The organism is Morganella psychrotolerans, assembly GCF_965118875.1.
In the GTDB taxonomy this organism is placed as follows: Bacteria; Pseudomonadota; Gammaproteobacteria; order Enterobacterales; family Enterobacteriaceae; genus Morganella; species Morganella psychrotolerans_C.
In genome coordinates this window covers 1-115,343 of the sequence record NZ_CBCPJD010000014.1, presented here as the reverse complement: position 1 = coordinate 115,343, position 115,343 = coordinate 1, and the positions used below count along the sequence as shown (strand labels likewise).

Here is a 115,343-nt window from a genome sequence, read left to right as displayed (position 1 = left end):
TCAGGGCATAGACTCAAGAAAACCGGGGTAACTCCCCTGCCTGTTTTCATTTATATAAAAGAAAAAACCACATGATTATCAGAAAATCATGTGGTTTTTAAATAGGTTATGTGTGATTACATACACATACCCGGAATGAATCTCATTTTAGCCTAATAACAGGCTATTCATCCGGGAAACAAATTCATTCGGATCTTCCAGTGTACCGCGCTCAACAAACAGCGCCTGATCCATCAGCAGATTGATCCAATCGGCAAAAAGACTTTCATCCTGCTGTTCTGCGGCGCGTTTCACCAGCGGGTGCTCAGGATTAAGCTCAAAGTTATATTTCACTTCAGGCGCTTCCTGACCCGCAGCGGCAAATAATTTCGCCATCTGGGTACTCATATCACTGGCATCCGTTGTCACGATAGCCGGCGTTGAGGTCAGACGATGAGTCAGTTTTACTTCTTTCACACGCTCACCCAGCAGGGCTTTCACGCGCTCAATAAACGGTGCCAGCTCTTTATCTGTCTCTTCTTTAGCGGCAGTATCTTCATCATCTGCCAGTTTATCCAGAGATTCATCGGCTTTACTGACTGACTGGAACGATTTACCGTCAAATTCATTCAGGTAATTCATCATCCACTCATCAATACGATCAGAGAGCAGCAGTACCTCGATACCTTTTTTACGGAACAATTCCAGGTGCGGGCTGTTTTTCGCTGCGGCATAGCTGTCTGCCGTAATGTAATAAATCTTGTCCTGACCTTCCGTCATGCGGGAAACATAGTCCGCCAGCGAAACGGTTTGTGCGGAACGGTCTTCTTTTGTGGTCGCAAAACGCAGAAGTTTGGCGATAAGTTCCGCATTACTGCTGTCTTCGCCAGGACCTTCTTTAAGCACCAGACCAAATTGCTGCCAGAATGTCTGATATTTTTCTGCATCATTTGCTGCTATTTTTTCAAGCATCTGTAAAACACGTTTAGTCAGCGCGGTACGCAGGCTGCGGGTGACTGCGCTGTCTTGTAAGATTTCGCGGGACACATTCAGCGGCAGGTCGTTCGAGTCCACCAGCCCGCGCACAAAGCGCAGATAATTCGGCATAAATTGTTCGGCGTCGTCCATAATAAAGACGCGCTGAACATACAGGCTCAACCCGCGACGCTGGTCACGCTGCCACAGATCAAAAGGGGCGACAGACGGGATGTAAAGCAGGCTGGTATATTCCTGCTTACCTTCCACACGGTTATGCGCCCACGTCAGCGGGTCGGCAAAGTCATGAGACAGATGCTTATAAAACTCATTATATTCTTCATCACTGATGTCGTTTTTATTGCGCGTCCACAGCGCCTGAGCTTTATTGATTTTTTCCCATATCACGGTGCCGTCTTCTTCATTTTTACTTTCGATTTCAACCGGCAGTGCAATATGGTCAGAATATTTGCCGATAACCGAGCGCAAACGCCAGTCATCGAGGTACTCATCTTCGCCTTCGCGGAAATGCAGGGTGATCGCGGTTCCGCGGGTATCTTTATGCGTTTTGGCGATGGAGTAATCCCCTTCCCCGGCAGATTCCCAGAAAACAGCCTGGTCACTTGGCACACCGGCGGCGCGGGTAACAACCGTCACTTTATCGGCAACAATAAATGCCGAATAGAAACCGACCCCGAACTGACCAATCAGCTGGCTGTCTTTTGCCGCATCAGATCCAAGGGATTCCAGGAATGATTTTGTACCGGATTTGGCGATAGTTCCGAGATTATCAATAACTTCGTCGCGGGTCATCCCGATACCGTTGTCACTGATGGTCAGTGTACGCTTTTCTTTGTCCACAGAAAGACGCACATGCAAATCACCGTCATTTCCATACAGCGTGTTATCGGATAATGCACGAAAACGTAGTTTATCTGCCGCATCAGATGCGTTTGAGATAAGCTCGCGCAGGAAGATTTCTTTATTGGAATAGAGAGAGTGGATCATTAATTGCAGAAGTTGTTTTACTTCTGACTGAAAACCACGGGTTTCTTGTTCTTGCAGACTCATTAATAACCTCACGCTGACATCATAAACGAAAAAATGGTATAGAGATCAAGTGGGGTCGGTCATGGGATTTTCAAGGTGAAAGGCGTATTTTTTATGAGAAAGATAAGAAAAGATGACAGACGGCATAAGCCGTCTGTCCGGGAAAACGCGACAACCAATCAGTAGTCGTTGTTAAAACGAATTTTCTGACGCCCGGCGAGAGAGTGGGATAAGGTTGTACCATCCACCATTTCCAGCTCACCACCAACCGGTACGCCATGTGCGATACGGCTGGCTGAGATACCAAATTGTTCACACATTTCAGCGATATAGTTGGCAGTCGCTTCACCTTCCACAGTCGGGTTAGTCGCAAGGATCACTTCATTGAGTGTTTCCCGCGACAGCCGCGCTTCCAGTATGTCCAGCCCGATATCTGCCGGTCCGATGCCGTCCAGCGGGGACAGATGTCCCATCAGCACAAAGTAGCGCCCGGAGAACTGCCCGGTTTGCTCAATGGCATGAATATCCGCCGGACTTTCCACCACACAGATAAGCCCCGTCTGCTGACGTCGCGGGTTGGCGCAAATTGTGCATTGTTCCTGCTCGGTGAATGTCCGGCAGTCCTGACAATGACCAATTTCCGACATCGCGCGGGTCAGCGCCTGTGCCAGACGCATTCCGCCGCTGCGGTCGCGCTGTAACATCTGAAATGCCATACGCTGTGCGGATTTCGGGCCGACGCCCGGCAAACAGCGCAGTGCATCCATCAGAGACTCAAGGAGCGGGCTGGTTTGCATCAGAACGGCATCTTAAAGCCCGGCGGCAGTTGCATGCCGCTGGACACTGATGCCATTTTTTCTTTCTGTGTTTCATCGATACGACGCGCAGCATCATTAAATGCCGCCGCAATCAGATCTTCGAGCATTTCTTTGTCGTCTTCCATCAGGCTTGGATCGATTTCAACACGGCGGCAGTTGTGTGCGCCGTTGATGGTGACTTTAACCATACCTGCACCGGATTCACCAGTGACTTCAATAGTTGCAATCTCTTCCTGCATTTGCTGCATTTTGTCCTGCATTTGCTGGGCTTGCTTCATGAGATTGCCCAAACCGCCTTTACCAAACATAGTTTTCTCTCTTTGATTCAATTGTGCCTTCCGGCACAAGGTGGTTAAACAGGCCGGATACTCTCTTCATCCAAATCCGCATCAAAAAAGGTCAGCAGCGTCTGAATCGTTTTATCCGTCACAATAGACTGACGCGCCTGCGCCAGCATCTCTTCATAGATGGCCTGCCGCCATTCCAGCGGCGTTTTCATGCTTAAATCATCATCTTCACAGATAGTGAGATTAATAATTTTACCATAAAGTTCACTCAGTGCATCACTCAGCACACTGTGTGCTGATTTTGAATTCAGATGGCGCTGTGATGAACGCAGATGCAGGCAAATAGTATTCTCATCTGTCTGCTCTTTAAAGGCATTCAGCGCCAGTTGCTGCACCAGTTTCGGCAGTGGCATTTTGTCTGTATCCGCCGCCCAGGCATCCCGCTCACGGGACATAACCGCTAATTTCTCAGCAACTTCCGGTGTTTTTTCATGCTCAAGGGCTTTTTTGATATCTTTCGGGCGCGCAACCGGTGTTTTTTCTTCAATGACATCCTGTGTTTGCGCACGCCACTGATAAGCCAGGGGTTTATCCGGTGTTTTTGATTTCGGTGCGGACACAGCCCGCGCCGGACGATTTTCAGCGACAGCCGCAAGTCGCGCCAGTGCTGAGTTCGCCGGTTTAACCTTATCAGTTAAGGCAACCGGCTCAGACTTTTTTGATGGCGGAGGCTCCTGCCGGTTCAGAACATCCCGCGCCTTCAGTAGCTGGGCGGTCGGGCTGTTTTCCATCTCCGCAGAGAACGTTTCACCCTGTGATGCAACACTTTGTGAAGCAACAGGCGTGACCGGCTGCGATGCACGCGGCTGACCCGGCAGTGAAACCGGTGCCACCGACGGCGCACTAATCACTTCATCAATAATATTACGCGGATGGAATGCAAGTGCACGCAGCAGAGCCATCTCCACGCCCATCCGCCGATCAGGCGCGTACATCAGCTCTTTGCGCCCGACCAGCAGCGTCTGATAATACAGTTGCAGATCCGCAGGTGCGACTGCCCGCGCCAGAATACGCAGGCGCTCTTCAGTGACATCGGCGGTATTCTCCTGCACCGGCAGCAATTGCAGCATGGCCGTTTTATGCAGTGCCGCCAGCATCTCCACCAGCAGGTTTTCCCAGTCTGCACCGCGTGAGGCGGCGTCATTCACGCCATCCATCACCTGCACACCGTCGCCTTTCACCAGGGCTTCCAGGATAGTCAGGGGTTGTTCGTCATCAAGCGTGCCCAGCATCTGACTGACAATATCCGCAGTCACTTTTCCGGCACCCAGTGCAATTGCCTGGTCTGCCAGACTGAGCGCATCACGCATGCTGCCGTCAGCGGCACGCGCCAGTAACAAACGCGCGCGCGCGTCATTTTCAATCTGCTCGGCGGTCAGAATAGTATCAAGCTGCTGACTGATTTGATCCACATCCAATGCTTTCAGGTGAAACTGTAAGCAACGGGAAAGGATTGTGACCGGGAGTTTTTGCGGGTCAGTAGTTGCCAGCAGAAATTTCACATGCTCCGGCGGCTCTTCCAGCGTTTTTAATAACGCGTTGAAGCTGTGCCGGGAAAGCATGTGGACTTCATCGATAAGATAGACTTTAAAACGCCCGCGTGCGGGGGCGTACTGGACGTTATCCAGCAGTTCGCGGGTATCTTCTACTTTTGTGCGTGACGCGGCATCAATCTCAATCAGATCAACAAACCGCCCCTGTTCGATTTCCAGGCAATTCTGACATTTTCCGCACGGGGTTGCCGTGATGCCCTGCTCACAGTTAAGCCCTTTGGCAAACAGACGCGCAAGTGTGGTTTTCCCGATACCCCGGGTGCCGGAAAAAAGATAGGCATGGTGAAGCCGCTGATGTTCCAGCCCGTTAGCGAGCGCTGTCAGAACATGCTGCTGACCAATAACCTGTGAAAATATTTGTGGTCGCCACTTACGGGCAAGGACTTGATAGCTCATGGATTCCGCAGAGAGTGAACATGATTTTGCATCATGCTACCACAGCCTCACCATTATGGGCGAGGCTGAGTTTGCGTTTGATGCAGGAGAGACTTAGTCGCCGGCATATTCCAGCAGGCAGAAACTGTGAACATCTTCAGCTTCAAGGCGGGCAGCACCACCGAGATCAGGCAGACCGATAATAAATGCGGCTTCATGAACAGAACCACCCAGACGGCGGATCAGACGGATAGTTGCGTTAACAGTACCGCCGGTTGCCAGCAGATCATCCACAACTAACACATGATCACCTGCTTTGATGCTGTCTTTATGCATCTCAAGGGTATCAGTGCCGTATTCAAGGTCGTATGTTTCACTGAGGGTTTCGCAGGGTAATTTCCCTTTTTTACGGACAGGGACAAAGCCGACACCTAAACGTAACGCAACCGGTGCGCCGAATAAGAATCCACGGGCTTCAGTGCCCACGACTTTAGTGATCCCTTTATTCTCGAAATGCTCGACTAACAAATCGATGGTCATCCGGTACGCTTGCGGATTATCCAGTAATGTGGTGATGTCGCGGAACAAAACCCCTTCCTTAGGATAGTCAGGGATAGCCCGGATACTTTCTTTAATAAATTGCAGTTGTTCAGCAGTTGCGCTCATAATAGGTGCCAGTATAGAGAACACGAAACATCAGAATCTATGCAAATCAGGGGGAAATTGCAACCGTATCCCGTGACTTTGACGATTATTTGTTGTTTTATGTCAAACAGAACTAAAAATGTAGCTGTAACTATGATCCCGGGCACATTTCACTGAGGCAGAAAATGAACACCAGACAGCTTTTACTGGCCTTGCAGGAGAAAATAGCCGCACTGGAAACACAGATTGCGCCGATTGCTGACCAGGAGCTTGCCCAGCGCCGGTTCGACGATAATTTATTTTCTGCCCGCAATAAAACACTGCGCCATAATATGGATGAACTTCAGCGCCATGTTAACCAACTGACACAATGTGTGGATGAAAACCGTCCGGATCAGGTGCGTTTTCTGGCTGAAAAAATTGTTGCCCAGATAGCAGCACTGAACCGCGAAGCCGCCACACAGTCCCTGCGTAAAAAAGAGCAGCACTATACACAGCGGGACAGCCAGGTCGATTTGTATCAGCGTCTGGCGCAGCATCAGGATTACGAGCGCCGTCTGGCACAGATGACAAATGACCGCGAACTGGCTCTCGGAAGCGCGCCGTCATTTGCTGAACAACAAAAAATACAGAAAGAGCTGGCTGCCCTTTCCGGACGGCTGGTACGCTGCCGTCAGGCATTACAGCGAATCGAAAAACAGATTGAGCGCCGCGACGGGCTTGAGTTTTAACCCTGAGATAACAAAAATTTATGAGTCTGGATAATGCACCCGATGAGGTAAAACTGGCGGTTGATCTCATCTGTTTACTGGAAAGCCACCAGATACCGGTGGAGACGGTTCTGGCGGCATTAGAGATTGTCCGGCAGGATTATGAAATAAAACAGCGCAATGCGCCCGGTGGTCAGGCGGGCTGAACGCCGTTATTTGGCCCCTGTACCTGCACTTCTTTTCCGCTGTTCTGATCATGGAGATACACTTCCAGCTGATTGAACGCGATATTAATGTCATTTTCACGGCACATCTGGTCAATCGCCCGGTTCACTTCATCCTTAGTCGCCCCGCGATCGCCGATGGTGCGGACATAAAAACGTAATTCATGATCCAGACTACTTGCACCAAATGTCATGAAATAGGCTCCCGGCGCCGGGTCTGTCATCACTTTCGGGTTATCTGTCGCCGCTTTCAGTAACACCTCCCTGACTTTATCCAGATCAGAGCCGTACGCCACGCCCACACTGATAACGATACGGGTGACAGTATCTGAGAGTGACCAGTTGGTCAGGCGCTCGGTCATAAAGGCTTTGTTCGGAATAATCACTTCTTTGCGGTCAAAATCAATCACCGTGGTTGCACGGATGCGGATTTTATTCACCGTCCCGGAGAATGTACCAATAGTCACGGTATCCCCGATACGGATCGGGCGCTCAAACAGAATAATTATCCCCGACACAAAGTTGGCAAAAATCTCCTGTAACCCGAAGCTCAGACCAAAAGTTAAGGCCGCTGCCAGCCATTGTAATTTACCCCACGATACCCCGAGCATGCCAAAGGCTGCAATAGTCCCTATCCCTACTATCATGTATGTCATAATTGTGGTTATCGCATAAGATGTTCCCTGGCGCAGAGAGAGCCGCGAAAGTACCAGCACTTCCAGCAGCCCCGGCAGGTTGCGCATCATTATCCAGGACACTACGACAATCAGCACCGACAGAATAAGATCCCCGAGGGTTACGGCTTCCACGACATTTCCCAGCGCGGTATCAACATTCGAATGCCAGAGAGTAAAACTGTCGAAGAAAGAAAAAATAGTAATAAAATCAGACCAGATGCCATAAAACGCGGCGGCGAAAACAATAAACAGCACCATGGATGTCATACGCAGAGATTGCTGATTAATGAGCTCCATTGACATCGGCGGCTCCTCAACCATCACCTCAGGGATCTCATCCCCTTCATGCTGCTCTTTATGTTGTGACAGTTGTTTCTGGCGGCGGGCCAGGGCGCGCTGATATGTAAGCCTTCGTGCTGCCAGTGCCAGCCCGCGCAGACTGGTGTGATACACGATATACCAGAGCAGCAGCAGATACAGACTGTCAATCCAGCGGCTGCTCAGGCGCAGCGCCGTGTAGTAATAACCCAGTCCGACAAGTACCACCAGCACCAGCGGGGAAAATGTCAGCAGCGTAAGCAGAGTGGCGCGCACCAGATGTGAGCCTTTCTCCCGCCAGATTTCAATACAGAACGGCAAGGTGAATGCAAACACAAAGACCAGCGCAACCGGTACCACCAACTGACCTATCACGTCATCCACCAGACGCAGCGGATATTCCATTCCGTATGCCGCCCATAACATAATCGGCAGCAGTGGCAGTGCAAGACGAATCAGGCGTCTGCGCCCGGTACGGCAGATTTCTGCATCGATGCCAAAGTGTGTGACGGCAATACCGTCCGGCTTCATTATCCGGTAGCTCCACTCAAATAATACCCAGAAAAATGCAAGCTGGCGGGAGATTGTCCACATCAGGGCAGAATCCGCACTGCCGGTTTTCAGGCAGAAATAGCCGAATGCAATGACAAGTAATGATGATGGCAGTGTTTTAATCAGCACCAGTCCCAACGCCATCGGCGTATATATCTGTCTGTCTTTTTTCAGCCGTCCGACATTGGCGTTGATTTCACTGAGCCGGGTATCGATATTCTTTGAGCCGAAACGCAGCAGCAGCGCAATAATCATCAACGGAATTGTAATATAGAGGGAATTAATAAACCCGTTTCCGAGACTTTGCAGTGACCAGTTCAGATCCAGCGAAGTCAGTTCCTGTTTTGCGGCCCCCGGAAAAGACTGAAACCACGCAAGATTCACCGGCTTGTTACTGTTCACCCAGAAAATTTGCTGCGCCAGGGTTTTTTCCAGTGAGGCGACCACGGTCACCAGCTGAGTCTGATCCAGTTGCAGATTAATCGCCTGTGAGATCTGATTACCCATCTGAGTATTGAGCTGGTCAAGCAGATCCTGACGGACTGACACCACCTGCACCAGTGCATGTTTTTGCGCCCGCTGCCCGGCTTCAGATGCCGGCATATCATGGGTTTTGCCATAGTCAGCAATCAGGGTATCGGCAAAGCTGTCCGGCTGGTAGAGCTTGTCGCGCTGCTGATTAATTTCAAACTGCTCCAGACGCAGGTCTGCTATCCGGTCAGGTAAATCCTTAATCAGCAAATCCTGCGGCAGGTCGATTTGTTCTTTAAATAAAATACGGGAAAGCAGCAAACTGCCGCGCAAAACGGTTATCTGTTCTTTCAGGTTCCGTTCTGATTGCAGTGCGCGGTCAAGAATACTTTTGACTTTAATGGTTCGCTGCACAAGCTGGTTATTATTGCGTGTTGCGGCGACTAATTTTTCACTTAAATCATGATTTAGTGCAATTTCACGCAAGACCAGCGGATCATCCTGAATATTGCGCTGGCTGTCATCCGAGCTCTGTGCTTCTTTAGCTGCTTCTTCTGAATAATCCAGACGCTTGCCGCTGACGGTTTCCTGAATGACATCAATATACCCTTCCAGTTGCTTAATACGCTCCACCACATAATCACGCTGGAGTTGTAATACATTCTGCAACAGGGTATTCGACTGCAATGCCCTTTTCTGGAAATCAATCTGCTGCTGTAAGGTATATTGCTCTATCTGGAGAGCTTCAATCTCCGTCGGGCGCAGCACTTTTTGTGCCGCCAGTGAATCATTAAGCAGTGCCCTGATTTGCTGAAGACGCTGCACATTGGCATACATAATATTTTGTGCGCGTTCCGGCTGGGTCTGAAGTGCTATCAGGTCACTGTTATAAGAAGAGAGATTATTTTGTGCCGTCTGTAAGGCTTCAAGTGTGCTGTTCAGCTTCTGTTCAAGCTGAGCCAGGGGCAGATTCTGAATACTGGTTTTATACTCAGCCAGCCCTTCATCCGTTAATGATTTTATCTGCGTTAATTTCTGTGAGACTTGTTCAGACAGACGTGGGGCTTCATCCACCTGTTTTTTCAGTTGCTGTGATTTATCTTTCAGGGAATCGAGATTGTCATAAAAAACCAGGGCGCGCTCCAGATCCTGAACCGCAAGCTTGTCATTTGCGGTCTGGTCTTTGCGGTTATTCAGCGCACTCAGTTCAGTCTGGATAGTATTGCGGTCAGGAATATCCTGTGCCGCCGCGAGTGCTGCACTCTGCCACAGCACTGATAGTGTCAGTAAACAACAGGTGAACATGCGGAAAAAAAGCATCAGGGATAAACCGGACGCCGGGATGCGACTGACTCGCTTCATAGTAATATTCACCTGTGCCTGCCCCGGCGTTCTGTTTTAGTTTATATACCCTTATTCATTCAAACTGCAGGTTCGTTGGCTGCATCCTGAATGACGTTGGGTATACAAGAATTAAAATGTAATGATTTTTTCAGCATCCAGTGACCACTGTGCCAGTTCACCGAGTGTACCAATCTGCACACCATCAACCAGAGGAAGGTCTGTCATTCCGCGGGCATCGGTACAGGTCTTGCACAGTTTAATCTCCACCTGCTGCGCCAGCAATATCTCCAGCATCTGTTTCAGATTATATCCCTCTTTCGGTTGCTGCCCGCGTAATCCGGCGACAACAGCATCAGACATCAGAAAGACATTCATCGGCACCTGACTGTCTTGTTCTTTAATCGCAATGGCCAGACGTAATGCATTAAACAGAGATTCACTGCCATACGCAGCACCATTGGCAATAATTAATACAGGCTTCATACATGAGATCCTTGAGTCAGATTGTTCGGAAAATGTGTGTCAGGCGTCTGCCGGCGGTAGTTGCATATTCTTACTGAGCATCAGCATATCCAGATAACCGTCAACCAAATATTCTGCCTGTCCGACAATATTAAAACTCTCATTGGAAAAGAGCCAGTTTTCTAACAGCCCGGTTATCATTCCCCGCAACATAATGGCGGCACGGCGCAGGTCAAGAGTGGCAGGTAAAAACCCCTGCGCAACACTTTCAATCAAAAATACTTCAATTCTGGAATATTCTGTTGCGTATAAATTCTGACGAATGGCAATAAGCTCACTCATTTCACCGGTGAATTCACATTTGTGGAAGGAAATACTCATAATCGCCCGCATTTTCGTATCCAATGCAACTGATTTTAAAATGTAAATTAATATTTTCTTAAACACTAAAAGTGGATTATCCGGGTGTTTTGCCCGATACTCTTGTTCAATCAATCCAATTTTTGTATCAGTTATTGCGCAGACTTCAGTAAAGAGATCCACTTTATTTTTGAAGTGCCAATAGATCGCGCCACGGGTGACACCCGCTTGTTTTGCAATATCCACTAATGACGTCGACGAAACACCTTGCTCACTGAAGGTTATTAATGCGGCATCAATAATCTGCTGGCGGGTTTCCCGGGCCTGTTGTTTAGTTTTTCGTGCCATGTACGGTCAGTGTCACCTGAAGTTAATTTACATACATTCGTGTATGTTTGTATTATAGCACGCTGAATTAAGAGTGAAGCAACCCTATTTCACCAGTTGAAATATCGACATTTTATAGAGGTTTACTATGCGAAAAAACAGAGGCGTTCTACCTCTGGCGCTGTTCGTCCTGTCCGGAAGTATCCTGCTGTCCGGCTGTGGTGAAGAGCAACAAAAAGGGGGCGAAATGCCACCGCCGGACGTTAAAGTCGTCACACTGAAAGCCGGACCACTGACCGTGAGTACCGAGCTTCCGGGCCGAACTTCAGCTTACCGCGTTGCCGAGGTCCGCCCGCAGGTTGGCGGCATTATTTTAAAACGCAATTATAAAGAAGGAAGTGACGTCAAAGAGGGCGAATCGCTCTATCAGATCGATCCGGCACCTTTCAGAGCAACACTCAGCAGCGCTCAGGCTGACCTGGCCAAAGCCAAAGCCAATGCAGAATTGGCCCGCCTGACAGTAAACCGCTATAAACCGTTGCTGGGAACTAACTATATCAGCCGCCAGGATTATGATACGGCGGTATCAACTCTCGCGCAGGCTCAGGCTGCTGTTCAGGCAGGACAGGCTTCTGTTCAGACTGCTCAGATAAACCTGAACTACACCAAAGTCACATCACCGATTGCCGGGCTTTCCGGTAAATCATCTGTGACAGAAGGCGCATTAGTGTCCTCAGGACAGGCTCAGGCTCTGACACTGGTTCAGCAAATCGACCCGATTTATGTCGATGTGACACAATCCAGTGATGATTACCTGCGTCTGAAACAGGAAATTGCCAGCGGTGCTATCGACAAAGAACAGGGTAAAATTGCTGTCACCCTGGTGACGGCAGAGAACAAAGATTATACCCATAAAGGGTATCTGGAATTCTCCGATGTGACTGTCGATGAAACCACCGGCTCAATCACTATGCGTGCAGTGTTCCCTAATCCGTCTGAATCACTGCTGCCGGGTATGTTTGTCCGTGCCCGGGTGGATGAAGGTGTGCGTCCTGACGCTATCCTTGTTCCTCAGCAGGGAGTGGTTCGTACAGCAAAAGGCGGTGCCGTTATTAACGTCGTCAACGCGAAAAATGAAATTGAAGTCCGTCCTGTTACTGTCAGCCAGGCATACGGTAACAAATGGCTTGCCACCTCCGGTGTGAGCAGCGGCGAACGCGTTGTTGTGGAAGGTTTGCAAAAAATCAAACCCGGCGTTGTTGTTAAGGCAACCGAAGCAGATTTAAACGCACAGCCGGCGGCTGTGTCGAAGAATGATGAATCTGCTCAGAAGCCCCAATAAGGAGTCAGTGATCCATGCCAAAGTTTTTTATTGAAAGACCGATATTTGCATGGGTAATAGCGATTATTACCATGCTTGCAGGTCTGTTGGCGATCATGAAACTGCCCGTGGCGCAATATCCGAGCGTTGCCCCTCCGGCGATTTCTATTTCTGCAAACTACCCGGGTGCAGATGCCGAAACAGTTCAGAATACGGTAACTCAGGTTATCGAACAGAACATGAACGGTATCGACAATATGGTGTACATGTCTTCAACCAGTGACTCAGCAGGTAATATGAGTATCTCGCTGACATTTGATGCTGACACCAACCCGGATATCGCACAAGTTCAGGTGCAGAACAAACTGCAACTGGCAATGCCTTTACTGCCGCAGGAAGTTCAGCAACAGGGGATTACCGTTGAGAAATCAACCAGTTCATTCCTTCTGGTTGCCGCGTTTATTTCCGATGATAAAGACATGTCACAAGATGACATTGCTGACTACGTCGGATCAAACGTAAAAGATCCTCTCAGCCGCGTAACCGGTGTAGGTGAAACACAGCTTTTCGGTACCCAGTATGCTATGCGTATATGGCTTGATCCGGACAAGCTGGTCAAATACAACCTGACGACGATTGATGTTATCAATTCAATTAAAGTCCAGAACAACCAGGTTGCCGCTGGTCAGTTGGGCGGAACGCCACCGGTTAAAGACCAGCGGCTGAACGCATCAATCATCGCGCAAACACGTCTGAATACGCCTGAGCAGTTCCAGGAAATCATGCTGCGCGTCAATACTGATGGTTCGGTTGTCCGTCTTAAAGATGTGGCCTATGTTGAACTGGGCGCGGAAAACTACGGTATTATCGCCCGTTATAACGGCAAACCATCTGCCGGTATCGGGGTTAAACTTGCCACCGGTGCCAACGCACTGGATACAGCGAATGCTGTTCGTGAAAAACTGGCTGAAATGCAGCCATATTTCCCGGATGGTATGCACGTTGTTTATCCTTACGATACAACACCCTTCGTTAAAATTTCGATTTTCGAAGTAGTTAAAACACTGATCGAAGCAATCATGCTGGTGTTCGTGGTGATGTATCTGTTCTTACAGAACTTCCGCGCCACACTTATTCCGACGATTGCCGTACCGGTTGTATTATTAGGTACATTCGCCATCCTTGCTGCATTCGGGTATTCGATAAATACCCTGACGATGTTTGCGATGGTGCTGGCTATCGGTCTTCTTGTGGATGATGCCATCGTTGTGGTTGAAAACGTTGAGCGTGTCATGCAGGAAACCGGTCTGCCGCCGAAAGAAGCCACAAAAGTATCAATGGGCCAGATTCAGGGCGCGCTGATGGGGATCGCGATGGTACTTTCTGCGGTATTTATCCCGATGGCCTTCTTCGGCGGGTCAACCGGGGCAATTTACCGGCAGTTCTCTATCACCATCGTATCAGCCATGATCCTGTCAGTATTAGTCGCATTGATCCTGACACCGGCGTTATGTTCCACCATGCTTAAGCCAATCAAGCAAGGTAGTCATGGCGCACAAACCGGATTTTTCGGCTGGTTTAACCGTATATTTGAAAAGCAGACGCACCACTATACTGACAGTGTGGGACGTATGCTGCGGGGCACCGGGCGTTATCTGCTGCTGTATGTACTTCTTGTCGCGGTTATGATTGTGATGTTTATCCGTCTGCCTTCTTCTTTCTTACCGGAAGAGGATCAGGGGGTATTCCTTGCAATGGTTCAGTTACCACCGGGCTCAACACAGGATCAAACTCAGGTTGTCCTTAATGAGGTGAGTGATTACTTCATTAATACCGAGAAGAATGTTGTTGAATCTGCCTTTACCGTTAACGGCTTCGGCTTCGCGGGTCAGGGACAGAATATGGGTCTGGCATTCGTAGTTCTGAAAAACTGGGATGTACGTAAAGCTAAGGAAGATAAAGTAGAAGCGATTGTCGGCAGAGCTAACGCGAAGTTCAGTCAAAATCCGGGAGCCATAATATATGCGTTTAATATCCCGGCAATTGTTGAGCTGGGTACATCCAGCGGCTTTGATCTTGAGCTGATGGATAATGCCAACCACGGACATGAAGCATTAACACAAGCCCGTAACCAGTTACTGGGTCTTGCCGGTAAACATCAGGACATGCTGGTTCAGGTTCGTCCGAACGGGATGGAAGATACCTCGCAGTATCATATCTATGTCGACCAGCAGAAAGCAGAAGCATTAGGGGTGGATATCAGCACCATTAATGCAACGATGAGTACCATGTTCGGCGGAACTTACGTCAATGACTTTATTGACCGCGGCCGCGTGAAAAAAGTCTACATTCAGGCTGATGCACCGTACCGTATGTTACCTCAAAATATTTCTGAGCAGTACGTACGTAACAATACCGGTCAGATGGTACCATTCTCTGCTTTTATTGATACGAAAAAGGATCCGTGGACATTCGGTTCTCCGCGTCTGGAACGTTATAACGGTTTACCGGCAATGCAGATTCAGGGTAGTGCGGCTCCGGGTAAAAGTAGTGGTGACGCAATGACACTGATGGAAAACCTGGCAAAAGAATTGCCGCCGGGCTTTGGTGTCGAGTGGACGGGTATGTCTTATCAGGAAAAAATGTCGGGTAACCAGGCTCCTGCTCTGTATACCATATCACTCATCATCGTTTTCCTTTGTCTGGCTGCGTTGTATGAGAGCTGGTCTGTGCCGTTCTCCGTTATGCTCGTTGTTCCGCTCGGGGTGATCGGTGCGTTGTTACTGACCCACATGCGCGGACTGGAGAATGACGTTTACTTCAAGGTCGGCTTACTGACGACAATCGGGTTATCGGCGAAAAACGCCATACTGATTGTGGAATTTGCCAAAGACCTGATGGAGAAAGAAGGCAAAGGACTTGTTGAAGCCACACTGGAAGCTGTCAAAATGCGTCTGCGTCCGATACTGATGACATCGCTGGCCTTTATGCTCGGGGTTATTCCGTTAGTCCTGAGTAACGGTGCCGGTTCCGGTGCACAGAACGCCGTAGGTACAGGGGTATTCGGTGGTATGATTGCCGCAACCTCACTGGCTATCTTCTTCGTTCCTGTCTTCTATGTGGTGATCCGTCGCCGCTTTGACAGCAAGAATGAAGATATTGAGCATGCTCATGCAGTGACTCAGAAGAGTAATAGCCCCGACGGATTTTAATCCTGCTTAAACGTAAAAAGGTCACATTAGTGACCTTTTTTTATTTCGCTATCATTATGAATATTTTTAAATTTTTGTCATCGGAACTTAAATAAACAATTGATAAATGTAAATTATAACATTACGGATAATGTAATTTTTTGTCATGCTAAATTGTATTTAGTATCAGCCATTCATAAAAAAATCAGTAAATTTAAGTACCTGTGTAATTACAAGTTACGTATTAGTGCATTTATTCTGCATTTACCTTTGTATTTTTTGTATTTTAGCTAGTGACATCGGCATAAATAGTGTTATATTACAGAGAAGGTTATCTCAGATCTCTTTATCCATATCTTTTTTCGGAACACCACGTTCATTAACTGAAATGGATTTAACACTTAATCAGAGTCTGAGCGCCCTACTGCTTCAAATAGCATCAAACTTTACATTACCTTTATTTATAAATAAAGGCTGACTATATTTAAATATACCGACGACGATAACGTAATAACTTACTCACTTGTTAATTATTATTTAACGTTTTTCAGCGCCTTATCATTCTCGGCTACATCCAGGAGGTGATTATGGACGAATATACGCCACGAAATTACGATATTGCGGTACTGAAGTATCTGTGTGATGAACTCTGCCACGATGGCATACACACACTCATCAGAAGCAATAGTTATTGGGTTAATGATTTAACATCTGATTCAAACTTAAAACTAAATGAATTATTAGGCTACATTGCTGACGTAGTCTGGAGTTTTAAGATAAAACATACTCAAAATAAGGACCTCATTTCATTTATCGATGAATATATCGATGAAACTTATGCGCTTTTCGGGTGTATGGAAGTTTCATTTAATGATATTGAGGAATGGAAGAAGATGGCGTCGCTTGTAAGCTCTATGCTCACCAGCGAGGGACATCTTGTTCATTAATGGAATATAAACTTAAATATCAATACATTGCGCAACAATAAACCGGCAAGAAGATAATATTATGATGACTAAAACAGACTATCTGATGCGCTTACGCAAGTGCACTTCTATCGAAACACTGGAACGTGTTATTGAGAAGAACAAGTATGAACTGACTGATGATGAGCTGGAGCTTTTTTATTCAGCCGCCGACCATCGTCTGGCAGAATTAACCATGAATAAATTGTACGATAAAATTCCGCCATCGGTCTGGAAATTCGTACGTTAATTCGGTCTTGTCGCCGGCGACCTATAAAGCAATAGTCTTATTTTAGTGATCCAGAGCCAAAGACACTACTGACTTTGGCTTCGATCATGCTCGTCCGTTTATCTCATTCTTCCCGCGTTGTTCAATTTTTATATTACGATAAAAATACACTTTATAAAAAAAATGTATATTTCCTAACTTACTCCTTCCGGAAGTTATTAAATATAACACTGTGTTTATATAATAGCAGAAAGTGTATTTATTCTTTTTACTCATTCCATGGGTTGAAACAAGTATAATAAATTGATCTTATCATGCTATTTTCTGATGAGAGACACGTCATTCAACCCGGGGCAAATATCCTGTTTCACTTTAATTGCGGCAGAATACTGACGGGTGTTATCTCAGGTTTGTACCTATTTTGCGCTAAACAGGGATAACGCCGGGTTATGAATAAGCCTGTAATATGTGCCTGAATAAATATACCTGACGTCATTCAAAATGCAGGCCGGTGTATACACGCACCAATGCCCGCCGACAAGCCGGTTGTAACAGAATAAAAAGGGAGATTACGGAGATAAAGTCTGATACCGGAAATGGGTGGGGGCCTTGCCAGCGACATCCCGGCACACAATTCCCCTGCTATGGCTGCTTCCTTCCGGATCTGACCTGGTTAACAAGTTCATGTTGCGGGAGAACCAACAAAGCCCCCATAGGAACCCTCAATAATGAGGCGGGGTCATTATCAGGGATCAGCGATGAAATAGCAAGGCGCCCGGTGCTGACCGCCGTATTTTTACCCACCCTGGTGCCGTATGCCCGCAGGCTGAGCAATCCTGACTGTTCTGAAACCGCACACAATGGTGGTTTATCATTTTTCAATTATACATTCAGCGATTAGAATGATGGGTTCCTGTTGAAAATACTTAATAAGGGTAACTATGAGCCTGGCATTAGAAAACCTGATAAACCTGATGGCCCTCGAAAAACTGGAAGACGGGTTATTCCGGGGACAAAGTGAAGATCTCGGTCTGCCGCAGGTCTTTGGCGGACAGGTTGCCGGTCAGGCACTGTACGCTGCGGGTCAAACCGTTCCTGCAGCGCGTTGTGTCCACTCATTTCACAGTTATTTTTTACGCCCGGGTGACAGCCACAAACCCATTATCTATGATGTGGAAAACCTGCGTGACGGTAAAAGCTTCAGCGCCCGCCGGGTTCGTGCAATTCAGAACGGCGAGCCAATTTTCTATATGACCGCCTCTTTCCAGGGGGAAGAGAGCAGCTTCGGGCATCAGAACACCATGCCGGACGTTCCGGGTCCGGAAGGATTACCATCCGAGTCCGACATTGCCAAAAAAATCGCGGCGAACCTGCCACCAAAAATGCAGGCACTGTTTCTGCGCGAACAGCCTATTGAATGGCGCCCGATACGCTTTTACAGTCCGTTTAATAACCCGGAAAGTCCGCCTGAGCGCTATACCTGGCTTAAAACGAATGGTGCGATGCCTGCAGATCCTGCGGTTCATCAATATCTGCTGGGCTACGCCTCAGATTACAATTTTCTGCCGACCGCTCTGCAACCGCATGGTTATGGCTTTATGCAGCCGGAAATTCAAATTGCCACCCTGGATCATTCTATGTGGTATCACCGCCCGTTCCGGCTGGATGAATGGCTGCTGTATGCCGTAGAGAGTCCGACAGCTTCCGGTGGGCGCGGATTTGTCCGCGGACATTTTTATAATCAGGCAGGTGAACTGGTCGCGTCTACTGTTCAGGAAGGCGTTCTGCGATTGCGGAGCTGACAGACAGTAACTCTGCTGCTGTAAAAAAGCCCCCGCATCACATCATGAGCGGGGGCCTGTTTTTTATAACTTACGACCTGGTGTAAGCCCGCTCTCCGTGAGAGCTGATATCCAGCCCGCTGATTTCATCATCAGCAGTACAACGAAGCCCGATTGTCAGTGCGGCAAGCTTAAATGCGATGTAAGCAATCACTCCGCTCCAGATAACTGTCACAATGATACTTTCAGTCTGTACCCAAAGCTGTCTGAGCATCGTCACCCCCTCGGCATAACCGGTGCCGCCCAGAGCCTCTGCGGTAAAAATTCCCGTAAGCAGGCAGCCGGCAATTCCGCAGACACCATGGATACCGAACACATCACAGACATCATCCACTTTCAGCCAGCGCTTCAGAACTGTCACACCCCAATACCCGGCAACACCGCTGACCAGCCCGATAACTATCGCCCCGCATATCCCGACAGTTCCTGCGGCAGGCGTGATCCCTACCAATCCGCCGATACAACCGGAGCAGGCACCGAGAAGTGAGGGCTTACCCCGGATACCCCATTCGGTCACAACCCAGGCAAGCACTCCGCCGGCAACAGCAAGAACAGTATTGATAAATGCCAGAGCAGCCGTGCCGTCCGCTTTACCTGCAGATCCGGCATTAAACCCGAACCAGCCGACATACAAAATCGCGGTACCGGTAAAGACCATCGGCAGGCTGTGTGGTTTTGCCGCCGATTTCCCCCGTGCCAGGCGCGGTCCTAATAAGTAAGCACCGACTAACCCCGCAACGGCCGCATTAATATGAACAACCGTTCCGCCGGCAAAATCCAGCGCCCCTTTTTCTGCCAGCCAGCCTCCGCCCCAGACCATATGAGCCATCGGAACATAGGCCAGTGAAAACCATATCACCACAAAGAGTAAAAATGCGGTAAACCGGATTCGCTCAGCCAGTGCACCGGTAATAAGGGCTACTGTGATTGCTGCAAATGAGCCCTGAAAAAGCACATGCGTCAGTTGGCTTATGCTGCTGCTGGTACTCTGCGTTGTTATCCCGCTGAGAAATGCGTATGAAAGATAGCCGGTAAAACCATTTCCTCCGGAAAATGCCATGCTGTAGCCATAGAAAACCCACAACAGCAAAACCAGTGAAAAGCTAACGATAACCTGGGTCATAACTGAAAGGACATTTTCGCGACGAACCAGCCCGCCATAAAATAAGGCGATCCCCGGAAGGGTCATAAAATAAACCAGAGCAGCTGAAATCAACATAAAACCGTTATCCGCGCGATCTGCAACTCCGGTTTCACTGTAACCGGAGACAGGCAGCATGGCAGATATTGCACCGGTGAGTATTATTCCTTGTTTCATTGTCATCTGTATCACCTCTGTGCGGTTTAAAGGGCTTCATCATTTTGTTCGCCGGTACGGATCCGCACCGCCTGTGATATTTCAGAAATAAATACCTTTCCGTCTCCGATACTCCCGGTGTACGCAGACCGGCAAATCACATCAATAATGCGCTCCAGATCTTTATCCGGCACAACAAGCATAATCTGCACTTTAGGCAGAAAATCCACGCTGTATTCCGCCCCGCGATATAACTCTGTATGCCCCTTCTGCCTTCCCGCACCTCTGACTTCCTGTACTGTAAGACCATGAATACCTTCTGTATTAAGAGCGTCTCTTACATCATCCAGCTTAAAAGGTTTTATAATTGCAGTTATCTGTTTCATTACATTCTCCGTTTCAGCTGATGTTTATCCCTCACGGAAAATTGCAAAAGTAATGCCAATGTGAAAAATTAAAAATAAAGATAAAAAAATCATGTAATTACAATAAAAAAAGGCGTCTGTTTATTCAGACGCCTTTCCGGCAGGAAGAGAATTGCACCAACTTATGGCAAAACACTCTGTTTATGTGACTGGTTTCACAATTATAGTGCAGCGATACTATCCTCTTCAGGTGTATTCAGTGATTCCCCGACCTGCTGTAACTGATACATCTGATAATACCGGCCTTTTTCAGCCAGCAATGTCTGATGCGCGCCGGATTCCGCCATTTCGCCACGGTTAAGCACATAAATGGTATCCGCATCCACAATAGTGGAGAGGCGGTGAGCAATCACCACCAATGTAGTTTCCCGGCGGATCCGTTGCAGGGCTTTCTGAATCGCCTGCTCAGTGCCGGAATCAATATTTGCTGTCGCTTCATCGAGAATTAATATTTTCGGTGTCTGTACCAGTACGCGCGCCATAGCGAGTAACTGCTTCTGACCATCGGATAATGTTTTACCCTGCTCGCCCAACACCGTATCCAGTCCGTTTTCAAGCCGTGAAACATGCTCACCAAGCTGTACTGTCTCCAGTACCTGCCGGATACGGGCATCATCAATATCACGCCCGAGGGTAACATTGTCCCGAAATGATGCAGCGAGAATAACCGGGTCCTGCTGCACCATCGCAATACCCTGACGGATAACGCAGTGAGATAACTGTTCAAGCGGACGTCCGTCCAGGCTTATCTCTCCTGCCTGCCACGGGTAATACCCCATCAGCAGGTTTGCCAGTGTACTTTTTCCGCTGCCGGTATGCCCGACAAATGCCACAAAACTGTGCTCCGCTACCCGCATACTGATGTCACGCAACACCGGTTTTCCGGGCTGATACGCAAAGGTCAGGTGCGAAATATCAATGCGCCCGGTCGCCAGCGGTTCATTATCCGTACCGTATTTCTGTTGCGGACTGTCCATCAGCTCAAAAACGCGCTCGCCGGAAATAACCGCCTGCTGTAACACTGATTGCTGGGATGTCAGGGTGATCAGCGGCTCATTCAGCCGCCCCAGATACGTAATAAAGGCATACAGCACCCCTACGCCGATAACACCGGTTCCCTCAACACCAAACAGCAGCATCATCCCGCAGAGAATAGCGGCAGAAACCAGGCTGAGTAACGGACGCAGTAAAATACCATCAAGGCGCAGTGCTGCCATTCTCATGTCATAGTGACGGCGGTTTGCGGCAAACATCCGCTCCCCGAAACGTGCCTGCTGGCGGAATTGCTGAATAACCGTCATACCACTGATGATTTCATGAAACCCGTCATTAATATCGGCCAGATAAACACGGATCCGGCGGATAATCGGCGTACTCAGGCGCTGATAAATCCACATAACCAACAGCACGACAGGAAACATTGCCGTTGCCACCAGCGCCATCCGCCACTCCAGAGAATACATGGCAATCAGCATAACAATGATCAGTGCCACACTACGGAACAGTGTCGGTAACACATTGACGAACAAGTCTTTAATCATCTCGGTGTCATTTGTCACACGCGAGATAAGCTGACCGACAGGCTGGGTATCAAACGCACTCAATGGCTGGCGCAAAGCAGCATTCATGACATCAGCCCGCAATGTCTGTACCACACCGACAGCGGCCTGATTAAAATAGATAAGCTGAAAATAGTGAAGCAGCGATGCCGCAATCTGAAGCGCGATAAACCCCGCTACCAGCATCAGTGTCACAGAGAGCACTATCTGATCCTTCGCTACCATATTATCAATAAAATAACTGACCAATACCGGTGCCGTAACTTCAGCAATCGCGGTCAGCCACAGCATCAGGATAGCCGTCAGCATCGGACGGCGGTAATTGCGTCCGTACCCGAGCAGACGTTTCAGTGACGGCCACAGATTTTTCGGTGTCTGATCATTCATCGAGCGCGGCCTCTAACTGCTGATAATGATACATTTCGCTATACCATCCGTTCTGGTTAATCAGCGCCTGATGACGCCCTTGTGCAGTAATACTGCCTTGCTGTAATACCAGAATATTATCTGCCTCTGTCAGCGCAGAGAGTCTGTGCGCACTGATAATCACTGTACGCCCTTCGCCCCACTGACGTAAATTTTGCAGGATAAGAAACTCGGTCTGCCCGTCAACGGCAGAAAGTGCATCATCCAGGATAAGAATTTCAGTATCCAGTAGTAAGGCGCGGGCAATCGAAATCCGTTGTTTTTGTCCGCCGGACAGCATAACGCCCCGCTCACCAACCTCCGTTTCATAGCCCTGCGGCAGGCGTTCAATATCATCATGCACATTCGCCAGACGCGCCACGTGCTCAATCTCCTCACGGGTTGCCTGCGGACGTCCCAGGGCAATATTATTTGCAATTGTATCGGAGAACAGAAACGGCGTTTGATTCACCACAGCAAGCCGGCTGTGCCAGTCTGAAAAAATCAGTGAATTAAGTGGCTTACCCTGAAAGCAAATATCGCCCTGCGTCACATCATAATGGCGCTGGATAAGTGCCAGCAACGTAGATTTCCCGCAACCCGTCGGTCCGCACAATCCCAGTAACTGACCGGGTTTCAACGTAAAACGGATAGCATTCAGTACCGGTCGCGTGGTATCCGGGTAACAAAATTCAGTAATTGCAACGGCCAGCTCACTGCGCTCCGGTTTCAGCACCTCTGTTCCGTCAGCCAGTACCGGCGGGGTTTCCAGCAGAACCTGTATCCGGCTGTAAGCGGCGCTGCCGCGCTCAACAATATTAAACATCCATGCCAGTGCCAGCATCGGCCAAATCATCAGCCCGAGATACATAATAAAGCTGGTCAGTTCCCCGAGGGTCAGCGTGCCCTGCATCACCATATAGCTGCCGCCGGCAACCGCCAGCAGGTTTGACATTCCTATCGCCATAATAATGGTGGGATCAAACCGGGCATCCACCTCAGCCACATGCATATTTTTCCGTCCCGCCTCTGCGGCGACAGATTCAAACTGAGCAGACTGATGTGCTTCAAGACCAAATGCTTTGATCATGCGGATACTACTGAGACTTTCCTGCGCCTGGTTATTCAGAGAGGAGAATGCACCCTGCGCCGTTTTAAAACGGTGATGGAGCTGTTGTCCGTAACGTTTTATCGCCAGCGCCATCAGCGGCATCGGCAGCAAAGACAGCAATGTAAGCTGCCAGCTGATTTCAATACTCATCACCAGCAGCACCACGCAGCCCATAACCAGGGAATCCACCAGTGTCAGAACACCTTCGCCTGCGGCAAACACCACTTTATCAACATCATTGGTACTGCGGGCAATCAGATCGCCCGTCCGGTAGTGGTGATAAAAGGCCGGAGACTGGCGGCTGAATTGCTGATAAAAATCCTGCCGTAAGCGCACCGCCAGTTTATACGATGCACCAAACAGCCAGACACGCCAGATATAGCGCAGGACATAAATAACCAGCGCGATAAGCAGCATAATGCCAATCCAGCCCCACAACGTCTGCATCGTCAGTGTTTTTTTCGTTACGCCGTCAACAATAATGCCGACAAAACGCGGTGGCAAAACCTGTAAAACCGCGATAAGGATCAGAAAAAAAACAGCCCCCGCATAGCGCCGCCATTCACTGAGGAAATACCATTTTAGTTGGGCAAATAATCTCACGGGATCCCGTATAGTATCTGAAGTTAATCGTTAATCCGCAGCACCTTTCTCAGGGATAGGCAACGCGGTGGTGTACTTTATGCGCTCCATCGCAAAATTGGAAGTCACATCAATTAAACCGGGTACACCGGTGACCAGTCTTTTATAAAAATGATCAAAGCGTTTCATGTCTACCACTTCGACCTGCAACATATAATCAAACTCCCCGGCCATGCGGTAAAACTCCACCACTTCCGGCATTTGCTGAACAAATTCAACAAATTCAGTATACCACTCGCTGCTGTGACACTGAGTTTTTATCATCACAATCACAGTCAGCCCCAGCCCGAGCTTCTCCGGGTCCAGCAACGCCACCCGCTTGCGGATATAGCCATCATCTTCCAGCCTTTTCAACCGTTTCCAGCACGGTGTAGAGGTCAGATTAACCGCCTCTGCCAGTGTATTCAGTGATAACGAGGCATCTTCCTGCAAAAGTTGCAGTAACTTACGGTCTATTTTATCTATCATTTGCTCACCCGGGAGAATATATTTCTCCATATCATGCATGATAAAGAAAATAGAAAAAGCCTTTTCTCTCACATAATTGCTAAGATTAAGCAACTGACAGTGAGGAGATAATGTATGACAACCCAATGGACGACATTCGCCATTAATGCTATTCAGGCCGATTATCAACGCAGCGCGGATACCCACCTGATCCCGGTGGAATTACCCGTCTTCCCGGGGGTTTCATTATACCTCAAGGATGAAAGTACGCACCCGACCGGTAGTCTGAAACACCGCCTGGCACGATCACTTTTTTTATACGGGCTGTGTAACGGCTGGATACGTGAAGGCACCCCGGTTATCGAAGCCTCATCCGGCAGCACTGCCGTATCTGAAGCCTATTTTGCCCGCCTGCTCGGTCTGCCGTTTATCGCCGTGATGCCGCGCTGCACTGCCCGGCGCAAAGTGGAACAAATTGAGTTCTACGGCGGACAATGTCATTTTGTCGATAACAGCGCACAAATTTATGCCGAATCTGAGCGCCTTGCCCGTGAAACCGGCGGTCATTATATGGATCAGTTTACCTACGCCGAACGGGCAACTGACTGGCGCGGCAACAACAATATTGCTGAAAGTATTTTCCGTCAGATGTCACGGGAAGCACACCCTGTGCCACAGTATCTGGTGATGAGTGCAGGTACCGGCGGTACCTCTGCCACACTGGGACGTTTTATCCGCTACCAGGGACACAATACAAAATTAATTGTCGTTGATCCTGAAAACTCCGTATTCCATGACTGTTATCACCAGAAATGCTCACATTTACGCTGTGAAACCGGCAGTAAAATAGAGGGGATCGGTCGTCCGCGTGCAGAACCTTCATTTATTCCCGGCGTCATTGATGATGTGATGAAAGTCAGCGACAAATGCAGTATCGCCACACTTTACTGGCTGGAAAAACTGCTCGGACGCAGAGTCGGCGCATCAACCGGCACCAATGTCTGGGGTGCGCTGCAACTGGCGGCACAAATGCATGCAGAGCAGCAGAGCGGCTCCATAGTTACTCTGATTTGTGACAGCGGCGAGCGCTATCCGGACACCTATTACAATCCGCAGTGGGTGGCAGACAATATCGGTGATCTGACCGACGCACTTGCAACACTACCCAAATGGTGATGCAGCCGTTACCATATACCCTTATTCATTCAAACTGCAGGTGTGTTGGCTGCCTGCATCCTGAATGACGTTGGGTAAAACCCCATCTTTTTTATTGTGAGGGTTACAGATGAAACGTGCTGTTGTCGTATTCAGTGGCGGTCAGGATTCCACTACCTGCCTGATTCAGGCGCTCCGCAATTATGACGAAGTGCATTGTGTGACGTTTGACTACGGTCAGCGTCACAGTCAGGAAATAGAGGTAGCCCGCAGACTGAGCCTGAAACTGGGCGCGGCAGCGCACAAGGTTCTGGATGTCACCTTATTAAGTGAACTCGCCGTCAGCAGCCTGACCCGCGATAATATTCCGGTTCCCGGATTCAGTGAAAGTGAAAAAAGTGATATTCCGAATACGTTTGTTCCGGGTCGTAATATCCTGTTTCTCACCCTGACGGCGATTTATGCGTACCAGGTCGGCGCAGAAGCTATTATCACCGGTGTATGTGAAACAGATTTCTCCGGTTATCCGGACTGCCGCGATGAGTTCGTCAGAGCACTTAACCATGCGGTAAACCTGGGTATTGCCCGTGAAATCCGTTTTGAAACGCCGCTGATGTGGCTTGATAAAGCTCAAACCTGGGCGCTGGCGGAATATTACGGGCAACTGGATACTATCCGCCGGGAAACACTGACCTGTTATAACGGCATTCAGGGCGATGGCTGTGGTGAATGTGCTGCCTGTCATCTGCGACAAAACGGATTAGCGCATTACCTTGCAAACCGCGATGCCGTCATGTCCTCGATGAAAAAACTCACCGGGCTTTCCTGACCGGTCCGGTTCTTCGCTAATCCGCCTGGTCATAATGGCCGGCGGATTATCTGTTCGTTCTGCCGGACTAATTACTCCGGTGCGGTCAGCAGTTCAAATTTATCGCGGATCTCACCTTCAATCGGAAGGGCTTTGCCTGTTTTTAAATTAATAAAGACAAAGGTCACTTCGGCATCCGCCACAACCTGTTTATCTTCCTGCCGGGTCACTATCTGTTTGAGAATACCGCTCTTCTGCCCTGAGTGTTGCAGGTAGCTGTCAATAATCAGGCGCTCCCCCAGATGTACCGGCAGCCGGTAATTAATATTGATATTAACCACAACAACTGCGATATCCATCTGCTTAAACCAGCGGTAAGCATCATAGCTTTCCAGCCAGTCCCAACGTGCCGCTTCCAGAAACTCCAGATAACGCGCATTGTTAACATGTCCGAAGGCATCAATATGGTAGCCAAGCACTTTAATTTTGGTGCTCATAATATCTCTCCCTTTAATACATTTCCGGTTTGAAAAACAGACCAACCGGCTGAGCCGGATTTTTCTTTCCCTCCCCCGCAACAGACGAGGGAGGGAAAAAGAGTAAACATCTGCAGATGTTATAACTCTATCTTATCGCTATTTATACTAAAAATACGTTCACCGATCCCCTTAACTTCCATCAGTTGCTCGGCGGACGTAAATGGCCCGTGATCAGTACGATACTCGATAATACTCTGTGCTTTTTTTGGTCCGATCCCACTGAGATTCTGCGCCAGTTCTTCCGCAGATGCGGTATTGATACTGATCCGGCTGCTGTCAGTATCCTGAGTCACAGCCTGCTGAGTCTGAGCGTTATCCGTTTGCGCTGACTGCGCGAGTGCGGATGTACTGAACATACCGCCGGTTAACAGTGCTGATGTTAAGAGTAATGCTGAGGTCCATTTCGTTTTCATGCTGATATCTCCTTTTGGTGTTTAGCACAAAACGGAGTGTCGCAAAAATTTTTAACGCCGGGGAATTTTTGGGGGAGAAATGCGAAAGGCTACGAACGTAGCCTTTCAGGGAATGTAAATGACATTTAGTTTTTCGATCTGTATCGAAAAATTTTAGTCCATATTCTTCACATCAATATCTGCATTCAAACGCAGGTTGATCAGTAATGATTCAAGCTCCGTTGATGCCATTTGCTGACGTAATACCTCGCGCAGTTCAGTTTTTTCCTTATCCGTTGCATTACCGGCAATAACTTTATCCAGCTGTACCAGCACAATATTGCCCTGTGCATCAATTGTACGGCTGTATGTCGGTTTACCGTCAACAGGATGAGCCTGAGTGAACGCTGCGTTAATCACAGGATCTGTCGGGTTAAGGCGCTGGATAGTTTGCGCTTCACCAAATTTCACGCCGGCGGCGGCTAATGCTGCATCGCCTTTACCTTCTTTCAGTGCGGCAATTAATGTATCTGCCTGCGCATTCAGTGCGGCTTCTGCCTTGCTGCGTTTAACCAGGGCTTCAATCTCCCCTCTGACCTTCTCAAACGGTTCAACGGCTTCCGGGCGATACGCATCAACGCGGATAACAAAGGCACGGTCACCGGATACGGTAATGATGTCAGAGTTAGCGCCGGATGAGCCTTTTTCATCAAACAGCAGGTTATCAGATAAGGCTTTCAGCAGTTCCGGATAATTAACCGCATCAGGCAGTTTGCTCAGCGCGAACCAATCTGTCTGCACAGCTTTAACACCTGTAGCCTGCTCTACGCCGACCAGAGATTCATTATCATTTGCTGCCGCTTCACTGGCTTTTTGCTGTAAATCAAAGAAGGCTTTACTTGCTGCTTCACCTTTTACCAGCGCAGTAACTTCATCTTTCACCGCAGTCAGTGGTTTGAGTGTTTCAGGCTCATACACATCCAGACGGAAAATAGCATAGCCATTATCCAGCTTCACAATCTCTGAGATCTGTCCGGCACTTTTCAGATTCGCCGATTTAATTTCAGGCACTAATGCCGCATCTTCCATCCAGCCGATAACACCACCGTTACGGGCGGTCAGTTTATCAGTTGATTTTTCCTTAGCCAGCGTACTGAAATCAGCGCCGCTTTTCAGTGCATTCAGAATGGCGTTGGCATCATCTTCAGTTGCAACAGTAATCTGACTGTATTCACCTTTGCCGGGCGCCGTAAAGCGTGCTGTGTTTTTATCGTAATAATCCTGAATCTGCTGCTCACTCACCCCGGTATTATCCTGGATATTTGCGGCATCCAACTCAACAAAGCTGATTTTTATCGCCTGAGGGGCAATAAAATTATTTTTGTTTTTCGCGTAGTAAGCCTGTAACTCTTCGTCAGTGGTACTCTGTTTTGCCTGAGCATCAGAGAGAGTCAGCGTTGCCTGACGGATAGTACGCGCCTGCAGTAAAATAGCGGCTGCATTGGTGACTTCATTGTCGAGCACAAAAGAGTCACGGACAAAAGGCTGTACCAGTTGTTCCTGGATCATCTGTTTGCGCAGATAATTCGCATAGCTTTCGCCGGTGATACTGTTACGGGCGAGGAACGTATCATACGCCTGCTGGCTGAACTGTCCGTCAACCGCGAATCCGGGTTCTTCACGGATAGCATTAATAATTTGGTTATCACTGACAGTGATACCTAATTTCATCGCATACTGTTCAAGCAAAATAGTATCAATTAACTGATTCAATGCCTGAGTGCGAATTTGTTTCACGCCCTGCTCAGTGCTGACTAACTGCGAGAACATGTCACCCAGCTGAGCCTGCTGGCGATTACGCTCTTCCTGGAAGGCGCGTTCTAATTGCTGTGACGATATTTCAGTATCATTCACTTTGGCAGCATAATTAGAACCGCTGACGAGGTAACCACCGACACCTGTCAGAATAAATGACAGGATAATGATGGCGAAGATAATTTTTATCACAGGGTTATTCGCCGCTGTGCGTAGATTTTCCATCATAAGAAATCCAAACTCCGCTTTTGGTAAAATAAAAATCAGGTCAGGGTAAATTATGCCCTAAAACAAAAAAAAGCGCATCACTCTGATGCGCTTCCTGCTTACCTTTGCACGGTTTTTAAGCCCTCAGGACTAAATTATCCCGGAGCCTGAGTCAGTGCTCAGCTGTTTACTGCGTCTTTCAGACCTTTGCCTGCACGGAAAGCAGGTACTTTTGCCGCAGCAATTTTGATCTCTTTACCGGTCTGCGGGTTACGGCCAGTGCGCGCTGCGCGCTCACGGACAGTGAAAGTACCGAAACCAACCAGTGCAACATCATCACCCACTTTAAGGGTATCAGTTACAGAACTAATAATTGCATCTAACGCGCGTCCGGCCGCAGCTTTTGAAATATCAGCATCCGCAGCAATTTTATCGACCAATTGTGACTTATTCACTATTATCATCCCCTTTCAGAATTTTCTGCCCGGATCAACGAAGTATGTTCCTGACAGCCACAGCCGTTATATCAAGCCTTACTCTTCTTGGCAAGATTGTAAACTGCGCAAGTTTCGTAAGAATGTTCGCTAAATTAGCGGGATAAAAAAAGGCTGACAAGTCCGAAAGTATCTGTCAGCCCTCAATTTATCTTTATTTCTTGATGCAGGTCACTATTTGTTACGCGTTTTTACTTACAACTTCCATGCCTGAAACAGGATTCAGCAGTGCAAGTGAAAGAACTTCATCTATTGTTTTAACCGGATGAATATCCAGATCAGCTTTCACATTGTCCGGAATTTCTTCCAGGTCACGGCGATTTTCTTCCGGGATAAGTACCGTTTTAATCCCGCCGCGATGTGCTGCCAGTAATTTTTCTTTCAGTCCGCCGATAGGTAACACCAGACCACGCAGAGTGATTTCCCCGGTCATCGCCACATCCGCACGTACCGGGTTCCCCGTCAGCGCAGAGACCAGCGCAGTACACATCGCCACACCGGCACTCGGCCCATCTTTCGGGGTTGCCCCTTCAGGAACGTGGACGTGAATATCGCGTTTTTCATAGAAATCGTTGTTGATCCCTAATTTGTCAGCGCGGGCGCGGACAACGGTTAGTGCCGCCTGGATAGACTCCTGCATGACTTCACCCAGTGAACCGGTATAGGAGAGCTTCCCTTTACCCGGAACCGCTGCGGTTTCGATAGTCAGCAGATCCCCGCCGACTTCTGTCCACGCAAGACCGGTAACCTGACCCACACGGTTTTCCGTGTCAGCACGACCGTAGTCCACTTTCTGCACACCCAGGTACTCTTTCAGGTTTTCCTGGTTAATTTCGATGTGCTTGAGTGTTTTGTCCATTAACAACTGTTTCACGGCTTTACGGCACAGTTTGGAGATTTCACGCTCCAGTCCGCGCACGCCCGCTTCACGGGTGTAGTAACGGATGATCCCGAGGATCGCACTGTCATCGATAGTCAGTTCCGTTTTCTTCAGCGCGTTGCGTTCTGTCTGCTTAGGCAGAAGATGGCGAATCGCGATGTTGAGTTTTTCATCTTCCGTATAACCGGACAAACGGATAACTTCCATACGATCCAGTAACGGCGCAGGAATGTTCATGGAGTTCGATGTTGCCACAAACATAACATCAGACAGGTCGTAATCCACTTCCAGGTAGTGATCGTTAAACGCGATATTTTGTTCAGGATCCAGCACCTCAAGCAGTGCGGACGCAGGATCACCACGCATGTCGGATGACATTTTATCGATCTCATCCAGCAGGAACAGCGGGTTTTTTACGCCGACTTTTGCCATTTTCTGGATCAATTTACCCGGCATAGAGCCGATGTAAGTGCGGCGGTGACCACGGATTTCCGCTTCATCACGCACGCCGCCCAACGCCATACGGACATATTTACGTCCGGTTGCGCGGGCAATAGATTGCCCCAGAGAGGTTTTACCCACCCCCGGCGGCCCGACCAGACACAGGATCGGCCCTTTAATTTTACTGACACGGCTTTGAACCGCGAGGTATTCAAGAATCCGCTCTTTAACCCGATCCAGACCATAATGGTCGCAATCGAGAATTTCCTGTGCTTTCAGCAGATCTTTTTTAACTTTGCTGCGCTTAACCCACGGAACCTGAATCATCCAGTCGATATAACTGCGGACAACTGTCGCTTCTGCAGACATCGGGGACATCATTTTCAGTTTTTGCAGCTCGGCTTCGGCTTTTTCTTTTGCCTCTTTCGGCATCTGCGCTTCTTCAATCTTACGTTTCAGCGCTTCAGCTTCATCCGGTGCGTCGTCCATCTCACCCAGCTCTTTCTGGATAGCTTTCATCTGCTCGTTGAGATAGTACTCGCGCTGGCTTTTTTCCATCTGTTTTTTGACACGGTTACGGATACGTTTTTCCACCTGTAACAGGTCGATTTCCGATTCCATCATCGCCATCAGATACTCGAGGCGCTCAACCACATCCGGCATTTCTAATACAGATTGTTTATCCTGTAATTTCAATGTCATGTGGGAGGCAATAGTGTCAGCCAATTTGGCGACATCCTCGATACTGTGCAAAGAAGTCAGGACTTCCGGCGGAATTTTTTTATTCAGTTTGATGTAACCCTCAAACTGATTGGTCGCAGTGCGTAACAGAACTTCCTGTTCACGCTCGTCCACAACCGGCGATTCCATCAGTTCAGCCTGGGCTGAGAAGAAATCACCGTTGTCGCTTAATGTTTTGATATGCGCACGTTGCAGACCTTCCACCAGCACTTTCACAGTGCCGTCCGGCAGTTTCAGCATCTGTAATACAGATGCGACTGTCCCGACTGAGAATAAATCATTGACGCCCGGTTCGTCCGTTGACGCTTCTTTCTGGGCAACTAACAGCACTTTTTTATCCATATCCATGGCTGTTTCCAGACAGTGGATGGATTTTTCGCGCCCGACAAATAAAGGAATAACCATGTGGGGATAAACCACCACATCGCGTAAAGGCAGTACCGGGATTTCAATGCGTTCAGCACGCTCAGGATTCATAGAGCACTCTCTTCGTTTAGCTTACGCCTTGTTAGGAACGTCGTGAAACACGTTTTTTACAGGTTCCACTCCATAGAATGATCAATATATGGGGATGCATTTCTTACATTCAATACTTTATTTAGTAAGAAAAGCGAAATGAGGGAAAATCCCCTCATTTTTATAATATTGATAACAAATCCGCTAACTTCTCGTTACTCGCCGGAAACCTGTGCTTCAGGTTTACGGTAAATCAGCAAAGGTTCCGTTTGATTCGTGATCACATTTTCATCGATAACGACTTTTTCAACGTTTTCCATTGACGGCAAATCGTACATCGTATTCAGTAATGCCGCTTCAACGATAGAACGCAGACCACGGGCACCTGTTTTACGTTTCATCGCTTTTTCAGCGATGGCAACCAGGGCTTCGCGACGGAACTCCAGTTCGACATCTTCAATATTGAAAAGTGCCTGATACTGTTTCGTTAACGCGTTTTTTGGTTCCTGTAAAATCTGGATCAATGCGTCTTCATTCAGCTCACCGAGTGTTGCCACTACCGGCAGACGACCAATGAATTCAGGGATCAGACCAAATTTAATCAGATCGCCCGGCTCCACTTGTGCCAGTAATTCACCTTCAGTTGCTTTATCTTTATCACCACGCACTTCAGCACCGAAACCGATACCTGAACGGGTATTCAGACGCTGTCCCACTACTTTATCAAGACCGGCAAATGCCCCGCCACAGATAAACAGAATTTTCGAGGTATCAACCTGTAAAAATTCCTGCTGCGGATGTTTACGTCCACCTTGCGGCGGTACTGCCGCGATAGTTCCTTCGACCAGTTTCAGCAGAGCCTGCTGAACACCTTCGCCGGACACATCACGGGTAATTGACGGATTATCAGATTTACGGGAAATTTTATCAATTTCATCAATATACACGATACCGCGCTGTGCTTTCTCTACATCATAGTCGCATTTCTGTAAAAGCTTCTGAATGATATTTTCAACATCTTCGCCCACATAACCGGCTTCGGTCAGTGTGGTGGCGTCCGCCATGGTAAACGGAACATCCAGGTAACGCGCCAGGGTTTCTGCCAGTAATGTTTTACCGCTGCCGGTTGGTCCGATAAGCAGAATATTACTTTTACCCAGCTCTACGCCTTCGGCTGTTTTATCGCCGTTGCGTAAACGTTTGTAGTGATTGTATACCGCAACTGCCAGCACTTTTTTCGCCAGTTCCTGACCAATAACATAGTCATCAAGGTGCTGACGAATTTCATGCGGTGTCGGCAGTTCATTGCGATCACTGCGCTGTGCCGGGATCAGGTCTTTAATTTCTTCACGAATAATGTCATTGCATAAATCAACGCATTCGTCACAGATATACACTGACGGGCCGGCAATCAGTTTCTTAACCTCATGCTGACTTTTCCCGCAGAAAGAGCAGTACAGCAGCTTTCCTGAACCGTCTTTGCGTTTGTCTGTCATCAGTAAACCTCACTTAATCAGTACAGCTCATCATTGGTGAGCCGCAAAAAATGTCACGACACCGCAGTACCCTGCCTGTGGGCAGGATACAGGCAACGCCTGCGTTACCTGTTACCGGCGTGTGTAAATATGGTCAACCAAGCCGTATTCCTGTGCTTCTTTAGCGGACAGGAAGCGATCACGCTCGGTATCACGCTGAATTTCCTCAACGGATTTACCGGTGTGATGGGCTAATAATTCATTCATGCGCGCTTTCACTTTCAGAATTTCCTGAGCATGAATTTCAATATCAGTAGCTTGTCCCTGATAGCCACCCAGCGGCTGGTGGATCATGACACGGGAGTTAGGCAGGCAATAACGTTTGCCCGGCTCACCCGCCGTCAGTAAGAAGGAGCCCATAGAGCAGGCCTGGCCCACACAAATTGTGCTGACCTGTGGTTTGATAAACTGCATGGTGTCATAAATTGACATCCCGGCGGTGATAACCCCACCCGGTGAATTAATGTAAAGACTGATGTCTTTTTCCGGGTTTTCAGCTTCCAGGAAGAGTAATTGTGCCACGACCAGGTTTGCCATATGATCTTCAACCTGACCGGTTAAAAAGATAATACGGTCTTTTAATAAGCGTGAATAGATATCATAGGAGCGTTCACCGCGTGCTGTCTGCTCGATAACCATTGGCACCAGCGCCATGTTGGGTGCGAAAGTATCCTGATTGTCGTGATATGACATGTCCATCTCCTGATTGAATTTTATTGGTGCCTGCCGAATGGGTCTATTTTACTTGAGATCCGGTAAGATGACCATGTGCTATCGGTGATTCGGCCATATAATCGGCATATCCCGCCCGGTAATTACCTGATATGGCAAATATGGGGGATAACCCCGGCTTTTTTCAAGGAATATTGTCATAAATAACGAAAAAACCGCAGACAATGCATATTGTCTGCGGTTTTGATCAGATAAACAGCAATGTGCTGTTCACAGAGAGAAGATTAACCTGCTGCCTGAACCTGGTTCATCAGTTCAGTAAAGCCAGTTTCTTTATCAGTCACTTTCGCTTTCGCCAGAACAGTTTCAATTGCCTGCTCTTCCAGTGCCAGATTGCGGATACCTTCCATCATCTGATTGTTTTTGTTGTAGTATTCTACAACTTCTGACGGATCTTCATACGCAGAAGCCATTTCTTCAATCAGCATGTTAACGCGATCGTCTTCGGCTTTCAGTTCGTTAGAAGAGATGACTTCGCCTAACAGCAGGCCAACCATCACGCGGCGTTTAGCCTGTTCTTCGAACAGTTCACGCGGCAGTTCCATAGCTTGTTGCTCTGAACCACCGAAACGCTGTGCTGCCTGCTTACGCAGTTCTTCGATTTCAGTATCAACAGCCGCTTTCGGTACATCGATTTCGTTTGCTTTCAGCAGACCGTCGATAACCTGGGTTTTAACACGGTTGCGCACAGCATTTTTCAGCTCACGTTCCATGTTTTTACGGATTTCTGCTTTCAGACCATCCAGAGAACCGTCGCCAATACCGAAGCGCTTAATAAACTCTTCAGTCATTTCCGGCAGTTCGCGCTCTTCAACTTTTTTCAGTGTGATAGCGAACTTAGCTGCTTTCCCTTTCAGGTTTTCAGCGTGGTAATCTTCCGGGAAAGTCACATCGATTTCGAATTCTTCACCGGCTTTATGACCGACAACACCGTCTTCAAAGCCCGGAATCATACGGTTCTGACCCATGACCAGAACGAAATCAGAGGATTTACCACCATCGAACGCTTCGCCGTCAACAGTACCTGCGAAATCGATAGTGATGCGATCATCAGCTTTCGCTGCATCTTCAATCACTTTCCATTCAGCCTGCTGCTTGCGCAGAGTTTCAACCATGCCATCGATGTCAGCATCTTTGACGGTAACAACCGGTTTTTCAACTTCGATTGTTTCCAGACCTTTCAGCTCAACTTCAGGGAACACTTCAAATTCAACAGTATATTTGAAGTCCTGACCTTCCTGATACGGCTCGTCTACTTTGTAGTCCGGTGCGCCGACAGGGTTGATTTTGTTTTCGATGATAGCGCTGACGAAGTTACGTGACATCATCTCGCCGAGTGCATCCTGAACAGCCATCGCGCCATAACGCTGCTTGATGATGTTCTGTGGCACTTTACCTTTACGGAAGCCGTCAATACGTGCTTTCTTGGCGATTTCAGCTAATTCTTTATTTACTGCTTTGTCAATTTCGGCGGCAGGAACGGTGATTAATACACGACGCCCAAGGCCTTCAGTCGTTTCAACAGAAACTTGCATCTTATTACCTCAAAAAAGTCTATTGCTCGGTCAACTCCAGATCCCACGCACGGCACTTTGCCCGCGTGAAACGATAATGAACCGGGGTGGTCGCATTTAAAAACCGAGTTCCCTTATATTCAGAAGCGTCCCGAAACCATACGGAATTTCAGACGCGACATTATAGCGATGCTGACACTCCGCGTCGAGGAGCGCAGGCAAAAGAGCCCGAAATTCATTCTTTTTATATCAAAATTTGTGCGATAAGCCGATTTTTTGTACAATTTGCGACTCACTGACCGCCGCCATGACAACGCGGCGACGCTTCCACACTTCCCTGAGCACGGTTCCACTCATCCGGCGTGTAAGTATGCAGCGCCAGGGCGTGAACCCCGCCTGAAAGCTCATCGGCCAACAGTGTATAAATGTGACGGTGACGCCCGACCAGGCGCATGCCATCAAAAATATCACTGACCACCACGACTTTAAAGTGAGTTTCAGATCCGGCAGGGACATTATGCTGACCACTTTCATTCATCACATCTATATGATGAGGTGTCAGTGCCAAATTCAGTTTTTCAGTGATGCGTTGGTGCATCACAGCAGGGAATGATGCCGACATAACTATCCTTCAGGTCAATGTATACTTATATACTTGCGGTGAATGCCCAGTGTAGTGAGTTTTTTATCAAAATCCATACCAATCCGCGATAAAGCCGATTATCATCGTGCGTTAATCTGAACACTCACACCCCCGACGACAATCCGGTGCTGTGGCTGACTTCAACAACTTATAACGGATTCATATTATGTTGAAAAAATACCTCTTTCCGCTGTTCGCGCTGATATTATTAGCTGGTTGTCAGGCACCGTCGAACACCTTATCCATCGAGCCTGTGATGAAGTTACCACCGGCGGATCCGACACTCGGTGCAACAACCATTTCTATTACCGGTGTCGATAACCGTTCATCTCAGACACTGGCTGAATTCAGTCGTAACGGTCAGCTGGCACAGTTGCGCCCGTCACGCGATCTGCGTTTTCTGCTGCAGGAAGCCCTGGAAAAACAAATGGTTGCGCGTGGATTCATGATTGGCACCCCGGCGGCAGCAAACGTTCAGATAGCAATAAATACCTTTAAAGCGAATGTTCAGGAAGGCAGTGTCCGCCATAACATTACCGCTAACATTGAGGTTACCGTACTCGCCACCGCGCAAAATAACAGTACAAAAAGCAGAACATTCCGCACCAGCTATAATGTGCAGGGACCGTTCAGCGCCAGCAATGCAAAAGTGACGGATGCCTTTAACCGCGCACTCAGCGACATTGTTGCAGACATGGCACAAGACACACAAATCAGTCAGTTCATCAAACAAAACGCCCGCTATTAATCTATCTATACCCAACGTCATTCACGCCGTCAACGAACCTGCAGTTTGAATGAATAAGTGTATAAACAGCCCTGTCCTTCGGGTACAGGGCTGTCCGTGCTTTTCTGTTAATAACAGTGTGTATCACCGCCGGTGATGCGTAAGGATAATAATGTTCCGGAGTATTTGGGCAACTTACAGTCAGCGGAATGCCCGTATTCTTTTACTGCTCGGGTTTGCTTCCGGGTTGCCGCTGGCACTGACCGGCGGGACACTCCAGGCCTGGATAACGATTGAAAATGTCGATATTAAAACGATCGGTTTTTTCTCGCTGGTCAGTCAGGCGTATGTCTTCAAATTTCTGTGGGCGCCCTTTATGGATCGCTATCAGCTGCCGTTTCTCGGACGCCGCCGCGGCTGGATGCTGACCACACAGATAATGTTGATCATCAGTATTATCGCGATGAGCATGATGAAGCCGTCAGAGCACCTCTGGTGGCTGGCTGCTGCTGCCGCTGTTGTCGCGTTCTGTTCCGCATCGCAGGATATTATTTTCGATGCCTATAAAACAGATCTGCTTTCCGCCAAAGAGCGCGGCACCGGGGCTGCAATATCAACATTAGGTTACCGGCTGGCGATGCTGGTTTCCGGCGGGCTGGCGCTGCTGATAGCACACCGCTATACCGGCTGGCAAAATATGTATCTACTGATGGCGGCAATCATGCTTGTCGGGGTATTCGCCACTCTGATGGCAAAAGAGCCCGAAACAGGCGCTCCGCCGCCACGGACACTGCGGGAAGCCGTACGTGATCCGCTGGCTGAGTTTTTTGGCCGTAATAATACCTGGCTGCTGTTACTGCTGATCGTCCTCTATAAAATGGGGGATGCATTTGCATTAACACTCAGTACACCGTTTTTGATCCGTGGTGCCGGGTTCGGCCCTGACGAAGTCGGGCTTATCAATAAAACCCTGGGACTGGCAGCAACGATTATCGGCGCGCTGTACGGCGGTTATCTGATGCAGCGCTGGAGCCTGTTTAAATCACTGATGTTCTTCGGGATCATTCAGGGATTTTCAAATCTCGGCTATTGGGTACTGACCGTTACACCACAAAATATTTATATGATGGGTGCCGTTGTATTCATCGAAAATATTTGTGGCGGGATGGGAACGGCTGCCTTTGTCGCACTGCTGATGACACTGTGCAACCGGTCATTCTCAGCAACACAATTTGCCCTGCTGTCAGCACTTTCCGCCGTCGGGCGCGTGTATACCGGACCATTCGCCGGATGGATGGTTGAGTTCTACGGCTGGAGCTGGTTCTATATGTTTACTGTCGTTGCCGCCATTCCGGGATTGCTGTTGCTGTTACTGTGCCGGCAGACGCTGCGCTACACCCAGGAAACAGAACAATTCCTGCCACGCCGCCATTTCCGTTCCGGTTACCGGCTGGCTCTCTCATTGCTCGGGATCACCGCCACCCTGTTTACAGCCAGCCTGATCCTGCTGCTTACCGGTGTGTTCAGTCTCACCCCTGAATTCATTCCCGATACACTGAAAGGTGACATCTTTATTTACGGTCTTAATATCGGGATTGCCGGTTTATTCCTGGGCGGACTGCTTGATTATTGCGCACTTCGCAGGGATAAACTGACCTGACGCTGCTACTAATACCGGAAAAAATTCAATCAAAAGTTTATAAAGCCAGTTTAAACTGGCTTTTTTGTTGTCATTTTTTAGATATTAATCACATTTAATATAATTTATTTCTTAAAATTACATTCAAAACCACAAATACATCACATCCCTTATTCTCCTTTTTCTCCCTTCGCCCTATATTCTCCGTTGTTATTTCTGACCTCTTAACTCTTTAACTACAAAATAAATAGCTGACAAATTATGAAAAAAACGACTATTGCGGCCATCATCGCTGCAACCGCCGCGTTTTCTGCGCAGGCAGAGTATCAATGGGGATTTGCAAACGTCAGTATGAACTACCTGGACTGGACTGAGCACACGACGCATAAGAGCGGAAACAGTTCACATAAAGACGACTTTGCTTACCTGGAACTTGAAGGCGGTGCCGGTTACTCCTGGGGCGAGCTTTACGGCTTCTTCGATCTGGAAAATGCGTTTAACAGCAAAACAGATTCTGACGCCGGTGATAATCAACGCTACACATTTAAAACCACGGGTCGCTTCTATCTGGGTGACAGCGGTTTTAACGCTTACGGGCACGTTTACGGTACCTATTCACTGCCGGGAAACGGCGGCAATTTCCATGAAGTAAATACCCTGTACGGGATCGGGTACAACACCGATTTCCACGGTTTATGGCTCAAGCCATTCGCGGCACTCCACTATGTTGATCAAACGTTTTACAGTGGTAACAACGGCTATGTGCTTGGCTGGGTTGCCGGATATGACTTCAACCTGTGGAATGAAAAATTCAGTGTCACCAACTGGCATGAAATGGAATTTAACCGCAACGAACGTTACGGCAATGGCGGACGAAATGGTATCAATGGGGCGCTCGCCTTGTGGTGGACACCGGTTCCGTCTGTCACGACCGGTATCCAGTACCGCTATGCTGATAATAAATTAGGTGAAGATTTCTATCAGCAGGCAATAGTTTATAGTATTAAATATAACTTCTAGATCACATTTTCAGACCACGGGGGGGAAAGCCCCCGTATTCTTACTAATAACTTGTTTCTGAATAGAAAAATTTCACTAGCCTGTCATATAAAGTGTAATAATTAGTGTTATCTCCTTTCGGTATTGCACTCCCTAATCTAAGCTTAAACATCAAATTGTCTCTTGTTTGTTAAAAGTAAGTCTTTTATTTTACTTTTACATAAAAAATTACCCACTTGTGATCCTTTTAACATAAAGAGCCAACAATCGGTGTAATTCTATTACATATATTTACACTAATCCTACCTTGCCGTAATATGTGCGGACTGATGAAACGACAATAGTACTGAGCACCTTTATTTTTGGGGTCGTTGGATGAGCTTATGAACTACAAAAAGAGTATCGGGATAATCATGCTGCTCGCAGCCACGCTTTTATCAGGCGGGTGCGATATGGTATTGATGGATCCAAAAGGCACTATCGGAGCACAGCAGAAAACGCTGATTTTAACTGCAATTGGTCTGATGCTTATTGTGGTCATACCGGTCATTATCATGACAATTGTTTTTGCCATGCGCTACCGGGAAGCCAAAAAAGCAACTTACCGTCCTAACTGGGCGCATTCAAACAAAATTGAACTTGTCGTCTGGACTGTTCCAATCATTATCATTCTGATTCTGGGAACAATTACGTGGAAAACCACCCACGAACTGGATCCTTACAAACCTCTGGTCAGTGATCAGGAACCTGTCACTATTCAGGTTATTTCTATGGATTGGAAATGGTTATTTATCTATCCGGATCAAGGTATTGCCACTGTGAATGAGATTGCATTCCCGGTCGGTGTTCCCGTCAATTTCAAAATCACCTCTGACTCTGTAATGAATTCATTTTTCATTCCGCAGTTAGGCGGCCAGATTTACGCAATGGCCGGCATGCAAACCAAACTGCATCTTATTGCTGATGAACCGGGTGTGTATAAAGGTATTTCCGCGAGTTACAGCGGTCATGGTTTCTCTGACATGAAATTTACCGCAACCGCCACCCCGACACGCGAAGCCTTTGATGAATGGGTTGCTAAAGTGAAAGCCTCACCGGATACCCTGAACACCACTGACGCGTTCAACGCATTAGCAAAACCGAGTGTCAATAACCCGGTCGCCTACTTCTCAACCGTCAAACCAAACCTGTTTGTGGACACCATTAACAAATTTGGTCATGCCGGTCATGGCAGCGCGAAAATGCAGGAAGGCGAAAGCCATTCAATGATGGATATGAGTGCAGATGAGCATGGCAGCCATACGCCTGCAGCAACTCATTCCGGGAATAAGGGGTAAAGCATGTTCGGAAAATTAACACTGGATGCAGTTCCCCTGCATGAGCCGATTGTCGTTGTGACGTTACTCGGTATCGTTTTAGGTGGTCTTGCAGTCCTGGGTCTAATCACCTACTTCCGTAAATGGACGTGGTTATGGACCGGATGGTTAACGACAGTTGACCATAAAAAAATTGGTATTATGTACATCATCGTGTCACTGGTGATGTTAATCCGTGGTTTTGCTGACGCCATTATGATGCGCGCCCAGCAGGCACTCTCTTCCGCCGGTGAAGCCGGGTTCCTTCCGCCTGAGCATTACGACCAGATTTTTACCGCTCACGGCGTTATCATGATCTTCTTTGTGGCTACGCCATTTGTTGTTGGTCTGATGAACCTGGTTGTGCCGCTACAGATTGGTGCGCGGGATGTTGCTTTCCCGTTCCTGAACTCCCTGAGTTTCTGGTTCTTTGTCGTCGGCGTCCTGTTAGTGAATATTTCACTGGGTGTTGGTGAGTTCGCACAGACCGGCTGGCTGGCTTATCCGCCATTATCCGGGCTTGAATATAACCCGGGTGTCGGGGTTGATTACTGGCTGTGGAGTCTTCAGATTTCCGGTATCGGTACATTGCTGACCGGGGTTAACTTCTTTGCCACCGTACTGCGTATGCGCGCACCGGGTATGTCGATGATGAAAATGCCGGTCTTTACCTGGGCGGCATTCTGTACCAACATCCTGATTATCGCTGCATTCCCGATTCTGACTGTCACCTTAACCGGCCTTACGCTTGACCGTTACATGGGCACCCATTTCTTTACCAATGATATGGGCGGCAACATGATGATGTACATCAATCTGGTGTGGGCATGGGGTCACCCGGAAGTGTATATCCTGGTTCTGCCGGTATTCGGGGTCTTCTCTGAAGTCACTGCGACATTCTCGAAAAAACGCCTGTTCGGCTACACCTCTCTGGTGTGGGCAACCATCGCGATTACCGTTCTTTCTTTTATCGTCTGGCTGCATCACTTCTTTACCATGGGTTCCGGTGCAAACGTCAACGCCTTCTTTGGTATTGCCACGATGATTATCTCCATTCCGACAGGTGTGAAGATATTTAACTGGCTGTTCACCATGTATCAGGGCCGTATTGAACTGAAAACACCTATGCTCTGGACTATCGGCTTCATCATCACCTTCTCTGTTGGTGGTATGACCGGGGTTCTGCTGGCAGTACCGGGTGCAAACTTTGTACTTCATAACAGCCTGTTCCTGATTGCACACTTCCATAACGTGATTATCGGCGGTGTGGTCTTCGGGTGCTTTGCCGGTACTGCTTACTGGTTCCCTAAAGCTTTCGGTTTCACGCTGAATGAGAAATGGGGTGTCCGCGCATTCTGGTGCTGGTTCATCGGTTTCTTCGTTGCCTTTATGCCGGTTTATGTGCTGGGCTTTATGGGTATGACCCGTCGTATCAGCCAGAACATTGACCCGGTATTCCATACCATGCTGGTTATTGCAGCCGGCGGCGTGGCAATTATCGGTGTCGGTATTCTGTGCCAGGTTATTCAGTTCTACGTCAGTATCCGGGATCGTGACCAGAACCGTGACCTGACAGGTGACCCGTGGGGCGGACGTACACTGGAGTGGGCAACATCATCACCACCGCCGTTCTATAATTTCGCTGAAGTACCGGATGTTCAGTCCCGCGATGAATGGTGGGACATGAAAGAAAAAGGTACCGCTTACAAGCGCCCTGCAAAATATGAAGATGTTCATATGCCGAAAAATACGGCAGCAGGTGTGATTATCGCCGGTTTCAGCCTGATCTTTGGCTTCGCCATGATCTGGCATATCTGGTGGCTCGCGATTGTCGGTTTCGCCGGTATGATCGTCACCTGGATTGTAAAAAGCTTCGATGAAGATGTGGATTATTATGTTCCTGTGGCGGAAGTCGAAAAAATCGAGAACGCCCACTACGAACAACTGAGCAAGGCAGGTGCGGATAATGTCAACTAATACCCTGACTCAACATAATAACGCCCATGACGATCATGGGCATCACGATGCAGGCGCAACCAAAGTCTTCGGATTCTGGATTTACCTGATGAGTGACCTTATTCTGTTTGCGAGTCTTTTCGCCATCTACGTGGTACTGAAAGACGGTACTGCGGGCGGCCCGGCCGGCAAAGATATCTTTAATCTGCCGTTCGTTCTGGTTGAAACCTTCCTGCTGTTATTCAGCAGTATTACCTATGGTTTTGCCATGCTGGCGATGAACCGTAACAAGGTCAGTCAGGTTAATCTGTGGTTATTCGTAACTTTCCTGCTCGGCCTCGGTTTCGTGGCAATGGAAATTTATGAATTCCATGAATTAATCAGTGAAGATTATGGTCCGGATCGCAGCGGCTTCCTGTCCGGCTTCTTCACCCTGGTCGCAACACACGGTATTCACGTCACCGCCGGTCTTATCTGGATAATTATCATGATTATCCAGAACAGCCGCCGCGGACTCACGGAAGTGAACAAAACGCGCCTGAGCTGCCTGAGCCTGTTCTGGCACTTCCTGGATGTTGTCTGGATTTGTGTGTTCACCGTTGTTTATCTGTTGGGGGCACTGTAATGAGTCATTCAAATACAGCAAATACCGGTGCAAGCCACGGTAGTGTGAAAACTTATCTGATTGGCTTTATTCTGTCTGTCATTCTGACAGTCGTGCCTTTTTACATGGTTATCGAGGGCACAGCATCACCATCAGTGATTCTGGCGACCGTCGTCATTAGCGCCGTTGTACAGATTTTGGTTCACCTGGTGTGCTTCTTACACATGAATACCGCCTCTGAAGAGCGCTGGAACCTGATTGCGTTCCTGTTCACTCTCCTCATTATCGGTATCGTGGTAATTGGTTCGCTGTGGATTATGTACAACCTGAACATCAATATGATGGTCGATTAAAGGTTGCCGATATGATTAAGCAATACCTGCAGGTCACCAAGCCCGGAATTATTTTCGGAAACCTGATTTCCGTGATAGGGGGATTCCTGCTCGCCTCCAAAGGCGATATTGATTACCCACTGTTCATGGCAACATTGCTCGGTGTTTCACTGGTCGTGGCCTCCGGTTGTGTATTTAACAATTATATTGACCGCGACATTGATTCTGTCATGGAACGCACCAAAAACCGCCCTCTGGTCAGAGGGCTGATTGACCCTAAAGTCAGTCTGGTATATGCCTCTGTACTGGGTATTGCCGGTATGGTCCTGCTTTTGGTCGCTGCGAATGCGGTTGCTATGCTGATTGCGGTTGTCGGGTTTATCATTTATGTCGGGGTTTACAGCCTCTATATGAAACGTAAATCCGTTTACGGCACGTTGGTCGGCAGCTTATCCGGTGCCGCTCCGCCGGTTATCGGTTACTGTGCGGTGACGGGACAATTTGATACCGGTGCCCTTATCCTGTTGTTAATCTTCAGTTTATGGCAAATGCCGCATTCGTATGCAATTGCCATCTTCCGGTTTAAAGATTACCAGGCGGCCAATATCCCGGTATTGCCGGTGATTAAAGGTATCTCTGTGGCTAAAAACCACATTATCCTGTATATCATCGCCTTTATGTTTGCCACTCTGATGCTCGCCATCAGTGGCTACGCGGGATATAAATACCTGATTGTCGCAGCGGCAGTCAGTGTGTGGTGGCTGGGAATGGCGCTGTCGGGTTATAAAACAACTAACGATCGCCTGTGGGCGCGTAAGCTGTTCGTATTCTCCATTGTCGCCATTACGTCTCTCAGCGTCATGATGTCAGTGGACCCGGGTGTCGCTAATGATACCCTGCTGGCCTACGTCCGGTAATAACAGTCCTGTGTAATAACAAAATGGCAGGGTTCCCCTGCCATTTTGTGTTTAGCAAAAACCGCAAATCTCATTAGAATGTGGTGTCTGTCTTTTTGAGGTTACTCCATGAACGATAATAAAATGACCCCGTCCGAGCGTCGTGCGACCTGGGGGTTAGGCTCGGTATTTTCTTTGCGCATGCTCGGCATGTTCATGGTACTCCCCGTTATCACCACTTTCGGTCTTGATCTTAAAGATGCCACCAGCCCCCTGACAGGCTTTGCTATTGGTGTTTATGGCCTGACTCAGGCTATCTTTCAAATTCCTTTCGGTCTGCTCTCAGACAGAATCGGTCGCAAACCGCTGATAATCGCCGGGTTGATTATTTTTATCGCCGGCAGCCTTGTTGCTGCATTCAGTGATTCCATTTACGGCATCATTGCCGGTCGTGCCCTGCAAGGCGCGGGTGCCATTTCTGCGGCTGTCATGGCTCTTCTTTCTGATGTTACCCGCGAACAAAACCGCACAAAAGCAATGGCATTCATCGGGATAAGTATTGGTATCACCTTTGCAATCGCACTGGTTCTGGGGCCGATCCTTGCAAATATTGTCGGTCTCAGCGGATTATTTCAGGGAATTGCCCTGCTCGCGTTTCTTGCCATAATCGTCACATTGTATGTCGTACCTGATAATCCGGAGCACCGGAAAAACCGCGAAACGGCCATTGTTAAAGGCGCAATAAAACGGGTCTTATTTGATAAGCAACTCACACGGCTAAATTTCGGGATTCTGGCACTCCATACTCTGCTGATGGCAACCTTTGTTGCTCTTCCGCTGGTCATGAGCAGTGCAGGACTTGATCGTGAATTACACTGGAAAGCCTATCTCTATACCATGCTGATTGCCTTTGTTTCCGTTTTGCCGTTCATTATTTATGCAGAAAAATACCGGAAAATGAAACAGGTATTTATCTGTTGTGTCGTGATGATGATGCTGGCAGAAGTCACTTTTTTGCTGGCCGGGAAAAACCTCTGGTTACTGTATCTCGGGCTGCAAATTTTCTTTATTGCGTTCAATGTGATGGAAGCAATTTTACCGTCCCTTATCAGTAAAGAAGCCCCCGCCGGATATAAAGGCACCGCAATGGGGATTTACTCCACCAGTCAGTTTCTCGGCGTTGCGCTCGGCGGCACCCTCGGCGGATTACTGTATAACATAAACGGTGCATTCGCTGTGTTCGGCGGCGGACTTGTTCTGACGCTTATCTGGCTGGCAGTCAGTATGACACTGCGCCAACCGCCGTATGTCAGCAGTATTCGTCTGGATTTACCAAAAAATGATATTAATTATCAATTAATCGGAGATATATTGCGCGGACAGCCGGGGGTCAGTGATGTGGTGATTATTGAAGAAGAACGGGCGGCATATATCAAGACAGACACAAAATTGTCGAACCGCAGCCAACTGGAAGCCGTGCTGCAGGGATAATCAAAAACCGGCAACCTGTAAAACGGGTTGCCGGATAATGCTTAATCGCGGAAATTTTTAAACTGGAACGGCTGTCCCAATTTTCCTCCGCGTACCAGCGCCATAGCAGCCTGCAAATCATCACGGGCTTTCCCCGTAACACGGACTTCTTCGCCCTGAATCTGCGCCTGAACTTTCAGCTTACTGTCTTTAATCAGTTTGACGATTTTTTTCGCCAGCGCTGTATCAATACCCTGCAGCAATGTGGCTTCCACACTGTACATTTTTCCGCTGTGTTCCAATTCATCCGGAACCGTCAGAGATGCGCCTTCAATTCCGCGTTTCGCCAGTTTTTCACGAACGATATCAATCAGCTGGTTAACCTGGAAATCGGACTCACTGGTCACTTTAACACTGTTATTTTTTTCATTGAGTTCAATTGTGGCGCTCACATTACGAAAATCAAAGCGGCTGGTCACTTCACGCTGCGCATTTTCCACGGCGTTACGCACTTCATGTAATTCAACTTCAGAAACAATATCAAATGATGGCATTGTATGATCTCCCTATATTCAACTGACCGGCATAATACCGGGTTTATCAAACCAACAAAAGCACTATATTTTCCGCTGTATTTACTAAGGCAGTACCGGTACAAAAGTGGTATTATTCAGTGATATTGCTCACATCTTTTTCACTGTCCGGAGTCCTTATGAAAATAACAGTACTGGGTTGTGGCGCAATCGGGAAACTCTGGCTTGCTGCACTGTCCGGCAATCATGAGGTGCAGGGATGGCTGCGCATTTCCCAACCCTATCTGAATGTAAATATTGACTCTCTTAACGGAGAACCTTTCTACGGTCAATTTACCACAAATGACCCGGAATTCCTGGCTGAAACTGAATTACTGCTGGTTTGTCTGAAAGCCTGGCAGGCTTCAGAAGCAGTCAACCAACTGCTGCCGAAAATACCCGAATCCTGCCCTGTGCTGTTGCTTCATAACGGCATGGGCGTTGCCCGTGAATTATCACGGGTAACCAATCCGCTACTGACCGGCATAACCTCTCATGGTGCATTTGAAGAAAATGGTTTACTTCACCACACCCGCCGCGGCATGACCCACATTGGTCCGGTCAATGATCGCGCCCGTCACTACGGTTATCTTGCTGATATCCTGCATGATGCCCTGCCTGACGTTGCCTGGCATAACGAAATTGATGCTGCCAGCTGGCAAAAACTGGCGGTGAATTGTGTTATTTCCCCGCTGACGGTCATTTATGACTGTAAAAATGGCGGGCTGATGGCGCATCTGCCACAGGTTCGCGAGTTGTGTGATGAAGTTGCTCTTGTGATGCAGCGGGAAGGTATCCATACTAACAGTGCGGACATTTATGAATATATCCTGCATGTCATTGAAAAAACAGCAGACAGCAGTTCATCAATGCGCCAGGATATTCTCTATGGCCGCTATACTGAAATTGATTATATTACCGGCTATTTGCTGCAACGCGCCCGTTATCACGGAATTTTACTGCCGGAAAATATTCACGTTTACAGCCTCGTAAAACAGAAAGAGGAACAAAATGCCCCCTTCAGTTCTCATTTGTCTCGCTGACGGCTGCGAAGAAATTGAAACCGTCACCACGGCTGATTTACTTATCCGAGCAGGAATTCAGGTGACACTAGCCAGTGCCAATAATGATGGTGGTTGCCTTATCACCGGCTCACGGGGGATCCGCTTACAGGCCGATCTCCCGCTGGTGCGTGTTGCCGATGAACCTTTTGATGCCATTGTGCTGCCGGGCGGATTAAGGGGGGCGGAAAATCTGCGGGACAGTCCGCTGGTGATTGAAAAAATCCGCCGGATGCAGTGTGAAGAAAAAATTGTGGCGGCCATCTGTGCAGCACCATCCGTTATCCTGGTGACTCATCAACTGTTTCCCCTCGGTAATATGACCGGCTACCCGGCATTACAGGATAAAATCCCCGAAAAACAGTGGATTAACCAACGTGTTTATTTTGATGAGCGGGTAAACCTGCTGACCAGTCAGGGTCCTGCGACTGCAATTGATTTCGCGTTGCGCCTGATTGACAGACTGTGCGGACAGGAAACAGCGGCGCAGGTTGCCGGCGAACTGGTTCTGCCACCGGGGATTTGGAACTATCAGGATCCGACTTAACAGATACCGGCAGATCACTGATTATGATAACAAACGCCCGGCATTTATCCTGCCGGGCGTTTTATTGTCTGAAATAAAATCAGGGTATTTCTATCTGCTGCCACTCTTTCGGTTTCAGTGAAAAACGACCGTCTTTGAGCTTATTCCAGTTAGTTTGCCGCACCTCTGAAGACATAAATTCACTCTCCTGTGAATCGACCTGTTGCCACTCATCCGTTTCTGTCCCTTCTTCCGTAACCACGGTTATCCGCTGCCAGACATAGCAGGAAAACGAGGTTCTCAGCGGTTCGTAATAACAGGCAACCACATCATCTTCGCCGTCTTTATTCACATCTGCCATAAACCCGAGGCATTCTGACTCCGTATTTTTTTCCTTACAGTACCAACTTTCCGGAAAATCAGGCTTACCCGCCCACCAGCTGTCAGGCAGTGCCGGGCTGTTTTTGGCAATAAGCAGAACTTCTTTCAGAGTAACTGCTTCCCTTTGCTCATAAGGCGAACGCTCCAGTTCCGTACTGTATTGCGGGGAAGCCTTCAGTGTGGCAAGTGCTGCTTCACCACGACGTCCGAGGGATTCAAGGCGGTATTTCAGATCAGAATCTATCTTAATTTTTCCGTCTCCGATTGCTGCCATCAGGCTGTTCACTGAAATACGCTTAAAATCGGCCAGCGGGCTGCTGATCACCAGTATTCCGGCGATCAAAACTAATATCCCTGTTTTATTGATAGTACCTAACAACCCAGCCCAATTACTGCGGCGGCAGAACACTGCAATACTGTATGCGAGGATAATCGCGGTTAAAAACAGCGCAAGTGAAAATGCATACAACCGGCTGATACTCCAGCTGTATTGATTAACGCGCGTAAGGATCCCGTACAGCGACAGCACAGAGAAAATATTCAGTAAAACAATACTGAACAACACAAAGTGATTCAGCCAGCCCCGGAAACGAAATGGTTCCGCGCCTGCGCCATACACCAGATTCAGCAGAATAATATTCAGGATCAGAAACCAGAGCATGGTAAATGAGTCCAGTCCGCCGACCCGAGCCCCTGTACCGGCAGAAAAAATAAGCCCTGCAATAAATATCACTGCAATGATATTCAATACCGGTAACAGAACCCTTGCAACATAACCTGCAATTTTTCCCGCCTGAAAATCAAAGGCTGAGCGCATAAAGACCAGGCTGATATTAAAACCCAGACAAAAACCAACCCAGTAAATCAGTGCATTATCAAATATCTCACTGAGATAGGTGAGATTCACAATACCAAACAGAAAACCGGCCAGTTTAATAATCCCGGCAACGATCCCCCCGATAACACAGGCAAGGACACCTAATACCGCGTTACGGATATAACTGTTAATTAAGCTGAGATAGTCAGGATTGCGGGCGCCGGAACTCAGGCGTAATTGCAGCCATGGCAGCAGAAAGAAAAACAGCAGGGTCAGCATCACTATTGCGGTGAATGGGTCAGCATTACTCTCTGATGTTGCCTCTCCGCCGTACCAGAAGTTAATCCAGACAATCAGCAAAGCGGCACATACAAGACAGAGATAAAACAGTGCTGATTTGAGAGTCGTGACCAGATAGCTGCTTACTGACGGCACAAATATTGCCAGTAACATCGGCAGATAAGCAACCGGCGCCGGCAACCCGATATAATTTCGCAGCGTATAATCCATCGCCGCATACAGAACAACAGCCTGTAAAATAGCCATAACAATAATAAAAAAATAAACGTAACGGCTGAACGACGTCTGTTGTATTGCGTTTTTCATCCCGGATCCTTGGTCAGTGAAAAAGTGTCACGTATATACTCTGAATAATTCAGGATACATGCAGGCGGCACGCGACGCCAGACGGAGAACACAGTGACAAGGCCGGGCTCTGCGCAATCAACAGCATCCTGAAGTATGGGGTATAAAATAAAAAACCCCGTGTTTTCACGCACGGGGTCAGATATTTTATTTATTCACGGCTCAGGGACGATACACTTTTACGTTCGTGAAACCCTGCTCCAGCAAATAAAGCGCCTGTAAACGGCTCATCACACCCCGGTCACAGTACAACAGAAAATCTGTCTCTTTTGGTAAATCACCAAACTGTGAGCTGAGTTTATAAAACGGCAGTAATCTGACATCCACGCCCTCAATCACCAGCGGATGTGATTCTTGTTCCTCCGGCGAGCGGATATCCAGAACCACGTCAGCGGCAGACAGCACTGAAACCATCTCAACTTCGGTTACCTGCTGCTGCGGATTTTTTGTAATTTCGCGGATATCAATATTTTGCGCGGCAGCGACAACATCATTAAGGATCGCAAAGTTGAATTTTTCTTCTTCCGCTTCGATTTTTTCTTTAATGGCTTTAACTGTCGGATTTTTCGAGATAACACCACAGAATTCCGGCATGACGCGGGCAAAATCCTCTGTACCGATTTCGCGGGCAACATTGATAATGGTTTCTTTATCATGAGAAATAAGCGGACGCAGCACCAGGGTGTCAGTCGCGTTATCAATCATACGCAGATTGGTTAAGGTCTGGCTGGATACCTGCCCCAGCGCCTCACCGGTAACAATCGCCTGCACGCCGTAGCGCTGTGCCACAGCAGATGCCGCGCGCACCATCATGCGTTTGAGTACCACGCCCATCTGACCGTCATCCACATTTTCCAGAATTTCTGCCACGACCGGCTCGAAATTCACTGCAACAAAACGGACTTTATGTGAGCTGCCGAAACGGTTCCACAGGTAATAAGCCACCTGTTTCACACCAGCTTCATGTGCGGCACCGCCTAAATTAAAGAAGCAGTAATGCACACGACAGCCACGGCGCATCAGCATGTAGCTGGAAACACCGGAATCGTATCCACCGGAAATCAGCGATAACACCTCTTCCTGTGTCCCGATAGGAAAACCGCCGATACCTTCCAGGCGACGGACCACGAGGATCAGCTTATCGTCCTCCACTTCCAGATTCACCGTGACATCCGGATGGGTCAGTTTCACTTTTGCTGATGCAATATGCTGGTTCAGACCACCACCGACATAACGCTCTACCTCACTGGAGGTAAACGGATGTTTGCCCCGGCGCTTTACACGGACACAAAATGTTTTGTTTTCCAGTGATGCGCCGTACATCTCAAATGCCTGTTCATAAATATTGTGCAGGTCTGTGAATGCGCGATCTTCCACCTGTAAAATATGGTGGATGCCCGGAATGCGGGTCAGGCGGTCAGCAACCCCTTCGCCCAGCTCTTCTTTCTTCACGCGGACTTCAATAAAATCCCAGTGACGGACAACAGCCACATCGTCTGCAATATCTTTCAGCACATTGCGGATATTACTGTTCAGTATTTTAATAAAGCGCAGGCGCACACTCTGGCTTTTGATGGTAATTTCAGGAAATAATTTAATGATAAACTTCATAACGGTTTAATGGCTATCATATTGATTTGCAAGGGACGGAGCGGCCGATATCAGAGCGGCGGCAATCTCCGTTGATGAAATTGAAAGGCGGCAGTATATCACTATATCCCGATCTGCCCCGTAAAAATCGTAAATGAAGGCCACAATTTTCACCGGAAAGTGTAAACTGGAATTTATTTGCGACATAAATGTAACATCAGCGAAAAACAGACTATGACAAAGAAAACATCTGCTGCAAAAACAGACGCACTGACCTTTGAAGCCTCACTTGATGCGCTTGAGGGGATTGTCACCCGCCTGGAAGCCGGTAACCTGCCACTTGAAGAGGCGCTCGGTGAATTTGAACGCGGTATCGCACTGACCCGTACCAGCCGGAAAACCCTGATGGCGGCGGAACAACGGGTGCAAATCCTGCTTAATGATGATGAAAATGCGCCGCTGAGCGACTTTTCGTCTGATGAAGACTGACAACCCGGTTTCCGGCTGCAACCTGTGTGAATGAGAATAATCATGCCTGAACAAACACCCGACACATTCCGCACTCAACTGGCGCAAACCAGGGAGCACATTGACCGTGTCCTCGACGATATTCTGACCACTCTGCCTTTCGCCGCAACTGACATGGGGAAAGCCATGCACTACGGCGCACTGCTCGGCGGAAAACGCCTGCGTCCTTTCCTGGTGTACGCGGTGGGAGAGATGTTTGGTGTTACCACCGAAAATCTGGATGCCCCGGCGGCAGCTGTCGAGTGTATCCATGCGTATTCTTTGATCCACGACGATTTACCGGCCATGGATGATGACACTCTGCGACGCGGTAAACCGACCTGCCATGTTGCTTTTGGTGAGGCTAATGCCATTCTGGCAGGCGATGCACTGCAAACCCTGGCATTCTCTGTTCTTGCCCGCCGCCCGATGCCCGATGTCCGTCCTGCCGATCGTCTTGCAATGATTGCTGAACTGGCAGATGCTGCCGGTTTAAGCGGAATGTGCGGCGGACAGGCGCTTGATCTGGCAGCCGAAGGTAAAAATGTCGATATTTATGCGCTGGAACAAATACATAACCATAAAACCGGTGCTTTAATCCGTGCGTCTGTCCGCATGGGTGCCATGGGCGCCGGTGAAGCAGGCTATACTGTATTGCCTGCGCTCGATACTTACGCCCGGGCAATCGGCCTGGCGTTTCAGGTTCAGGATGACATCCTGGATGTCATCGGTCATACGGATGTGATTGGAAAAAGCCAGGGCAGTGATGCCGCTCACGGAAAGAGTACCTATCCATCACTACTGGGTTTAAAAGAGGCTCAGAATAAAGCACAAGTGCTTTATCAGGAGTCACTGACTGCGCTTTCACAACTTGAAGAACATCATTACAACACGGCAACCCTGCGTGAACTTGCTAACTTTGTGATTGAACGCAACAGCTAATACTGCTGGTACGTTCCGGCATTTTCAGAAACTTTAATAAAAATTAGTGAGCATTACATGAGTATTGATATCGCTAAATATCCGACTTTGGCACTCGTTGAGACGCCTGATGATTTGCGTCTGTTACCGAAAGAGACTTTACCGAAGCTCTGCGACGAACTCCGGCAGTATCTGTTAAACAGTGTCAGCCGTTCCAGCGGACACTTTGCATCCGGTCTGGGCACGATCGAACTGACTGTGGCACTCCATTATGTTTATCAGACGCCGTTTGATAATCTGATCTGGGATGTCGGTCATCAGGCATACCCGCATAAAATTCTGACCGGGCGGCGCGACCGCATTGACACTATCCGCCATAAAAACGGGCTGCATGCGTTCCCCTGGCGGGAAGAGAGCGAATATGATGTGCTGAGTGTCGGGCACTCTTCGACCTCGATCAGTGCCGGTGTCGGGATGGCTGTTGCGGCTGCCCGCGAAAACCGCAACCGCAAAACCGTTTGTGTGATTGGTGACGGTGCAATTACGGCAGGTATGGCATTTGAAGCCATGAATCACGGCGGGGATATCAAATCCGACATGCTGGTTATTCTCAATGATAATGAGATGTCAATTTCCGAGAATGTCGGCGCACTGAATAATCATCTGGCGCAACTGCTCTCCGGCAAGCTCTACACCACGCTGCGTGAAGGCGGAAAAAAAGTCTTCTCCGGTCTGCCGCCTATCAAAGATCTGCTGAAAAAAACGGAAGAACACATTAAAGGAATGGTTGTTCCGAGCACCTTCTTTGAAGAGCTGGGTTTTAATTACATCGGCCCGGTCGATGGTCATGATGTGGTGTCACTTATCCAGACCCTGAAAAATATGCGCGACCTGAAAGGGCCGCAATTTTTGCATATTATGACCAAGAAAGGCCGTGGTTATGAACCTGCCGAAAAAGATCCGATCAGCTGGCATGCTGTGCCGCAGTTTGATCCGTCAACCGGCGCACTGCCGAAAAGCAAATCCTCAAAACCGGGTTTTTCCAAAATATTCGGAGACTGGTTATGTGAAGAAGCAGAACACGACCCTAAACTGATGGCGATCACCCCCGCTATGCGTGAAGGCTCCGGTATGGTGCGCTTCTCCAAATCTTTCCCGGAACAATATTTTGATGTGGCGATTGCCGAACAGCACGCCGTCACATTTGCCGCAGGTCTTGCTATCGGTGGCTACAAACCGGTAGTGGCGATTTACTCCAGCTTCCTGCAACGCGCGTATGACCAGGTTATCCATGATGTGGCGATTCAGAAGCTGCCGGTGCTGTTTGCTATCGATCGTGCAGGAATTGTCGGCAACGATGGTCCGACTCACCAGGGCGCGTTTGATCTCTCTTTCCTGCGCACACTGCCAAATATGGTCATAATGACCCCGAGCGATGAAAACGAGTGCCGCCAGATGCTCCATACCGGTCATCACTACAGTAAAGGTCCGGTTGCTGTCCGCTATCCGCGTGGCAGTGGCTGTGGTGCGACTCTGCAACCCTTCACTGAGTTTGAAATCGGTAAAGGTGTTGTGCGCCGCGAAGGTGAAAAAACAGCCATTCTGGTATTCGGCACCTTACTGGAAGAAGCCCTGAAAGCCGCGGAAAACCTGAATGCAACCGTTGTTGACATGCGTTTTGTCAAACCGCTGGATGAAGCATTAATCCTGGAAATGGCAGTACGCCATGACACACTCGTTACCATTGAAGAAAATGCGGTTATGGGTGGTGCGGGCAGTGGTGTAAATGAATTTCTGATGGCACAGCACAAACCGGTGCCGGTGCTGAATATCGGACTGCCGGATATCTATATTCCTCAGGGCGATCAGGAGGAAATCCGTCGCGATATGGGGCTGGATGCTGAGCATATTCAGAAATCAATTGAAGCCTATCTAACAAAATTTTGATTAATATCATCCAATTAAGACAAAAAAACCTGCGGGGCAGGTTTTTTTTGGTAACTACAGGTATACCGCGTTTGTATTATTCCGCCGTCACTTTCTCAGCAAAATGATCAAACCCTTTCAGTGATGGCGTTACTTCTTTGCCCTGACTGAAATAGCGTATCCCGTCACTTTCCGGTTTCATCTGACCAATGCAGCGGAACGGCGCCCCCGTATGAGCCAGTGCCATTTCCAGCGCACCCCGGTTTATCTCAGGGATAGTGAAACAGAGTTCATAATCTTCCCCGCCTGACAGTGCCCAGGTCAGCGCCTGCTCCGGGTCAACATTCGCTTTCATTTCAGGTGACAGCGGCAGCATGTCCAAATCGATTTTTGCCCCGCAGCGGCTGGCTTTGAGAATGTGACCGAGGTCAGAAATCAATCCGTCGGAGAGATCAATCGCGGATGTTGCCAGGTTACGCAATGCCTGTCCCTGCAAAATCCGTGGTTGTGGTCGCAGATGGCGTTTCAGGAAAAATTCACAGGCTGCCGGATCTGTCACCTGTAATTGCTCCAGCAAAATAGCCAGCCCGGCAGCACTGTCACCCAGAGTACCGGTCACATAGATCCAGTCACCGTTACGCGCACCCGCACGTTTCAGGGCGCGTCCGGCAGGCACCAGACCATGAACGGTCAGGGTCAGACTCATTGGTCCGCGTGTGGTATCGCCGCCAACCAGTTGCATACCGTAATAATTGAGCTGCTCAAAGAAGCTGTCACTGAATTCGCCCAGCCAGTCTTCATCAACTGTGGGTAATGTCAGCGCGAGTGAAACCCATGCCGGATCTGCACCAACGGCGGCCAGATCACTTAAATTTACAGCAAGGGATTTCCACGCCAGGTCGCGGGCAGAGACAGAAGGTAAAAAATGAATGCCGCTGACCAGGGTATCGGTACTGACAGCAAGCTGCTGTTTTTCCGCCACTGACATCAGTGCGCAGTCATCGCCAATCCCCAGCTCGACGTCCCGGCGGTAGTAGTGCTGCCGGTCAAAAAAACGTCGGATGAGATCAAATTCACCACAGGCCATAATCAGAAATTCCACGGTCAGATAAAAGACAAAAGGCCGGTTTTACCGGCCTTCTTTATATCAGTTCATGTATGTCCGTTCATGAAAGCGTCAGATGATCACTTTTTACTACGGGCATTGGGTGCCGCTTTATCCAGCACGCCATTAACAAATTTGTGGCTGTCTTCCGCACCGAACACTTTCGCAAGCTCGATAGCTTCATTGATAACCACTTTATAAGGGACATCTTCACGGTAGCTTAATTCATACATCGCCAGGCGTAAAACCGCTCTTTCGACCGGACCTAACTCCTCAAGCTGACGGGAGAGGAACGGCGCCATCAGTGCATCCAGACGCACTGCATTCGTTGCTGCGCCGAAAAGCAGCTCACGAAAATAGGCGATATCAACGTCTTTGACATCCTGCTCTGACAGAAATTCCAATTCGACATCCGCAATATTATTGCCGGATAACTGCCACGAATAAAGCGCCTGAACGGCACATTCACGAGCACGACGACGAGCTGCTGGTTTCACACATATCCCCTTGACTTAAATCTACATTCAGCCTTTGATGGCTTTAATCACATTGATCATTTCGAGCGCGGTCATGGCAGCTTCAGCTCCCTTGTTACCGGCTTTGGTTCCCGCACGTTCAATGGCCTGTTCGATGCTTTCGGTTGTCAGAACCCCGAACGTTACCGGAATAGCACTGTTCATGGCGACAGCCGATAATCCGGAGCTGCATTCACCGGCGACATATTCAAAATGCGCTGTGCCACCGCGGATCACAGTTCCCAGTGCAATAATGGCATCGTATTTTCCGGTTTCAGCCAGTGTTTTCACTGCCAGCGGCAGTTCATAAGCACCCGGCACCCAGACCGTTGTAATATTCTCAGAGGAGACCTGACCGATTCGCTCAAGGGCATCAACCGCGCCGTCTAACAGGCTGTCGTTGATGAAGTTGTTAAAGCGGGCGACTGCGATGGCGATACGCGCACCGGGCGCACTGACAACACCTTTAATGACGTTCATAGTCTTTCCTTCTTACGAGTTTCATACTGTGGGGCGCGGATTTTACCACATTCTTTGCACTACCGCGCCTGTGTTTTTCAAACTCCGGTATAAAAATTAAATTCCGGCGTAAATTCAGTGATTAATATACAGGGATCAACCGCAGGCGGATATCAGGTCCCACCTGCGTAACATCATCAATTCGGAACTCCGGTGCATCCCGCAGATGGGTGAGCGGCGGCAGAGTAAAGAGATCCTGCGCCCCGCTGCCCAGAATTTTCGGTGCCAGATATAACACAATTTCATCTGCCAGCCCGGCTTTCAGCAATGCCCCCGCCAGATGAGATCCGCACTCTGTCCAGACAGTATTAATGCCGCGCTTGCCAAGCTGCATCATCAGCAGAACCAGATCAACCCCGGTACCGTTTTCCGGCAGAATAATTTCTTCCACATTCCCCTGCCACTCATCCGGCTGAGACTGTGTCCGCGCCAGCCAGCAATCGCCCTGCAATTGTGTTACGCGGTATTGTGCTGTCACGCGCTGACGGCTGTCTGTGATAATCCGTACCGGCTGGCGGACAGCTTCCTGCGGATACACCGCCTGCAATGCCGGCGGAAAATCATCATAACGGACGGTCAGACCGGGATCGTCTGCCAGCACAGTTGCGCTGGTCGACAGAATGGCACCTGCCTGCGCGCGGAATTGCTGCACATCCTGCCGCGAGGCTTTCGAGGTGATCCACTGACTCTTACCATTTGCTAATGCTGTTTTGCCGTCAACCGATGCAGCCATTTTCAGCTGAATATACGGAAAACCGGTACGCATCAGCTTAAAAAAGCCCTTGTTCAGTGCTTCCGCTTCCTGCATCAATACGCCGTGACTGACCTCAATTCCGGCTTCACGCAGTTTATACAACCCGCGACCGGCAACCTGCGGATTCGGATCCTGCATGGCGGCTACCACACGACAAATACCGGCATTAACCAGCGCCTCCGCACACGGCGGCGTGCGTCCGTGATGACTGCACGGCTCCAGCGTGACATAAGCGGTCGCGCCACGGGCTTTATCTCCCGCCATACGCAGCGCATGTACCTCTGCGTGCGGCTCACCGGCGCGCTGGTGATAACCTTCGCCCACAATCTCACCATCGCGGACAATCACACATCCGACATTCGGATTAGGCGCTGTGGTAAAACGCCCGAGCGCTGCTAATTCAAGCGCCCGCGCCATGTAAAATTCATCGGATTGCATCATGTTTTCAGTCCTGTAACCGCGCTATTTCTTCGCCAAATTCACGGATATCCTCAAAACTGCGGTAAACAGACGCAAAACGGATATAAGCCACTTTATCGAGCTTTTTCAGCTCACCCATCACCAGTTCGCCGACAAACTTAGCAGAGACTTCCCGCTCGCCCGTGGCGCGTAACTGTGATTTGATGTGGCTGAGGGAATCTTCAATATTATCCGAGCTGACAGGGCGCTTTTCCAGGGCTTTCTGCATTCCCCTGCGCAATTTTTCTTCATCGAAAGGCTCGCGGCTGTCATCACTTTTAATGATGCGCGGCATCACCAGTTCAGCGATTTCAAATGTCGTAAAACGTTCGTGACATTCCAGACACTGACGGCGGCGGCGTACCTGAGAACCATCACCCACCAGACGGGAGTCGATGACTTTTGTATCAACGGCGGAACAAAATGGGCAATGCATAAATTATCCTGCGGGTCAATGAACTGTTACGGTAGTTTACCCTGTTTATACATAAAAAACACCCTGCATGCATACACATACAGGGTGTTTTATGTTTTTTGCGACAGAAGTTACGGCAGCAGGGATTCCTGATCTGCGCCTTCTTTTTCGACTTTCTGGATAATCAGATGCTCGCGTTTCATCCCCAGTTTCAGGGCAAGTGCCGATGCAACATAGATAGATGAAATCGTACCGATAGAAACCCCGATCAACATCACCAATGAGAAGCCTTCCAGCATCGCACCACCGAAGATATAGAGCATCAGAACCACTAACAGTGTTGTTGCTGATGTCATGATCGTACGGCTTAATGTCTGAGTTAACGAGACGTTCATGATTTCATAAGACGTACCGCGGCGAATTTTACGGAAATTCTCACGAATACGGTCAGATACCACGATACTGTCATTCAGGGAGTAACCGATAACCGACATCAGCGATGCCACAATGGTCAGATCCACCTCAATATGAAACAGCGACAGTATACCCAGCGTGATGATAACGTCATGCGCCAGTGCGATAACCGCCCCCATCGCCAGACGCCACTCAAAGCGCATTCCCACATAAAGAAGGATACAAATGAGAGCAGCGATCAGTGCCATCGCACCGGTCTGTGCCAGTTCCGCACCCACACTCGGGCCAACAAACTCGATACGCTTAACAACAGCGCCTTCATCAATGTTTGTATTAATTACATTGATAATAGTTTTACCGAGTTCCTGTCCTGCTGTCCCTTCTGCAGGTGGCAGACGCACCATAATATCGCGGCTGCTGCCAAAGTTCTGAATCAGCGGATCTTTGAAACCAGCCTGAGCGACTGTTTCACGAATTTTATCGAGATCAGCCGGCTGAGTGAAATTAACCTCAATGACCGTTCCCCCGGTAAAATCCAGACCCCAGTTGAACCCTTTCACGCCGATGATTGCAACAGATGCAAGCAGCAGCAGAGCCGATATCGTAAATGCCACGTTGTCCCAGCGCATAAAGTCATAGACTCTGCGACCATGGTTTAATTGTTCAACAGTATAATCCTGTGCCACAACGTGCTCCTTAAATAGACAGCTTATTAATACGTTTACCGCCATACAGCAGGTTCACGATGGCGCGTGTTCCGATAATTGCTGTAAACATGGAGGTTGCCACACCAATGGCTGTCGTAATCGCAAACCCTTTAATCGAACCGGTACCGACTGCGTAGAGAATAATCGCCGTAATCAGTGTGGTTAAGTTTGCGTCGATAATACTTGAGAACGCACCTTTGTACCCTTCGTGGATAGCCTGCTGGACAGAACGTCCGTTACGCAGTTCCTCTTTGATACGTTCGTTGATCAGTACGTTCGCATCGACGGCAACGGCAAGGGTTAAGACGATCCCCGCAATCCCCGGCATGGTCAGCGTCGCACCCGGTAACAGCGACATCACCCCGACAATCAGGACAAGGTTTGCCATTAACGCGCTACTCGCGATCAGACCAAATTTGCGGTAGTAAATCACCATGAAGCAAATTGAGGCCATCAGCCCCCACAGACACGCTTCCAGACCCTGCTCGATATTTTGCAGGCCTAAGGTCGGTCCGATAGTCCGCTCTTCCACAATCTGAATCGGTGCAATCAGAGCACCTGCACGCAGTAACAGTGATAACTGACGCGCTTCGTTACCATCATCAATCCCGGTGATACGGAAACTCGACCCTAAACGGGACTGAATATTCGCGATATTGATGACTTCTTCACTTTTCTCAAGGATAGAGCGCCCGTTGGCATCTTTGCGTCCGCTGTCTTTGTATTCAACAAACAGGGTTGCCATCGGCTTGTACAGATTATCCTTGGTGAAATTGGACATGGTGTTACCACCGGCGCTGTCCAGCGAGATGCTGACCTGCGGCTGTCCGTATTCATCACTCTGAGAAGTGGAGTCCGTAATATGGTCACCGGTCAGAATCACACGTTTGTACATTGCAACTGCACGCCCGTCACGGGTGTATTTCACTTCACTGTCACCCGGAATACGACCGGCTTCAATCGCCGCCGGATCCACCGTACTGTTTACCAGACGGAATTCCAGTGTGGCAGTTGCCCCGAGAATTTCTTTCGCACGGGCGGTATCCTGAATACCCGGTAATTCGACCACGATGCGATCCGCACCCTGGCGCTGAACTAACGGCTCAGCAACACCCAGCTGGTTCACACGGTTACGCAGGATAGTGATATTCTGCATGACAGCATAGCTGCGCGCTTCACTCAGGCGCTCACCGCTCATCACCGCACTCAGCGTATTATCAGGTCCGTTTTTAAAGACGAGATCACGCAGGCGTTTTGATAAAACAGAACTGGCTTCAGAACGTGATTCGTCATCACGGAAGCGGACATCCACGCCGTAATCAGCCGATTTACGGATAGAGGCAAACGGAATATTGTTCTCACGCAGCGTCGAACGGACACTGTCGAGATTCTGCTCCTGCAGTTTACCCAGCGCAGTTTCCATATCCACTTCCATCAGGAAGTGAACACCACCACGCAGGTCGAGACCCAGTTTCATAGGCTCACCACCGACGGCGCTCAGCCATTTCGGTGTCGCGGCTGCCAGGTTAAGTGCAACAACATATTGTTCACCTAAGCCTTTCATCAGCTCTTCGCGGGCACGTAACTGAATATCCGGATTTGAGAAACGGGCAAGAATTACACCATTTTCCAGTGCAATCGATTTACTCGCGATTTGGTCTTTTTCTAAGATGGTTCGGACCTGATCCAGGGTCTGTTCATTGGCGGCGGTTCCCCGCGCGCCAGTGATTTGAACAGCCGGATCCTCACCATACAGGTTTGGAAGTGCATAAAGCAAACCGATGAGGATCGCAGCGATCAGCATCAGATACTTCCACAAAGGATAACGGTTTAACACGGCAGTCCCTTCGGGAAAATCAGAGATAAAAGATTACAGCGCTTTCAGCGTACCTTTCGGTAAAACTGCTGCGACGAAATCACGTTTGATGGTTACTTCAGTTGTTTCGTTCAGTTCCAGAACGATGTAGCCGGTGTCAGACACTTTAGCCACACGACCGATCAGACCACCGGTAGTTAACACTTCATCGCCTTTAGCGATAGAGTCCATTAAGCTCTTGTGCGATTTAGAGCGCTTTTGCTGCGGGCGCAGGATCATGAAGTAGAAAATCAGGACAAACACGACCAGCATGATAATCAGGGACATCGGGCTGCCCTGTGAAGCTGCCGCACCTGTCGATGCTACTGCGTCAGAAATGAAAAAACTCATCAAACTATCCTCTTGTTATTCACATAATTATCAGGCAGATAAACCTGCTGACGATACATCGCCTATGTTATGTATCGTCAGGTGATCCCGTTTCCGGAAAATCACGCACTTAACGGCGGAACGGGTTTCCCGATCCGCTGGTAAAATTCAGCGGCAAATGCTTCCAGACGACCCTCTTCGATAGCCTGTCTGATACCCGCCATCAAACGCTGATAGTAGCGTAGATTATGAATGGTATTTAAGCGTGCGCCAAGGATTTCATTACAACGATCCAAATGATGCAGATAAGCACGCGTATAATTGCGGCAGGTATAACAATCACATTCTGCATCAAGCGTTGATACATCTGATTTATACCTGGCATTACGGATTTTAACCACACCGTCCGTCACAAACAAATGTCCGTTACGGGCATTACGGGTCGGCATCACGCAGTCAAACATATCGATACCGCGGCGCACACCTTCAACCAAATCTTCCGGCTTCCCCACGCCCATTAAGTAGCGTGGTTTGTCTTCCGGTATCTGCGGACAGACGTGCTCAAGAATACGGTGCATGTCTTCTTTCGGCTCGCCGACAGCCAGACCGCCGACAGCGTACCCATCAAAACCGATTTCCACCAGCCCTTTCACGGAGACATCGCGTAAATCTTCGTAAACGCTGCCCTGGATAATACCGAACAATGCATTCGGGTTTTCCAGTTCATCAAAGCGCTGACGGCTGCGTTGTGCCCAGCGCAGGGACATTTCCATGGATTGCTTCGCATAATCCCAATCAGCCGGGTACGGTGTACACTCATCGAAAATCATCACGATATCAGACCCGAGATCGTACTGAATTTCCATCGATTTCTCAGGACTTAAAAAGATTTTTTCTCCGTTGATCGGATTACGGAAATGAACGCCTTCTTCTTTAATTTTACGCGTCGCACCCAGGCTGAAGACCTGGAAGCCGCCGGAGTCAGTCAGAATCGGGCCTTTCCACTGCATAAAATCATGAAGATCACCGTGCAGCTTCATAATTTCCTGACCGGGACGCAGCCACAGGTGGAATGTATTACCTAATAAGATTTGCGCACCGGTCTCTTTTACTTCTTCCGGTGTCATCCCTTTCACTGTGCCGTATGTCCCCACCGGCATAAACGCCGGCGTTTCAACAACGCCACGATCAAAAATTAAGCGACCACGGCGCGCACGGCCGTCTGTCGTTTGCAGTTCATATTTCACAAAACCTCCGGCACCAGAAAAACAGTCTGGTGGTGTGTAATTTTCGGCAGTCAGTCAGCAGTCGCTGAAATCTGCCGGATGTATGCTACATGTTATGTTGTACGTTACGCGTCACGTATAATACAAATGTACAGTATATCAGTCGTCGTGACCGACTTTTTCAAATTTCGCCTGCGGGTCGCGGCTGATAAACATCGCATCCCCGTAGCTGAAAAACCGGTAACGTTCCTGTATCGCGGCTTTATACGCCTGCATCGTGTGCTGATAACCGGCAAAAGCAGACACCAGCATGATCAGAGTCGATTCCGGCAAATGGAAATTGGTTATCAGGGCATCAACCACCTGATACTCATACCCCGGATAAATAAAGATCTGCGTGTCATCAAAGAACGGTGCAATCAGTGCATCCGGTGACGCTTTCGCCGCACTTTCCAGCGAGCGCACCGAGGTCGTACCGACCGCGACCACTTTATTACCCCGTGCCTTACACGCCAGCACAGCATCAACCACATTCTGCGGCACTTCCGCATATTCGGAATGCATGATGTGCTCTTCTATCTTATCCACACGGACCGGCTGGAATGTGCCTGCGCCGACATGCAGCGTGACAAATGCCATTTCCACGCCTTTTTCGCGCAGTGCCGCCAGCAGCGGCTCATCAAAGTGCAGTCCGGCTGTCGGTGCTGCCACGGCTCCCGGGCGGTCATTATACACAGTCTGGTATAACTCGCGATCAGAGGCTTCATCCGGGCGGTCAATATAAGGCGGCAGCGGTATATGACCAATCTGATTCAGAATAGTCAGTACATCCCGCTCATCATCAAACCGGATTTCAAACAGCGCATCGTGACGCACTGTCATTGTCGCTTTCACGCTTTCATCGTCACCCAGCAGCAGCTCTGTGCCGGGCTTCGGGGCTTTGGATGCGCGGACATGCGCCAGAACGCGATGATCATCCAGCATCCGTTCCACCAGCACTTCAATCTTTCCGCCGGAGGCTTTACGACCAAACATCCGGGCGGGTATTACGCGGGTATCATTAAATACCAGCAGATCACCGGGATTGAGTTTATTGAGCACATCGGTGAAGATACCGTGGTTCAGTTCACCACTGACGCCATCGAGTGATAACAAACGACACTTGCTCCGCTCCGCTTGCGGGTAACGGGCAATCAGTTCGTCCGGCAGTTCAAAAGTAAAATCGGCAACACGCATAAAATCTCGGCTTCTTCATTGTGTCTTAAAAATGAAAAACAGGCGCAACAGTCTAGTGCCCGCAAGGCCGGGGTGCAAGAAATAACCCGTCGGATGACAGAATAAGAGGTTGCGGTATATGAATTTTCTCGCTCATCTTCACCTTGCCTCACTGGCAAACAGTAGTCTTCTCGGTAATCTGATGGCTGATTTTGTTCGCGGTGCGCCGGAAGATCAGTACAGTGCTGCGGTCGCGCAGGGGATCCGCCTGCACCGCAGGGTGGACACACTGACAGATTCCCACCCGCTGGTCAGAGAAGCCAGGCAATTGTTCAGACCGGAATTGCGCCGCTATGCGCCGATAACCCTGGATGTTGTCTGGGATCACTTCCTGTCACGCCACTGGTCTGACATTGTACCGGGCATCTCACTTACTGATTTCACACAACATGTCCGTACCGTTATTGAGCCACAGCTTGCTTTTACACCGCTGAAATTTCAGGAAATGAATGAATTTATGTGGCCGCAGCGCTGGTTAATCCGCTATCAGGAAGTGCCTTATATCGGACAGGTACTGGCAGGTATGGCACGCCGTCGCCCGAAACTGGTGGCACTCAAAGAGACCGATTATGATTTTATTAATAACTATCAGCCTCTTGAAGATATTTTCTTCCGTTTTTATCCACAGATGATGGAGGCTGTAACAAAGTCTCCTACATCACAGTAACGGTTTTTACGTTCATTCACACAATTAGCACTTGAACTTTACCCAAATAGCTCTATCTTATTTGGGTAACAGATAGAACAAGGAAGTATTGATAGGTAAAACCTATTATATTAATCGGTATTATGCACTTTAATACCTGCCTCAAATTCCTTATTCTATTTGCTGTTTTTTGCCATACTCTATTAATCTTACAGGAGTAAATTATGGTTCTGGTAACCCGTCAAGCCCCCGATTTTACAGCTGCAGCCGTTCTTGGTAACGGTGAAATTGTTGATAACTTCAATCTGAAAAAACACCTGAACGGCCGTCCGGCTGTTATCTTTTTCTGGCCAATGGACTTTACCTTCGTTTGTCCTTCTGAGCTGATCGCATTCGATCACCGCTACGAAGAGTTCAAAAAACGCGGTGTGGAAGTGGTCGGCGTATCTATGGACTCAGAGTTTGTTCATAACGCATGGCGTAATACCGCTATCGATGCAGGTGGTATCGGTCAGGTTCAGTACCCGATGGTTGCAGATATCAAACACGACATCATGAAAGCTTATGGTGTTGAACATCCTGAAGCGGGTGTTGCACTGCGCGGCTCTTTCCTGGTCGACAAAAATGGTGTTGTCCGCCACCAGGTTATCAATGACCTGCCGCTGGGCCGTAACGTTGATGAAATGATCCGTATGGTCGATGCGCTGCAGTTCCACGAAGAGCATGGCGAAGTGTGCCCTGCACAGTGGGAAAAAGGTCAGGAAGGCATGAGTGCGTCTCCGAAAGGCGTTGCTGACTACCTGAAAAAGAACTCCGGCAAGCTGTAATATCCGGTAGTTAAAAGATACAAAAAACCAGCCTCTGCGGGCTGGTTTTTTTATGTCTGATTTTTTATGTCTTAAACCCGGATAAAAAAACACTCCGCCAGAGCAGAGTATTTTCTGTAACCCTGGATTATCAGGCGTGTTTCTGAACCGTCTCCGGCTCCGCACCCATCAGGCGGTCAACCACAATAGACACAACCATCACCGCGAGTGACGGTGCAAGCCATGCCAGGTCATATTTATAAAACGGTAATGATTCAAACCAGGTTGGTATATATACACCAAACATTTTAGTCGTTTTCAGCGCGCCCATGGTCCCGATAATCAGGCTGACCAACATCGCAGGTGCAACTACGCGACCCGGTTTTTTCCAGAATTTCAATGTGAAACTCAGTAAAATCAGCACAATACATGGCGGATAAATCGATACCAGCACCGGAATTGAAAACGCGATCAGCTTGCTCAGCCCCAGGTTTGAAATCACCATGGAGAACCCGCCGAGAATAAGCACAAGTGAGCGGTATGAGATTGGCAGATAACGGCTGAAGAATTCCGCACAAGCACAGGTCAGGCCAATCGCCGTCACCATACAGGCGACAAAAATCAGCACCGCAAGGAAGAAACTGCCGTAGTTGCCGAAAGTATACTGCACATATTCATGCAGGATTTCAGCACCGTCCGCCGGGTTCGGGATAATTGACCCGCTGTTTTCCCCTAACTTAAACAGTGCCAGATAAACCAGGGTCAGCAGCACCCCGGCAATCAACCCCGCCCACATGGTGTAACGGGTCAGAAGAGAGGAATTTTCCACCCCGCGCGAACGGGCGGCATTCACTATCACAATACCAAAAACCATCGCCCCCAGAGTATCCATGGTAAGATAACCATTGATAAATCCGTTGGAAAACGCCATTTCTTTATATTCCGGCGTTGACATAATTGCGTCACCGGCAGGCCACATAACGGCCGCAACACCCAGAATCGCCAGTGCCAGCATTTTCACCGGGGCAAGTACATGTCCGACACTGTCCAGCAATTTACCCGGATACAATGAAATACCGATAACACAGGCAAAATAAACGAGGCTGTAAATCAGCAGTGAAATATCAGATTCCCCGCCGACCAGCGGCGCGATCCCGATTTTATAGGAAACAGTTGCCGTACGCGGTGTTGCAAAGAGCGGCCCGACAGACAAGTACGCCACAACAGCCAGCAGTAATCCTGCATATTTACCAACCGGCGTACAGAGCGCTTCAATCCCGCCCCCTACTTTTGCCAGTGCAACCACAGTCAGTACCGGCAGGCCGACGCCGGTTATCAGAAAGCCGGCGGCTGCCGTCCATACCATTTCACCGGCCTGTAATCCAACCATTGGCGGAAATATAATATTTCCTGCCCCGACGAAGAGCGCAAAGGTCATAAAACCTAAGGCTAAAATATCTCTCGAAGTTAAACGATGCGCCATATTATTTTTGTCTGTTATTGTTAGTTTAATGTTAACTATTTAATGAAAATATCGGAAAATAAAATCCAACCCCCTGATTTGCCACTGACAATATCTCCTGCTACTTTAACAAATCATTAGCAAAATATTATTCATTTAAAATAAATAACTATAGTGATTATAATTAAAAAACAGTGATATTAGCCAATAACGCACTACAAGTAGAGCGTTTATAGCGAAAAAAGGCAAGAGTCAAAGCAAAAACCAGAACTTTCTACCGCACTCTATTTCCAAAGCAGCGATTGCTGTTATGTAAGCTTCAATAAACACTATATGATTTGTTTAAAATTTAAACAGCCGTTTAATATATGCTGAATATTACACCAATAACAGCACTAAACGGCCGGAGCCGCTTTCAGTGAGAGGATTTAACGATAAGCTTTGCAGGGATAGTAAAACTGAACTCCGCACCCTGTCCGGATTTACTGACAATATCCAGATGGCTGTGATGATGCTGTAATGCATGTTTGACAATCGCCAGCCCCAGCCCTGAACCGCCGGTCTGCCGGGAGCGGGATTTATCCACCCGGTAAAAGCGTTCGGTCAGGCGGGATAAATGCTCAGCCGGAATTCCCGGACCATTATCTTTTACACTGAACACGGCATTTCCGTTATGTACCGCCCAGCTGACATCAATCCGGGTATGCTCCGGAGTATGATTCACGGCGTTATACACCAGGTTAGACATAGCGCTGCGTAGTTCATCCTCATCGCCGAAAATCTTCAGTTTTTCGTCTATATTAAAGCGGATATCATGCAGTCCGTGACTCAGCGTCTGCGCTTCCTGTTGCAGCATCATCAGCATTCCCGGAATATCTGCGGGCTGATCAAACCCTGTTTTAACCGCCACCTCAATTTTTGACAACTGCAATAACTGCTTCACCATTCCGTCCATACGGCGGGTCTGTGCCTGCATAGTTATAATTGCCTTTTTGTTCATCGGGTTATCAAAATCCTGATCAGCCAGCATCTCAAGATAGCCCTGCAAAACAGTAAGCGGAGTACGCAACTCATGGCTGACATTGGCAAAAAAATCACGGCGGGAATTTTCAAGGCGGCGTTTTTCAGTTACATCACGCGCCACCATCAGTATCTGCCCCTCAGCATACGGCATGATGCGCAGCTCCATTATGGTGCCGTTATTCAGTTCCAGTGTCAGCGGCAGGGAAAAATCGCCGTGTGTAAGGTAACGGCTGAAATCCGGATAACGCAGGAGGTTAAAGATATGCTGCCCGTTATCATCCGGCCAGCGGAAACCTAATAAATTCTGAGCGTGACGGTTACACCAGAAGATATTGCCGTCCTCTGTCATCATCACTACCGCATCAGGCAGTGACTCCGCACCACTGCGAAAACGTTTAATTAATGTGGCCAGTTCCCGGCGGCGCTTGCGGTTGCGCTGCTGCAGCTGATAAATACCATAAAAAATCGGCTCCCAGCTGCTGCGTCCGGGTGGTGGCAACACACTGCGATCCAGCCACAGCCAGTCTGATAATTTCAGTAAGTTATATCCATGCCAAAGTGTTGCCGCAAATAATGCCGCGGCAAGAAACCAGCCGGTAAATCCGAAAAAAAGCGACAAAATAAGTGCAGGAAGGCAGAATACCAGTAATTCCAGCACAATTTTTTTCCACGAAAGACGCTCTAGCACGCGCAATCCTCTTGCGGTATATCATCAGTAACGCACGGAAAAACGGTAACCCGTACCCCGGACAGTCTGTATCATTTTGTCGTGACCGTCTGTTTCCAGCGCCTTGCGTAACCGGCGGATATGCACATCCACAGTACGATCCTCAACATAGACGTTTTCACCCCAGACATAGTTCAGCAATTGCTCACGGCTGTAAACCCGCTCCGGATGTGTCATAAAAAAGTGCAGTAATTTAAATTCTGTCGGCCCCATATCCAGCGGATTATCATTGCTGGTCACGCGGTGAGAGGCGGGATCGAGTGTCAACCCGTTCATAGCGATGAGATCATCTGCCGCCATCGGGGAAATACGGCGGAGAATAGCTTTAACCCTGGCAACCAACTCTTTTGGTGAGAACGGCTTAGTCAGATAATCATCCGCGCCGGTTTCCAGCCCCTTAACGCGATCTTCCTCTTCACCGCGGGCGGTCAGCATCATTACCGGTATATCGCGCAGCTGATTATCACGCTTCATATATTTGATAATCTGGATACCGGTACCGCCCGGGATCATCCAGTCAAGCAGTACCATATCCGGAAACGGCTCGACCAGACGGGCAATTGTCGCGTCATAATCATCAGCCTCGATTGGCTGATACCCGTTCTGTTCCAGCACAAAACAGACCATTTCACGGATAGGTGCTTCATCTTCAACGACTAAAATTCGTCTTGCCATGACTACCCCTGTTTACCGTTAATTTCATTTCATCAGACAGTGCCGCGATTATGCGTCACTTTTGTGACAGATTTATGAATATCGTCCGATACGTCTGACTGTACCGCACAGGTGATGTCACCAAAATGACACATTACACAAAAAATGCGAGGGGTATCGAAAAACACTGGATAAATACCCATGCCCTCTTTTTACTGCCGGATTTCCGTTATACTCTGTTTTCCGTGAGCCGCGTACTGCACACACGGGTCGTTTTCCGGACAGGGACCAATAATTAATGAAGATTATTCACACATCAGACTGGCATCTGGGGCAATATTTTTACACCAAAAACCGGCTGCATGAGCATCAGCAGTTCTCAGACTGGCTGATTAACCTGATTGAAGAACAACAGGTTGATGCGCTTATTATTGCCGGTGATATTTTTGATACGGCCTCACCACCGAGCTACGCCCGGGAACTCTACAATCAGTTTGTCGCAAAACTGCAACGCACCGGTTGTCATCTGATTGTACTTGCCGGTAATCATGATGCGGTGGCAACACTTAATGAGTCCCGGGAATTACTTGCCTGCCTGAATGTGAATGTCGTTGCCCGCCCTGATCCGGAGCAGGATCTTATCGTACTGTATAATAAGCAAAAACAACCCGGTGCGATTATCTGCGCAATTCCGTTTCTGCGTCCCCGCGATATTCTGCTGAGTCAGGCAGGACAATCAGAAAGTGAAAAACAGCAGGCACTGCTGAATGCGATACAGCTTTATTATCAGTCGCTTTATGACAAAGCGATGGCAAAACGCACAGAACTGAGTGCTGATATCCCGATCATTATGACCGGACATCTGACCACCGTGGGAGCTAAAACCACAGATTCAGTCCGGGATATTTACATCGGCACCCTGGAAGCATTTCCGGCAGGCGCATTTCCGCCCGCTGATTATATTGCACTCGGCCATATTCACCGCGCTCAGAATATCGGTGACAGCGGCACGATCCGCTATAGCGGATCGCCGGTTCCGCTGAGTTTTGATGAAACCGGTCAGGAAAAAAGTGTCTTTCTGCTGACCTTAAATGACACACAAATCACCAATATTGAACCTGTTTCGGTTCCCTGTTTTCAGCCAATGGTCTGCCTGAAAGGCGATCTTGATACTATCAGCCGGGCACTGTCACAATTTCCTTTACGGGATGAAAAAACACAATCGGTCTGGTTGGATATCGAAATTGCCGGACGGGATTATTTGCCGGATATCCAGAAGCGCATTCAGGCACTGACTGAACCTTACGCCGCAGAAGTGGTACTTCTGCGCCGGGAGCGCCGCAAACAACAGTGGCAGGAGAGTGATATTCTGAAAGAAACCCTGAATGAGCTCACCACCGAAGAAGTTTTTGCGCGCCGGCTGGCGCTCAGTGATACCGAAGAGGACGCTATTCCCCGCCTGACCACGCTTTTCCGGCAGGTATGCCAACAGGTCAGTGAGGATCAGAAGGTAAAAAGCGAATGAAAATCCTGACATTACGTTTCAAAAACATTAATTCCCTTCAGGGCGAATGGAAAATTGATTTCACCGCAGAGCCTTTCGCCAGCAATGGTTTATTCGCCATTACCGGTCCTACAGGTGCCGGAAAAACAACGCTGCTGGATGCTATCTGCCTTGCGCTTTACCACAGAACCCCCCGGGTGGAAACGTCCGCATCCCACAATGATGTAATGACACGCCATACCGCAGAATGTCTTGCTGAGGTCGAATTTTCTGTAAAAGGTAAAGCCTACCGCGCCTTCTGGAGTCAACGCCGGGCAAGAGACAAAGCAGACGGTAATCTCCAGGCACCGAAAGCAGAAGTGGCAGAGTGCGCCACCGGAAAAATATTGTCAGATAAACTGACTCAGGTGCGGGAAACCATCATTCAGATAACCGGGCTGGACTTTGCCCGTTTTACCCGTTCAGTTCTGTTATCACAGGGAAATTTTGCCGCTTTTTTAAATGCTGATGACAATGAACGGGCAGATTTACTCGAAGAACTCACCGGGACTGAAATCTATCGGATTATCTCCCGTCAGGTATTTGAACAACATAAAGAAGCCCGCCATGAGCTGGACCGGCTGGAAGCACAGGCATCGGCCATCCGTCTGCTGACACCGGAACAACACCAGCAGTACCGCGATGAACTCGGTTCCCTGCAAACGGAAGAAAAAGCACAGCGCAAGATACAGACAGAAATACAGACAGTACTCCGCTGGTGGCAGCAAAAAAATGAGCTGAATACAGAAACCACACAGCACCAACAACAGCATACTGCTGTCATGCAACAGGTTCAGGAAGCACAGCCGCAGCTCATTGTGCTGCACAGGGGGCGACCGGCAGAAAAACTGCGCCCCGCACGGGACGCTCTGATGCGCAGCAAAGAAATGAACACACAACTGGATGCGCGTTTACAGGAGTTGCAGCAAATAACGGGGACAGTAACCCGGGAACTTTCTCCCCTGGACGGACAGTATGAAGAACAACAAACTGCATTAAATACGCATCGCCTGCGCTGTCAGGAACTGGAAACACTGGCAGAAAATGAAATTCGTCCGCTGGATAATCAATTACACCTGCTCAGTAACCAACTGAGTACACAGCAACAGCAATATCAGAACTCACAGACCGAGCAGCAGGAACTGCAATTTAAAACGATTCAGTTACAGGAAAAGCAGGCACTGATACGCAGCACACACGAGCGCAATCAGCTCTGGCGTAGTGAAAATCATCAGAGAGAAGCACTTCCGGCAGCAATAGCGCAATGGCAGCATCAGTTGCGGGACAGGTATAAAAACAGTGAACAAATACACCTTATTTCTGAGAAACTGCGGGCTAACGAACAGCAACAGAAGACACTGACTGCCACACTCGGCCAATTATCAGATAACTACACAGTAAAACAACAGACTACCGCACCGCTGCGCTCACAACTGGTAACACTGCAAACACAGTTGCAGGATGCACAACAGACAACCGGAACAGATACACTCCGGTTGCAGCTGAAACAGGCGGGTGAGCAGCAACAATGGCTGCAAAAATTGTCGCAATTATCACCACAGACAGCCCTGCTGACCCGGAACAAAGAAACCATTCAGCGGGACAGAGAACAAACACAGGAAAATATTACCTCCCTCACCGCCTGGTGCGCACAACAACTTCCTGTTCTGGCAGAGAAACAGCAGCATCTTAGTGACCTGACAGCACGACAGCAACTGGAGCAGACTATCATTCGTCTGGATGCGGAGCGTCAGAAGTTGCAATCCGGAGAACCATGCCCGTTGTGCGGCAGTACCACCCATCCGGCAATAAATGATTATCAACAGATAAAACCGGATGACACCGCAGTGCGCCTGGACGCACTGACACGCGATATCCGGCAGGCTGAACAGGCGCTGGCAGCAAAACAAAATTTACTGGTACTGACACAAACACAATTTGACACCCTCTCCCGCGCCTTGCAGGAAACAGAGAACAGCCTCACACAGCTAAACATTCAGTGGCAGGCAGCCTGCACCGGTGGCGGATTTACCGCTTTACTGACCTCACCGGAGGATCTGCCCGGCGTCATACTGCAATCTGATGAACTATATCAGCAGAAACAGCAGGAACTGGAAAACCGTCTCGCGCTGGAAACTCAGATTTTACAGCATCAGAATACATTGCAAACCGCAGAAACTGACTGTGAGCGCCTGTTACAGACCAGACAAACCACAGAGCGGGAACAGCAATACCTGCTGCAGCAATATACTGAATATAACGCGCAGCTTGCACAACTCCGGCAACAGCAACAATTACTGGAAGAGACGCTGACACACTCCGTCACCGCCTTCGGCTATACCGTCCCTGCCCCGGAACAAACGGATGCCTGGCTGGCACAATGTCAGCAGGATAGTGAGCAATTCACCGCAAATGAACAACATATCCGACAAAGCACCCAACAATTAACTGAACTGACAGCACAACAACAAAACCTGGATGCTCTCTCAGCCAAACTAACCCACAGCCTGGCTGAGCAATCTGCCGCACTGAATGAAATCAATAAGCAACACCAGCTTATTGCTGAAAAGCGCCGGAACTTATTCGGTGACAAAATTATAAGTACCGAATTACAACGAATGCATATTCAGCGACAGACACAGGAAACGCTGCTGACCACGCTGGCACAAAAACGGGAAAAATTACAAAACAGGCTCTCCGGCTTACAGGGAGAGGAAAAACGCATGCAACAGCAGCGGCAGGATGCACAGGCGCAACAGGAAAAAGAACATATACGTTTTCAGCAGCACCTGACAGACAGTCCGTTTACAGATGAAACTGATTTCCTCGCCGCACTGCTGAGTGAAGAAGAGAACCTCCGTCTGGAAGCACTGGAAAATGAACTGAACCTGACACAGCTGAAAGCTGCCACAAGCCTGAGTGACAGCCGGTCACGTCTGGCCCGGCATCTGGAAAATCAGCCGGAAACACACCGGGAACTGACACCGGAACAACTTAATGAAAAAGAGACACTTCTGGCGCAGAAACTGCGGGCTATCAGTGTCCGCGAGGGCGAACTACAGGGGCAGCTCAGCGCCGATGATACCCAACGGGTTCAACAGGGCGGACTACTTAATCTGATTGCACAAAGTCAGCAGGAATACACGGACTGGAGCCGGCTGAACCTTTTAATTGGCTCAGCTGAAGGTACCAAATTCAGTCGTTTTGCCCAGGGTCTGACGCTGGATTATCTTATTCACCTGGCAAATAAGCGGCTGGATAAGTTGCACGGACGTTATGTGTTGCAACGTAAATCAGGAGAAAGCCTGGAGCTTCAGGTTACCGATACCTGGCAGGCCGATGCACAACGCGACACCAAAACTCTCTCAGGCGGGGAAACCTTTCTGGTCAGCCTCGCTCTGGCGCTCGCATTGTCGGATCTGGTCAGTCATAAAACTCAGATTGAGTCCCTTTTCCTTGATGAAGGATTCGGTACACTCGACCAGGAAACACTGGATATCGCACTTGATGCCCTGGATAACCTGAATGCATCCGGCAAGACAATTGGTGTTATCAGCCACATTGAAGCCATGAAAGAACGCATTGCAGTACAGATCTCTGTCAGAAAAATGAACGGACTGGGGATCAGTAAATTATCGCCGGAATACAGAGTCACGCCTGAGTGATATCTGACAACGCAAGGTGAAAATGATGATAATAAATTGATATTTATTGTATTTTTTCATATTGACCGAATTTTTTGAAACATAGTGTTAAATATTTTCGGTATGTTTTTTAGTTCATTGCTTATATGCTATTCAACATGAAGTAACGAGAAAGCGGAAACCTGTTTTTCCGACAAAAAATTTCAACGGAGAGCAACATGTCTAATTCATTTATCGAGTTAATTAAAAAACGCAGAACAATTTACAGCCTTGGTAATGACCTGCCTGTTTCTCAGGATCGTGTCACTGCACTCATCAAAGATGCGGTCAAGCACAGCCCGACTGCATTTAACTCACAATCATCACGCGTAGTCGTTCTGTTCGGTGAAAACCACAAAAAACTGTGGAATATTGTAAAAGATTCCCTGCGTGCCATCGTTCCTGCGGATGCTTTCGCGGCGACTGAAAGCAAAATCGATAATGCATTTTTGTCCGGTGCCGGTACTGTTTTGTTCTTTGAAGACCAATCCGTAGTAAAAGGATTACAGGAACAATTCGCACTGTATGCTGAAAATTTCCCGGTCTGGTCTGAGCAAGCCAGCGGTATTGCACAGTTTGCTGTCTGGACTGCATTATCTGAAGAAAACATCGGCGCATCACTGCAACATTACAACCCGATTATCGACGAGCCGGTGCGTAAAGCATGGGATCTGCCGGAAAGCTGGAAACTGCGTGCGCAGTTAGTCTTCGGTTCTGTTGCACAGGAAGCCGGTGAAAAAGCATTTATGGATGATGAAAGCCGCTTTAAAATCTTTAACTAATTACACTTTGTTTTTACAGTGACTTTTACTGTCACTGTCCCGGAATCATCAGGCGCTTTACCTGTCATAAAGCGCCGTCGTTACCTTCTGTACCCAACGTCATTCAAGGTGCCGCCAACGAACCTGCAGTTTGAATGAAAAAGGGTATGTTATCGTGTCGAATATACCTTGCCCGCCTGTGCGGGCTTTTTTTCAGGCTTTCGGCCACAACCAGGCCGCACCGCGGACGCCACTTGAGTCCCCGTGCACCGCTTTGCGGATCGGCGTATCACATTCCCCGCCAAATACCCATGAACGCATCAGCGCGGGTACAGTCTGATACAGACGATCCACATTACTCATTCCGCCGCCCAGAACAATCACATCCGGGTCCAGCATATTCACAGCCTGCCCCAGCGCTTTTGCAAGGCGCTGCTCGTAATTTGCCATCGCCTGCTCTGCAATCAGATCCCCCTGAGATAAACGACGGATAATCTCCGCCCCCTTACAGGTTTCACCACTCAGCGCCGCATAATCCGCCATAAAGCCGGTACCTGAAATAAATAACTCAGTACAGCCCGGTTTACCGCAATAGCAATCTGTCATACCTTTAAACTGCCGATCACTCTCACTCTGCCACGGCAGCGGGTTATGTCCCCACTCACCGGCAACACCGTTTCCACCACAGTGAACTTGTTCATTTAACGCAATTCCTGCACCGCATCCTGTCCCGATAATAACCGCGAATACCACAGGAAAACCGGCTCCGGCACCATCAACTGCCTCTGAAACAGCCAGACAATTTGCATCATTGGCAATCCGCACTTCCCGTTTCAGTAATTCTCTGAGGTCTGCATCAAACGGCTGTCCGTTCAGCCAAACTGAATTGGCATTTTTTACCCGTCCCGTTACCGGCGATAGTGTGCCGGGAATACCAATACCGACAGAGCCCTTCTCACCCGTCGCGGTTTCAGCATCATTCACCAGCCCGGTAATCGCCAGCAATGTCTGCTGATAATCAAAACGCGGCGTATCCACGCGCTTGCGGAACAACTCCTGTCCCTGCTCACTCAGTGCGATCACTTCAATCTTTGTGCCGCCCAAATCAATTCCGATCCGCATATTGCCCCCTTGTGCTAAGAATTTATGTTCCGGATATCATTATAAGATAATGCAAGGCGACAGACTGATAATCAAGCCCCTGCATATACCCGACGTCATTCAGGATACAGACATCGTTCCGCCAACGAACCTGCAATTTGCATGAATAAGGGTATCTACCCAACGTCATTCAAGTTGCAGGCAGGCGGCAAGGAAAAGCAGACGGGGAGCATAGATAAACTATGTAACCCGGCGTGCTTCATACAGCCAACGAACCTGCAGTTTGAATGAATAAGGGTGAGCAAACCGGCAAGATCCGGTATCATAGCCGGATGCTATCGTCACCGCGCAATGACTCCGCGCCATAAAACAGGACTGTCCGATGTGGTTTAAAAATATACTGGTTTACCGCCTTAGCTCCCCGTTCCCGCTGTCTGCTGATGAACTGGAAAAACAGCTGGAGCATTCAGCTTTCACACCATGCGGCAGTCAGGACATGATGAAAACCGGCTGGATATCGCCGATGGGCACCCGGGGTGATGCGCTGACTCATTCTGCCGGTAAACAGATCCTTATCTGTACCCGTAAAGAAGAAAAAATGCTGCCATCTACTGTGATCAAGCAGGAATTACAGGCAAAAATCGAAAGACTGGAGCATGAGCAGCATCGGAAACTGAAAAAAACCGAAAAAGATTCACTGAAAGATGAAGTGGTTCATGCCTTGCTGCCACGTGCATTCAGCCGTTTCAGTCAGACCACTATCTGGATTGACACAGAGCGCGACCTGATTATTGTCGATGCTGCCAGCGCCAAACGAGCGGAAGACAACCTGGCTCTGCTGCGTAAAGCACTGGGATCGTTACCTGTAATCCCGCTGACCACCAAAGATCCGATTGAACTGACCTTGACCGAATGGGTACGTTCCGGGGATTTACCAACCGGTTTTGTGCTGATGGATGAAGCCGAGCTGAAAGCCATTCTGGAAGATGGCGGCGTGATCCGCTGTAAAAAACAGGATTTGGTGTCAGATGAAATCGCTACCTGTATCGAGGCCGGTAAATGTGTCACTAAACTGGCGCTTGACTGGGAAGAGCGGATCCAATTCCTGCTCTCCGATGACGGCTCCATTAAACGCCTGAAATTCAGTGACGACCTGAAAGATAAAAACGAAGATATCGACCGCGAAGATTTTGCTCAACGTTTTGATGCTGATTTTATCCTGATGACCGGCGAACTGAGAGCCCTTATCAGTAATACCATTGATGCACTCGGCGGAGAAGCCGAACGCTGATTTGGCTGAAACGGGAGCCCTGATTGTGGTGCTCCCGCTGTTTTTTGTTATTTATTATGCCCACGGCAACGGTGCTTTTTCATCATTTCCGTGCTCGCCGTAATAAATGGATGGCAGAAAACGGGACAGATACGTAAATTCGTTATAGCAGTGTTTCATCAACCCAAAACCAATTTCATCCGGTAATTCTGTCAGTGGATCTTTGAGTGATGCGCCCAGTAAAAACCGGCTGCGCAGCACACAGCCAAATTCGGTATCATACGTTATGTGCAACATTTTTCCGTCAATCGGGTAACCCGGCGTATCCTTTTTTACATCATCCCCGAATCCGATATGCGCACAAATTGCGGCAGAAAACTGATTATCAGCCCGGGCTGCGGCCAGCTTTTCTGCATCAAAAAAATCCGCAGCATCATTAAATTTTAGTGTTGCGCCGACCGGCGGAATCGGTCCGAGTGATTCCACCGCCCGGATAGTTGCACCGATATAATTTTCGCCTTTCTTCCAAACAGAATCCCAGCCGTGATGCGCCACATGGTCATGCGGGTGCCACCAGCGAATATGCTGTGTGGTTTCAAAAAAAGTAAACCACCATGCCAGCATCCGGCCTTTACAACCATGAAGATCGGTTCTGACTGATACAGTCAGTAAGCCATCATCGCTACGCTCCAGCCCCATTTCCATCCGCAGTGGTTCCGGGGATAATAATTCGTTAATATCATTCAGTGCCCGGGGGAAATTTTGTTTTTTTACTGACATACCGTATACTCCACAATTAAGAAACGAAATTCGTTTCTTAATTAATATCGTCACTAAACGGGTATTTGTCAATTGAGGATCGCACGTATGGCTACAGAACCTGCCGCAAAAGTAAAAGGCCGCGGGCGTCCGGTTGTACCGGAACAGGAACTTATCACAAAGATCTATGACGCTTCTCTTAACCTACTGTTATCGCAAGGTTATGCAGCCACCACGATGGATGCGGTTGCAAAAGAAGCAGGGGTATCAAAGAAAACGCTGTATCGTTTTGTTGAGAACAGAGAAGACCTGATTGAACAGATTGTCCGTGGCTGGACTGACACATTTGTGCCGCTGTTTACGCAGGATACAAAAAATAAAACTGAATTTTATCAATTACTGGCGGAGCATCTGACTGCCATGAGCCACAAAGTTCTCAGTGCTGAGGCGGTTGGTCTGTTTTGTCTGCTGAGCAGTGAATTTCCCGGACGGGAGACGCTGCTGGCACGATATCAGACGAGTGGCATTGAGCGCGGACGCGCATTACTGACAGAATGGCTTTCCCGCCACCGGGCTTTTTTACCGCAGCCGCATCCGGACCCGGCACTGGTCAGTGATTTACTGTTATCAATGGTGATGGCAGAGCCGCTGCGCCAGATTGCACTGAAGCTGGCTTCCCCTGCACCTTATTACCCGGTTGAGGCGCGCATTACCGCTGCAATTGCATTGCTGAAACAGTGACAGGCACCGGCGTTAAACCGGTACCTTGCGCAGGACTTACTTCTGAATAAGATAGCGGATTGTCGGACCATCCTGCTGAATGGATAACACGGTATAGCCGTGGTTTTTCGCATCCAGAGGAATGTTATTTATTGACTGCGGGCAGTCACTCACGACTTCCAGAATTTCCCCGGGTTTCAGTGACGGCATAGCTTCCAGTGTTGCCACCGCAGGATACGGGCACGGCTCGCCGACCATATCCAGCCGGTAATCCGGTACAATTGTTGTGGTATCTGTACTCATTTTAATTGCTCCTTAGTGTGCGGCAACCGGTGTGGTTTCAGCCTGATTTTTACGACGGAAGAACCGTTTTTCCCACATCAGTAATAAGATAAAGGCAAAGGCCAGCAACCCGTAAGTAACCAGCAGACCGCCTATCGGGCCAAACGTATCCAGCAGATTGACTTTATCGTAATCTGTTGCCAGTACAGGTGCGAGTGAATCCCAATAATACGCAAGAATGGTTGCACCAACGATATTACCCAGACCTACCCACCAGAAGTGAACCTGACCTTCTACCGCGCGGTACATCCAGCCGGTTTCACAACCACCAGCAAGGACAATACCAAACCCGAACAGCAGACCGCCGATAACTGCATTCGGTCCTGCCCAGAAAATTTTTGGCTGAACACCTAACTGCACATAACTGAAAATCCCGATAGCACTGACAGCCATCCCGAGGATGATTGCTTTTGCCATGTGGGTACGTCCGGTTATCCAGACATCACGGAATGCCGAGGTAAAGCAGATTTGCGCCCGCTCAATCAATAATCCGAAACCGATACCGAATAACATCGCAATACCCAGTTTTGGTGATTCAAATAAGGTGAACAGCGACCAGGTGACACACAGCAGAAAAATCAGCATACCAAGGCGAAAACGGCGCTTCGCCCGTTGCAGATCCTGAGTCAGCGGGGATGCTTTACTGACTTTTTGCAGTTTGACAGGAATACGAAACATCGGCATCAGTGTGAATTTTGCACCAAAATAGGAACCGGCAGCGGTTGCCAGCGCAAAAAACCAGGCATGCAGAGAGAATTGCGGAATACCGGTAAAGAAGGCGGCGAGGTTACAACCCATTGCCAGGCGGGCACCGAAACCTGCGATCATGCCGCCGATGATGGCCTGCCAGATGCGGATTTTGTGCTGCGGAAGACGGATTTTGACATTATTTGCCCATAAGGCCGCGGCGATACACCCGGCAAACATGCCGATGACCATCATGCCGTCGATTCTGTCCAGGGGCGAGCCCTGCAAACCGATTACCTTAAAATACCCCCAGTTCTCCGGTTCTGCGCCGAACAGTTGCATTATGTGTCCGCCCCAGCGCGTAAACTCTCCGGTGACCGCCCAAAATGTGCCGGTTAATCCAAAATAGTACGTGGATAAGATGCCGGCGGCGATCACTGCAGGCAACGGCTGCCAAAACTTGACAAGATACGTTGATTTAAATGTAGACCAGTTCATTTTTCTACCAAAAAAAATCCCGACAGCGTCGGGAAGCAATGTCAGGGTACGTGCGTACCAGTAGGATCTGACAGCGTAGATCCACCCGCAGATCATACGCCTGTATAAAGCTTTGCGCTAAAAAATATCTACGATGAATGATAAAGCTCAAAGATATCCGGAGATAGTAAGCGCAATGACAAATCAAAAAATCAGAAAATCAGAAAATCAGAAAATTATGTATAACATAATCCCGGGGGCGCGGGGACAACCGGCAAACCGGAAAGATGCTGTAAACACATCCCTGTTCGCTCGGATCGCGCCATCCATGGCGCTTTACACTTTTCGTTCTCTTGCACGGTATCCGCCTTTTACATAACGATTAGCGGTGAAATAATCAGCTCAATTATCTGGTTCAGAAGCTCACCTGACCATCGGGGATGCGGGGACAACCGGCAAACCGGAAAGATGCTGTAAACACATCTTTGTTCGCTCGGATCGCGCTATCCATGGCGCTTTACGCTTTCCTTTTTTTGCCGGTTATTCCCTTATGTGCTTTGACACTGCAAAAAAAAACAAAAGACAATCTGCTAAATCATCCGGTTTGTGGCAAGGCGGCAAGTGAAGGATCCCGGGAAGCATACATAAGTATGTGACCCGGGATCCTGAGCGCAGCCAACACAGCCACAGACCGGAGGATGACGCAGATTAGAGGATTAGCAGATACGGGGTAACGGCTCGTTATACGGGAGATCGAGCAATCTGGTTGCCCCGAATATCCCCTGAACTTTCACTTTTTTCACTTCTGTCACCTGCCCGATGGTACAGGCGTCCTGCCCCAGCGGACTCGAGTGCAGTGCTGCCAGCACGGCCATTTCTGCTTCCGGTGCCACTACAATCACGACTTTGCCCTCGTTGGCAAAATTGAGTGCTTCCAGCCCCAGCAGTTCGCAGACACCGCGCACGGCAGTTTTCATCGGTAATGCCTGCTCTTCGATATTCATGCCGCACTGAGAGGCATCGGAAAATTCATGCAAGATCGCGGTAACACCGCCACGGGTTGCATCACGCACAGCTCTGACGCCGCTGATTGCCCGCAGAGGTGCCAGCATGGGTTCGAGTACTGCGCAGTCACTTTGCAGATCCGCATCCAGCCCAAGGTTTTCACGCAGGTTAAGGATCGCCGCACCATGGTCGCCCAGTGTGCCGCTGACAATAATTTTATCGCCGGGACGGCACTGTGCTGCTGCCCAGTTAAGTTGCGGCGGGATCACACCAATACCGGCGGTATTGATAAAAATTTTATCTGCCGCACCTCTCGGCACCACTTTAGTATCACCGGTAACTATCTGAATTCCGTTCGTTTTTGCGGTTTCTGCCATACTGGTGACCAGTTGTGACAGTATATCAAAAGAGAGCCCTTCTTCCAGAATAAATCCGCAGGAGAGATAACGCGGAATGGCACCGCCGACTGAAAGATCGTTTGCCGTACCGCATACGGCTAATTTGCCGATGTTACCGCCGGGAAAAATAATCGGATCAATCACATAGCTGTCAGTACTGAACGCCAGACGATCGCCTGCCGCCTGTAATTCTGCCAGCGGGATCCGCGCCTGATCTTCTTTCTCATTCAGGTACGGGTTAGAAAAGGCCTGTAAAAACAGCGAGTCAATCAGCTGCTGCATTCCCTGTCCGCCATTGCCCTGAGCTAACGTGATTTCAGTAATGGGTTTCATTTTATTCTCCGCGACGATATTGATAATAAGCCGCGCATGCCCCTTCTGAAGAGACCATCAGCGCACCAAGAGCCGTTTCCGGCGTACATGCATTGCCGAACAGCGGGCAATCCACCGGTTTACAGCGTCCGGTTAGTACATCACCGCACCGCGCCTGCGGATTATCAGCAACGGACTGCGGCTTCGGCTGAAAACGGCGTTCTGCATCAAATTCGTGATACGCCGGTTTCAGCTGTACGCCGGAGTCGGCAATATTGCCCAGCCCGCGCCATTCACTGTTAGCTTTCAGTTCGAATACCTCTGCCAGCGCTTTTTGTGCCAGTAAATTACCCTGCTCCGGCACAATGCGGCTGTATTGATTTTCGACCGCCATCGGCGAGGTATTATCCTGCGCCTGCACTTTCAACTGGCGGATAACCATTAAGATGGCATGAAGTAAATCAAGCGGTTCAAAACCGGTGACAACAAACGGTTTGGTAAATTCATCACACAAAGGCTGATACGGCGTGCAGCCGATAACCATGCTGACGTGCCCCGGCGCGATAAAGCCGTCGATAAACACATCTTTTTGCTCTAGTAATGTGCGAAGTGTCGGGATGATAGTGATGTGCTGGCAAAATACGGTGAAGTTTTTAAGACCGGCTCTTTTCGCCTGCTGCAATGTTGCAGCGGTGCCCGGCATGGTAGTTTCGAATCCCAGCCCGAAGAAGACAACCTCTTTTTCCGGATTGTCACGGGCGATGGTCAGTGCATCCAGCGGCGAATAAACAATTCTGATGTCACTGCCGTGACGACGGGCATCCAGCAATGAACCGCCGCGACCGGGAACGCGCATGGCATCCCCGAATGTACAAAAGATGACCTTTGGTCGCGCGGCAATTTCCAGGCAGGCATCAATGCGGCCCATTGGTAATACACACACCGGGCAGCCCGGACCGTGGACAAATTCCACGGAGTCCGGCAGTAATTTATCCAGCCCGAATTTAAAGATAGCGTGAGTATGACCGCCGCACACTTCCATTATCTGCAATGGCTGTTTCAGAGGATGCGGCCAACCCGCCATTTCCCCGTTGATCTGCGTCAGCAATTTTTCTGCCAGCACAGGATCACGGAATTCATCAACAAAACGCATAAAAATCCCTTATTCCGCGGCGGTACTGCGCTGCTGTGCAATATCACCCAGCCGGTTTTGTAACCAGGTCACCCACTCATCCATACCTTCGCCTGTTGAGGCTGAAAGAACAATCACATCAATATCCGGATTAACACGGCGCGCTGCATTTACGCAGGCTTCAATATTGACATCAACATACGGCAACAGATCGATTTTATTAATCAGCATCAGATCAGCAGCTGCAAACATATGCGGGTATTTCAGCGGTTTATCTTCACCTTCCGTGACAGATAAAATCGCCACTTTGTGCTGTTCGCCCAGATCAAAACTGGCAGGACAAACAAGATTCCCTACATTTTCGATAAATAACAGGCTGTTATCTGATAATTTCAAATGATGCATAGCATCATGCACCATTTGAGCGTCCAGGTGACACCCTTTGCCGGTATTGACCTGAATTGCCGGTACACCGGTCGCGCGGATGCGCTCTGCGTCATTGGTGGTCTGCTGATCGCCTTCAATCACGGCGCAAGATACTTTGTCTTTCAGGTAATTAAGTGTACGGGTCAGTAAGGTGGTTTTACCGGAACCGGGGCTGGAGACTAAATTCAGTGCCAAAATTCCCTGTTCTTTCAGGTGTTCGCGGTTATGTGCAGCGATCTGATTATTTTTATCCAGCACGCCCATCTCAATCTGTACCATTCGTTTCTGGCTCAGCCCCGGTGCGTGAGTTCCGGCTTCGCCCATGCCGTAATGCATATTGTCGTCATCAACTACCGGCGCAAATGCGGCGGTGTGCTCATGATCGTGCTCATGATTGTGGTCGTGGGAATGGTTGTGATCATGCCCGTGCTCATGGTCATGGTCATGACTATGTTCAGGAGAATGGTTGTGATCATGTGAGTGGCTATGATCATGTGCATGGTCGCGAGAATGATCGTGGTCATGATGGTGTTCATCATGCGCTGCATGCTCATTATCCTGCCCGGTTTCACGGCCGCCATAGTAATAGTGATTTACATCCCCGCTGTGGTGGTAGTGGTGATGATGAATAATAACGGGACGGGAATAATTTTCATGGTCGTGATGGTGGTGACCGTCGTGGTGATGTTCATGATGATCGTGATGGTCGTGGCTGTGACCTTCAATTTGCACGTTTCCTTCACTGCAACCGCATGTGCTGCACATAATCCTGGCTCCTGCTCGATTTATTGGCTCCGGCGCGGCTTTGTGGTCAGATTCGTGACAGGTGCAGAGCATCTGATCACGCTGTGTCGGGCAGTCAACATAAATAAAATATTATGCATACAGTCCGGTGAGCTATCACCGGGCTGTATGCATCCGTTATTACGTATATTAGTAGCAAATCTGCGGTCTGCCCGCTTTGACTTTGCGCAGGTCAACGGGATTTTTTCTGCGCAGAAGATAACACCGTGTATTTAGTGTACAAACACCACATAAACGGCTGCCGCCACAATAAACCGGTAAATCGCAAACGGGATAAAGGAGATCCGCTTAATCAGTGACAGGAACGTCTTCATGGCTATCAGTGCGACTACAAATGCGGAGAGAAAGCCGACCGCAAACATCGGGATATCTGAACTGCTCAGGAAGCTCCAGCTCTTGTATAAATCCAGGGCAGTTGCGCCCATCATCATAGGGACGGCTAAAATAAAGGAAAATTCTGATGCCGTGTACCGGTTAACCCCGGTCAGCATACCGCCGGAGATAGTCGCCCCCGAGCGGGAAAAGCCCGGCCACAGTGCCAGACACTGGAAACAGCCTATCGCAAACGCCTGGCGGTAACTGATGTCATCAAGCCCGGTAGATTGTGCTTTTTTCGGTTTGAATACTTCCGCGATAATCAGCAGAACACCGCCCGCCACCAGGGCATACATGACATTGACCGGGTTAAACAGCGCTTTGATGTGGTCACGCAGTAATAATCCCAGCACCACAGCAGGCACCATGGCAATAATAATGTGAAGTAAATTCAGTTTACCCTGAGTCTGTCCTTCATGAGGAACCTGCCCGAAATGAATACCGATAAGGGCAAACATCCGCCGCCAGAACATGAAAATAACCGCGAGAATTGAGCCGAGCTGAATAACCACTTCAAAGGTTTTTTCTTTATCACCCGTAAAGCCGAGTAACTCACCGACAATGATCATATGACCGGTTGATGACACCGGCAGAAACTCCGTTAATCCTTCAACAACCCCGAGAATCAACGCATGCAGTAATGTTGTAAAATCACCCATATCAGGCCCTGTGCAAAAGAAAAAACAAGGCAACCCCGGAAACGGAATTGCCGGATTCGGACATCAGAATATTACGACCACATGACAGTTTAATGACATACGGAGTCAGTTTATGACAGTTTCAGACACTGCGCCCGCGCTCAATAATAACCCCGACTTCATCAGCCTGAGCAACCGCACCCGGTTTTGCCACACAAATCCGTACCCATGGCGTACAAAAACGGGTAAGCAGCAGACCGGCAACCTCTTCAGCCACACGTTCCACCAGAGCGAAACGTTTTGACTGTACATAATCCATAATTGCACCACTTACCTTTGCATAATCAAGACAATGCTCTACATCATCACTCTTTGATGCGCGTTTATTATCCCAATGCATTTCGATATCGAACACCAGTTTCTGCGTGATACCCTGTTCCCAGTCGTAAGCACCAATTGTTGTGAAAACAACAAGTTTCTTAATAAAAACAACATCCATCCCCATTTACCCCGTTTTTTTATGCTCATCGGATATCACTTCCCATGAAATATGCGTATTATTCATGGAGACTATATTACTGTAATTTACTGTCAATCAGGAGGAAGGCATGAGTGGAATCGCGCTTGCCATGATCATTTTCGCTTATCTGCTGGGATCTGTTTCCGGTGCGATCCTGATCTGCCGTCTTGCGGGACTGCCCGATCCGCGCCTTCACGGCTCCGGAAATCCCGGCGCCACCAATGTCCTGCGTATCGGAGGAAAACTGGCTGCTGCCGGTGTTCTCATCTTCGACGTGCTCAAAGGTATGCTACCGGTCTGGTTTGCTTACCTTCTGAATATACCTTATTTCTACCTCGGTATTATCGCTATTGCCGCCTGTTTAGGCCATATCTATCCGGTATTTTTCCACTTTAAAGGCGGGAAAGGCGTTGCAACCGCATTCGGATCAATTGCTGCTATCGGCTGGGATCTGACCGGTCTGGTAGCCGGAACCTGGCTGCTGACAGTACTGCTGAGCGGCTATTCTTCTCTGGGCGCGATTGTAAGCGCTCTGGTTGCCCCCTTTTATGTCTGGTGGTTCAAACCGGAGTTTACTTTTCCTGTCGCGATGCTGTCCTGTCTTGTGCTTATCCGTCATCATGACAACATTCAGCGCCTGTGGCGCGGACAAGAGAGCCGTATCTGGCAGAAGCTGAAGAAAAAACGGGCAAAAACAGAAAAAGAGATTATTCAGGACGTAAAAGAGCAGGAAAAAGAAGATTAAAAAAAGGCGCTGATGCGCCTTTTTGGTTTCTGTTACTTATCCAGCGGCGGCAGTTCTGCCAGCGGCCAGCGCGGACGTACTGTCACACCTAATCCGCTGCGCATCCCGCCTTTAAAGCGGATCATCCCGGCCAGTGCAATCATCGCACCGTTATCCGTGCACAGCTCAGGGCGTGCGTAGAATGCTTCTCCGCCCAGTTTTGTCAGTGTCTGCGCCATACGCTCACGTAACGTGCGGTTGGCACTCACGCCACCTGCCATCACCAGACGTTTAAAACCGGTCTGCACCAGTGCGCGCTTGCATTTAATAATTAATGTATCGACTACCGCATCTTCAAACGCGCGCGCAATATCCGCCTTCGTCTGATCGGAATCATCATTCTGATGAATGGTATTAGCCGCGGCTGTTTTCAAACCCGAGAAACTGAAATCAAGCCCCGGGCGATCAGTCATCGGACGCGGAAAAACAAAGCGTCCGGGAGTGCCCTGTAAAGCCATCCGGGAAAGTGCCGGACCGCCGGGATAATCCAGACCCAGTAATTTTGCCGTTTTATCAAACGCTTCCCCGGCGGCATCATCAATCGATTCACCCAGAAGCGTATATTCGCCGATACCAGTCACACTGATAAGTTGTGTATGACCACCGGAAACAAGCAGCGCGACAAACGGGAAGTCAGGCTGATTTTCTTCCAGCATCGGTGCCAGTAAATGCCCTTCCATGTGGTGCACCGGTACTGCCGGAACATCCCAGGAAAACGCAAGCGCCCGCCCGACAGTCGCTCCGACCATCAGCGCGCCGACAAGCCCCGGTCCTGCGGTATACGCCACAGCATCAATATCCTCAGCCGATAAATTCGCTTCTTTCAGCGCAGCCTGAATCAGCGGCACTGTTTTGCGTATATGGTCACGGGAAGCCAGCTCCGGCACAACACCGCCGTAATCCGCATGGACTTTTATCTGGCTGTATAACTGATTAGCCAGTAACCCGGCTTCATCATCATAAATTGCGATTCCGGTTTCATCGCAGGATGTTTCAATGCCTAACACTCGCATGGGGCTTAACTCGCAGGAACAAAAACTGACGGGACTGGCGGCGGATAACATGGCTACATATTTACATGGCTATGCATCCGCATCCGTAAAGGCGTCAGTGTATCACCATAATGGCGCAGTGACAGGTATTAAGGTGAAACACGGGGTATTTCCAGGTTGATTTTTATTCAGTGAAAATGGTTTATTCACAGGTTAATTATAGTTATCCACATACTTTTACCCTCAGGTACGATTTCTGTTGCTGACAAATCACCGCATACCCGCTATACTCTTCCTCCTCTATGAAACCCCTTGTCTGGTGCGTGGATCCTGTTTTGTCAGTATGACTGAATATATCCCGGAAATTTCTCTGCCTGATTATCCACAATGCTTTACAACGTGGGTCACATTGAAGTAAAATTCCGCACCATTTTGAAGACAACTGGCATAACGCCAGTACAGACCTATTTTATTGAGGTAGAGGCACATGCCGGTAATTAAAGTACGTGAAAACGAGCCATTTGACGTTGCACTGCGTCGTTTCAAACGCTCTTGCGAGAAAGCAGGCGTCTTAGCAGAAGTACGTCGTCGTGAGTTTTATGAAAAACCAACGACTGTGCGTAAACGCGCTAAAGCATCCGCTGTTAAGCGTCATGCTAAGAAACTGGCTCGCGAAAACGCACGTCGCACTCGTCTGTACTAATCACTGCGGCCAACGCCGCAACTTAGTCAGACTGCAGTAGTTGCAGTTAATGGCCGTGTTTCCGGAAGGAAGCGCGGCTTATTATCGTTATCAGACGGACGAAAAGGGGCTATGGCCGGGCGCATTCCACGCACATTTATCAACGATTTATTAGCGAGAACCGATATCATCGATTTGATCGATGCCAGGGTGCCGCTGAAGAAGCACGGTAAAAATCATCAGGCGTGTTGTCCTTTCCACAACGAAAAAACTCCCTCTTTTACAGTCAGCAGCGATAAACAGTTCTACCACTGCTTCGGCTGTGGTGCCCACGGCAATGCTATTGATTTTTTACTTAATTATGATCGGCTCGATTTTGTCGAGGCTATCGAAGAGTTAGCAGCAATGCACGGGCTGGATGTTCCTTACGAAACAGGAAGCGGCAGCAGTCCGATAGAAAAACATCAGCGCCAGAATCTCTATCAATTGATGGAGAAACTCGACAGCTTTTATCGCCACGCGCTACAGGCACAAAATGCCGGTCACGCCCGTGAATATCTGAACCGCAGAGGGTTAAGTCAGGAAATTATCAGCCGGTTTGCTATCGGCTACGCCCCCGCAGGGTGGGATAATGTCCTCAAACGTTTTGCGCGCACTGATGATGACCGCCAGCAGTTGCTGGATGCCGGGATGTTAGTGGTCAATGATAACGGTCGCTGTTATGACCGGTTCCGCGAGCGCGTGATGTTTCCTATCCGTGATCGCCGCGGGCGGGTTATTGCATTTGGCGGACGTGTTCTTGATGATGCAATGCCTAAATATCTGAACTCCCCGGAGACAGATATTTTTCATAAAGGCCGTCAGTTATTCGGTTTGTATGAAGCACAGCAAAGTCAGCGCGAACTGCCCCGAATCCTTGTGGTTGAAGGCTATATGGATGTGGTTGCACTGGCGCAGTTTGGTATTAATTATGCGGTGGCATCACTCGGTACATCGACAACATCCGAGCATATACAGTTGCTCTATCGCACAACTGATACCATAATTTGTTGTTATGACGGAGACCGCGCCGGACGCGAAGCTGCCTGGCGGGCACTCGAAACTGCCCTGCCCCATCTGAACGACGGTCGGCAGTTACGTTTTATGTTTTTACCTGACGGCGATGACCCTGATTCACTGGTGCGCCGTGAAGGTCGCGAGGCCTTTGAGCAACGCCAGAATAATGAAGCACATACGCTGTCACAGTTTTTATTTGATTCACTTCTGCGTCAGGTAGATATGAGCAGCCCGGAAGGCCGCAGTAAGCTAAATGCTCTGGCGATGCCGCTGATAAGTCAGGTTCCGGGAGAAGCACAGCAGGCTTATTTATTACAGGATCTGGGTAACTTGCTCGGATTACCGGATATTACCCAGCTAAAACAAGCCGTTATCCGTCAGAGTGAGTCAAAAACAGGTTATCAGGCACCTAAGCTGAAACCGACCACGATGCGTATTCTGATAGCGCTGCTGGTACAAAATCCACAGTTTGCCCAGTTTGTACCACCACTGGAATCCATTGATACCAGCCAGATAGCCGGGTTTGGATTATTCAGGGAACTGATTGATACCTGTTTATCACAGCCGGGTCTGACAACCGGGCAGTTGCTGGAGCGCTATCGCGATAATAAATTAGCGCCACAGCTTGAAAAACTGGCAAGCTGGAACGATATAGAGATAGATGAGATAGCAGAAAACACCTTTAAAGATGCATTAAATCATCTGGTTGTTTCTGCCCTTAATGACCGTTTTAACTTCCTGATCGCGAAAGAGCGGACAGAAGGCCTGACCCCGGAAGAGCGAAAAGAAGTCAGTCTTTTAGTGCGGGTCCGGCAATAAGTATTATTATTACATAATGACAATTATAACGGCTTAAGTGCCGCTGATAGCAGGAATAGATCCTGCATGCCATGTCACCAAGGGCCATGGCTGATGAAATGAAACCTTGACTGTTATTGTTGCTGGCTAAGTTGTTTTGCCGACCAACACAAACCTAAATACTCAGAAGTGTGGATACCGTCTTATGGAGCAAAACCCGCAGTCACAGCTGAAACTTCTTGTCACCCGTGGTAAGGAGCAAGGCTATCTGACCTATGCTGAAGTCAATGACCATCTGCCAGAAGATATCGTCGATTCGGATCAAATCGAAGATATTATCCAGATGATCAATGATATGGGCATTCAGGTAATGGAAGAAGCACCTGATGCTGATGATCTGATACTGGCCGAGAATTCAACAGACACCGATGATGATGCAGCTGAAGCTGCGGCACAGGTTCTCTCAAGTGTGGAATCGGAGATTGGCCGGACCACTGACCCGGTGCGCATGTATATGCGCGAAATGGGAACAGTGGAACTGCTGACCCGCGAAGGCGAAATTGACATCGCCAAGCGCATCGAAGATGGCATCAATCAGGTTCAGTGTTCTGTTGCTGAATACCCTGAAGCAATTACTTATTTACTTGATCAGTACGACCGTGTTGAAGCGGGCGAAGTTCGTCTTTCTGATCTGATTACCGGCTTTGTTGATCCTAATGCTGAAGAAGATCTGGCACCGACCGCAACCAATATTGGTTCCGAGCTGCCGGCTGCAGAACTCAACAAAGACGATAACGACGAAGACGAAGACGAGGAAGAAGAAGAGGAAGAAACTGATAACAGTATCGACCCTGAACTTGCCCGTCAGAAATTTGACGCGCTGCGTGTGCAACATGAGAAAACACGTAAGCAAATCAAACTTAACGGCCGTGACCATCCGAGTTCTAATGCTGAGATTCAGCTGCTCTCTGATGTATTTAAAGAGTTCCGTTTAGTCCCGAAACAGTTTGACTATCTGGTCAGCAAAATGCGGGAAATGATGGACAGAGTCCGTCTGCAGGAACGCTTTATCATGAAACTCTGCGTTGAGCAGAGCAAAATGCCGAAGAAAAACTTTATTACCCTGTTCACCGGCAACGAAACCAGTGATACCTGGTTTACTGCTGCTATTGCAATGAACAAGCCGTGGTCTGAAAAACTTCAGGACGTTGCGGAAGAAGTTCAGCGCAGCCTGCAACGCCTGCGCATGATTGAAGAAGAGACCGGTCTGACCATTGAACAGGTCAAAGATATCAACCGCCGCATGTCTATCGGTGAAGCGAAAGCCCGCCGTGCGAAAAAAGAGATGGTCGAGGCGAACTTACGTCTGGTTATCTCCATCGCGAAGAAATACACCAACCGTGGTCTGCAGTTCCTGGATCTGATCCAGGAAGGGAACATCGGTCTGATGAAAGCAGTTGATAAATTTGAATACCGTCGTGGTTATAAGTTTTCAACGTATGCAACCTGGTGGATCCGTCAGGCTATCACCCGCTCTATCGCGGACCAGGCCCGTACTATCCGTATCCCGGTACATATGATTGAGACGATTAACAAACTCAACCGTATCTCCCGTCAGATGCTTCAGGAGATGGGCCGTGAGCCATCACCGGAAGAACTGGCAGAGCGGATGCTGATGCCGGAAGATAAAATCCGCAAAGTGCTGAAAATCGCTAAAGAGCCGATCTCTATGGAGACGCCGATTGGTGATGATGAAGATTCACACTTAGGAGACTTTATCGAGGATACCACTCTTGAGCTGCCGCTGGATTCAGCCACGTCTGAAAGCCTGCGCTCAGCAACTCATGAAGTGCTGGCCGGTTTAACACCGCGTGAAGCGAAAGTCCTGCGTATGCGTTTTGGTATTGATATGAATACCGATCATACACTGGAAGAAGTGGGCAAACAGTTTGATGTAACCCGCGAACGTATCCGTCAGATTGAAGCGAAGGCACTGCGCAAACTGCGCCACCCGAGCCGTTCTGAAGTGTTACGCAGCTTCCTGGATGAGTAATCCGGTTAATCATCAGTAAAGTATCAGGCGCCGCTAATCCGGCGCCTTTTTTTATCCTGCGGATAAAGAACAATCAGTTTACTCAATTTATAATTACAAACCATTTACCACAGTCAATATTCCGCTCATAAAACAGTCATATAGACAAGAAAAGCTAGACCCCGCCAACAACTGGCAGTATAATCTTACGCTCTTTGGCCCCTTAGCTCAGTGGTTAGAGCAGGCGACTCATAATCGCTTGGTCACTGGTTCAAACCCAGTAGGGGCCACCAAATTTTAGCTTCAAAATCAGTATATTAAGCCACTCTTTACCGAGTGGCTTTTTTACATCTGGTGGTCAGTGTCGCAAAGTGGCAGCGGGGATGTTTTTATCCTTCCTTTTTTATCAGTCAGTTACCCTTTTCTCTCTTTACTTCTGATTTCAGTTTTCAAAATCCCGCAACGCCGCGCTGCTTCCGGCGTTCTTAAATACAGCGGCGTTTACGGTGATCTTTTATTTCCCAAAGTGTGCAGACAGAAAAAACAGAAAAATCGTTGCATATCTCATTTTACTATTTTGTCTCCTGTTTTAACCGTCGCCGAATTTGTTGTTTTTAGTTTTGCCTTCTCTTCTGCCTCAATCTTATCGCGGCAGGCATTTAAAAACGTGACAGCTAAAAATGAGCGGAAAACCAACTCATCATCAAGCCATGCAATTAAATCATCCCGGGTGATATTATGGATAGTATTAGTCAGTACCGCCGGTATTTCATCATCAGACTCAATGTAATAACCTGTCTTTTTATCGTAAGCTACATTGTTCATCAGCGAAAAAAAATTATCGATGGCGATATTAATCTCTTCCGGCATTTCATCGGAAATATAACAGCCATCGAAGTGATGACGTAGCATATTTTCCGGGCAAAGTTGTTTCGTCCGGGTCAGATAAATACGTTCCAGTGCCGTTTCTGTCTGAGGCTCCGGATAGGGAGTAATAAACGCCGAGTACCGGAAAATAAAGGATTTATCCAGCGTTTTACTTAGTTCGTGGTAAATATCATTATCTTCATAATCACCGAAAATCCCCTCACACAAATGAGTCAGCTTACGGCAGTGCTCAATTTTATCCACCAGCGTCCGGCAACGGCGCGCATCAAATACTGCCGAATTAATATCGGATACATAATCATTAATGTCATAGAAACTTTTAAAAGAACAATCACCCGTATTTTTTGTTTTATGGCCAGTAAACCGCCAGTGTAAAAAAAGAGCGATAATGACAACTATTAGGGTGACTATGCCGAACGTTTCCATAAATAACTCCCTTATATTATTAGTGCCTCAGCAGAATCTTCTTAACTGAATAGTAATTTGCACATGTCATATTCCGCCGGTATATCACCGGCATTAAAAAACATAAATACCATTTCAATCCGCCTTCCCGGAAAAGCGGATTAGCGCATAGCGATTAAGTAATTGCTGAAAATGTGTATCAATTTTCTGATATTCGGCTTCAGATACCGCCCCTTCCTGTTGCTTTAATGCTAATAACCGCAATTCTTCTTCCAGAGGTATTCCCCGGTAGAAATATTGTCGCGCATTAAAAATAACAGATTTCAGTTCTGAACCGGTAATATAGCTGCGGGGCTTGCTGTCCAGTGTATCCAGCCGCTTACTTAATGCATCAAGCTGCGCCATGCCTTCAGACCAGGGGATCAGTTTATTTTCAGGCACGGCATTAGTTTCAATTGTTTTTTGCCACTCCTGTACCACACTTTTAACCTCATTCTCTTCACTGTAATGACGTAATAAATAATCTGTTAGCTGCTTTCCATATAACTGAAACCATACAGGAGAAACTGTGCCGTTCTGACGAAGCTGTATTGCCAGCGTATTCAGTGCCTCGTTATTAAACACAGAATCCGTGACCAGATGCTGAGCCAGTATATTTTCTGTTGTTGCATCAAAATCAGGTAAATATGGCATCGCGCTTGTCAGTGGTTCAGCGGAAGGTGATTGCAGAAAAACAGTTGCGCTGACAATAACGGAACTGAGAATAATGCCGGAGAATAAACCGACAATGATCCCACGGCGGAATATTTTTTTTTGCCGGATAGCCGGCGCGATATCATTCTGATTTAATCCCCGTAACGGCGCCGGTGACGGATGTGGTAACGAGTTCATCACAGGAATAACGGGGGAGACTGATGGCTCCGGGGTAATAAACGGCTCATCCGCACTGTTGGTGCTATCTGCATTTTCGAGCTGATACGCCAGCGTATATACCAGTGAATGTAATTTCTCTGATTGTGTTAAGTGCTTCAGCTCAAGCCGTTCCAGTGTCTGACAGAGCTGTGACAGTAACGATTCAGCCTGATACAGTGCAGAAAGATCATTGTACACAGGGGTAATGCCCCGCATCCCGGCAATCGCCTGACGTGTGAAATCAGCAAGGATTTCAATACGGGCATGAGTCTGGTGCGGCCAGAATGTTTGCCAGTGTTGCTCAATCAGCGGTGCAATAACTTGCAATCCATCATTCAGCCCGGTGATACCATCCTGATGCAAACGCACCAGTGCATACCATGCCGCAGTGCGCAAATCGACGCCATTGCGGGTGAAAATAGTCAGACAAAGTACCTGTGCGGCTTCCCAGTCCACATCCGGTCTGGCCGGATGAAACTGCTTATGCATTTCATTTTTCAGTTCAGAGAATTCACTTAATGTCCGGGGATCGCCACCTGTGCGAAGAGAAATGAGCTGCGCTTTCACAATAACCTCAATCATGTTTAATCAGGATTTGAATAACATACGTCAGGAAACAAAATGTTGTGTTTTCAGATGGTGGATCATTATCCGCCCGTCAGGAACAAATTCCGTTCCGTAGCGCACCAGCCCCTGTTCATGCAGTTCCGCTTCCAGCGCGTAGCTCAGCGAACCGAATTCGCCGGGCGGCAATAAGACCAGTGAAACAGATTTAATTCTCGGTTCATATTTCAGCAATGTGGCAGACAAAACCTGCATCAGACCATGTGCGGTGCCGGGAAGTCCCTGTAATAATTTACTCATATCCGGCAAACCATAATCCGGAAGATGGCTCAATGTCCCTGCCCGCGAGTTAAGAATACGGCGGATATTATCCAGGACAGACAAAATCACCTGTTCATCTTCTGCGACACTGTCCACCGGCAGACCGCCGGCAAAATAACCGGTCACCATTTCATAGAGTGAAGGTTGTGACATGATTTACCTCTTGAGCGGAATAAGTGACAGTGTGTTTTCTGACAATTCAAGTTTACGGGGCGAATCAGGCTCCAGTTCATCGCGCGCAATAACCACCCGCCAGCTGTTTTCTATCTGATCCGGTGAGCGGAACATCACGGCAACCGCCACAAATTGCGCCTCTTTTTCCATCGGCATATCCAGCGAAATGGACTCGCCCGGTCTTATCCGGATATCTTTTTGTGCCAGGCGGCTTTCTGTCAGTACCTCACTGTCTGTTGCAAAGAGTGACGGGTAATCGGCGGATGCAAATGCATCTTCCGTTTTCAGTTGGTAAACCCGGATAATCGCCGATAATGAAGCGCCTTCATCATCCGTATTCAGCGCGTTACGGGCAGTAAAATCCAGGTGCAGCACTTTTACCTGTTTATAAAAAACAGATTTAGTCATCTCCACAGTGCCATCACTGATGGTCTGTGTTAACCCGCAGCCTGCCAGAAAAAGAACCGGACACAGCAGCGACCCGGCAGCTGTTTTACGGATAAAACACGTAACACGATCAGAACCGGTAATTGCCATTTTCATCAGCCTCTTTCTGTTGATAGTAAGGTGTTAAACGCTGGTAGCGACCCAGCCCGATAGTTACCATGGTTTTCACCGCTTTTAGTGATGCCGTGCCACTGTTTGATTTCATTACTGCCGTCCTGCCGATTTGTGCGCCACTTCCTGATTGCACACTCAGTGCGGCATCCGGTAATAAATGACGTGGCACACTCAGTTGCAGGCGGGCATTAACTCTGGCACCCAGATAAATATGCAGCAAGGCCATAAAATCCTGATAAATCTGCCCGTCCGGTAACCATTGTTTTGCTTCATCTGCATTTTCTGTTGTCAGACGGATAAGTACCTGACTGTTAACATCCGTGGCACTGCGGCCCATCACCGGTTTATGCTTCAGTGTCAGAGGGCGGGCACATGACATTGTTACCGGGTTATCCAGCTGAATCCGCCGCGGATCATGCGCCACAACCTGAACCTGTGTTTCCGGTGCCAGCAGGTTTACCAGTGAGCAAATACCTTCTGCGGTCCGGGTCGGTAAACGCATCGTCCCCAACAGTGCCAGAAACCGTGAAAGTGGTGCCGGGCTGTTTTCAGCGCAGCCCGGGATACCCAGCCCAATCAGTCCGAACAGATACTGTGAGGTTTCATCCCGGCCCCCGGCACCAAATGTCGCCGGATAGGAATACTTGCGCCAGACCCGGTAAAACTGAGTTGTCAGCCGGTGATTAAAGATATCCAGGAAATCTGTCAGGGAATCTGTACCGTCACGGTATTGAGCAATATCATCCAGATAATGTGTCGGCAGCGGTGAGGTTATTCCGTACAGCCCGGTAAAGGTGGTGCGGATGCCCGGGACGTTACTTTTGCGGTAGCGGTCATCCGGATCCCGTCCTTTCAGTTCTGTGACCGGAAATCCCATTCCCGGGTGCGGGCGGAACCTGACCGGGTCATCAGCCGGATCCTGCGAGCTGCCCAGCGGGGGTCTGTCGGGACAGGATTGCTCCAGTAACTGACAAAAACGGTAAAAATTATAATACGGGAGCCTGTCCCCCAGCGCGTCAATCAGCGGGGCAGCTGAGGATTGTGATTTTCTGTCCATCTCAGTCGTTTTCCTGTCGGTAATACAACCAGTGTCAGCTGATTAAATAAATGCACATCGCTGTACAGCGTAAAGAACCTGTTAAGCATTTCACCAAACAGATGAATATCACCGTCTCCGCTGAACCCGTTACTGTCCACCGTCACTTCAATGTCGATTCCGCGCTGTAAAAAACCTTTCTCAAAACGCTCAATCAGGTGATGGCAGACCTGCACAATCGCCTCCAGTTTGCGGTGATTCATGTCATCATCCCGCCAGTCATAAAGTGCAAGTGTTCCCCGCAGGACTTCTGCGTTATCCATCATATTCAGAAAGCCGGAACCAAGATGGCTCAGTACCCGCCAGTGAAAACGATCTTCGGCCGGAGGATATACCGGCAGGGTTGGCTTACAAAGGTTACGGATAGTCAGCGGGATCTGAATAGACATTCCGGTCCGGTCCAGAAGCGTGCTTTGTAACGCTTTACGCGGCAACTGTCCGTTTGTTCCGGTAATTTGCAGGGAAATTGTTTCTGTTTCCGGCAGTGAGTCACTCTCACGTGCAGCACCGCCGAGGATAATCCAGGTATCATGCAGACCGGTGACACCCCGTTTGACCCGGGTATGGTAATAGCGCTCCGGTGCGCTGCGGCGCAGCATCCCGCCACGGTGACGGAAACTGGTGAACGGCACATAAATTGCCTCATCCGTACGCAGTGAGCCATGAACACTGTCCACGGAATAGATTTCAGTATGTCCGTCCTGGATACGGCGGGGACGCAACAGATATTCACTTTCCGTTCCGTTGATCGTGAGCGGATCGGCTTCAATATCAAATAAATTAATTACCGGCACACAATGCAGCCGAAAATTATCAGAACTCAGTGATAAATCATTGTCCCATAATGTATTTAAAATAATATCCATCTCAAATTCACGGGTATCCTCCGGAAAAGTGACCTCTTCCAGTCCGTTCAGCTCTGCAAACATAAATTTTTCGCGGAAGGAAAAATACTCCAGTAACAGCTGATAGCCACTGAACGCCGTGTCACCTTTCGGCCATAACCGGTCTGCTTCACCGAAACCGCCGGGCGAGAACCAGAGCGGCAGCGTTATCCTGTCCGGCGCGGACGGCAGACGCAGACAAATTTTGGCAACCTGCCGGGTCAGCGCCAGGTGCAGCGCACTGGTCGTCGGAATATCACCTGCCAGATAAAACGACAGGCGGCTGAGATCTGTCTGCGTCCAGTCAATCGTATCGCTGCAACGGAAGCTGACGCGGATAACCGAGCGCCCGTCCGGCTCAGTGGTGAGATAAACAGAGGATATGGACAACGGGTTTAATGGCAGACTGCGGGTTGTCCGGTAACGACAGACTGTTTTTTTCGGACCGACCGGGCGGGAGAGGATTTCAAACCCGGATATAATCTGTTCTGTCATTTTCATTTTCCGGATATCCGGTGCCAGCTCAACCACAGATAATGACGGAATAGTGCGTAAATAGTGCGGCCAGAGCAAGCTGACCAATCCTTCGGTGAATTCAGGCAAATCATCATCAACTTTCTGACGAAGACGCCCCATGGAAAACGCAAACCCTTCGAACAAGCGCTCCACAAACGGATCCGGAATACCCGCTTTATCGAGATCAAGCATCGCGGCGCGATCCGGATGAGCCTGCGCAAACTCTTTCGCTGCCTCACGTAAATAACGCATTTCCGCATCAAAATAGCGGAGAGTAAGATCGTCCATCAATAAATTACCTTAGTCCGTTGAATAGTGGTCAGGGATATAAAATCGCGGCACGAACAGGATCCAATGCGGTTAATTCTGCCAGTAATGCATCCATTTCCGGCGAAGTCCCTGTTTTTCCGGCACCACTGCGCTGACTTTTGCCGCGCAGCAACTGTAGCTGGCGGGCTTTAATTTCAAACAGATACTGCGGCTCCCAGCCGGCAAGTGTGATACCCGCGGCCCGGCAATCTAAGTCCCGCAGCAGGTTCAGTGCCAGGTCATAACGGGCAAACTGATCCGCCACCCTTGCCATGACCAGATGCAGTAGCCACTGGTTACGCGGCGAGCCGGTATCCGGCCGGCTCTGTAACCAGCGGAGAGCGGTTTCAATTCCCTCACTGTCCGCCTGTGCCAGCGCTTCCTGCTCCAGAGCAAGAACAGAATGTTCATCTGTCTGCTCTGCCGGCGGATGAAATCCTGCCGCCGGGAAATTGCTTTCCTCCAGTACCTGCTGATTTATCCAGCCGAGTGTTACTTCATCCGCAAACGGCGTGCCATCTTCCCAGGCCAGCATTTCAAGCCCCGGCAGACGTGTCAGAAACAGCTTTAAATCAGCTTTGATAACATCTGCCCAGCCGTCACGGGGGGACGGTGATTTACTCAGCGCCTGATACAGATACCACTGCACATCCAGCCAGAAGTGATTCACACCCTCGGCAAACAGGCGATCTGCCTGTTCCGTCAGCTCACCCCAGCTTTGCTGAAGGTACAGACGTTTAAGCTGTGCGCGGGCCTCCGTGCGTGGCGGTGACAACCGGGTGCAGCCCTGGTGATTCTGAGGCGGCAACTGATGCAGCGTATCCCAGCGCACTGTTTTCATCAGCCGGTGCCCGGCGAGCCAGCCATCGGACTGGCTGCGCAGATACATTGCCAGTGATTTTGCCTGATCCAGCAATTCACGTCCGGATTGCACCTGGCTGCCCCTTCCTGGCACCAGCGCCGCAGTATTGGCATTACGGGCAGGTTCGCTGCTGATATTTTGCGGCACAACTGAATCCGCACCGCCGGAAAGTGCGAGGCGTTTTTCCAGCGCACTGTATAACGGACCAAGCTCAGGAGCGCCGATATCATCCCGGGTATCCAATGTCTGCTGAATCGACATCAGTAAGGCAACCGCACGGGAAAATTCCTGTCGTTCCACTTCCGGGTACAGTGACAGACTGTCCAGCACCCGCTGCCCGGCAAGCCACTCAATAGCTGATTTCCGGCTGTTGGTCCGCTCAGGCAGAAGCGTATCCTGATACTGAATAAGCATACCGGCCAGTAACGCCAGTGCATCAGCCAGGCCCTTTCCGCCTTCTTTATGCAGGCGCGCCCAGAGGTAATACGTGACAACCCGCACATCTTTGCATACTGTCGTCAGCAGTTTTTCTGCCAGCGTACAAATTAATTCAGTATCTGCGCCGGAGAGTTTATTCACCTCCTCCCGCATCCGTTCAAAATCATCGTCATAACCCGGGTCGCTGCCCGCAGGTGACTCTGCACTGACAGGCAATAACCAGGCACCCCACAGTGCTATTTCCTGCCGGGCAATCCGCGCCGGTTCATCCGGGTTATCCGCAAAACAAGCTGAAGATAAAGTATTCAGTACATTCATGAGATTCTGCTATTACTCCGTTATTTTTTCTGCGTTGCCATCAGCAATGAAACAGATCCGCTCCGGCCATCACTGTCCAAAGAAATATGTGCGGTTACACCATCGCGGTTATATTCACTGTAAATTTCACCGCAGGATTTACGGGATAAACAGGTAAAAAACGAATCATCCTGAATAACATTATTTATATCACTGGTTGCCGTTCCGAATACGGTATTCAGTTCATTATTCAGACGATTATATTCTGCAAATAACTCATCTTTATTGCTGTATTTTTTTGGGTTCAGTATCATCAGTGATGCAATTCCCTGATCCCGCATGACAACAAAGAAATAAGCATGCTTCTGAATTTGTTCAGCAGGTGATGAAAAAGAGTGACATGCCCAGCCTTGTGGTGCCGGTGTACAGTTCAGTCCTTTTAAATCAGACTTGCGGATCTCATCCATACTTTGACCCCATTTAAATCCGTGCATAATATCCGGAGATTGGTCACATGCCGTTAATAGTGATATCAGGAGTATAAAGATGATTTTTTTCATGATAATTCCATGAGTATTCATTCAGTGATATTTATTATTTCTGTCATATTTAAAATATAACATTACTTATCAGGGAAAATGTTATCCGGTAACACAAAATTACATAATTTTAATCATATCAGCAACCCGCAAGCCATTTCAGTAATCGGCTATTTGGTGCTTTCGGACAATAGAGCAACTGCGGGAACTCACCGTAACCAGATAACGTCAAGGTCATAACGCAGGATTAAAGACAATTCATCGTTCTCCGGCCTATTTGTATACGTATCCCATAAGTCTGTGAAATAATCAGTTATACCTTACCACTACCATATTTTTCACTTGGTTTTATATTTATTTCTTCCATCGCTTTTTCGCGCCGATTTAAAATTTCATTACGTCTTTCTTTAGATTGTATTAATAACATATAACGATAAATATCATCAGGGTTATTCCCTGAATTTTTATCAACTAAACCATTACCATTATGCCGGCATAACTCCAGAACAGATTTATTCCACTGCGGTATTTTACAAGTTCGCATCCCGATATAACGGGGAAGGCTTGAGATGACAGACTGTGGTATTATTAAAAATGAAAACAACCAATCAGCCCATGAATTCATTTTTGATAAACATAAAAAACCCCATAGATAATTTTCTTTTTTTTCGGCTATCGGTAAGGTTATTTCAATAATCTGTGAAAGCTCCTCAATGCAATCTTCCTCCATATAGCAGCGAATAAATCGCCAAAGCGCCTGAGCTTCGGTCTTATTACCCATCCGTCCGAAGGAAAAGGAGTTTATTACTGTTTCATAATCACTGGCAAGAACGTGACCAATAAGACAATATGTTAATCTGTTTTTATACAAGGTGAAATAGACATCATTCCAGGACAGGGAAATAATGTCATTATTATACTGATAGACATGAACCAGTTTATTTTTTCTGTCAAACCGTACCGGATAATGTGTTTTTTTAAACCAGTCATGGAGTAAAAACTTCCCCATAAGCAATGACATTAATAATGATATTATAAAGAATAAAACCATCAAATAGATCTGATTAACAAAAATAAAATGAATAATACAATACAGACCAAGACCCATAAAACCAACACTCGTGCCAAATAAATACAGTGATGCTTTTCCTTTGTCAAAATAATTATCATCAATCACTTCAATATAATTTTCATTAAATTCAATAACAGAATCAAAGTCAGACATAGTACTGTCTTGTTCTTCTTTATGATGTTTATCCAGATATCCCTCAATCTCTTCAGGGTATAATTTACGCTCTATTATATAGGGCGTTAATAAACCGACTAATTTGCCTTCCTGATGTCTGCTCATTACTCTCCCTCATAACCTAAGGCTTTATTTAACTCACTCATTTCAAAATCCATCGTTGGCCATATACTAATGTTACCGCCTAAGCTACCCGGTTCCATATCCTTCCTGAAGTATATTCTTTTAAACCATGCTTCGAGTTTATTTCCCTCAAGATAGGCGATAAGAAACATTGACATAAATAATATTATAATCATAAGCGGAAGTATATAATCACAGGATAATCAGTTACACCTTGCCACTACCATATTTTTCACTTAGTTTTATATTTATGTCTTTTATCGCCTTTTCGCGCCGATTTAAAATTTCGTTACGTCTTTCTTTCGATTGTATTAATAACATATAACGATAAATATCATCAGGGTTATTCCCTGCATTTTTATTAACTAAAGCATTGTCATCGTATCGGCATAATTCCAGAACGGATTCATTCCAGCGTGGTATTTTGCATGTTCGCATTCCGATATAACGGGGAATACCTGTTATTATAGACATCGGTATTATCCAAAATGAAAGTACCCAATAAACCCATGACTCCATTTTTGATAAACATAAAACCCCCCATAGATAACTTTCTTTTTTTTCAGCTATCGGTAAGGTTATTTCAATAATCTGTGAAAGTTCCTCAGTGCAATCTTCCTCCATATAGCAGCGAATAAATCGCCAAAGTGCCTGAACTTCGGTCTTATCACCCATCCGTCCGAAAGAAAAGGAGTTCATTACCGTTTCATAATCACTGGCAAGAACATGACCAACAAGACAATATGTGAATCTGTTTTTATACAAGGTGAAATAGACATCATTCCAGGGAAGGGAAATAATGGTATTATTATACTGATATACATGAACCAGTTTATTTTTTCTGTCAAACCGTACCGGATAATGTGTTTTTTTAAACCAGTCATGAAGTAAAAATTTACCCATAAGCAATGACATTAATAATGATATTGTAAAGAACAAAATCATCAAATAGATCCGATCAAAAAAAATAAAATGGAAAACACAATATAACGCAGCTACCATAAAAGCAATACTCGTACCAAATAAATACAGTGATACGTGGCCTTTGTAAAAATAATTATCATCAACTACCTCAATGTAATTATCATTGAATTCAATGATAGAATCAAAGTCAGACACGGTACTGTCTTGCTCTTCTTTATGGTCTTTATCCAGATGGTCCTCAATCTCTTCCGGGTATAATTTACGCTCTATAATATAGGGCGTTAATAAACCGACTAATTTGCCTTCCTGATGCCTGTTCATTACTCTCCCTCACAACCTAATGCTTTATTTAATTCACTCATTTCAAAATCCATCGTTGGCCATATATTAATGTTACCACCTGTACTATCCGGTTCCATGTCCTTCCTGAAATATATTCGTTTAAACCATGCCTCGAGTTTATCTTCCTCAAGATAAGCAATAAGAAACATTGACATAAATAATATTATAATCATAAGCGGAATATATAATCACAGGATAATCAGTTACACCTTACCACTACCATATTTTTCACTTAGTTTTATGTTTATGTCTTTCATCGCCTTTTCGCGCCGATTTAAAATTTCATTACGTCTTTCTTTCGACTGCGTTAATAACATATAACGATAAATATCATCAGGGTTATTCCCTGCATTTTTATTAACTAAAGCATTGCCATCGTATCGGCATAACTCCAGAACAGATTCATTCCACTGCGGTATTTTGCATGTTCGCATCCCGATATAACGGGGAAGGCTTGTGATGACAGACATCGGTATTATCCAAAATGAAATCACCCAATCAACCCATGACTCCATTTTTGATAAACATAAAAAACCCCATAGATAACTTTCTTTTTTTTCTGCTATTGGTAAGGTTATTTCAATAATCTGTGAAAGCTCCTCAGTGCAATCTTCCTCCATATAGCAGCGAATAAATCGCCAAAGCGCCTGAGCTTCGGCCTTATTACCCATCCGTCCGAAAGAAAAGGAGTTTATTACCGTTTCATAATCACTGGCAAGAACATGACCAATAAGACAATATGTGAATCTGCTTTTATACAAGGTGAAATAGACATCATTCCAGGGCAGGGAAATAATGTCGTTATTATACTGATAAACATGAATTAGTTTATTTTTCCTGTCAAAGCGTACCGGATAATGTGTTTTTTTAAACCAGTCATGAAGTAAAAATTTACCCATAAGCAATGACATTAATAATGATATTGTAAAGAATAAAATCATTAAATAGATCTGATTAACAAAAATAAAATGAATAACACAAAACAGACCAAACCCCATAAAACCTACACTCGTGCCAAATAAATACAGTGACACCGGGCCTTTATCAAAATAATCATTATCAACCACTTCAATATAACTTTCATTAAATTCAATAATGGAATCACAGTCAGACACAGTACTGTCTTGTTCTTCTTTATAGTGTTTACCCAGGTGTTCCTCAATCTCTTCAGGATATAATTTACGCTCTATTATATAGGGCGTTAATAAACCGATCGACTTCCCTTCCCGATGTCTGTTCATTCCTCTCCCTCATAACCCAGTGCTTTATTTAATTCACTCATTTCAAAATCCATCGTTGGCCATATATTAATATTACAGCCTGAACTACCCAGTTCCATATCCTTCCTGAAGTATATTCTTTTAAACCATGCCTCGAGTTTATCTTCCTCAAGATAGGCGATAAGAAACATTGACATAAATAATATTACAATCATAAGCGGAAGTATATATACACCGATTGCACACCTGAATAATGTCTGTTGTAAGAAAAAATTTGCAACAGACCTAGACATAGTCATCCCCCATATAACACCGCCGGAAACCCCAGAGATAAAATACAGAGATGCTAGGCCATAATTACCTTTCTGTACTTCCTCGAAAGAATGATATCCATCCCAAAAAACAATAATAAGGCCAAAGGCCGAGAAAAACCTGGCTCCACGAAGAAGACGATCCCTTATCTTCAGCATCACCCTGGAATTATAGTTAATATTAATCTTTGGTATTATCCGCAGTACTTTATATTCATAAATAGCTTTTTCCAGTGTTATCAATACCGCACCGAATGCGGTCATTGTATTTGCAATAAACTTCATCCACTCTTCATTGTCTTTCAGTTCACCTTTCGTTGCTTTTTTGAAGGAACCCATTACAACATTAATCTGAAATGCTGTTGATAAAACAATACCAGCAAAAGGAATTGACCGCATGCTGTTATTTAATAATGCAGAGGCTTTTGTATTAATAGAGGCATTAACATCACTTCGCCATGTGTCTGAAAACATAATGTTTCTTAAGTTTTCGACTGGTGTCAGGGAATCAGCAATATTTTTTAATTGTTTATTTTGTAAATAACCATATAGCCTCGGGACATCTCTGTGGTCAATTGCCACCAGAAACCGCAGTCTAGTATTTCCGCTTATTTTTACACCTTTCATTCCGAGTATTTTAATTTTATTATCAATATGCTGGCTGAGTTGACGCCGTGTACTCTTATCTGCCACATTCAACATCTCCAGTGTTTTTTCTGCTGCAACCTTCACAAAGTTATATTTTGTTCCGTATACCTCTATGAGTGTGACTCTTTTTTTATAAAACGCACTCAGCCAGACTAATGCAGGAAGCGGCGCTTTATTGAGTGCGTTATCAATTAAACCCACTATTCCGCTGCTGATAGTGTTAGAGAGTTTCTCCATCGCCAACTGGATAACAAACAGGTGGCTTTCCACTACCCCACCAACACCTTCAATTACCTTGTCCCATGGTAAATCATCATAATTACCTGCACTGCTGACCGCACCGGACACTATGTCGATAGTGTTGTTTTGATTTAGCATCAGTGCTCTTAATATTAAATTGTCACTTGTGTATTTTTCTGATAATAAACTTTTTTGTATTAGTTTAGAAACACCTATTTTATCCTGCATGCCTTCCAGGCAATCAGCGATTGTCTGTAAAAACAAACTACCACTGACAACATTATCCTGATCAAAATTATGCTCCATATAATCAGTGAAGTTCTCACAAGAGAACCATATCAAATACATTTTCACCATCGGGGAAATAATCGTATTATTATAGTCTGACACTGCCTTTTTATATCGTTCTTCAAAGCTCGCCTGCTTTTCCCTGTCAATATATTTTTCGTATTTACTCCAACGATAATCTACAATGTCTGACATATAGGGTGTGGTGTGTTTTTCTAAATAATAATCACTCGCTTCCTTAAATGCACTATTTGACTTATTTTCTACTTTTCCCCGTACATTTTCGATAGTCGCCAGATAATCAAACTCGTATTGATTTTTCACCCCGTCCGTCAGCATATCAAGAACCGATGATAAATTTCTTTCTCTGACAAATTCTTTGTTTTCCAGTAAATTTACCTGATACCGATAGTTACATAATGAGGCGATATCTTTGATAATCCCGACAGGATCTGAAAGTTCCAATATTACTCCGTGCCCGGGATAGAGTAATTCACATTGTTCTTTAATTGCTCGATATTGCTGACCATTTTTATTAAGCCAGTGACTCTCTGTATATTCTGCTATATTTGAATTATGAGAGAACGCACTACATTCAGCGACTTCGTACATAAGTCTGTCTACTGAGATCGCCAGTTTTTCAGATTTAGTTTTCAGCCACTTTCCCAAATCAAATAACTGCATATATCTTTTACGGTAATTAGGTTCCTCATGTTTTGCTCTCGTTGATTTTGTCCATTGAACTTCAGCCCATGAGAACCAAAATGAACCATTTACGCCCACAGATTCGGGTAAAACAGGTAATGTGATAAATGACGCTTTTGCTAAACTCTCCGGTTCAATAATACACGGCTTCCTTTCGCCCTTTACTACTGCCTCCGGTACATCACTATCCTGTGACAACGGATAATAAAACCCATCAGCGGTCACATAATAATTAATCCAACAATGCCCTAATTCATCATATATATATAAGAAACCTTCTCTTAATAACCGTCTGGTATAACTCACCTCACCTTCCGGTGGGATGGAACAGACGATTTCACCTTTATTTACCGGTAAGGAGCTCTCTTTTTCCATAATAGCGGGTCTTACAGGTATAACCGGCAATCCCTCTCTCCGGCAAAAACTACAATCTTTATCTATATGCATAGTTATTCCTGTTTAATTAATTAAAAATCGTGGTTATTATTTTTCACAACCAGAAGTGAGATGTTTTTTCTGTATTCCAGCAGGCATTATTTATCTTTATTTTTAATAATATCATTCACATATAAAATACTGTGATGTACGGATATTACTCATCCAGGAAAATTTTATCCGGTAACACAAAATTGCGTAATTTTAATAATGCCAGCGGTCCGTCGCCCATTTCTGTGCGCAGGACATAATTCAGTGACTGGCCATTTTGTGTTTTCCAGACAATACGGTAACTGCTGGTATTTCCGGCGTACGGAGAGACATTGGCGTTTTCCAGTAAGCGGATAAATCCCCAGACTCCCCGGTGGTCGCCGTATAAGCGCGTGCCGGTTTTTGTGCTCATCCAGCTCAGGGATGCACCGGACGCCACCGTGTCGGCAGGCCAGACAAAACGCTGCCAGTCCGGAACCTGGTTGTCATAAACCAGCGGTTGTTTATCAATGGTCAGCACTGTCTGCATCACACTGTCAGAGGTTCCCGGCCGCATCTCAAAGTACAGGCGGGCTTCTCCTTCGGCAAACACCACATCGGAGATATAACTCAGGGTATCCAGTGCTTTCAGAAATTCCGGGTTAAATGTCAGCCCCTGTGCATTTGTGCTGTCCGGCACCCAGTGTGTTCCCTCTTTATGCAGAACCCCTTTAAGGCGGGTTTCCAGAAAACGCTGGATGCGCCCGCTGTCTGCCCGCAGATACTGAGCCAGCAACGGCAGCGCGATATCACTGCGGGTATTTTTCAGCGGATAGCGCCCCCCGAATGCTGCATTCCAGTCATTAACCACCGCATTCTGCCACTGGCTGTTAATGCCCTGCGCAGTAGGTGTCAGTAACTGCTGCCAGGCCTGAGACATCGGCTGCACCAGCAATGACTCACCGAACCCGCTCCACTCCTGACCTAACCCCGCAGCCGCCAGGCTGCCGTAATCCCGCGTTTCTGAGAGATCGACGGTTTTTCCTTCAAACACACTCTGCGCCAGCGCCTGTGACATCGCCTGCGGATCAGGCGCATTAACCACCTGTTGCAGCTTCAGGCGCACACGGGTAATACGGGTCAGATAAGTTTGCAGATTCATAGCATCACTGCCCTGTGCGGCGGGCTGCGGATCAACAAACGCCAGCAACGGTCCGAATACCGGCTCCAGCGGACCGGTAAAGCCCATATTCTGACTGATCAGCGGCTGCGACTCTTTATTCAGTAAATCTTTGGCCGAGTTCATAAAGGAATCACTGAGTTTTTCCTGCTGACGCCCGGTTTTTCCCTGATACGCCACCGTATTCATCAGCGCTATTACCGGCGACTGACGGATATCACTCATCAATGTAAGCTGATCGATAGTATCAGAGAGATTTTCAGTTCCGCGCCATTGCAGGCTGTTCAGAAAATTCAGCCAGGCACCGGAGAAATCAGCAAAATAACGCTCTGTCAGACGCTGTTTCAGTTGCTCCGGGTCAATATTACTGTCCATCGTCTGCTGATTATCACTCAATACCCAGTCTATCTCCTCACGACGCCCGCTAACTGCCTGATTAATCGCGGGTTCAACTGAGTCCTCCCAGGCTTTCCGGGTAAAAATACCCGGAACAACTTCATCCGTACTGAATAAAAAGGTTGCGTCCGTTTCGCCCGCCATCTCATCCAGTGTCATATCTGCAAAGTTATCTTTCGCCTGTTGCAGAATGCTGTCATAAAGTGCGGATTCACCATTGCGCTGACCCATTTCACGGATAAGCAAAGTCCGGGTGCGCGAAACCAATGTTTTATTGCGTTTAATCACCCATTCCGGATGCGACGGTAACTGTTTTGCATAGAATGTCAGCAGCTCATTTCCCAGCGCCATCCACTGTCCGTCAGTCATACCTTCATGCTGCGGCCAGACATGCAGCACAGTTTCGGCAAAAAAAGCCGGGTCCATCCGTTCCGGCTGGCTCATCATCAGATACGCTTTCAGTGCCTGATACGCCGGAGCGGCAGCGGCAGTGCGCTCCGGGCTGTCCGGAGGTAACTGAGCCAGTGCCTGTAATTGCGCTTCCAGATGCCCGCCCGCGGCATTACGTAACAGAGGCAAAATCGTTTTGCTGTAAACCGGCCAGAGCCGCACCTGTAATGCAGAATTACTGCTCAGCCCGAAACGCAGCCAGACAGGAACGGATGCCGCCGCGCGGTGTGACAACAATCCGAGAGTCTGTTGCAGTGCAAACTGCGCTTTCAGGCGCTCAGCATCAGACTGGCGGGTATCAGCGGCAAGTGACACCTGCTGCCGGGTATCCTCTATCATCTGGCGGTTCATCAGATACGACATCACCATACCTGCCCCCCAGACAACCATTACGGTGGCGGCACTGTATTGCAGAATACGTTTACGGCTGACACCGGTTGCCTGTGGCTTTAATGATGGTGAAAGCGCTTTCTGTGCATTCAGCAGGCTGTGCCAGCGACTGTCCGGATACCAGGTATTCGGCACAGACCGGGTTTGGGCAACCGGCACCGTACTGAATGCAATACCGGCAAAAGGCAGCGCCCGGATACCGGAAAAAAACGGTGTCAGTGCCGCAGATAACTGACGGCTGCCATCTGCCCGCAGAAAACGCGCCAGCATCAGCAGCCAGGTATCCGTCTGTTTTGCCAGCACAGACTGAACGCCCTGTGTGGTCACCGCCGGTAATAACCGGCGCAAATCAGTGCTTAATATCTCCGGCGTCACGCTCTGTTGCGGCATACACAATACCGCCGGGGTATCCGGCGCACTCAGGTTCTCTCCCGGCGTGAGACTCCACAACCAGACAGGCGCCTGCCAGCGCAGGGCTTTATATAACTGATGGAAACTGCGACATGCGCTGTCCGTCGCCGCTGCATTAATACTGCCCGCCGTCAGTGAGCTTTCTGACAATGTCTCTGACACGCCGTTTTCGGTGACCCAGATAATTGCGTCCAGCGGACGGCGGCGGCGAAGCTGTTTCAGTGTCCGGATAAGCGGCTCTTCTGTAACAGACAAAATATCCCCGCCCCATATAAGTAATGTACCGTCGGCTTCCTGCCAGTGTTCGCGGGTAAGCCCGGGGGCAAGTTTTTCAACTGCGGCAGGGGTGCCGGTGATGAGCAGAGTGACAATATTATAAAAACGCAGACCGGAGTAATTGTGCTTCAGATAAACTAAAATTTCATCGGCCACATTGTCATAAGTATCCTTATGGTCAATAGCAACTTCGTTATCTTTTAAGGTTTTATTTCTTACATTTGTATATATATTCTTACCGAAAAAGCGGGAAAACAAAAAGAATAGTGCAACAATTGATATTGCCCCTATTACAATAGACAGGATAACAAAAAAAACACTTTCAGACGGTCTTGCTCCATTATTAAAACCTAATAACTCAGGGTTTGTTTTCATTACAACCAATATAACTATACCTATAATTACCAATAATAGTAATATTGCCCACCATCTGAATTTGATATCAGAGCGATTAATCCGTAGCATAACAAGCTTGCTCCTGTCTGTACTTTTTTGATAAGTTATTTTACAATTTGTCAGTGATTAGAAATCACCATTGATGAAATTATATTTTCGTCTCTCATAATATTCACTGCCAGCTGTGATTTATTACTGACTGTCGCATTCATAGCAGCAATACAAATATTCACCCAGCATGAATGAGAACTTAATGTTCCTGTTTTATCATCTGATATAATTATCTGAGATGCTGTTTTTTTTATTGATGCTAACGAATGCATTACTGAGTTTTTTATTTCAGAGTCTGTTCTGAATCCTGTCCCGGTTAACCAGATGCTATCCACTTCCTCTGCATCTGCCTTACCCCATAACAATGCTTTATTTATTGATTCATTCAGATCTACACCGTTATCAGAATAAGTATAAAATTCTGGTCGATGCAATGCTACTCTGCAATTTTCATTTGATAATGAAAATAAAATAGATGTTGCAGCTTCACTGCTTCCGGGTATCAAATCAGAGTATAAACGCAGACTAACAACAAGAAGATAATCGGTTATATCCGGAGAGTCCATCCATGAATCAACTGACAATAAGTCATACTGACTTATTAATTTAAATGGCTTTTTTATTATACTATTGATATTTTCATGAATAACATCAATACCATAACTGTACTCAGGAGTATCTGTATCCATTAAAAGAGCAACGGTGAGTACATGGTTATTACTAATTTCATTCAGTCCATTTATCATTGATTCATTCAGTAATGTATCTCTTATTCTGTTTATACATCTGTCTGAAAAAATCTGAGTTTTATCATCAAACTGAGATTGGTAGGATAAATCACTACCCGCATCCTTAATATGCACTGGTAATGATAATTCATCATCAGTAGATATTTTTGAAATCAGAAAACGGCTGTCAACAATATGAGGAAGGCATAACGCCTGAGAAACAACCGAAACATAACGCTGACCGCGCTTTATTTCTAATTCTACATCCTGATGTCGTTGAAAATCCCAACCATCCGCAAGATGCTCTGAAATAAAATAGGATATCAATCTCAAGATAAGTGCTAAGAAAAAAACAGATGAGAAAATAGTAACAACATACAGACTAATTAGTTTTTCAGGATCATTTCTGGTGATAAAATAATTAAATAAACCTCCTGCAAGTAAGAAAACAGATAGTATATATGACCATATTTTCATTGATGGTTTTTTTGACCGCTTTGCTTTTGGCGGAATAGAATTAAGATTAACAGGCATTATTTATCTGATGATGCATTAGTTAATGATGAAATTAATACACAGCCACAACTGCACAGATAACCATGAAAAGCCACTGGTATTCCATGATCTTTCATTGTCGGATGTCCCTGAGATATGAATGCGTTATTATGACCTTTCTTCGGACAATCAACCGGATCTCCCTTGCGGGCAATATACTTCCCCGAAAACTTAATCACAGATGAGCCACTTGTTACATAACCACCACCGGATGTCCGGTCACCTACTCTGATAATACCCTTCATTATATTCTCCCTGTGTAGCCTCAAGGCTACCTCTTGTTAAAAACTCCCGTATCCTTTTAAAAACCAGCCTTTCCAGAGATTTTGTTTATTAAACGAGGCATCACGCTGGTAAGGATCCTCTTTATCGATTTCACATTGTGACTCAATATCCTCCGGCCAGACCGTCAGTTTACTGAAGTGAATTGCCAGACAACGCAACAGCCAGATAGGTAATATTGCTATCATTCCGAATGGAAAGAGAAAGAAAGTAAAAGTTTTTAATTCAGCCAACAAATAAACATAACTCTCTTTAGGTGTTTCTTTTTTATTATCAATAGGAACGTAGTATTTTATTGAGTCAATAACAGGTTCAACTCCCTCTTTCATATAACGGCGAATAAATTTCCAGTGCGGAATAAGATCTTTACGATATACATCTGATTCAGGTAAACAAAAAGTATCAATAATTGTTTCTTTATCTTCGCTGAGAATATGACCACTCAGGTAGTAATCATCCATAGGTGTCTTAAATCGCCCCAGCCCTGATGTAAAATAGATTTCATCCCACAGTACTGAAATTATCGTACCATCTGTCTTATATGCATATACCATACGTTTAGAGCGATCAAAACGAATAGGGTAATGAGTTTTTATGAAACATTCTTTACTAATGCAATAAAAAAGAAATATAATTATAGCAAGTGCCGCACTAAGAAAAAATACAGCCGGAAAAATAGCATTTATACGATCATCTATATACAATACAATAAGTTTGGATATTTGATATAAAAAAAGAAAATACCAAGGATTGAAATAAAAGTAAGTACACCTTTAGAACTATAGTACTTATCTATAACATCCATATAATTAGAGTTTATTTTAATTACATTTAAGCAAGGAGCTAACTTTTCATTCTGTATATCTATACGTTCATGTTGCAACAGCGGGTTTTCCTGCTCCTGCTTATTCAGCTCTCTGTTAAC

99 protein-coding genes, 1 tRNA gene, 1 other RNA gene and 1 pseudogene are annotated in these 115,343 nt (G+C 47.8%); 36 read left to right on the top strand and 66 right to left on the bottom strand.

Annotation, left to right across the window (positions count from 1 at the left end; translation table 11 throughout):
• Positions 1–147 precede the first annotated feature (147 nt).
• The 5 genes from htpG to apt form a co-directional block, all read right to left on the bottom strand.
• Positions 148–2,025: a molecular chaperone HtpG gene (htpG, locus tag ACMHKJ_RS14390; protein ID WP_413494918.1), complete on the bottom strand. Its 1,878-nt coding sequence runs from the start codon at positions 2,023–2,025 to the stop codon at positions 148–150.
• A 158-nt stretch (positions 2,026–2,183) separates the two neighbouring features.
• Positions 2,184–2,801 carry a recombination mediator RecR gene (recR, locus tag ACMHKJ_RS14385; RefSeq protein ID WP_067369751.1) on the bottom strand — a complete coding sequence of 206 codons (618 nt, stop codon included), beginning with the start codon at positions 2,799–2,801 and terminating at the stop codon, positions 2,184–2,186.
• Positions 2,801–3,130, bottom strand: a complete 330-nt coding sequence (locus tag ACMHKJ_RS14380) for a YbaB/EbfC family nucleoid-associated protein (RefSeq protein WP_067369754.1) — start codon at positions 3,128–3,130, stop codon at positions 2,801–2,803. Before ACMHKJ_RS14380 ends, recR begins: the two co-directional genes overlap by 1 nt.
• Before the next feature lie 44 nt (positions 3,131–3,174).
• The gene (gene dnaX, locus ACMHKJ_RS14375; RefSeq protein WP_413494916.1) at positions 3,175–5,118 is read right to left on the bottom strand and encodes a DNA polymerase III subunit gamma/tau; all 1,944 of its coding nucleotides are present in this window, start codon (positions 5,116–5,118) and stop codon (positions 3,175–3,177) included.
• 93 nt (positions 5,119–5,211) lie between these two features.
• Positions 5,212–5,763, bottom strand: coding sequence for an adenine phosphoribosyltransferase (gene apt / locus ACMHKJ_RS14370; RefSeq protein ID WP_067369757.1), 552 nt, complete (start codon positions 5,761–5,763; stop codon positions 5,212–5,214).
• A 164-nt stretch (positions 5,764–5,927) separates the two neighbouring features.
• Between apt and priC the strand changes: the two genes are divergently transcribed.
• Together priC and rsmS are read left to right on the top strand one after the other, a co-directional pair.
• Positions 5,928–6,473 carry a primosomal replication protein PriC gene (priC, locus tag ACMHKJ_RS14365; protein ID WP_413494913.1) on the top strand — a complete coding sequence of 182 codons (546 nt, stop codon included), beginning with the start codon at positions 5,928–5,930 and terminating at the stop codon, positions 6,471–6,473.
• Positions 6,474–6,493: 20 nt separating this feature from the next.
• On the top strand, positions 6,494–6,658 hold the full coding sequence (rsmS, locus tag ACMHKJ_RS14360) for a pleiotropic regulatory protein RsmS (RefSeq protein ID WP_413494911.1): 165 nt from the start codon (positions 6,494–6,496) through the stop codon (positions 6,656–6,658).
• Here rsmS and mscK read toward each other — a convergent pair.
• From mscK to acrR, 3 genes are all read right to left on the bottom strand, one after another.
• Positions 6,646–10,056 (bottom strand): mechanosensitive channel MscK, encoded by a 3,411-nt coding sequence (mscK, locus tag ACMHKJ_RS14355; RefSeq protein ID WP_413494910.1) that lies wholly within the window; start codon positions 10,054–10,056, stop codon positions 6,646–6,648. The genes rsmS and mscK overlap by 13 nt on opposite strands.
• Before the next feature lie 111 nt (positions 10,057–10,167).
• Positions 10,168–10,521, bottom strand: coding sequence for a DsrE/DsrF/TusD sulfur relay family protein (locus ACMHKJ_RS14350; protein WP_413494908.1), 354 nt, complete (start codon positions 10,519–10,521; stop codon positions 10,168–10,170).
• A gap of 39 nt (positions 10,522–10,560) precedes the next feature.
• Entirely contained in the window at positions 10,561–11,208 is a 648-nt protein-coding gene (acrR, locus tag ACMHKJ_RS14345) for a multidrug efflux transporter transcriptional repressor AcrR (RefSeq protein WP_413494906.1), read from the bottom strand.
• 127 nt (positions 11,209–11,335) lie between these two features.
• On the opposite strand from acrR, the gene ACMHKJ_RS14340 reads away from it, so the two are divergent.
• From ACMHKJ_RS14340 to ACMHKJ_RS14325, 4 genes are all read left to right on the top strand, one after another.
• Positions 11,336–12,529 (top strand): efflux RND transporter periplasmic adaptor subunit, encoded by a 1,194-nt coding sequence (locus ACMHKJ_RS14340; protein WP_413494905.1) that lies wholly within the window; start codon positions 11,336–11,338, stop codon positions 12,527–12,529.
• 14 nt (positions 12,530–12,543) lie between these two features.
• The gene (locus ACMHKJ_RS14335; RefSeq protein WP_413494903.1) at positions 12,544–15,720 is read left to right on the top strand and encodes an efflux RND transporter permease subunit; all 3,177 of its coding nucleotides are present in this window, start codon (positions 12,544–12,546) and stop codon (positions 15,718–15,720) included.
• Between the two features lie 566 nt (positions 15,721–16,286).
• Entirely contained in the window at positions 16,287–16,646 is a 360-nt protein-coding gene (tomB, locus tag ACMHKJ_RS14330; RefSeq protein WP_413494901.1) for an Hha toxicity modulator TomB, read from the top strand.
• A 64-nt stretch (positions 16,647–16,710) separates the two neighbouring features.
• On the top strand, positions 16,711–16,914 hold the full coding sequence (locus ACMHKJ_RS14325) for an HHA domain-containing protein (protein ID WP_067369990.1): 204 nt from the start codon (positions 16,711–16,713) through the stop codon (positions 16,912–16,914).
• Positions 16,915–17,500: 586 nt separating this feature from the next.
• Here the strand turns inward: ACMHKJ_RS14325 and ffs are convergent.
• An RNA gene (gene ffs / locus ACMHKJ_RS14320) (signal recognition particle sRNA small type) lies at positions 17,501–17,597 on the bottom strand.
• A 237-nt stretch (positions 17,598–17,834) separates the two neighbouring features.
• Here ffs and tesB point away from each other — a divergent pair.
• Positions 17,835–18,695 (top strand): acyl-CoA thioesterase II, encoded by an 861-nt coding sequence (tesB, locus tag ACMHKJ_RS14315; RefSeq protein WP_413494900.1) that lies wholly within the window; start codon positions 17,835–17,837, stop codon positions 18,693–18,695.
• Positions 18,696–18,765: 70 nt separating this feature from the next.
• On the opposite strand, the gene amtB is transcribed toward tesB, so the two are convergent.
• From amtB to ACMHKJ_RS14290, 5 genes are all read right to left on the bottom strand, one after another.
• Complete coding sequence (gene amtB, locus ACMHKJ_RS14310) at positions 18,766–20,052, bottom strand: ammonium transporter AmtB (protein WP_413495006.1); 1,287 nt, start codon at positions 20,050–20,052, stop codon at positions 18,766–18,768.
• 26 nt (positions 20,053–20,078) lie between these two features.
• Positions 20,079–20,417, bottom strand: coding sequence for a P-II family nitrogen regulator (locus ACMHKJ_RS14305; RefSeq protein ID WP_413494898.1), 339 nt, complete (start codon positions 20,415–20,417; stop codon positions 20,079–20,081).
• A gap of 200 nt (positions 20,418–20,617) precedes the next feature.
• Positions 20,618–22,402 (bottom strand): SmdB family multidrug efflux ABC transporter permease/ATP-binding protein, encoded by a 1,785-nt coding sequence (locus ACMHKJ_RS14300; protein ID WP_413494896.1) that lies wholly within the window; start codon positions 22,400–22,402, stop codon positions 20,618–20,620.
• Complete coding sequence (locus ACMHKJ_RS14295; RefSeq protein WP_413494894.1) at positions 22,395–24,134, bottom strand: SmdA family multidrug ABC transporter permease/ATP-binding protein; 1,740 nt, start codon at positions 24,132–24,134, stop codon at positions 22,395–22,397. The genes ACMHKJ_RS14300 and ACMHKJ_RS14295 overlap by 8 nt, the downstream gene beginning before the upstream one ends.
• Positions 24,135–24,164: 30 nt before the next feature.
• Positions 24,165–24,641: an Lrp/AsnC family transcriptional regulator gene (locus ACMHKJ_RS14290; RefSeq protein WP_067369996.1), complete on the bottom strand. Its 477-nt coding sequence runs from the start codon at positions 24,639–24,641 to the stop codon at positions 24,165–24,167.
• Between the two features lie 114 nt (positions 24,642–24,755).
• On the opposite strand from ACMHKJ_RS14290, the gene ACMHKJ_RS14285 reads away from it, so the two are divergent.
• Together ACMHKJ_RS14285 and queC are read left to right on the top strand one after the other, a co-directional pair.
• Positions 24,756–25,796, top strand: a complete 1,041-nt coding sequence (locus tag ACMHKJ_RS14285) for a PLP-dependent cysteine synthase family protein (RefSeq protein ID WP_067399017.1) — start codon at positions 24,756–24,758, stop codon at positions 25,794–25,796.
• 109 nt (positions 25,797–25,905) lie between these two features.
• A complete protein-coding gene (gene queC / locus ACMHKJ_RS14280) occupies positions 25,906–26,604 on the top strand; it encodes a 7-cyano-7-deazaguanine synthase QueC (protein WP_413494892.1) in 699 nt (232 codons plus the stop codon).
• Between the two features lie 71 nt (positions 26,605–26,675).
• On the opposite strand, the gene ACMHKJ_RS14275 is transcribed toward queC, so the two are convergent.
• The 9 genes from ACMHKJ_RS14275 to bolA form a co-directional block, all read right to left on the bottom strand.
• Positions 26,676–27,080 carry an acyl-CoA thioesterase gene (locus ACMHKJ_RS14275; RefSeq protein WP_413494890.1) on the bottom strand — a complete coding sequence of 135 codons (405 nt, stop codon included), beginning with the start codon at positions 27,078–27,080 and terminating at the stop codon, positions 26,676–26,678.
• A gap of 119 nt (positions 27,081–27,199) precedes the next feature.
• Positions 27,200–27,535, bottom strand: a complete 336-nt coding sequence (locus ACMHKJ_RS14270; RefSeq protein WP_413494888.1) for a ComEA family DNA-binding protein — start codon at positions 27,533–27,535, stop codon at positions 27,200–27,202.
• A gap of 153 nt (positions 27,536–27,688) precedes the next feature.
• On the bottom strand, positions 27,689–29,557 hold the full coding sequence (ppiD, locus tag ACMHKJ_RS14265) for a peptidylprolyl isomerase (protein ID WP_413494887.1): 1,869 nt from the start codon (positions 29,555–29,557) through the stop codon (positions 27,689–27,691).
• A 158-nt stretch (positions 29,558–29,715) separates the two neighbouring features.
• Positions 29,716–29,991: a nucleoid-associated protein HU-beta gene (gene hupB, locus ACMHKJ_RS14260; RefSeq protein WP_067369814.1), complete on the bottom strand. Its 276-nt coding sequence runs from the start codon at positions 29,989–29,991 to the stop codon at positions 29,716–29,718.
• A 220-nt stretch (positions 29,992–30,211) separates the two neighbouring features.
• The gene (gene lon, locus ACMHKJ_RS14255; protein ID WP_150385084.1) at positions 30,212–32,569 is read right to left on the bottom strand and encodes an endopeptidase La; all 2,358 of its coding nucleotides are present in this window, start codon (positions 32,567–32,569) and stop codon (positions 30,212–30,214) included.
• Between the two features lie 194 nt (positions 32,570–32,763).
• A complete protein-coding gene (clpX, locus tag ACMHKJ_RS14250; RefSeq protein WP_413494885.1) occupies positions 32,764–34,044 on the bottom strand; it encodes an ATP-dependent protease ATP-binding subunit ClpX in 1,281 nt (426 codons plus the stop codon).
• A 111-nt stretch (positions 34,045–34,155) separates the two neighbouring features.
• Positions 34,156–34,776, bottom strand: a complete 621-nt coding sequence (gene clpP / locus ACMHKJ_RS14245) for an ATP-dependent Clp endopeptidase proteolytic subunit ClpP (RefSeq protein WP_067369821.1) — start codon at positions 34,774–34,776, stop codon at positions 34,156–34,158.
• Positions 34,777–35,039: 263 nt separating this feature from the next.
• Positions 35,040–36,350 carry a trigger factor gene (tig, locus tag ACMHKJ_RS14240; RefSeq protein ID WP_150385085.1) on the bottom strand — a complete coding sequence of 437 codons (1,311 nt, stop codon included), beginning with the start codon at positions 36,348–36,350 and terminating at the stop codon, positions 35,040–35,042.
• Between the two features lie 271 nt (positions 36,351–36,621).
• On the bottom strand, positions 36,622–36,951 hold the full coding sequence (bolA, locus tag ACMHKJ_RS14235; protein ID WP_413494883.1) for a transcriptional regulator BolA: 330 nt from the start codon (positions 36,949–36,951) through the stop codon (positions 36,622–36,624).
• A 187-nt stretch (positions 36,952–37,138) separates the two neighbouring features.
• Here bolA and ACMHKJ_RS14230 point away from each other — a divergent pair, with 187 nt between their 5' ends.
• The 9 genes from ACMHKJ_RS14230 to ACMHKJ_RS14190 all read left to right on the top strand — a co-directional run bounded on the left by ACMHKJ_RS14230 (position 37,139) and on the right by ACMHKJ_RS14190 (position 46,971).
• On the top strand, positions 37,139–37,720 hold the full coding sequence (locus ACMHKJ_RS14230) for a YajG family lipoprotein (protein ID WP_413494881.1): 582 nt from the start codon (positions 37,139–37,141) through the stop codon (positions 37,718–37,720).
• A 151-nt stretch (positions 37,721–37,871) separates the two neighbouring features.
• Positions 37,872–39,359: a muropeptide MFS transporter AmpG gene (gene ampG / locus ACMHKJ_RS14225; RefSeq protein WP_413494879.1), complete on the top strand. Its 1,488-nt coding sequence runs from the start codon at positions 37,872–37,874 to the stop codon at positions 39,357–39,359.
• A 240-nt stretch (positions 39,360–39,599) separates the two neighbouring features.
• On the top strand, positions 39,600–40,358 hold the full coding sequence (locus ACMHKJ_RS14220) for a nucleoside-specific channel-forming Tsx family protein (protein ID WP_413494877.1): 759 nt from the start codon (positions 39,600–39,602) through the stop codon (positions 40,356–40,358).
• Positions 40,359–40,720: 362 nt separating this feature from the next.
• On the top strand, positions 40,721–41,674 hold the full coding sequence (gene cyoA, locus ACMHKJ_RS14215) for a cytochrome o ubiquinol oxidase subunit II (RefSeq protein WP_413494875.1): 954 nt from the start codon (positions 40,721–40,723) through the stop codon (positions 41,672–41,674).
• Positions 41,675–41,677: 3 nt separating this feature from the next.
• The gene (gene cyoB, locus ACMHKJ_RS14210) at positions 41,678–43,669 is read left to right on the top strand and encodes a cytochrome o ubiquinol oxidase subunit I (protein WP_413494874.1); all 1,992 of its coding nucleotides are present in this window, start codon (positions 41,678–41,680) and stop codon (positions 43,667–43,669) included.
• Positions 43,659–44,273, top strand: coding sequence for a cytochrome o ubiquinol oxidase subunit III (locus ACMHKJ_RS14205; RefSeq protein ID WP_413494872.1), 615 nt, complete (start codon positions 43,659–43,661; stop codon positions 44,271–44,273). Before cyoB ends, ACMHKJ_RS14205 begins: the two co-directional genes overlap by 11 nt.
• Positions 44,273–44,605, top strand: a complete 333-nt coding sequence (locus ACMHKJ_RS14200; RefSeq protein WP_067425208.1) for a cytochrome o ubiquinol oxidase subunit IV — start codon at positions 44,273–44,275, stop codon at positions 44,603–44,605. The genes ACMHKJ_RS14205 and ACMHKJ_RS14200 overlap by 1 nt, the downstream gene beginning before the upstream one ends.
• Before the next feature lie 11 nt (positions 44,606–44,616).
• Entirely contained in the window at positions 44,617–45,501 is an 885-nt protein-coding gene (gene cyoE / locus ACMHKJ_RS14195) for a heme o synthase (protein ID WP_067399045.1), read from the top strand.
• 108 nt (positions 45,502–45,609) lie between these two features.
• Complete coding sequence (locus ACMHKJ_RS14190; RefSeq protein ID WP_413494870.1) at positions 45,610–46,971, top strand: MFS transporter; 1,362 nt, start codon at positions 45,610–45,612, stop codon at positions 46,969–46,971.
• A 41-nt stretch (positions 46,972–47,012) separates the two neighbouring features.
• Here the strand turns inward: ACMHKJ_RS14190 and ACMHKJ_RS14185 are convergent, their stop codons facing one another.
• On the bottom strand, positions 47,013–47,504 hold the full coding sequence (locus tag ACMHKJ_RS14185) for a YajQ family cyclic di-GMP-binding protein (protein WP_413494868.1): 492 nt from the start codon (positions 47,502–47,504) through the stop codon (positions 47,013–47,015).
• A 158-nt stretch (positions 47,505–47,662) separates the two neighbouring features.
• Between ACMHKJ_RS14185 and panE the strand changes: the two genes are divergently transcribed.
• Both panE and yajL read left to right on the top strand, forming a co-directional pair.
• Positions 47,663–48,565: a 2-dehydropantoate 2-reductase gene (gene panE, locus ACMHKJ_RS14180; protein ID WP_413494866.1), complete on the top strand. Its 903-nt coding sequence runs from the start codon at positions 47,663–47,665 to the stop codon at positions 48,563–48,565.
• A complete protein-coding gene (yajL, locus tag ACMHKJ_RS14175; protein ID WP_413494864.1) occupies positions 48,534–49,130 on the top strand; it encodes a protein deglycase YajL in 597 nt (198 codons plus the stop codon). The genes panE and yajL overlap by 32 nt, the downstream gene beginning before the upstream one ends.
• Before the next feature lie 79 nt (positions 49,131–49,209).
• Here the strand turns inward: yajL and ACMHKJ_RS14170 are convergent, their stop codons facing one another.
• Positions 49,210–50,913 (bottom strand): DUF7057 domain-containing protein, encoded by a 1,704-nt coding sequence (locus ACMHKJ_RS14170; RefSeq protein ID WP_413494862.1) that lies wholly within the window; start codon positions 50,911–50,913, stop codon positions 49,210–49,212.
• Positions 50,914–51,114: 201 nt separating this feature from the next.
• Entirely contained in the window at positions 51,115–52,563 is a 1,449-nt protein-coding gene (gene thiI / locus ACMHKJ_RS14165; RefSeq protein ID WP_413494860.1) for a tRNA uracil 4-sulfurtransferase ThiI, read from the bottom strand.
• Between the two features lie 213 nt (positions 52,564–52,776).
• On the opposite strand from thiI, the gene xseB reads away from it, so the two are divergent.
• Genes xseB through dxs form a run of 3 tightly spaced genes read left to right on the top strand, consistent with a single transcriptional unit; the run spans position 52,777 to position 55,917 of the window.
• Complete coding sequence (xseB, locus tag ACMHKJ_RS14160; protein WP_413494859.1) at positions 52,777–53,031, top strand: exodeoxyribonuclease VII small subunit; 255 nt, start codon at positions 52,777–52,779, stop codon at positions 53,029–53,031.
• A gap of 42 nt (positions 53,032–53,073) precedes the next feature.
• Positions 53,074–53,991: a (2E,6E)-farnesyl diphosphate synthase gene (ispA, locus tag ACMHKJ_RS14155; protein WP_413494857.1), complete on the top strand. Its 918-nt coding sequence runs from the start codon at positions 53,074–53,076 to the stop codon at positions 53,989–53,991.
• Between the two features lie 57 nt (positions 53,992–54,048).
• A complete protein-coding gene (dxs, locus tag ACMHKJ_RS14150) occupies positions 54,049–55,917 on the top strand; it encodes a 1-deoxy-D-xylulose-5-phosphate synthase (RefSeq protein WP_413494856.1) in 1,869 nt (622 codons plus the stop codon).
• A gap of 76 nt (positions 55,918–55,993) precedes the next feature.
• Here dxs and thiL read toward each other — a convergent pair whose 3' ends face one another.
• From thiL to queA, 10 genes are all read right to left on the bottom strand, one after another.
• Positions 55,994–56,983, bottom strand: a complete 990-nt coding sequence (gene thiL, locus ACMHKJ_RS14145; protein ID WP_413494854.1) for a thiamine-phosphate kinase — start codon at positions 56,981–56,983, stop codon at positions 55,994–55,996.
• Positions 56,984–57,081: 98 nt separating this feature from the next.
• A complete protein-coding gene (gene nusB, locus ACMHKJ_RS14140; RefSeq protein ID WP_413494852.1) occupies positions 57,082–57,498 on the bottom strand; it encodes a transcription antitermination factor NusB in 417 nt (138 codons plus the stop codon).
• Between the two features lie 27 nt (positions 57,499–57,525).
• On the bottom strand, positions 57,526–57,996 hold the full coding sequence (gene ribH / locus ACMHKJ_RS14135; protein WP_067369864.1) for a 6,7-dimethyl-8-ribityllumazine synthase: 471 nt from the start codon (positions 57,994–57,996) through the stop codon (positions 57,526–57,528).
• A 121-nt stretch (positions 57,997–58,117) separates the two neighbouring features.
• A complete protein-coding gene (ribD, locus tag ACMHKJ_RS14130) occupies positions 58,118–59,227 on the bottom strand; it encodes a bifunctional diaminohydroxyphosphoribosylaminopyrimidine deaminase/5-amino-6-(5-phosphoribosylamino)uracil reductase RibD (protein WP_413495004.1) in 1,110 nt (369 codons plus the stop codon).
• 7 nt (positions 59,228–59,234) lie between these two features.
• Positions 59,235–59,684 carry a transcriptional regulator NrdR gene (gene nrdR, locus ACMHKJ_RS14125; RefSeq protein ID WP_067369869.1) on the bottom strand — a complete coding sequence of 150 codons (450 nt, stop codon included), beginning with the start codon at positions 59,682–59,684 and terminating at the stop codon, positions 59,235–59,237.
• A gap of 110 nt (positions 59,685–59,794) precedes the next feature.
• Positions 59,795–60,763 carry a protein translocase subunit SecF gene (gene secF / locus ACMHKJ_RS14120; RefSeq protein WP_413494850.1) on the bottom strand — a complete coding sequence of 323 codons (969 nt, stop codon included), beginning with the start codon at positions 60,761–60,763 and terminating at the stop codon, positions 59,795–59,797.
• A gap of 10 nt (positions 60,764–60,773) precedes the next feature.
• Positions 60,774–62,621 (bottom strand): protein translocase subunit SecD, encoded by a 1,848-nt coding sequence (gene secD, locus ACMHKJ_RS14115; protein WP_413494848.1) that lies wholly within the window; start codon positions 62,619–62,621, stop codon positions 60,774–60,776.
• Positions 62,622–62,654: 33 nt separating this feature from the next.
• On the bottom strand, positions 62,655–62,990 hold the full coding sequence (gene yajC / locus ACMHKJ_RS14110; protein ID WP_067369879.1) for a preprotein translocase subunit YajC: 336 nt from the start codon (positions 62,988–62,990) through the stop codon (positions 62,655–62,657).
• A gap of 101 nt (positions 62,991–63,091) precedes the next feature.
• A complete protein-coding gene (gene tgt / locus ACMHKJ_RS14105; protein WP_413494846.1) occupies positions 63,092–64,216 on the bottom strand; it encodes a tRNA guanosine(34) transglycosylase Tgt in 1,125 nt (374 codons plus the stop codon).
• A gap of 138 nt (positions 64,217–64,354) precedes the next feature.
• Positions 64,355–65,431: a tRNA preQ1(34) S-adenosylmethionine ribosyltransferase-isomerase QueA gene (gene queA / locus ACMHKJ_RS14100; RefSeq protein WP_413494844.1), complete on the bottom strand. Its 1,077-nt coding sequence runs from the start codon at positions 65,429–65,431 to the stop codon at positions 64,355–64,357.
• 118 nt (positions 65,432–65,549) lie between these two features.
• On the opposite strand from queA, the gene ACMHKJ_RS14095 reads away from it, so the two are divergent.
• Complete coding sequence (locus ACMHKJ_RS14095; RefSeq protein WP_413494841.1) at positions 65,550–66,137, top strand: acyl carrier protein phosphodiesterase; 588 nt, start codon at positions 65,550–65,552, stop codon at positions 66,135–66,137.
• 203 nt (positions 66,138–66,340) lie between these two features.
• Positions 66,341–66,943 (top strand): peroxiredoxin C, encoded by a 603-nt coding sequence (locus ACMHKJ_RS14090; RefSeq protein WP_413494840.1) that lies wholly within the window; start codon positions 66,341–66,343, stop codon positions 66,941–66,943.
• Positions 66,944–67,073: 130 nt separating this feature from the next.
• Here the strand turns inward: ACMHKJ_RS14090 and brnQ are convergent, their stop codons facing one another.
• The 3 genes from brnQ to phoB form a co-directional block, all read right to left on the bottom strand.
• The gene (gene brnQ, locus ACMHKJ_RS14085) at positions 67,074–68,405 is read right to left on the bottom strand and encodes a branched-chain amino acid transport system II carrier protein (RefSeq protein WP_413494839.1); all 1,332 of its coding nucleotides are present in this window, start codon (positions 68,403–68,405) and stop codon (positions 67,074–67,076) included.
• A 394-nt stretch (positions 68,406–68,799) separates the two neighbouring features.
• Positions 68,800–70,095: a phosphate regulon sensor histidine kinase PhoR gene (phoR, locus tag ACMHKJ_RS14080; RefSeq protein ID WP_413494837.1), complete on the bottom strand. Its 1,296-nt coding sequence runs from the start codon at positions 70,093–70,095 to the stop codon at positions 68,800–68,802.
• Between the two features lie 24 nt (positions 70,096–70,119).
• Positions 70,120–70,809, bottom strand: a complete 690-nt coding sequence (gene phoB, locus ACMHKJ_RS14075; protein WP_067425247.1) for a phosphate regulon transcriptional regulator PhoB — start codon at positions 70,807–70,809, stop codon at positions 70,120–70,122.
• 277 nt (positions 70,810–71,086) lie between these two features.
• Between phoB and sbcD the strand changes: the two genes are divergently transcribed.
• The 3 genes from sbcD (at position 71,087) to ACMHKJ_RS14060 (ending at position 76,796) form a co-directional block, all read left to right on the top strand.
• Entirely contained in the window at positions 71,087–72,313 is a 1,227-nt protein-coding gene (gene sbcD, locus ACMHKJ_RS14070; RefSeq protein ID WP_413494835.1) for an exonuclease subunit SbcD, read from the top strand.
• Positions 72,310–75,996: an AAA family ATPase gene (locus tag ACMHKJ_RS14065; protein WP_413494833.1), complete on the top strand. Its 3,687-nt coding sequence runs from the start codon at positions 72,310–72,312 to the stop codon at positions 75,994–75,996. The genes sbcD and ACMHKJ_RS14065 overlap by 4 nt, the downstream gene beginning before the upstream one ends.
• 197 nt (positions 75,997–76,193) lie before the next feature.
• The gene (locus tag ACMHKJ_RS14060; RefSeq protein ID WP_413494831.1) at positions 76,194–76,796 is read left to right on the top strand and encodes a nitroreductase family protein; all 603 of its coding nucleotides are present in this window, start codon (positions 76,194–76,196) and stop codon (positions 76,794–76,796) included.
• 192 nt (positions 76,797–76,988) lie between these two features.
• Here the strand turns inward: ACMHKJ_RS14060 and mak are convergent, their stop codons facing one another.
• Positions 76,989–77,897, bottom strand: coding sequence for a fructokinase (mak, locus tag ACMHKJ_RS14055; protein WP_413494830.1), 909 nt, complete (start codon positions 77,895–77,897; stop codon positions 76,989–76,991).
• A 361-nt stretch (positions 77,898–78,258) separates the two neighbouring features.
• Between mak and rdgC the strand changes: the two genes are divergently transcribed.
• Entirely contained in the window at positions 78,259–79,167 is a 909-nt protein-coding gene (gene rdgC / locus ACMHKJ_RS14050; RefSeq protein WP_413494828.1) for a recombination-associated protein RdgC, read from the top strand.
• 54 nt (positions 79,168–79,221) lie between these two features.
• Here the strand turns inward: rdgC and ACMHKJ_RS14045 are convergent, their stop codons facing one another.
• Positions 79,222–79,926 carry a DAPG hydrolase family protein gene (locus tag ACMHKJ_RS14045; RefSeq protein ID WP_413494826.1) on the bottom strand — a complete coding sequence of 235 codons (705 nt, stop codon included), beginning with the start codon at positions 79,924–79,926 and terminating at the stop codon, positions 79,222–79,224.
• Positions 79,927–80,013: 87 nt separating this feature from the next.
• Between ACMHKJ_RS14045 and ACMHKJ_RS14040 the strand changes: the two genes are divergently transcribed.
• Positions 80,014–80,646 carry a TetR/AcrR family transcriptional regulator gene (locus ACMHKJ_RS14040; RefSeq protein ID WP_413494824.1) on the top strand — a complete coding sequence of 211 codons (633 nt, stop codon included), beginning with the start codon at positions 80,014–80,016 and terminating at the stop codon, positions 80,644–80,646.
• A 36-nt stretch (positions 80,647–80,682) separates the two neighbouring features.
• On the opposite strand, the gene yedF is transcribed toward ACMHKJ_RS14040, so the two are convergent.
• The 7 genes from yedF to folB all read right to left on the bottom strand — a co-directional run bounded on the left by yedF (position 80,683) and on the right by folB (position 87,720).
• Complete coding sequence (gene yedF, locus ACMHKJ_RS14035; RefSeq protein WP_067401497.1) at positions 80,683–80,928, bottom strand: sulfurtransferase-like selenium metabolism protein YedF; 246 nt, start codon at positions 80,926–80,928, stop codon at positions 80,683–80,685.
• Positions 80,929–80,940: 12 nt separating this feature from the next.
• A complete protein-coding gene (gene yedE, locus ACMHKJ_RS14030) occupies positions 80,941–82,152 on the bottom strand; it encodes a selenium metabolism membrane protein YedE/FdhT (protein ID WP_413494822.1) in 1,212 nt (403 codons plus the stop codon).
• Positions 82,153–82,847: 695 nt separating this feature from the next.
• Positions 82,848–83,867: a hydrogenase expression/formation protein HypE gene (hypE, locus tag ACMHKJ_RS14025; protein ID WP_413494820.1), complete on the bottom strand. Its 1,020-nt coding sequence runs from the start codon at positions 83,865–83,867 to the stop codon at positions 82,848–82,850.
• A gap of 1 nt (position 83,868) precedes the next feature.
• Entirely contained in the window at positions 83,869–84,999 is a 1,131-nt protein-coding gene (hypD, locus tag ACMHKJ_RS14020) for a hydrogenase formation protein HypD (protein WP_413494819.1), read from the bottom strand.
• Between the two features lie 9 nt (positions 85,000–85,008).
• A complete protein-coding gene (gene hypB / locus ACMHKJ_RS14015) occupies positions 85,009–86,169 on the bottom strand; it encodes a hydrogenase nickel incorporation protein HypB (protein WP_413494817.1) in 1,161 nt (386 codons plus the stop codon).
• A gap of 251 nt (positions 86,170–86,420) precedes the next feature.
• Positions 86,421–87,242, bottom strand: coding sequence for an undecaprenyl-diphosphate phosphatase (gene bacA / locus ACMHKJ_RS14010; RefSeq protein ID WP_413494815.1), 822 nt, complete (start codon positions 87,240–87,242; stop codon positions 86,421–86,423).
• Positions 87,243–87,363: 121 nt separating this feature from the next.
• Positions 87,364–87,720 (bottom strand): bifunctional dihydroneopterin aldolase/7,8-dihydroneopterin epimerase, encoded by a 357-nt coding sequence (gene folB / locus ACMHKJ_RS14005; protein ID WP_413494813.1) that lies wholly within the window; start codon positions 87,718–87,720, stop codon positions 87,364–87,366.
• Positions 87,721–87,829: 109 nt separating this feature from the next.
• Between folB and plsY the strand changes: the two genes are divergently transcribed.
• Positions 87,830–88,486 (top strand): glycerol-3-phosphate 1-O-acyltransferase PlsY, encoded by a 657-nt coding sequence (gene plsY / locus ACMHKJ_RS14000; protein ID WP_413494811.1) that lies wholly within the window; start codon positions 87,830–87,832, stop codon positions 88,484–88,486.
• Positions 88,487–88,518: 32 nt separating this feature from the next.
• Here plsY and tsaD read toward each other — a convergent pair whose 3' ends face one another.
• A complete protein-coding gene (tsaD, locus tag ACMHKJ_RS13995; RefSeq protein WP_067369941.1) occupies positions 88,519–89,538 on the bottom strand; it encodes a tRNA (adenosine(37)-N6)-threonylcarbamoyltransferase complex transferase subunit TsaD in 1,020 nt (339 codons plus the stop codon).
• Here tsaD and ACMHKJ_RS13990 point away from each other — a divergent pair.
• From ACMHKJ_RS13990 to ACMHKJ_RS13970, 5 genes are all read left to right on the top strand, one after another.
• Positions 89,522–89,698, top strand: coding sequence for a hypothetical protein (locus ACMHKJ_RS13990; protein ID WP_413494810.1), 177 nt, complete (start codon positions 89,522–89,524; stop codon positions 89,696–89,698). The genes tsaD and ACMHKJ_RS13990 overlap by 17 nt on opposite strands.
• Positions 89,699–90,004: 306 nt before the next feature.
• Complete coding sequence (gene rpsU, locus ACMHKJ_RS13985) at positions 90,005–90,220, top strand: 30S ribosomal protein S21 (RefSeq protein ID WP_004240446.1); 216 nt, start codon at positions 90,005–90,007, stop codon at positions 90,218–90,220.
• A gap of 111 nt (positions 90,221–90,331) precedes the next feature.
• Positions 90,332–92,074, top strand: coding sequence for a DNA primase (gene dnaG, locus ACMHKJ_RS13980; RefSeq protein WP_413494808.1), 1,743 nt, complete (start codon positions 90,332–90,334; stop codon positions 92,072–92,074).
• Positions 92,075–92,210: 136 nt separating this feature from the next.
• Positions 92,211–94,106 (top strand): RNA polymerase sigma factor RpoD, encoded by a 1,896-nt coding sequence (gene rpoD, locus ACMHKJ_RS13975; protein ID WP_413494807.1) that lies wholly within the window; start codon positions 92,211–92,213, stop codon positions 94,104–94,106.
• A 196-nt stretch (positions 94,107–94,302) separates the two neighbouring features.
• A tRNA-Ile gene (locus tag ACMHKJ_RS13970) sits at positions 94,303–94,378 on the top strand.
• Between the two features lie 271 nt (positions 94,379–94,649).
• Here ACMHKJ_RS13970 and ACMHKJ_RS13965 read toward each other — a convergent pair.
• From ACMHKJ_RS13965 to ACMHKJ_RS13885, 17 genes and pseudogenes are all read right to left on the bottom strand, one after another.
• Positions 94,650–95,399 carry a hypothetical protein gene (locus tag ACMHKJ_RS13965; protein WP_413494805.1) on the bottom strand — a complete coding sequence of 250 codons (750 nt, stop codon included), beginning with the start codon at positions 95,397–95,399 and terminating at the stop codon, positions 94,650–94,652.
• A 114-nt stretch (positions 95,400–95,513) separates the two neighbouring features.
• Positions 95,514–96,872, bottom strand: coding sequence for a VasL domain-containing protein (locus ACMHKJ_RS13960; RefSeq protein WP_413494803.1), 1,359 nt, complete (start codon positions 96,870–96,872; stop codon positions 95,514–95,516).
• Positions 96,873–96,899: 27 nt separating this feature from the next.
• Positions 96,900–97,328 carry a type VI secretion system baseplate subunit TssE gene (tssE, locus tag ACMHKJ_RS13955; protein ID WP_067369958.1) on the bottom strand — a complete coding sequence of 143 codons (429 nt, stop codon included), beginning with the start codon at positions 97,326–97,328 and terminating at the stop codon, positions 96,900–96,902.
• Positions 97,329–97,331: 3 nt separating this feature from the next.
• Positions 97,332–97,892, bottom strand: a complete 561-nt coding sequence (tssJ, locus tag ACMHKJ_RS13950) for a type VI secretion system lipoprotein TssJ (protein WP_413494801.1) — start codon at positions 97,890–97,892, stop codon at positions 97,332–97,334.
• A complete protein-coding gene (tssG, locus tag ACMHKJ_RS13945) occupies positions 97,867–98,967 on the bottom strand; it encodes a type VI secretion system baseplate subunit TssG (RefSeq protein WP_413494800.1) in 1,101 nt (366 codons plus the stop codon). The genes tssJ and tssG overlap by 26 nt, the downstream gene beginning before the upstream one ends.
• Positions 98,931–100,694: a type VI secretion system baseplate subunit TssF gene (gene tssF, locus ACMHKJ_RS13940; RefSeq protein WP_413494799.1), complete on the bottom strand. Its 1,764-nt coding sequence runs from the start codon at positions 100,692–100,694 to the stop codon at positions 98,931–98,933. Before tssF ends, tssG begins: the two co-directional genes overlap by 37 nt.
• Positions 100,695–100,725: 31 nt before the next feature.
• Positions 100,726–102,333: a type VI secretion system protein TssA gene (tssA, locus tag ACMHKJ_RS13935; RefSeq protein ID WP_413494797.1), complete on the bottom strand. Its 1,608-nt coding sequence runs from the start codon at positions 102,331–102,333 to the stop codon at positions 100,726–100,728.
• Positions 102,334–102,353: 20 nt separating this feature from the next.
• Positions 102,354–102,779 (bottom strand): hypothetical protein, encoded by a 426-nt coding sequence (locus tag ACMHKJ_RS13930; RefSeq protein WP_413494795.1) that lies wholly within the window; start codon positions 102,777–102,779, stop codon positions 102,354–102,356.
• Positions 102,780–103,164: 385 nt separating this feature from the next.
• A complete protein-coding gene (locus ACMHKJ_RS13925; protein WP_413494793.1) occupies positions 103,165–104,202 on the bottom strand; it encodes a DUF6708 domain-containing protein in 1,038 nt (345 codons plus the stop codon).
• Between the two features lie 225 nt (positions 104,203–104,427).
• The gene (locus tag ACMHKJ_RS13920) at positions 104,428–105,465 is read right to left on the bottom strand and encodes a DUF6708 domain-containing protein (protein ID WP_413494791.1); all 1,038 of its coding nucleotides are present in this window, start codon (positions 105,463–105,465) and stop codon (positions 104,428–104,430) included.
• A 224-nt stretch (positions 105,466–105,689) separates the two neighbouring features.
• The gene (locus ACMHKJ_RS13915; RefSeq protein ID WP_413494789.1) at positions 105,690–106,727 is read right to left on the bottom strand and encodes a DUF6708 domain-containing protein; all 1,038 of its coding nucleotides are present in this window, start codon (positions 106,725–106,727) and stop codon (positions 105,690–105,692) included.
• Positions 106,724–109,345: a T6SS effector BTH_I2691 family protein gene (locus ACMHKJ_RS13910; RefSeq protein WP_413494788.1), complete on the bottom strand. Its 2,622-nt coding sequence runs from the start codon at positions 109,343–109,345 to the stop codon at positions 106,724–106,726. The genes ACMHKJ_RS13915 and ACMHKJ_RS13910 overlap by 4 nt, the downstream gene beginning before the upstream one ends.
• Before the next feature lie 145 nt (positions 109,346–109,490).
• Positions 109,491–112,871: an ImcF-related family protein gene (locus ACMHKJ_RS13905; RefSeq protein WP_413494786.1), complete on the bottom strand. Its 3,381-nt coding sequence runs from the start codon at positions 112,869–112,871 to the stop codon at positions 109,491–109,493.
• Positions 112,872–112,921: 50 nt separating this feature from the next.
• Positions 112,922–114,115, bottom strand: a complete 1,194-nt coding sequence (locus tag ACMHKJ_RS13900) for a hypothetical protein (RefSeq protein WP_413494784.1) — start codon at positions 114,113–114,115, stop codon at positions 112,922–112,924.
• Complete coding sequence (locus tag ACMHKJ_RS13895) at positions 114,115–114,381, bottom strand: PAAR domain-containing protein (RefSeq protein ID WP_413494782.1); 267 nt, start codon at positions 114,379–114,381, stop codon at positions 114,115–114,117. The genes ACMHKJ_RS13900 and ACMHKJ_RS13895 overlap by 1 nt, the downstream gene beginning before the upstream one ends.
• 36 nt (positions 114,382–114,417) lie before the next feature.
• Positions 114,418–115,122, bottom strand: coding sequence for a DUF6708 domain-containing protein (locus ACMHKJ_RS13890; protein ID WP_413494780.1), 705 nt, complete (start codon positions 115,120–115,122; stop codon positions 114,418–114,420).
• Positions 115,113–115,343: pseudogene (locus tag ACMHKJ_RS13885) on the bottom strand (hypothetical protein); the annotation flags it as partial. The gene ACMHKJ_RS13890 and the pseudogene ACMHKJ_RS13885, both read right to left, overlap by 10 nt.

Bases quoted from the DNA above. Each gene is read 5' to 3' on its own strand.
- htpG (WP_413494918.1), bottom strand. From the start codon at position 2,025: ATGAGTCTGCAAGAACAAGAAACCCGTGGTTTTCAGTCAGAAGTAAAA.
- recR (WP_067369751.1), bottom strand. From the start codon at position 2,801: ATGCAAACCAGCCCGCTCCTTGAGTCTCTGATGGATGCACTGCGCTGT.
- ACMHKJ_RS14380 (WP_067369754.1), bottom strand. From the start codon at position 3,130: ATGTTTGGTAAAGGCGGTTTGGGCAATCTCATGAAGCAAGCCCAGCAA.
- dnaX (WP_413494916.1), bottom strand. From the start codon at position 5,118: ATGAGCTATCAAGTCCTTGCCCGTAAGTGGCGACCACAAATATTTTCA.
- apt (WP_067369757.1), bottom strand. From the start codon at position 5,763: ATGAGCGCAACTGCTGAACAACTGCAATTTATTAAAGAAAGTATCCGG.
- priC (WP_413494913.1), top strand. From the start codon at position 5,928: ATGAACACCAGACAGCTTTTACTGGCCTTGCAGGAGAAAATAGCCGCA.
- rsmS (WP_413494911.1), top strand. From the start codon at position 6,494: ATGAGTCTGGATAATGCACCCGATGAGGTAAAACTGGCGGTTGATCTC.
- mscK (WP_413494910.1), bottom strand. From the start codon at position 10,056: ATGAAGCGAGTCAGTCGCATCCCGGCGTCCGGTTTATCCCTGATGCTT.
- ACMHKJ_RS14350 (WP_413494908.1), bottom strand. From the start codon at position 10,521: ATGAAGCCTGTATTAATTATTGCCAATGGTGCTGCGTATGGCAGTGAA.
- acrR (WP_413494906.1), bottom strand. From the start codon at position 11,208: ATGGCACGAAAAACTAAACAACAGGCCCGGGAAACCCGCCAGCAGATT.
- ACMHKJ_RS14340 (WP_413494905.1), top strand. From the start codon at position 11,336: ATGCGAAAAAACAGAGGCGTTCTACCTCTGGCGCTGTTCGTCCTGTCC.
- ACMHKJ_RS14335 (WP_413494903.1), top strand. From the start codon at position 12,544: ATGCCAAAGTTTTTTATTGAAAGACCGATATTTGCATGGGTAATAGCG.
- tomB (WP_413494901.1), top strand. From the start codon at position 16,287: ATGGACGAATATACGCCACGAAATTACGATATTGCGGTACTGAAGTAT.
- ACMHKJ_RS14325 (WP_067369990.1), top strand. From the start codon at position 16,711: ATGACTAAAACAGACTATCTGATGCGCTTACGCAAGTGCACTTCTATC.
- tesB (WP_413494900.1), top strand. From the start codon at position 17,835: ATGAGCCTGGCATTAGAAAACCTGATAAACCTGATGGCCCTCGAAAAA.
- amtB (WP_413495006.1), bottom strand. From the start codon at position 20,052: ATGAAACAAGGAATAATACTCACCGGTGCAATATCTGCCATGCTGCCT.
- ACMHKJ_RS14305 (WP_413494898.1), bottom strand. From the start codon at position 20,417: ATGAAACAGATAACTGCAATTATAAAACCTTTTAAGCTGGATGATGTA.
- ACMHKJ_RS14300 (WP_413494896.1), bottom strand. From the start codon at position 22,402: ATGAATGATCAGACACCGAAAAATCTGTGGCCGTCACTGAAACGTCTG.
- ACMHKJ_RS14290 (WP_067369996.1), bottom strand. From the start codon at position 24,641: ATGATAGATAAAATAGACCGTAAGTTACTGCAACTTTTGCAGGAAGAT.
- ACMHKJ_RS14285 (WP_067399017.1), top strand. From the start codon at position 24,756: ATGACAACCCAATGGACGACATTCGCCATTAATGCTATTCAGGCCGAT.
- queC (WP_413494892.1), top strand. From the start codon at position 25,906: ATGAAACGTGCTGTTGTCGTATTCAGTGGCGGTCAGGATTCCACTACC.
- ACMHKJ_RS14275 (WP_413494890.1), bottom strand. From the start codon at position 27,080: ATGAGCACCAAAATTAAAGTGCTTGGCTACCATATTGATGCCTTCGGA.
- ACMHKJ_RS14270 (WP_413494888.1), bottom strand. From the start codon at position 27,535: ATGAAAACGAAATGGACCTCAGCATTACTCTTAACATCAGCACTGTTA.
- ppiD (WP_413494887.1), bottom strand. From the start codon at position 29,557: ATGATGGAAAATCTACGCACAGCGGCGAATAACCCTGTGATAAAAATT.
- lon (WP_150385084.1), bottom strand. From the start codon at position 32,569: ATGAATCCTGAGCGTGCTGAACGCATTGAAATCCCGGTACTGCCTTTA.
- clpX (WP_413494885.1), bottom strand. From the start codon at position 34,044: ATGACAGACAAACGCAAAGACGGTTCAGGAAAGCTGCTGTACTGCTCT.
- clpP (WP_067369821.1), bottom strand. From the start codon at position 34,776: ATGTCATATCACGACAATCAGGATACTTTCGCACCCAACATGGCGCTG.
- tig (WP_150385085.1), bottom strand. From the start codon at position 36,350: ATGCAAGTTTCTGTTGAAACGACTGAAGGCCTTGGGCGTCGTGTATTA.
- bolA (WP_413494883.1), bottom strand. From the start codon at position 36,951: ATGTCGGCATCATTCCCTGCTGTGATGCACCAACGCATCACTGAAAAA.
- ACMHKJ_RS14230 (WP_413494881.1), top strand. From the start codon at position 37,139: ATGTTGAAAAAATACCTCTTTCCGCTGTTCGCGCTGATATTATTAGCT.
- ampG (WP_413494879.1), top strand. From the start codon at position 37,872: ATGTTCCGGAGTATTTGGGCAACTTACAGTCAGCGGAATGCCCGTATT.
- ACMHKJ_RS14220 (WP_413494877.1), top strand. From the start codon at position 39,600: ATGAAAAAAACGACTATTGCGGCCATCATCGCTGCAACCGCCGCGTTT.
- cyoA (WP_413494875.1), top strand. From the start codon at position 40,721: ATGAACTACAAAAAGAGTATCGGGATAATCATGCTGCTCGCAGCCACG.
- cyoB (WP_413494874.1), top strand. From the start codon at position 41,678: ATGTTCGGAAAATTAACACTGGATGCAGTTCCCCTGCATGAGCCGATT.
- ACMHKJ_RS14205 (WP_413494872.1), top strand. From the start codon at position 43,659: ATGTCAACTAATACCCTGACTCAACATAATAACGCCCATGACGATCAT.
- ACMHKJ_RS14200 (WP_067425208.1), top strand. From the start codon at position 44,273: ATGAGTCATTCAAATACAGCAAATACCGGTGCAAGCCACGGTAGTGTG.
- cyoE (WP_067399045.1), top strand. From the start codon at position 44,617: ATGATTAAGCAATACCTGCAGGTCACCAAGCCCGGAATTATTTTCGGA.
- ACMHKJ_RS14190 (WP_413494870.1), top strand. From the start codon at position 45,610: ATGAACGATAATAAAATGACCCCGTCCGAGCGTCGTGCGACCTGGGGG.
- ACMHKJ_RS14185 (WP_413494868.1), bottom strand. From the start codon at position 47,504: ATGCCATCATTTGATATTGTTTCTGAAGTTGAATTACATGAAGTGCGT.
- panE (WP_413494866.1), top strand. From the start codon at position 47,663: ATGAAAATAACAGTACTGGGTTGTGGCGCAATCGGGAAACTCTGGCTT.
- yajL (WP_413494864.1), top strand. From the start codon at position 48,534: ATGCCCCCTTCAGTTCTCATTTGTCTCGCTGACGGCTGCGAAGAAATT.
- ACMHKJ_RS14170 (WP_413494862.1), bottom strand. From the start codon at position 50,913: ATGAAAAACGCAATACAACAGACGTCGTTCAGCCGTTACGTTTATTTT.
- thiI (WP_413494860.1), bottom strand. From the start codon at position 52,563: ATGAAGTTTATCATTAAATTATTTCCTGAAATTACCATCAAAAGCCAG.
- xseB (WP_413494859.1), top strand. From the start codon at position 52,777: ATGACAAAGAAAACATCTGCTGCAAAAACAGACGCACTGACCTTTGAA.
- ispA (WP_413494857.1), top strand. From the start codon at position 53,074: ATGCCTGAACAAACACCCGACACATTCCGCACTCAACTGGCGCAAACC.
- dxs (WP_413494856.1), top strand. From the start codon at position 54,049: ATGAGTATTGATATCGCTAAATATCCGACTTTGGCACTCGTTGAGACG.
- thiL (WP_413494854.1), bottom strand. From the start codon at position 56,983: ATGGCCTGTGGTGAATTTGATCTCATCCGACGTTTTTTTGACCGGCAG.
- ribH (WP_067369864.1), bottom strand. From the start codon at position 57,996: ATGAACGTCATTAAAGGTGTTGTCAGTGCGCCCGGTGCGCGTATCGCC.
- ribD (WP_413495004.1), bottom strand. From the start codon at position 59,227: ATGCAATCCGATGAATTTTACATGGCGCGGGCGCTTGAATTAGCAGCG.
- nrdR (WP_067369869.1), bottom strand. From the start codon at position 59,684: ATGCATTGCCCATTTTGTTCCGCCGTTGATACAAAAGTCATCGACTCC.
- yajC (WP_067369879.1), bottom strand. From the start codon at position 62,990: ATGAGTTTTTTCATTTCTGACGCAGTAGCATCGACAGGTGCGGCAGCT.
- queA (WP_413494844.1), bottom strand. From the start codon at position 65,431: ATGCGTGTTGCCGATTTTACTTTTGAACTGCCGGACGAACTGATTGCC.
- ACMHKJ_RS14095 (WP_413494841.1), top strand. From the start codon at position 65,550: ATGAATTTTCTCGCTCATCTTCACCTTGCCTCACTGGCAAACAGTAGT.
- ACMHKJ_RS14090 (WP_413494840.1), top strand. From the start codon at position 66,341: ATGGTTCTGGTAACCCGTCAAGCCCCCGATTTTACAGCTGCAGCCGTT.
- brnQ (WP_413494839.1), bottom strand. From the start codon at position 68,405: ATGGCGCATCGTTTAACTTCGAGAGATATTTTAGCCTTAGGTTTTATG.
- phoB (WP_067425247.1), bottom strand. From the start codon at position 70,809: ATGGCAAGACGAATTTTAGTCGTTGAAGATGAAGCACCTATCCGTGAA.
- sbcD (WP_413494835.1), top strand. From the start codon at position 71,087: ATGAAGATTATTCACACATCAGACTGGCATCTGGGGCAATATTTTTAC.
- ACMHKJ_RS14065 (WP_413494833.1), top strand. From the start codon at position 72,310: ATGAAAATCCTGACATTACGTTTCAAAAACATTAATTCCCTTCAGGGC.
- ACMHKJ_RS14060 (WP_413494831.1), top strand. From the start codon at position 76,194: ATGTCTAATTCATTTATCGAGTTAATTAAAAAACGCAGAACAATTTAC.
- mak (WP_413494830.1), bottom strand. From the start codon at position 77,897: ATGCGGATCGGAATTGATTTGGGCGGCACAAAGATTGAAGTGATCGCA.
- rdgC (WP_413494828.1), top strand. From the start codon at position 78,259: ATGTGGTTTAAAAATATACTGGTTTACCGCCTTAGCTCCCCGTTCCCG.
- ACMHKJ_RS14045 (WP_413494826.1), bottom strand. From the start codon at position 79,926: ATGTCAGTAAAAAAACAAAATTTCCCCCGGGCACTGAATGATATTAAC.
- ACMHKJ_RS14040 (WP_413494824.1), top strand. From the start codon at position 80,014: ATGGCTACAGAACCTGCCGCAAAAGTAAAAGGCCGCGGGCGTCCGGTT.
- yedF (WP_067401497.1), bottom strand. From the start codon at position 80,928: ATGAGTACAGATACCACAACAATTGTACCGGATTACCGGCTGGATATG.
- yedE (WP_413494822.1), bottom strand. From the start codon at position 82,152: ATGAACTGGTCTACATTTAAATCAACGTATCTTGTCAAGTTTTGGCAG.
- hypE (WP_413494820.1), bottom strand. From the start codon at position 83,867: ATGAAACCCATTACTGAAATCACGTTAGCTCAGGGCAATGGCGGACAG.
- hypD (WP_413494819.1), bottom strand. From the start codon at position 84,999: ATGCGTTTTGTTGATGAATTCCGTGATCCTGTGCTGGCAGAAAAATTG.
- hypB (WP_413494817.1), bottom strand. From the start codon at position 86,169: ATGTGCAGCACATGCGGTTGCAGTGAAGGAAACGTGCAAATTGAAGGT.
- bacA (WP_413494815.1), bottom strand. From the start codon at position 87,242: ATGGGTGATTTTACAACATTACTGCATGCGTTGATTCTCGGGGTTGTT.
- folB (WP_413494813.1), bottom strand. From the start codon at position 87,720: ATGGATGTTGTTTTTATTAAGAAACTTGTTGTTTTCACAACAATTGGT.
- plsY (WP_413494811.1), top strand. From the start codon at position 87,830: ATGAGTGGAATCGCGCTTGCCATGATCATTTTCGCTTATCTGCTGGGA.
- ACMHKJ_RS13990 (WP_413494810.1), top strand. From the start codon at position 89,522: ATGCCTAACACTCGCATGGGGCTTAACTCGCAGGAACAAAAACTGACG.
- tsaD (WP_067369941.1), bottom strand. From the start codon at position 89,538: ATGCGAGTGTTAGGCATTGAAACATCCTGCGATGAAACCGGAATCGCA.
- rpsU (WP_004240446.1), top strand. From the start codon at position 90,005: ATGCCGGTAATTAAAGTACGTGAAAACGAGCCATTTGACGTTGCACTG.
- dnaG (WP_413494808.1), top strand. From the start codon at position 90,332: ATGGCCGGGCGCATTCCACGCACATTTATCAACGATTTATTAGCGAGA.
- ACMHKJ_RS13965 (WP_413494805.1), bottom strand. From the start codon at position 95,399: ATGGAAACGTTCGGCATAGTCACCCTAATAGTTGTCATTATCGCTCTT.
- ACMHKJ_RS13960 (WP_413494803.1), bottom strand. From the start codon at position 96,872: ATGATTGAGGTTATTGTGAAAGCGCAGCTCATTTCTCTTCGCACAGGT.
- tssE (WP_067369958.1), bottom strand. From the start codon at position 97,328: ATGTCACAACCTTCACTCTATGAAATGGTGACCGGTTATTTTGCCGGC.
- tssJ (WP_413494801.1), bottom strand. From the start codon at position 97,892: ATGAAAATGGCAATTACCGGTTCTGATCGTGTTACGTGTTTTATCCGT.
- tssG (WP_413494800.1), bottom strand. From the start codon at position 98,967: ATGGACAGAAAATCACAATCCTCAGCTGCCCCGCTGATTGACGCGCTG.
- tssF (WP_413494799.1), bottom strand. From the start codon at position 100,694: ATGGACGATCTTACTCTCCGCTATTTTGATGCGGAAATGCGTTATTTA.
- tssA (WP_413494797.1), bottom strand. From the start codon at position 102,333: ATGAATGTACTGAATACTTTATCTTCAGCTTGTTTTGCGGATAACCCG.
- ACMHKJ_RS13930 (WP_413494795.1), bottom strand. From the start codon at position 102,779: ATGGATGAGATCCGCAAGTCTGATTTAAAAGGACTGAACTGTACACCG.
- ACMHKJ_RS13925 (WP_413494793.1), bottom strand. From the start codon at position 104,202: ATGAGCAGACATCAGGAAGGCAAATTAGTCGGTTTATTAACGCCCTAT.
- ACMHKJ_RS13920 (WP_413494791.1), bottom strand. From the start codon at position 105,465: ATGAACAGGCATCAGGAAGGCAAATTAGTCGGTTTATTAACGCCCTAT.
- ACMHKJ_RS13915 (WP_413494789.1), bottom strand. From the start codon at position 106,727: ATGAACAGACATCGGGAAGGGAAGTCGATCGGTTTATTAACGCCCTAT.
- ACMHKJ_RS13910 (WP_413494788.1), bottom strand. From the start codon at position 109,345: ATGCATATAGATAAAGATTGTAGTTTTTGCCGGAGAGAGGGATTGCCG.
- ACMHKJ_RS13905 (WP_413494786.1), bottom strand. From the start codon at position 112,871: ATGCTACGGATTAATCGCTCTGATATCAAATTCAGATGGTGGGCAATA.
- ACMHKJ_RS13900 (WP_413494784.1), bottom strand. From the start codon at position 114,115: ATGCCTGTTAATCTTAATTCTATTCCGCCAAAAGCAAAGCGGTCAAAA.
- ACMHKJ_RS13895 (WP_413494782.1), bottom strand. From the start codon at position 114,381: ATGAAGGGTATTATCAGAGTAGGTGACCGGACATCCGGTGGTGGTTAT.